100 protein-coding genes and 3 pseudogenes (2 of these 103 running past the window's edge) are annotated in these 114,351 nt (G+C 59.5%); 62 read left to right on the top strand and 41 right to left on the bottom strand.

Features of this window, described 5'->3' with window-relative positions:
• Positions 1-92, bottom strand: the start of a protein-coding gene (locus ACZRKZ_RS05410) for a nucleotide sugar dehydrogenase (protein ID WP_463970004.1). Its footprint begins 1,216 nt before the window's first position; the window shows 92 of its 1,308 coding nt (coding positions 1-92); the start codon lies at positions 90-92; its stop codon lies beyond the left edge, outside the window.
• 551 nt (positions 93-643) lie between these two features.
• Here ACZRKZ_RS05410 and ACZRKZ_RS05415 point away from each other — a divergent pair.
• A pseudogene (locus ACZRKZ_RS05415) lies at positions 644-895 on the top strand (IS630 family transposase); the annotation flags it as partial.
• The gene (locus ACZRKZ_RS05420) at positions 829-1,143 is read left to right on the top strand and encodes a nitrilase-related carbon-nitrogen hydrolase (protein ID WP_463980947.1); all 315 of its coding nucleotides are present in this window, start codon (positions 829-831) and stop codon (positions 1,141-1,143) included. The pseudogene ACZRKZ_RS05415 and the gene ACZRKZ_RS05420, both read left to right, overlap by 67 nt.
• A 30-nt stretch (positions 1,144-1,173) precedes the next feature.
• On the opposite strand, the gene ACZRKZ_RS05425 is transcribed toward ACZRKZ_RS05420, so the two are convergent.
• The 3 genes from ACZRKZ_RS05425 to ACZRKZ_RS05435 are packed head-to-tail and all read right to left on the bottom strand — an operon-like array spanning position 1,174 to position 3,646.
• Positions 1,174-1,722, bottom strand: a complete 549-nt coding sequence (locus ACZRKZ_RS05425) for a GNAT family N-acetyltransferase (RefSeq protein WP_463980948.1) — start codon at positions 1,720-1,722, stop codon at positions 1,174-1,176.
• A gap of 19 nt (positions 1,723-1,741) precedes the next feature.
• The gene (locus ACZRKZ_RS05430; RefSeq protein ID WP_463970006.1) at positions 1,742-2,206 is read right to left on the bottom strand and encodes an LEA/WHy family protein; all 465 of its coding nucleotides are present in this window, start codon (positions 2,204-2,206) and stop codon (positions 1,742-1,744) included.
• A 12-nt stretch (positions 2,207-2,218) separates the two neighbouring features.
• Positions 2,219-3,646 (bottom strand): nucleobase:cation symporter-2 family protein, encoded by a 1,428-nt coding sequence (locus tag ACZRKZ_RS05435; RefSeq protein WP_463970007.1) that lies wholly within the window; start codon positions 3,644-3,646, stop codon positions 2,219-2,221.
• 237 nt (positions 3,647-3,883) lie between these two features.
• On the opposite strand from ACZRKZ_RS05435, the gene ACZRKZ_RS05440 reads away from it, so the two are divergent.
• A complete protein-coding gene (locus ACZRKZ_RS05440; protein WP_463970008.1) occupies positions 3,884-5,509 on the top strand; it encodes a methyl-accepting chemotaxis protein in 1,626 nt (541 codons plus the stop codon).
• A 671-nt stretch (positions 5,510-6,180) separates the two neighbouring features.
• Here the strand turns inward: ACZRKZ_RS05440 and ACZRKZ_RS05445 are convergent.
• From ACZRKZ_RS05445 to ACZRKZ_RS05465, 5 genes are all read right to left on the bottom strand, one after another.
• Positions 6,181-7,176: a 2-hydroxyacid dehydrogenase gene (locus ACZRKZ_RS05445; RefSeq protein ID WP_463980949.1), complete on the bottom strand. Its 996-nt coding sequence runs from the start codon at positions 7,174-7,176 to the stop codon at positions 6,181-6,183.
• Positions 7,176-8,480: an MFS transporter gene (locus ACZRKZ_RS05450; RefSeq protein ID WP_463970010.1), complete on the bottom strand. Its 1,305-nt coding sequence runs from the start codon at positions 8,478-8,480 to the stop codon at positions 7,176-7,178. The genes ACZRKZ_RS05445 and ACZRKZ_RS05450 overlap by 1 nt, the downstream gene beginning before the upstream one ends.
• Positions 8,481-8,536: 56 nt before the next feature.
• Complete coding sequence (locus tag ACZRKZ_RS05455) at positions 8,537-9,481, bottom strand: sugar kinase (RefSeq protein ID WP_463980950.1); 945 nt, start codon at positions 9,479-9,481, stop codon at positions 8,537-8,539.
• A complete protein-coding gene (locus ACZRKZ_RS05460; RefSeq protein ID WP_463980951.1) occupies positions 9,474-10,256 on the bottom strand; it encodes a sugar phosphate isomerase/epimerase family protein in 783 nt (260 codons plus the stop codon). The genes ACZRKZ_RS05455 and ACZRKZ_RS05460 overlap by 8 nt, the downstream gene beginning before the upstream one ends.
• Positions 10,257-10,335: 79 nt before the next feature.
• Positions 10,336-11,430 (bottom strand): LacI family DNA-binding transcriptional regulator, encoded by a 1,095-nt coding sequence (locus ACZRKZ_RS05465; protein WP_463980952.1) that lies wholly within the window; start codon positions 11,428-11,430, stop codon positions 10,336-10,338.
• A gap of 272 nt (positions 11,431-11,702) precedes the next feature.
• On the opposite strand from ACZRKZ_RS05465, the gene ACZRKZ_RS05470 reads away from it, so the two are divergent.
• The 3 genes from ACZRKZ_RS05470 to ACZRKZ_RS05480 all read left to right on the top strand — a co-directional run bounded on the left by ACZRKZ_RS05470 (position 11,703) and on the right by ACZRKZ_RS05480 (position 18,436).
• Positions 11,703-13,679 carry a hypothetical protein gene (locus ACZRKZ_RS05470; RefSeq protein WP_463980953.1) on the top strand — a complete coding sequence of 659 codons (1,977 nt, stop codon included), beginning with the start codon at positions 11,703-11,705 and terminating at the stop codon, positions 13,677-13,679.
• A gap of 175 nt (positions 13,680-13,854) precedes the next feature.
• Positions 13,855-15,903, top strand: a complete 2,049-nt coding sequence (locus tag ACZRKZ_RS05475; RefSeq protein WP_463980954.1) for a hypothetical protein — start codon at positions 13,855-13,857, stop codon at positions 15,901-15,903.
• 268 nt (positions 15,904-16,171) lie between these two features.
• Complete coding sequence (locus ACZRKZ_RS05480) at positions 16,172-18,436, top strand: autotransporter outer membrane beta-barrel domain-containing protein (RefSeq protein ID WP_463980955.1); 2,265 nt, start codon at positions 16,172-16,174, stop codon at positions 18,434-18,436.
• A 97-nt stretch (positions 18,437-18,533) separates the two neighbouring features.
• Here ACZRKZ_RS05480 and ACZRKZ_RS05485 read toward each other — a convergent pair whose 3' ends face one another.
• The 3 genes from ACZRKZ_RS05485 to ACZRKZ_RS05495 all read right to left on the bottom strand — a co-directional run bounded on the left by ACZRKZ_RS05485 (position 18,534) and on the right by ACZRKZ_RS05495 (position 23,553).
• Positions 18,534-19,175 carry a DUF1345 domain-containing protein gene (locus tag ACZRKZ_RS05485; RefSeq protein WP_463970017.1) on the bottom strand — a complete coding sequence of 214 codons (642 nt, stop codon included), beginning with the start codon at positions 19,173-19,175 and terminating at the stop codon, positions 18,534-18,536.
• A gap of 90 nt (positions 19,176-19,265) precedes the next feature.
• Complete coding sequence (locus ACZRKZ_RS05490; RefSeq protein WP_463980956.1) at positions 19,266-22,364, bottom strand: efflux RND transporter permease subunit; 3,099 nt, start codon at positions 22,362-22,364, stop codon at positions 19,266-19,268.
• Positions 22,365-22,383: 19 nt separating this feature from the next.
• On the bottom strand, positions 22,384-23,553 hold the full coding sequence (locus ACZRKZ_RS05495) for an efflux RND transporter periplasmic adaptor subunit (protein ID WP_463980957.1): 1,170 nt from the start codon (positions 23,551-23,553) through the stop codon (positions 22,384-22,386).
• 256 nt (positions 23,554-23,809) lie between these two features.
• Between ACZRKZ_RS05495 and ACZRKZ_RS05500 the strand changes: the two genes are divergently transcribed.
• The 4 genes from ACZRKZ_RS05500 (at position 23,810) to nudC (ending at position 27,560) form a co-directional block, all read left to right on the top strand.
• A complete protein-coding gene (locus tag ACZRKZ_RS05500) occupies positions 23,810-24,511 on the top strand; it encodes a response regulator (RefSeq protein ID WP_463970020.1) in 702 nt (233 codons plus the stop codon).
• A gap of 4 nt (positions 24,512-24,515) precedes the next feature.
• Positions 24,516-25,814: an ATP-binding protein gene (locus ACZRKZ_RS05505; protein ID WP_463980958.1), complete on the top strand. Its 1,299-nt coding sequence runs from the start codon at positions 24,516-24,518 to the stop codon at positions 25,812-25,814.
• Between the two features lie 93 nt (positions 25,815-25,907).
• Entirely contained in the window at positions 25,908-26,720 is an 813-nt protein-coding gene (locus ACZRKZ_RS05510) for a crotonase/enoyl-CoA hydratase family protein (protein WP_463970022.1), read from the top strand.
• A 6-nt stretch (positions 26,721-26,726) separates the two neighbouring features.
• Entirely contained in the window at positions 26,727-27,560 is an 834-nt protein-coding gene (gene nudC / locus ACZRKZ_RS05515; RefSeq protein ID WP_463980959.1) for an NAD(+) diphosphatase, read from the top strand.
• On the opposite strand, the gene ACZRKZ_RS05520 is transcribed toward nudC, so the two are convergent.
• Both ACZRKZ_RS05520 and ACZRKZ_RS05525 read right to left on the bottom strand, forming a co-directional pair.
• Positions 27,528-28,307 (bottom strand): TSUP family transporter, encoded by a 780-nt coding sequence (locus tag ACZRKZ_RS05520; RefSeq protein ID WP_149414213.1) that lies wholly within the window; start codon positions 28,305-28,307, stop codon positions 27,528-27,530. The genes nudC and ACZRKZ_RS05520 overlap by 33 nt on opposite strands.
• A gap of 158 nt (positions 28,308-28,465) precedes the next feature.
• A complete protein-coding gene (locus ACZRKZ_RS05525; protein WP_463980960.1) occupies positions 28,466-29,161 on the bottom strand; it encodes a pirin family protein in 696 nt (231 codons plus the stop codon).
• Between the two features lie 230 nt (positions 29,162-29,391).
• Between ACZRKZ_RS05525 and ACZRKZ_RS05530 the strand changes: the two genes are divergently transcribed.
• On the top strand, positions 29,392-31,860 hold the full coding sequence (locus ACZRKZ_RS05530) for a UvrD-helicase domain-containing protein (RefSeq protein ID WP_463980961.1): 2,469 nt from the start codon (positions 29,392-29,394) through the stop codon (positions 31,858-31,860).
• Positions 31,861-31,896: 36 nt separating this feature from the next.
• Here ACZRKZ_RS05530 and ACZRKZ_RS05535 read toward each other — a convergent pair whose 3' ends face one another.
• Entirely contained in the window at positions 31,897-32,169 is a 273-nt protein-coding gene (locus ACZRKZ_RS05535; protein WP_463970026.1) for a DUF1652 domain-containing protein, read from the bottom strand.
• A 256-nt stretch (positions 32,170-32,425) separates the two neighbouring features.
• Here ACZRKZ_RS05535 and ACZRKZ_RS05540 point away from each other — a divergent pair, with 256 nt between their 5' ends.
• From ACZRKZ_RS05540 to ACZRKZ_RS05610, 15 genes and pseudogenes are all read left to right on the top strand, one after another.
• On the top strand, positions 32,426-33,250 hold the full coding sequence (locus ACZRKZ_RS05540) for a helix-turn-helix domain-containing protein (RefSeq protein ID WP_463980962.1): 825 nt from the start codon (positions 32,426-32,428) through the stop codon (positions 33,248-33,250).
• Positions 33,251-33,298: 48 nt separating this feature from the next.
• Entirely contained in the window at positions 33,299-34,705 is a 1,407-nt protein-coding gene (locus ACZRKZ_RS05545; protein WP_463980963.1) for an NAD(P)/FAD-dependent oxidoreductase, read from the top strand.
• A gap of 27 nt (positions 34,706-34,732) precedes the next feature.
• A complete protein-coding gene (locus ACZRKZ_RS05550) occupies positions 34,733-35,074 on the top strand; it encodes a cupin domain-containing protein (RefSeq protein WP_463980964.1) in 342 nt (113 codons plus the stop codon).
• A gap of 60 nt (positions 35,075-35,134) precedes the next feature.
• A complete protein-coding gene (locus ACZRKZ_RS05555; protein ID WP_463980965.1) occupies positions 35,135-36,214 on the top strand; it encodes a polyamine ABC transporter substrate-binding protein in 1,080 nt (359 codons plus the stop codon).
• 90 nt (positions 36,215-36,304) lie between these two features.
• Positions 36,305-36,763 carry an REP-associated tyrosine transposase gene (locus ACZRKZ_RS05560; protein WP_463980966.1) on the top strand — a complete coding sequence of 153 codons (459 nt, stop codon included), beginning with the start codon at positions 36,305-36,307 and terminating at the stop codon, positions 36,761-36,763.
• 162 nt (positions 36,764-36,925) lie between these two features.
• Positions 36,926-37,120, top strand: a pseudogene (locus ACZRKZ_RS05565) (APC family permease); the annotation flags it as partial.
• Between the two features lie 9 nt (positions 37,121-37,129).
• Positions 37,130-38,230, top strand: coding sequence for a DmpA family aminopeptidase (locus tag ACZRKZ_RS05570; protein WP_463980967.1), 1,101 nt, complete (start codon positions 37,130-37,132; stop codon positions 38,228-38,230).
• Between the two features lie 423 nt (positions 38,231-38,653).
• Positions 38,654-40,087 carry a serralysin family metalloprotease gene (locus ACZRKZ_RS05575; RefSeq protein ID WP_463980968.1) on the top strand — a complete coding sequence of 478 codons (1,434 nt, stop codon included), beginning with the start codon at positions 38,654-38,656 and terminating at the stop codon, positions 40,085-40,087.
• Positions 40,088-40,173: 86 nt separating this feature from the next.
• Positions 40,174-40,542, top strand: a complete 369-nt coding sequence (locus ACZRKZ_RS05580) for an AprI/Inh family metalloprotease inhibitor (RefSeq protein ID WP_178114523.1) — start codon at positions 40,174-40,176, stop codon at positions 40,540-40,542.
• Between the two features lie 195 nt (positions 40,543-40,737).
• Positions 40,738-42,474 carry a type I secretion system permease/ATPase gene (locus ACZRKZ_RS05585; protein ID WP_463980969.1) on the top strand — a complete coding sequence of 579 codons (1,737 nt, stop codon included), beginning with the start codon at positions 40,738-40,740 and terminating at the stop codon, positions 42,472-42,474.
• A 114-nt stretch (positions 42,475-42,588) separates the two neighbouring features.
• The gene (locus ACZRKZ_RS05590) at positions 42,589-43,923 is read left to right on the top strand and encodes an HlyD family type I secretion periplasmic adaptor subunit (RefSeq protein WP_463980970.1); all 1,335 of its coding nucleotides are present in this window, start codon (positions 42,589-42,591) and stop codon (positions 43,921-43,923) included.
• 2 nt (positions 43,924-43,925) lie between these two features.
• Positions 43,926-45,254 carry a TolC family outer membrane protein gene (locus ACZRKZ_RS05595; protein ID WP_463970034.1) on the top strand — a complete coding sequence of 443 codons (1,329 nt, stop codon included), beginning with the start codon at positions 43,926-43,928 and terminating at the stop codon, positions 45,252-45,254.
• Between the two features lie 40 nt (positions 45,255-45,294).
• On the top strand, positions 45,295-48,225 hold the full coding sequence (gene eprS, locus ACZRKZ_RS05600; RefSeq protein WP_463980971.1) for an autotransporter serine peptidase EprS: 2,931 nt from the start codon (positions 45,295-45,297) through the stop codon (positions 48,223-48,225).
• Between the two features lie 146 nt (positions 48,226-48,371).
• Positions 48,372-51,416 carry an autotransporter domain-containing protein gene (locus ACZRKZ_RS05605; RefSeq protein WP_463981453.1) on the top strand — a complete coding sequence of 1,015 codons (3,045 nt, stop codon included), beginning with the start codon at positions 48,372-48,374 and terminating at the stop codon, positions 51,414-51,416.
• A gap of 94 nt (positions 51,417-51,510) precedes the next feature.
• Positions 51,511-52,941 carry a polyurethane esterase gene (locus ACZRKZ_RS05610; RefSeq protein WP_463980972.1) on the top strand — a complete coding sequence of 477 codons (1,431 nt, stop codon included), beginning with the start codon at positions 51,511-51,513 and terminating at the stop codon, positions 52,939-52,941.
• Positions 52,942-53,023: 82 nt separating this feature from the next.
• Here ACZRKZ_RS05610 and ACZRKZ_RS05615 read toward each other — a convergent pair whose 3' ends face one another.
• Positions 53,024-53,248 (bottom strand): YgdI/YgdR family lipoprotein, encoded by a 225-nt coding sequence (locus ACZRKZ_RS05615; RefSeq protein ID WP_463970037.1) that lies wholly within the window; start codon positions 53,246-53,248, stop codon positions 53,024-53,026.
• 188 nt (positions 53,249-53,436) lie between these two features.
• Here ACZRKZ_RS05615 and ACZRKZ_RS05620 point away from each other — a divergent pair, with 188 nt between their 5' ends.
• Together ACZRKZ_RS05620 and ACZRKZ_RS05625 are read left to right on the top strand one after the other, a co-directional pair.
• Entirely contained in the window at positions 53,437-55,083 is a 1,647-nt protein-coding gene (locus ACZRKZ_RS05620) for a VRR-NUC domain-containing protein (RefSeq protein ID WP_463980973.1), read from the top strand.
• The gene (locus tag ACZRKZ_RS05625; RefSeq protein WP_463980974.1) at positions 55,080-57,335 is read left to right on the top strand and encodes an ATP-dependent DNA helicase; all 2,256 of its coding nucleotides are present in this window, start codon (positions 55,080-55,082) and stop codon (positions 57,333-57,335) included. Before ACZRKZ_RS05620 ends, ACZRKZ_RS05625 begins: the two co-directional genes overlap by 4 nt.
• A 3-nt stretch (positions 57,336-57,338) precedes the next feature.
• Here ACZRKZ_RS05625 and ACZRKZ_RS05630 read toward each other — a convergent pair whose 3' ends face one another.
• Positions 57,339-58,547 carry a serine hydrolase domain-containing protein gene (locus ACZRKZ_RS05630; protein WP_463980975.1) on the bottom strand — a complete coding sequence of 403 codons (1,209 nt, stop codon included), beginning with the start codon at positions 58,545-58,547 and terminating at the stop codon, positions 57,339-57,341.
• A gap of 157 nt (positions 58,548-58,704) precedes the next feature.
• Here ACZRKZ_RS05630 and ACZRKZ_RS05635 point away from each other — a divergent pair, with 157 nt between their 5' ends.
• Positions 58,705-59,655, top strand: coding sequence for an alpha/beta fold hydrolase (locus ACZRKZ_RS05635; protein WP_463980976.1), 951 nt, complete (start codon positions 58,705-58,707; stop codon positions 59,653-59,655).
• On the opposite strand, the gene ACZRKZ_RS05640 is transcribed toward ACZRKZ_RS05635, so the two are convergent.
• On the bottom strand, positions 59,656-60,087 hold the full coding sequence (locus tag ACZRKZ_RS05640) for a nuclear transport factor 2 family protein (RefSeq protein ID WP_463980977.1): 432 nt from the start codon (positions 60,085-60,087) through the stop codon (positions 59,656-59,658).
• A gap of 301 nt (positions 60,088-60,388) precedes the next feature.
• On the opposite strand from ACZRKZ_RS05640, the gene ACZRKZ_RS05645 reads away from it, so the two are divergent.
• From ACZRKZ_RS05645 to ACZRKZ_RS05690, 10 genes are all read left to right on the top strand, one after another.
• The gene (locus ACZRKZ_RS05645) at positions 60,389-60,925 is read left to right on the top strand and encodes a hypothetical protein (RefSeq protein ID WP_463980978.1); all 537 of its coding nucleotides are present in this window, start codon (positions 60,389-60,391) and stop codon (positions 60,923-60,925) included.
• A gap of 99 nt (positions 60,926-61,024) precedes the next feature.
• A complete protein-coding gene (locus tag ACZRKZ_RS05650) occupies positions 61,025-61,267 on the top strand; it encodes a hypothetical protein (protein ID WP_463980979.1) in 243 nt (80 codons plus the stop codon).
• An 11-nt stretch (positions 61,268-61,278) separates the two neighbouring features.
• Positions 61,279-61,413, top strand: coding sequence for a hypothetical protein (locus tag ACZRKZ_RS05655; RefSeq protein WP_463980980.1), 135 nt, complete (start codon positions 61,279-61,281; stop codon positions 61,411-61,413).
• 157 nt (positions 61,414-61,570) lie between these two features.
• Positions 61,571-63,565, top strand: a complete 1,995-nt coding sequence (locus tag ACZRKZ_RS05660) for an aminotransferase class I/II-fold pyridoxal phosphate-dependent enzyme (protein WP_463980981.1) — start codon at positions 61,571-61,573, stop codon at positions 63,563-63,565.
• Positions 63,566-63,590: 25 nt separating this feature from the next.
• Positions 63,591-64,427, top strand: coding sequence for a transporter substrate-binding domain-containing protein (locus ACZRKZ_RS05665; protein WP_463970046.1), 837 nt, complete (start codon positions 63,591-63,593; stop codon positions 64,425-64,427).
• 11 nt (positions 64,428-64,438) lie between these two features.
• Positions 64,439-65,152 (top strand): ABC transporter permease, encoded by a 714-nt coding sequence (locus tag ACZRKZ_RS05670; RefSeq protein WP_463970047.1) that lies wholly within the window; start codon positions 64,439-64,441, stop codon positions 65,150-65,152.
• Between the two features lie 7 nt (positions 65,153-65,159).
• Positions 65,160-65,858 (top strand): ABC transporter permease, encoded by a 699-nt coding sequence (locus tag ACZRKZ_RS05675; RefSeq protein WP_149414188.1) that lies wholly within the window; start codon positions 65,160-65,162, stop codon positions 65,856-65,858.
• Positions 65,855-66,808 (top strand): DMT family transporter, encoded by a 954-nt coding sequence (locus tag ACZRKZ_RS05680; RefSeq protein WP_463980982.1) that lies wholly within the window; start codon positions 65,855-65,857, stop codon positions 66,806-66,808. Before ACZRKZ_RS05675 ends, ACZRKZ_RS05680 begins: the two co-directional genes overlap by 4 nt.
• Positions 66,805-67,800 (top strand): M14 family metallopeptidase, encoded by a 996-nt coding sequence (locus ACZRKZ_RS05685; RefSeq protein WP_463980983.1) that lies wholly within the window; start codon positions 66,805-66,807, stop codon positions 67,798-67,800. The genes ACZRKZ_RS05680 and ACZRKZ_RS05685 overlap by 4 nt, the downstream gene beginning before the upstream one ends.
• A gap of 204 nt (positions 67,801-68,004) precedes the next feature.
• The gene (locus ACZRKZ_RS05690; protein ID WP_463980984.1) at positions 68,005-68,922 is read left to right on the top strand and encodes a universal stress protein; all 918 of its coding nucleotides are present in this window, start codon (positions 68,005-68,007) and stop codon (positions 68,920-68,922) included.
• A gap of 67 nt (positions 68,923-68,989) precedes the next feature.
• Here the strand turns inward: ACZRKZ_RS05690 and ACZRKZ_RS05695 are convergent, their stop codons facing one another.
• The gene (locus ACZRKZ_RS05695) at positions 68,990-69,913 is read right to left on the bottom strand and encodes a universal stress protein (protein WP_463970051.1); all 924 of its coding nucleotides are present in this window, start codon (positions 69,911-69,913) and stop codon (positions 68,990-68,992) included.
• Positions 69,914-70,190: 277 nt separating this feature from the next.
• Here ACZRKZ_RS05695 and ACZRKZ_RS05700 point away from each other — a divergent pair, with 277 nt between their 5' ends.
• Both ACZRKZ_RS05700 and ACZRKZ_RS05705 read left to right on the top strand, forming a co-directional pair.
• Positions 70,191-71,264, top strand: a complete 1,074-nt coding sequence (locus ACZRKZ_RS05700) for an NAD(P)-dependent alcohol dehydrogenase (protein ID WP_463980985.1) — start codon at positions 70,191-70,193, stop codon at positions 71,262-71,264.
• Between the two features lie 151 nt (positions 71,265-71,415).
• Positions 71,416-72,654, top strand: coding sequence for an MgtC/SapB family protein (locus ACZRKZ_RS05705; protein WP_463980986.1), 1,239 nt, complete (start codon positions 71,416-71,418; stop codon positions 72,652-72,654).
• A gap of 79 nt (positions 72,655-72,733) precedes the next feature.
• Here the strand turns inward: ACZRKZ_RS05705 and ACZRKZ_RS05710 are convergent, their stop codons facing one another.
• The 8 genes from ACZRKZ_RS05710 to ACZRKZ_RS05745 all read right to left on the bottom strand — a co-directional run bounded on the left by ACZRKZ_RS05710 (position 72,734) and on the right by ACZRKZ_RS05745 (position 79,593).
• Complete coding sequence (locus tag ACZRKZ_RS05710) at positions 72,734-74,098, bottom strand: ATP-binding protein (protein ID WP_463980987.1); 1,365 nt, start codon at positions 74,096-74,098, stop codon at positions 72,734-72,736.
• On the bottom strand, positions 74,095-74,757 hold the full coding sequence (locus ACZRKZ_RS05715; protein WP_463970055.1) for a response regulator: 663 nt from the start codon (positions 74,755-74,757) through the stop codon (positions 74,095-74,097). Before ACZRKZ_RS05715 ends, ACZRKZ_RS05710 begins: the two co-directional genes overlap by 4 nt.
• An 11-nt stretch (positions 74,758-74,768) precedes the next feature.
• Positions 74,769-75,413, bottom strand: a complete 645-nt coding sequence (locus ACZRKZ_RS05720; protein WP_463980988.1) for a tetratricopeptide repeat protein — start codon at positions 75,411-75,413, stop codon at positions 74,769-74,771.
• Positions 75,410-76,219, bottom strand: a complete 810-nt coding sequence (locus tag ACZRKZ_RS05725) for an SDR family oxidoreductase (RefSeq protein ID WP_463970057.1) — start codon at positions 76,217-76,219, stop codon at positions 75,410-75,412. The genes ACZRKZ_RS05720 and ACZRKZ_RS05725 overlap by 4 nt, the downstream gene beginning before the upstream one ends.
• A complete protein-coding gene (locus ACZRKZ_RS05730; protein WP_463970058.1) occupies positions 76,206-76,880 on the bottom strand; it encodes a TenA family transcriptional regulator in 675 nt (224 codons plus the stop codon). The genes ACZRKZ_RS05725 and ACZRKZ_RS05730 overlap by 14 nt, the downstream gene beginning before the upstream one ends.
• On the bottom strand, positions 76,877-78,358 hold the full coding sequence (locus tag ACZRKZ_RS05735) for an AMP-binding protein (RefSeq protein WP_463980989.1): 1,482 nt from the start codon (positions 78,356-78,358) through the stop codon (positions 76,877-76,879). The genes ACZRKZ_RS05730 and ACZRKZ_RS05735 overlap by 4 nt, the downstream gene beginning before the upstream one ends.
• Positions 78,348-79,025 carry a thermostable hemolysin gene (locus tag ACZRKZ_RS05740; protein ID WP_463970060.1) on the bottom strand — a complete coding sequence of 226 codons (678 nt, stop codon included), beginning with the start codon at positions 79,023-79,025 and terminating at the stop codon, positions 78,348-78,350. Before ACZRKZ_RS05740 ends, ACZRKZ_RS05735 begins: the two co-directional genes overlap by 11 nt.
• A 127-nt stretch (positions 79,026-79,152) precedes the next feature.
• Positions 79,153-79,593, bottom strand: a complete 441-nt coding sequence (locus ACZRKZ_RS05745) for an Lrp/AsnC family transcriptional regulator (RefSeq protein ID WP_463980990.1) — start codon at positions 79,591-79,593, stop codon at positions 79,153-79,155.
• A gap of 131 nt (positions 79,594-79,724) precedes the next feature.
• On the opposite strand from ACZRKZ_RS05745, the gene ACZRKZ_RS05750 reads away from it, so the two are divergent.
• Positions 79,725-80,618 (top strand): DMT family transporter, encoded by an 894-nt coding sequence (locus tag ACZRKZ_RS05750; protein WP_463980991.1) that lies wholly within the window; start codon positions 79,725-79,727, stop codon positions 80,616-80,618.
• Positions 80,619-80,662: 44 nt separating this feature from the next.
• On the opposite strand, the gene ACZRKZ_RS05755 is transcribed toward ACZRKZ_RS05750, so the two are convergent.
• Together ACZRKZ_RS05755 and ACZRKZ_RS05760 are read right to left on the bottom strand one after the other, a co-directional pair.
• The gene (locus ACZRKZ_RS05755) at positions 80,663-82,663 is read right to left on the bottom strand and encodes a peptidase U32 family protein (RefSeq protein ID WP_463980992.1); all 2,001 of its coding nucleotides are present in this window, start codon (positions 82,661-82,663) and stop codon (positions 80,663-80,665) included.
• A gap of 71 nt (positions 82,664-82,734) precedes the next feature.
• Positions 82,735-83,115, bottom strand: a complete 381-nt coding sequence (locus tag ACZRKZ_RS05760; RefSeq protein ID WP_463980993.1) for a RidA family protein — start codon at positions 83,113-83,115, stop codon at positions 82,735-82,737.
• 219 nt (positions 83,116-83,334) lie between these two features.
• Here ACZRKZ_RS05760 and ACZRKZ_RS05765 point away from each other — a divergent pair, with 219 nt between their 5' ends.
• Complete coding sequence (locus ACZRKZ_RS05765; RefSeq protein WP_463980994.1) at positions 83,335-85,872, top strand: heavy metal translocating P-type ATPase; 2,538 nt, start codon at positions 83,335-83,337, stop codon at positions 85,870-85,872.
• Positions 85,873-85,984: 112 nt separating this feature from the next.
• Here the strand turns inward: ACZRKZ_RS05765 and tatC are convergent, their stop codons facing one another.
• The 3 genes from tatC to tatA are packed head-to-tail and all read right to left on the bottom strand — an operon-like array spanning position 85,985 to position 87,269.
• Positions 85,985-86,746 carry a twin-arginine translocase subunit TatC gene (tatC, locus tag ACZRKZ_RS05770; protein ID WP_463980995.1) on the bottom strand — a complete coding sequence of 254 codons (762 nt, stop codon included), beginning with the start codon at positions 86,744-86,746 and terminating at the stop codon, positions 85,985-85,987.
• A complete protein-coding gene (gene tatB / locus ACZRKZ_RS05775; protein ID WP_463970066.1) occupies positions 86,743-87,051 on the bottom strand; it encodes a Sec-independent protein translocase protein TatB in 309 nt (102 codons plus the stop codon). Before tatB ends, tatC begins: the two co-directional genes overlap by 4 nt.
• On the bottom strand, positions 87,051-87,269 hold the full coding sequence (tatA, locus tag ACZRKZ_RS05780; RefSeq protein ID WP_463980996.1) for a twin-arginine translocase TatA/TatE family subunit: 219 nt from the start codon (positions 87,267-87,269) through the stop codon (positions 87,051-87,053). Before tatA ends, tatB begins: the two co-directional genes overlap by 1 nt.
• 159 nt (positions 87,270-87,428) lie before the next feature.
• On the opposite strand from tatA, the gene gspK reads away from it, so the two are divergent.
• The gene (gene gspK, locus ACZRKZ_RS05785) at positions 87,429-88,394 is read left to right on the top strand and encodes a type II secretion system minor pseudopilin GspK (protein WP_463970068.1); all 966 of its coding nucleotides are present in this window, start codon (positions 87,429-87,431) and stop codon (positions 88,392-88,394) included.
• Positions 88,395-88,447: 53 nt separating this feature from the next.
• On the opposite strand, the gene ACZRKZ_RS05790 is transcribed toward gspK, so the two are convergent.
• Complete coding sequence (locus tag ACZRKZ_RS05790) at positions 88,448-90,484, bottom strand: PhoX family protein (protein ID WP_463980997.1); 2,037 nt, start codon at positions 90,482-90,484, stop codon at positions 88,448-88,450.
• Between the two features lie 234 nt (positions 90,485-90,718).
• Between ACZRKZ_RS05790 and ACZRKZ_RS05795 the strand changes: the two genes are divergently transcribed.
• From ACZRKZ_RS05795 to ACZRKZ_RS05850, 12 genes are read left to right on the top strand one after another with little or no spacing between them, the layout of a single operon-like run.
• Entirely contained in the window at positions 90,719-92,371 is a 1,653-nt protein-coding gene (locus tag ACZRKZ_RS05795; protein ID WP_463980998.1) for a bifunctional UDP-sugar hydrolase/5'-nucleotidase, read from the top strand.
• Positions 92,372-92,412: 41 nt separating this feature from the next.
• Positions 92,413-92,796: a pilus assembly protein PilZ gene (locus ACZRKZ_RS05800; RefSeq protein ID WP_463980999.1), complete on the top strand. Its 384-nt coding sequence runs from the start codon at positions 92,413-92,415 to the stop codon at positions 92,794-92,796.
• Positions 92,797-92,803: 7 nt separating this feature from the next.
• Entirely contained in the window at positions 92,804-94,744 is a 1,941-nt protein-coding gene (gspD, locus tag ACZRKZ_RS05805; protein ID WP_463981000.1) for a type II secretion system secretin GspD, read from the top strand.
• 5 nt (positions 94,745-94,749) lie between these two features.
• Complete coding sequence (locus ACZRKZ_RS05810; RefSeq protein WP_463981454.1) at positions 94,750-96,198, top strand: GspE/PulE family protein; 1,449 nt, start codon at positions 94,750-94,752, stop codon at positions 96,196-96,198.
• Positions 96,198-97,400 (top strand): type II secretion system inner membrane protein GspF, encoded by a 1,203-nt coding sequence (gene gspF, locus ACZRKZ_RS05815; RefSeq protein ID WP_463981001.1) that lies wholly within the window; start codon positions 96,198-96,200, stop codon positions 97,398-97,400. Before ACZRKZ_RS05810 ends, gspF begins: the two co-directional genes overlap by 1 nt.
• A gap of 16 nt (positions 97,401-97,416) precedes the next feature.
• Positions 97,417-97,860 (top strand): type II secretion system major pseudopilin GspG, encoded by a 444-nt coding sequence (gspG, locus tag ACZRKZ_RS05820; protein WP_463981002.1) that lies wholly within the window; start codon positions 97,417-97,419, stop codon positions 97,858-97,860.
• 2 nt (positions 97,861-97,862) lie between these two features.
• A complete protein-coding gene (gspH, locus tag ACZRKZ_RS05825) occupies positions 97,863-98,312 on the top strand; it encodes a type II secretion system minor pseudopilin GspH (RefSeq protein ID WP_463981003.1) in 450 nt (149 codons plus the stop codon).
• Entirely contained in the window at positions 98,309-98,674 is a 366-nt protein-coding gene (locus ACZRKZ_RS05830; RefSeq protein ID WP_463981004.1) for a type II secretion system protein, read from the top strand. The genes gspH and ACZRKZ_RS05830 overlap by 4 nt, the downstream gene beginning before the upstream one ends.
• A complete protein-coding gene (locus tag ACZRKZ_RS05835) occupies positions 98,671-99,261 on the top strand; it encodes a PulJ/GspJ family protein (RefSeq protein WP_463981005.1) in 591 nt (196 codons plus the stop codon). Before ACZRKZ_RS05830 ends, ACZRKZ_RS05835 begins: the two co-directional genes overlap by 4 nt.
• Positions 99,262-99,275: 14 nt before the next feature.
• A complete protein-coding gene (locus tag ACZRKZ_RS05840) occupies positions 99,276-100,388 on the top strand; it encodes a type II secretion system protein GspL (RefSeq protein ID WP_463981006.1) in 1,113 nt (370 codons plus the stop codon).
• Positions 100,385-100,822, top strand: coding sequence for a type II secretion system protein GspM (gspM, locus tag ACZRKZ_RS05845; RefSeq protein ID WP_463981007.1), 438 nt, complete (start codon positions 100,385-100,387; stop codon positions 100,820-100,822). The genes ACZRKZ_RS05840 and gspM overlap by 4 nt, the downstream gene beginning before the upstream one ends.
• A complete protein-coding gene (locus ACZRKZ_RS05850) occupies positions 100,819-101,490 on the top strand; it encodes a hypothetical protein (RefSeq protein ID WP_463981008.1) in 672 nt (223 codons plus the stop codon). Before gspM ends, ACZRKZ_RS05850 begins: the two co-directional genes overlap by 4 nt.
• Positions 101,491-101,562: 72 nt before the next feature.
• On the opposite strand, the gene ACZRKZ_RS05855 is transcribed toward ACZRKZ_RS05850, so the two are convergent.
• On the bottom strand, positions 101,563-102,831 hold the full coding sequence (locus ACZRKZ_RS05855; RefSeq protein WP_463981009.1) for a VWA domain-containing protein: 1,269 nt from the start codon (positions 102,829-102,831) through the stop codon (positions 101,563-101,565).
• A gap of 450 nt (positions 102,832-103,281) precedes the next feature.
• On the opposite strand from ACZRKZ_RS05855, the gene ACZRKZ_RS05860 reads away from it, so the two are divergent.
• The 3 genes from ACZRKZ_RS05860 (at position 103,282) to ACZRKZ_RS05870 (ending at position 105,816) form a co-directional block, all read left to right on the top strand.
• Positions 103,282-104,952, top strand: a complete 1,671-nt coding sequence (locus ACZRKZ_RS05860; RefSeq protein ID WP_463981010.1) for a sodium:solute symporter family protein — start codon at positions 103,282-103,284, stop codon at positions 104,950-104,952.
• On the top strand, positions 104,934-105,065 hold the full coding sequence (locus ACZRKZ_RS05865; protein WP_218575104.1) for a putative transporter small subunit: 132 nt from the start codon (positions 104,934-104,936) through the stop codon (positions 105,063-105,065). Before ACZRKZ_RS05860 ends, ACZRKZ_RS05865 begins: the two co-directional genes overlap by 19 nt.
• Before the next feature lie 133 nt (positions 105,066-105,198).
• Positions 105,199-105,816, top strand: a complete 618-nt coding sequence (locus ACZRKZ_RS05870; protein ID WP_463981011.1) for a dTMP kinase — start codon at positions 105,199-105,201, stop codon at positions 105,814-105,816.
• 254 nt (positions 105,817-106,070) lie between these two features.
• Here the strand turns inward: ACZRKZ_RS05870 and ACZRKZ_RS05875 are convergent.
• The 3 genes and pseudogenes from ACZRKZ_RS05875 to ACZRKZ_RS05885 form a co-directional block, all read right to left on the bottom strand.
• Positions 106,071-106,220 (bottom strand): annotated as a pseudogene (locus tag ACZRKZ_RS05875) (TRAP transporter large permease subunit); the annotation flags it as partial.
• Between the two features lie 42 nt (positions 106,221-106,262).
• A complete protein-coding gene (locus ACZRKZ_RS05880; RefSeq protein WP_463981012.1) occupies positions 106,263-107,354 on the bottom strand; it encodes a bifunctional transcriptional activator/DNA repair enzyme AdaA in 1,092 nt (363 codons plus the stop codon).
• 98 nt (positions 107,355-107,452) lie between these two features.
• Entirely contained in the window at positions 107,453-108,271 is an 819-nt protein-coding gene (locus tag ACZRKZ_RS05885; protein WP_463981013.1) for an isocitrate lyase/PEP mutase family protein, read from the bottom strand.
• A gap of 279 nt (positions 108,272-108,550) precedes the next feature.
• On the opposite strand from ACZRKZ_RS05885, the gene ACZRKZ_RS05890 reads away from it, so the two are divergent.
• The 3 genes from ACZRKZ_RS05890 to ACZRKZ_RS05900 all read left to right on the top strand — a co-directional run bounded on the left by ACZRKZ_RS05890 (position 108,551) and on the right by ACZRKZ_RS05900 (position 111,343).
• Positions 108,551-108,736: a hypothetical protein gene (locus ACZRKZ_RS05890; protein WP_463981014.1), complete on the top strand. Its 186-nt coding sequence runs from the start codon at positions 108,551-108,553 to the stop codon at positions 108,734-108,736.
• Positions 108,737-108,953: 217 nt separating this feature from the next.
• On the top strand, positions 108,954-110,330 hold the full coding sequence (locus ACZRKZ_RS05895) for a hemolysin family protein (RefSeq protein ID WP_463981015.1): 1,377 nt from the start codon (positions 108,954-108,956) through the stop codon (positions 110,328-110,330).
• Positions 110,327-111,343, top strand: coding sequence for a CNNM domain-containing protein (locus ACZRKZ_RS05900; protein ID WP_463970086.1), 1,017 nt, complete (start codon positions 110,327-110,329; stop codon positions 111,341-111,343). Before ACZRKZ_RS05895 ends, ACZRKZ_RS05900 begins: the two co-directional genes overlap by 4 nt.
• A gap of 137 nt (positions 111,344-111,480) precedes the next feature.
• Here the strand turns inward: ACZRKZ_RS05900 and ACZRKZ_RS05905 are convergent, their stop codons facing one another.
• From ACZRKZ_RS05905 to gspG (ACZRKZ_RS05920), 4 genes are all read right to left on the bottom strand, one after another.
• Positions 111,481-112,383: a universal stress protein gene (locus ACZRKZ_RS05905; protein WP_463981016.1), complete on the bottom strand. Its 903-nt coding sequence runs from the start codon at positions 112,381-112,383 to the stop codon at positions 111,481-111,483.
• A gap of 129 nt (positions 112,384-112,512) precedes the next feature.
• Positions 112,513-112,800, bottom strand: coding sequence for a hypothetical protein (locus tag ACZRKZ_RS05910; protein WP_463981017.1), 288 nt, complete (start codon positions 112,798-112,800; stop codon positions 112,513-112,515).
• Positions 112,801-112,825: 25 nt separating this feature from the next.
• The gene (locus ACZRKZ_RS05915; RefSeq protein WP_463981018.1) at positions 112,826-114,013 is read right to left on the bottom strand and encodes a type II secretion system F family protein; all 1,188 of its coding nucleotides are present in this window, start codon (positions 114,011-114,013) and stop codon (positions 112,826-112,828) included.
• A gap of 14 nt (positions 114,014-114,027) precedes the next feature.
• Positions 114,028-114,351: the 3' portion of a type II secretion system major pseudopilin GspG gene (gene gspG / locus ACZRKZ_RS05920; protein WP_057436533.1), read on the bottom strand. 111 nt of this gene lie beyond the right edge of the window; only the last 324 of its 435 coding nucleotides appear in the window; its start codon lies off the right edge, out of view; it ends in the stop codon at positions 114,028-114,030.

Genomic DNA, 114,351 nt, shown 5'->3' on the forward strand with positions numbered 1-114,351 from the left:
ATGTCGACGCCAATGACTTTATGTCCCCGGGAGGACAAACAGCCAGCACAAACAGCGCCCACATAGCCCAGTCCAAATATACTGATGCGCATAGATCCCTCTCCCTGAGTGTGCTTAAGTGCAAACTCAATCAGCTACTTTGTAATTTTAGTGTAACTAGCAGGCGCAAACAGTTGCTCAAGGTTAAGTCTTAATTGGAGGTGTTCTTGGAATTAAGCATATCGTAGAGATGTGGAGTTAACTGCGCAATAGGGTGGAGCAAGGCTTATTAAATAAATATTAATATTTTGGCGTGAATTAAAAATATCCTATTAAATCAATAAGTTAAAGTTTGTATTTTTGTGGCGTCAAAAAATAAACAGCTGTTAAGCGTCATTACTATGGCGCCATTTTTATACGCTTGGCGCCAGCTTTCAGGCTTCTCCTCGCGACTTTAATGTTTGCGGAACTGCCTATTGCTCAACCTTTACAGGCACTTGGAGGCGTCAGCGAGCCTTGCAATACACTTTGTTACATAAGCAGAGACTACTTTTGTATTAATACTAATGGCCACTGCGAGTAACTGATTCTAGTGTCCTGTATTCGAAACAAGTTTCTAACCTGAGCTATGCTTCTGTGGTCAGTCAGTGCTTGTAGTGATCATATGAACTCTCAGGACATCATGCTCAGTGAAGACGAACAAACAGAACTGAGTCGGCGTATAAGATCCGCCACGATCAGTCAGCGCGACGGTCGTCGGACGACGGTGATTTTACTGGCCGCTTGAGGTTGTTCGCGTAACGATATTGCCCAGTTGACCGGTCTCTCCGTTGTTTCAGTCACCCGCTGGTGCAAGCGTTTTCAATTGTTGCTGCGCTGCAGATCGACTCCTTGCCCGGCGGCAAGGGCGAAACCCTGGAACAGATCCTCTCCTACGAGGACGAAATCAAACGCAGCGGCGCGCAACTGGTGGTCATGCCCGAAGCCTTGCTTGGTGGCTACCCCAAGGGTGAAGGTTTTGTACGCAACTGGGCTATCGGCTGCCTGAAGGTCGCGAAGCCTTTGCCCGCTACTTCGCTAACGCCATCAATGTGCCTGGCAGCGAAACCCAAGTGCTGGCTGGACTCTCGGCTCGCACCGATGCCAGCCTGGTGCTGGGGGTGATCAAGCGCAGTGGCAGCACGGGTGTGCGTTTTATCGCTGACTAAGCAGCCATTCCTCGCGGGTCATTTCCCAGATATCCCGAGGAAAGTTACCTTCGACGAACCTGCCTTCGTCGCTTCTGATCAAGCGCATGCCGGTGCGCTCGGAAAGCCGCCGCGACGCCAGGTTAGGCGCGGCCTTGGGCACCCGCATCAGCGGGCGCTTGAGCACGTCGAACCAATACTCGGTCACTGCTGCACTGGCCTCGGCCATCAAACCCTGACCTTGCCAGTGCGGGCCCAACCAAAAACCACGGTTGTTGTCGACCTCATCCATCAGGCTGACGTTGCCAATCAACTGCTCAGGTGCGGTTTTAAGACGGATCGACCAATGCCATTCGCGACCCGCAGCGATAGCGGGCAGGGCGACTTTTTCCAGGTAGGTTCGAGCACCATCGGCCGGGTAGGGCCAGGGCACCATGGCGTTGAGGTAGCGCACCACTTCCCAGTGAGGAAACTGCTGCTGGATACCCTCGGCATCGTCCAGGGTCAGGGGTTTGAGGATCAAGCGTTCGGTGTACAGCGTCGGTAGTACGTCCATGCAGTGGAGACCTCCTTGTTTACCAGGTAGCGGCCGCGTTCGGCAGGTCGAGGGTGCCGCGATCGACAAAGCGCATGGTCCCGAACAGCCCGCCCGCCAGCTTGCCCCGCAAGACGTAGGGCAGGTTGTTCAAACTCTGGGTCTGGCTCAGGCCCAAGGTCTGACGTAACACAGAAAACGCTGAAACACTCACCGGCACGGTCAGGACGGTCTCGGAAAAGCGTGGGATGGAACCCTGCTGATCACTGACCCCAGCTGCCAGCGGCCGGCCATTGACCTCCAGGTCCAGGGCCACGCCGTTGTAGTCGATGGCGGTTTCGTTGGGGTTCTGTACCCGCAGTTTCACCGCGAAGCGCACTTCCAGGTCCTGACTTTGCAACGGCTCGATACCCACTACATTGATGTTCACCGGGTCGCGATTGGGGAATAACGTGCAGGCGCTCAGGGTAAACAACAGCAGGGACAGGACAACGAGGTTGCGCATGACAAGGTGCTCCTATTTCGTGACGTCCGGATCCTGCATAACCTTGAGGGTCGACGACTCCGGATCAAATTCATCTTCTTGTAACGTTATGAACTCCTCGGGCAGGAAGATGTTCAGCAAGATAGCGCAGAACGCTCCGACGGTGATCGGCGACTCAAAGATGTTGTGCAGCGCCTTGGGCAGTTCGCGCAGCACTTCTGGCACTGCCGCGACGCCCAGGCCCATCCCCAGGGAGATGGCCACGATCAGCATGTTGCGCCGATGCAGACCGGCCTCGGCGAGGATCTTGATACCGGCCACTGCTACCGTGCCGAACATGATCAGCGTCGCGCCGCCCAACACCGGTTTGGGCATCAATTGCAGCACCGCGCCAATCATCGGGAACAGCCCCAGCATTACCAGAAGGCCGGCAATGAAATACGCCACATAGCGGCTGGCCACGCCGGTCAACTGGATCACACCGTTGTTCTGCGCAAACGTCACCATTGGCAGGCTGTTGAAGGTGGCGGCCATCACCGAGTTGAGACCGTCGGCCAACAGCCCGGACTTGATGCGCTTGATATACAGCGGGCCCTTGACCGGCTGTTGGGAAATCATCGAGTTGGCGGTCAGGTCACCCGCTGCCTCCAGGGGCGAAATCAGGAAGATCACCGCCACCGGGATAAACGCTACCCAGTCGAAGGAAAAGCCGTACTTGAACGGCACCGGCACGCTGATCAGCGGCAGTTGGGGCAACGCTGCCAGGTCGACGCGACCCATCCACCAGGCAACTACGAAGCCCAGGGTCAAGCCGATCACAATCGAGCCCAGGCGCAGGAACGGATTATTGAAACGGTTAAGCACCACGATGGTCAGCAACACCAGCGCCGCCAATCCCATATTACTGGCCGCCCCCAGGTCGCTGGCGCCAAAGCCACCGGCCATGTCGGTGACCGCCACCTTGATCAGCGACAGGCCCATCAGCGTAATGATGGTGCCGGTGACCACCGGGGTGATCAGTTTGCGCAACTTGCCGATGAACTGGCTAAGCACCACCTCGATAAAGGCCGCGAAGAAGCAAATGCCAAAGATCGTCGAGAGGATTTCATCGGTGCCGCCACCTCGGGCCTTGACCATGAAGCCGGCGCTGAGGATCACGCTGATAAAGGAAAAACTGGTGCCTTGCAGACACAGCAACCCGGAACCCACCGGGCCGAAGCGTCGTGCCTGGACAAAGGTGCCCAGCCCCGAAACGAACAGCGCCATGCTCACCAGGTACGGTACCTCGCTTTCCAGGCCCAGTACGCCGCCGACAATCAGGGTCGGAGTAATGATGCCGACAAAACTGGCTAGCACATGCTGCAGCGCGGCAAACATTGCCGCGGTGAAGTGCGGCCGGTCTTCGAGGCCATAGATCAGGTCAGATTTATAGCGGGGGCGCGGGGCTTGAGCGTCAGACAAAATTCAGGCTCGGGTCAGAAAGTGGAGGCGCAGGATGCCAGAAAGCGTCAACGGTCAAAAGTGTGAAAATATATTTCTCCGCTAACTGCATAAAAAGCTCAAGCCTGCCGATACCTCTTATTAGGCCCACACACTAATGATAACAGTGGCGCCGAACGGTCATTGGTAGCGCGTTGACGCTCGATGGCCGTGTCGCGGCAAGGATGCGCGCAGCCATCACCTTCTGAGAGTCGTCCTATGTCCCTGCGTAATCTGAATATTGCACCTCGAGCCTTTCTCGGTTTTGCGTTCATTGCGTTGTTTGTCATTGTCCTGGGGGTGTTTGCGGTCAACCGCATGACTCTGATTCGCCAGATTTCGGTGGACATGGGGGCCAACCAACTGCCCAGCGTCGGCTTTCTCGGCAACATGACCGAAAGCGTCCTGCGCCTGCGGATCTTGTCATTTCGCGTATTGGTCAATCGCGAGCCCGCCGCGTTGCAGGAAGCTCAGACGCGCATTGGGGTGCTGCTGGATAAGCTCAGGCAGGCACAAACCGGCTACGCCGCGATGCCTGCCGGTTATGAAGAGGCGGCGCTGTACAAAACGTTCGTCACCACCCTGGATAACTACCTCAAGGCCCAGGCCGAGATGCTGGCACTGTCCCAGCAGAACAAGGTGGAAGAGATGCGCGCCCTGATCAACGGCAGGATCAAGGACGGCACCGACCAGATGGGCGAGCAGTTGAACAAATTGGTTGCCATCAATGTTGCCGACGCCAGGCAGGCTGGTGAAGATGCAGGCCAAAGCTATCGGGACGCCATCACCGGCATCATCGTGGTATCGGCTGCGGCGGCGCTGATGACCATACTGCTGGCTTGGCTGCTGACCCGTAGCATCGTCACCCCGTTGCGCAAAGCAGTGGAAGTTGCCGAAACCATCGCCGCTGGCAACCTGACCAAAGCCATTGAGGTCGACGGCAAGGACGAACCGGCCCGCCTGCTCGGCGCCTTGGCCTCCATGCAGACCAATCTGCGCCAGACCATCCAGCACATTGCGGGCTCTGCCACGCAACTGGCCTCCGCTGCCGAAGAACTCAGTGCCGTCACCGAAGAAGCCTCCAAGGGCTTGCAGCAGCAGAACAACGAAATTGACCAGGCCGCCACTGCGGTCAACGAAATGACCGCCGCCGTGGAAGAAGTGGCGCGCAACGCCGTATCCACCTCCGAGGCGTCGAGCCAGTCGAACCAGGCCGCACGGGAAGGGCGTGATCGCGTGGTGGAAACCGTCGGCGCGATCCAGACCATGACCCAGGACGTGCAGAACACCTCAGTCATGATCGAAGGCCTGGCCACTCAAGGCCGTGATATTGGCAAGGTGTTGGATGTGATCCGCGCAATTGCCGAGCAGACCAACCTGCTGGCCCTCAATGCGGCGATTGAAGCGGCGCGGGCCGGTGAAGCAGGACGCGGCTTTGCCGTGGTAGCCGATGAAGTCCGGGCGCTGGCGCATCGCACTGCGCAGTCGACCCAGGAAATCGAAAAAATGGTCGCCGGTATCCAGAACGGCACCGGGGAAGCGGTGCAGTCCATGCAGCAAAGCAACCAGCGCACCCAAGAAACCCTGGTAATGGCCCGTGCTGCCGGGGTGGCTTTGGAGCAGATCACCCAGTCCATTAGCCTGATCAACGAACGCAACCTGGTGATCGCCAGCGCTTCGGAAGAACAGGCCCAGGTCTCCCGTGAAGTGGACCGCAACCTGGTGAATATTCGCGATCTTGCGACCCAATCGGCGGCGGGCGCCAACCAGACCAGCGCCGCCAGTCATGAACTGTCGAGGCTGGCGGTGGATTTGAGCGGGATGGTTGCAAGGTTTGTGATCTGACCTGATCTGTAACGTACGCAGGGTTAGTGTGGGCTGGGGGCATATCCGTTATTTTGGTTGGGGCGGATTAGGGTTACGCCCTTACGGCGTGTCACTTTTGAAAAGAGCCCAAAAGTAACCAAAAGGCTCTTGCCCCACCACTTGGTGCCTCGCTGTGGCTCGGCATGCCTTCACTCCGGCATTGCTCCGTGGGCCGCCGCGATGGGCCATCCTTGGCCCAGCGCGGCTAAACCGGCGTCCTGCCGGTTTACCCACGGATCAATACCTGCGTTCAGCCATCGTGGTTAACGGGGCGCCTTAGATCAAGATCAAAAGCACGGCGGCCTGGTAGCCGACCTGAGCGGTGAGAAGCAAGAGCGGATCTACTGCCCACTGCCCACTGTAGGAGCGAGCTTGCTCGCGATGGCCGTTAACGATGACGCTGGCTTCCTGAATCACCGCGGCGCCCTCAGGTTCTTCGCGAGCAAGAACTAGGCGTCCCCCTCGCTCCTACAGAAAAACGGGTGGCTCTTGATCTGCCTGCCCATAAAACCAGAGGCCGAACGCAGGTGTTGCGCAGTGGGTAAACCGGCAGGGATGCTGCTTTTGCAAAGTGACACGCCGTAAGGGCGTAACCCTAAGCCGCCGTTACCGCAGCAACGGATATGTACTCTACCCAACTCCTTGATTTACTACGTATTGTGCTTGGTGTCAGGTTTCCAGGCGGCTTCGTTAACCAGATTTTTCGGCCGCTCTCCCGCCAGCGCCGCCAGTAGATTATCCACGGCACATCGCGCCATTGCCTCCCGTGTTTCATGGGTGGCCGAGCCGATGTGTGGGGTGGCGACCACGTTGTTCAGGTGCAGCAGCGGCGAATCGTGGTTCAACGGTTCGCGCTCGAATACATCCAGCCCGGCAGCGCGGATCGTGCGTTGTTGCAGGGCTTCGATCAGCGCCGCTTCGTCCACCACTTTGCCGCGAGAGATGTTGATAAAGATTGTCTCCGGGCCCATCAGCGCGAACTCTTTAGCACCAATCAAACCCTGGGTTTCAGCGGTCAGCGGCAACGTCAGGCAAACAAAGTCGGCTTGTTCCAACAGCTGCGGCAGGCTGCGGTACTGCGCGCCGAAACGTTGCTCCACCAAGGGTTTTGGCGAGTGACTGTGGTAGATCACCGGCATGCCGAAACCGAAATGCCCACGCTGGGCCAAGGCTTCGCCGATGCGGCCCATACCGATGATGCCCAGGGTCTTGCCGTGCACGTCGCTGCCGAAATGCAGCGGGCCAATGTTCTGGTTCCAGTTGCCGGCGCGGACCATATTGGCCAGCTCCACCACCCGTCGGGCGGTGGCCAGGATCAGCGCGAAACCGGTGTCGGCGGTGGTTTCGGTGAGCACGTCAGGGGTATTGCTGAGCAGGATGCCGCGCTGGGTCAGATAGTTGATGTCGTAGTTGTCGACACCCACAGACACGCTGGCCACTGCCTCCAGGTGTGGCGCCAGGTCCAGCAACTTTGCGTCCAGGCGCAAACTGGCTCCCAGCAGGCCCTGGGCGCTGGGCAAGGCGTCGCGTAGCTGCGCCAGGCCGCCTTCGTCGAGTGATTCAATCAGCGTGACGTTTGCCTGTTCATGCAGGCGGGCCATCAGTGGCGCGGAGAGTTTTTTGTAAAGCACGACATGCTTTTTCATCAGGTTCTTACCTTCAATTCGAGGGGGCGCAAAGAAGCCGCCTGAGGCTGTTCACGGTCACTGGCACCGGGCTTGAGAAAAATCGTCAAGATCACCGACAGCATCAATGCGCCGCTCATCAGCAGGTACGAGGCGCCAGGGGAGCCGGTGCTGCTATTGAGATAACCCACCAGATACGATCCGCCAAAGGAACCCAGCGCCCCCATGCTGTTGATCAGCGCCATGGCGCCGCCGGCAACGTTGGCCGGAAGGATTTCCGGGACGATGGCGAAAAACGGTCCATAAGGCGCGTACATGCAAGCCCCGGCGATCACCAGCAGCGTGTACGACCACCAGAAGTGCTCGGCGCCCAGGGCGTACGAGCCATAGAAGGCAATAGAGGCAATCAGCAGCGGCGGCCAGACAAAACGTTTACGTTTTTGCAGCTTGTCCGACGCCCAGGACACAGCCAGCATCGCGATCACTGCGGCCAGGTATGGCAAAGCCGACAGCCAGCCGGCCTCGACCATGTCCATCTGCAAACCGCTCTTGAGGATCGACGGTAGCCACAGCACAAAGCCGTAGACGCCAATACTCCAGCAAAAGAATTGCAGTGCCAGGATGATCACCTTCGGCGAGCGGAAGGCCTCGGCGTAGTTTTTCACTGCCTTCATCCCCACCTGTTCGGCGGCCAGGGCAGTTTCCAGGTCTTTTTTCTGTGCGTCGCTGAGCCACTTGGCATCGGCCGGGCGGTCGTCGGCCAGGCGCCACCAGATAAACGCCCAAAGCACCGCCGGCAAGCCTTCGATGATGAACATCCAGCGCCAGCTGTAATGCTGCACCAGGTAGCCCGACACCACCGACATCCAGAGCATGGTCACCGGGTTGCCAAGGATCAGAAAGGTATTGGCCCTGGAACGTTCGGCGCGGGTAAACCAATGGCACAGGTACACCAGCATCGCCGGCATCACGGCTGCTTCCACCACGCCGAGCATGAAGCGGATGGCGATCAGCATGTAGGCGTTGGAGACCACGCCGGTTAGCGTCGCTAGGCCACCCCAGAGGATCAGGCTGACAAAAATCAGCTTCTTGACGCTGTGTTTTTGCGCGTAGATCGCCCCTGGTACCTGGAAAAAAAAGTAACCGAGAAAGAACAGCGCACCCAGCAGCGACGACATGCCGGGGGTGATCATCAAGTCTTCGGCCATCCCGGAGGCTGCGGCAAAGCCATAGTTGGCGCGGTCCAGGTACGCCAGGCTGTAGGTGATAAAGACGATGGGCATGATGTACCACCAACGACGGGTGGCTAGTTTCAGCGTTTGCATGAGGGTGCTCCTGAGCTTGTTGTAGTTGTGGCAACAGGTAACTTGGGTGTTTTTGACTAACCGGCTTTTTGTGAAAGGGGCAGGTCAGCCCGCATCGGCAACCCCTCCATATCTCCTCGACTCTGCACGGCACGGCTGCCGATCCAGTTGCCGCGCTGTACGGCCTGGGCAAAGCTGAGGTTTTCCAGCAGGGCGCTGATCACGCCCACGGCAAAGCCATCGCCGGCGCCCACGGTGTCGATCACCTTGGCTACCGGTACGGCGGCGACAAATCCTTCGTCCAGTTGGGTGCGGTAATAGGCACCATCAGGCCCCAGCTTGATCACCACGGCTTCCACGCCTTGGTCCAGGTAGAACGCGGCGATGTCCGCCGGGTCTTCGAAACCGGTCAGCAGGCGGCCTTCACCGAGCCCCGGCAGCACCCAATCCGCCAGGCAGGCGAGGGCGTTGATTTCGCTGATCATGCGTTGCTCACTGGCCCACAGGGCCGGGCGCAAATTGGGGTCGAACGAGACGCTGCGCCCGGCCTCGCGCATTTGTGTCATCAATTGGCGGGACAGATCTCGGGTGGCATCCGACAGCGCTGGCGGGATACCGGTGGCGTGCAGATGACGCGCTTGCAGGAGTTCGGGACGGATCACCGCCACCGACAAATGACTAGCCGCCGAACCACGGCGGAAATACTCCACCTGCGGATCAGCGCCTGTGTCTTCCCGTGATTTGAGCTGAAAGCCCGTGGGGTGCAGCGGGTCAATCGCTACATGGCTGCAGTCCAGGCCTTCGTTCTGCAGGGTGTCCACCACGAAACGCCCAAGGGAGTCGTCGCCCACCCGGCTCAGCCAGGCCACGTTGAAACCCAGGCGTGACAGCCCAATGGCGACATTGCTGTCGGCTCCGGCGATGCGTTTGTGAAACTGGCCAACCTGGGCCAGGTCGCCGGTTTGCTCGGCGACAAACATCGCCATGGTTTCACCAAACGACAGAATATCGATCTCAGACATGAGCGTTCTCCAGGCGGGGCTGGCCAAGGACAGTAAGGGCAGCGACCTGTTGGGCGGTGACCTGTGTCAGGTCTTCGCCTTGCAGGGGAAATTCCACGGCCCGGGTAATACCTTGGGGCATGTGGCGCAGCAATTGTTCCCATAGATGCAGGTCTGCGGCGCCCGGCGGCAGTGCTACTAACTTGCCATCCGCGCGGCGGGCCACGGCCTTGCAGTGCAGGTAATCGACATGCCGACCCAACAGGCGGGCGGCCGTGGCGGCCGATTGGTCCTGCCATTGCCAGTTGCCGATATCAAAGGTCATTTTCACCGGCACGGCGAGCCGCTCGGCCTCGTTGAAAAAGCGCTGCATTGGCTCGATACGCCCGCCGTGCAGGGTCTGGTCATTTTCCACCAGCAAGCGAACAGGGTGACGGTTGAGCAGGGCCGCCAGGCTTTGCAGGTCGTTGGTATCGGTGAAATAACCGAGGGAGACTTTCAGCCAGCGAGCCCCGAAGGCCTGTGCGCGGTCGAGAGTGGCAGCCAGTTCGGCGTTGGGCTGCGCGCGGCCGGCGACCCAAAGCTCCAGTGGCGAGGAAAATACGCATTCCAGACCTTGGTCTGCGGCAGTTTGCGTCAGCTCGGCCGGTTGCTCGGTGGTCAGTAACTCTTCTCGCCATTCGATACGTTGTGCGCCGGCATCCGCCAACACATGGACAAAACTCAGTTGGCCACGCTGGCGGACGACGTCCGCGCCGTAGCTGGAGAGGTTGATGGAAACGGGGTATTTGTGCATTATTATTGATCTCTGAAACCGGTTTCATTTTTTGACAAAAGTTAAATTTTGGAGCCCTGCATTCCGCGATAGGGTCCTGTCAGTCGATCTCTTTGGTGACTGATACACCGCCATCGCGGGCAAGCCCGGCTCCCACAGAGAGTTGCGGCGTTTTGAAGAGTGAGCGGGTTGACCCGCGGACAATCAGTTGCGGCAGGAAATCCAGGGTTCGCGCTGGCGAATCGTCACCGCGCAAGCGCTTGAGCAGGCAGTCAAACGCACTGGCACCAATGGCCTCGGTGGGTTGGGCAAGGGCGGTGATGCCACTGCCTACCAGCGGGTACCAGTCCAGGTCATCCAGGGCAATCAGGCCGATATCGGTGAACAGAGTGCAGCCCAGTTCCTGCAGCGCTCGCGTGCAGGCCAGGGCGGCAATGCCGTTGGCGCAGAACAGCGCCTTGGGACCGTTTTGAGGACTCATCAGGAAGCTTTGCAGCTGACTGTTCAAGTGCGCATCAATTTCCAGCACGGCGCCGCGCAGGCTTGTGCGCTGGTTGATCTGGGCCTTGAAGCTGTCCAGGCGTTCAACCCGTGAGCTGGTGCCATCTGCCGCTTCGCTGACCAGCAGCAGGTCACGATAGCCTTGCTGCTCCAGGTGTTCGACAGCCATGCGCACGGCAATCGGGTTATCCAGCCCCACCAGGTCGCTGTGCAGTGGCTCGACCTTGCGATCCACCAGCACCAGGGGCATTTCCCGCTGCAGCTCCAGCAATTGGTCGAGGTGATGGCCGAGGGTGTTCACGATCAGGCCTTCGATATTGTACGAGCGCAGCGCAGCCAGATGCTGGCGCTCCTGCTCGTCATCACGGTCGGTATTGCACACCACCAGGCTGTAGCCATGCTTGCGGCAGGCAGTTTCAACACCGTGCATCACGGCAATCGAATAAGGGTTGCGGATATCGGCCACCAGCATGCCGATCAGGCGGGTGCGCCCACGTTTCAGGCCACGGGCCATCTGGTTGGGGCGGTAGCCCAGCTCATCAATGGCCCGCTCGATGCGCAGGGCGATGGCATCGGAGAGCAGAGCGCGGTCGTCACCGATAAAGCGCGACACGCTGGCCTTGGACACGCCCGCGCGCTCGGCTACATCGAGCATTGTGACGCGGCTGCGCTGGGCGGCGGAAAAGGTTGTCACGGTGGCGGGCCTTTCTTATTGGATTTATGGGGTATCAGTACTGAATCACAGCATTGAAACCGGTTTCAGGAAACACCAAGTAAGAAAGTCCGTCAAGAGAATGTAGGTCAAGTCGTCCAAGTCACCGTCCACGACATCCGACGAGTGGCAGGTGCTACCTGTTAGTTTTGACAGTATCCAGAACAGGGGTTCGGGCGTTTAATTCTTTCCATAGACCGTCGCAAGTCACTGACCACCCACCATCCGTCCGCTAGACATTGAGGGGATACACCATGTTCAAGTCCAAAATAGACCCTGCTAGCGAGGGCCGCGAGATCTCGACTGAACAGGGTGTTTTTGCCCTAGACCCCATGGACATTCCAGGCGTAGATCCTTTAGATCCTAGAGGGTTGGTGCCGGCGTCGCGGATGCTGGCTGCCCTCGAAGTGAACGTACCGATGTGGAACCCGCCTCCCGAGGCGCTCGACACCCCCCATATTCTTAGCCTCTACTGGCTAAGGGGTAGTATCGAAACCAGGGTCGATATCAGAACGGTCAACGCGCCACCGCCCCCCTTGCCAGGGTTTCATTCTCTACATGTGCCGTTGAATATTCTGCGTGAGCAATCCGGCACGGTTGAACTTTACTATTCGGTCGTTGATTCATTCGGAGGTCGGACCGACCTGGATCCCAAACGAACGATCACCATTGATATGGATCGACCACAGTTGTTGCGCCCTGATGATCTCCTGGAGTTTGTTGTGGCTCCTGCACCTTTGGTGGACGAGCAATACCTGATTGATTATCCGCTGGTGGCCTTTCGCATCCCTGCTTACACGGGACGCGCCGACAAGGACCGGATCGAGTTCTATTTGTCCAACCTCCCCAACCCTCCGGCTGCCGGGCCAGATGGAACGTATGAGCTTGAATTCAGTGCGGACCCCTTGATTGCCCTCCTGCCGGCGGATGCCTTTCGGCATTTGGCAAACGGTGATGCCTATGTTTTTTTTCGCGTTTTTGATGAGGCGGGCAACTTCAGTGACCAAAGTGCGGCGTTGCCATTTCAACTGAACTTGATCCCGTCTCCAATCAACTTACCCAATCCTCAAATCACTCCACCGTCCTACGACGACTTCTTGATCAAGCGTGATGATGCTCGCGCGGGTGTGTTTGTAAGAATCACCGTCTACACCGGCTGGGCGCCAGGAGATCAGGTGGATGTGTATTGGGCCGGCCGGCGGGCCCCACGGCAACCGGTCATCAGCTTTCCTTGTGATGTGGAAATACCCTGGACGGCCTTGCGAGGGCCTATCACGGTGCCCCTGGTACCCGGGCAGGTGCCTATACGTTACGAAATCATTCGCGCCGGCCAGCCGCCTTTTCCGTCTTTCTCCACACTTATCAATGTAAACCTGACTATTGCCGGTCAAGATCATGCCAATGCACCTGCGTTGCTCAACCCTACGTTGGCACTGGTGGAAATCCGCGGGCGGAACTCGAACACACCTGGTTTCATCACCGAAGCGGACCGCGGCGAGAATGCCACTGCCAGGGTGTTTTTATACGACAACCCTCTACCAGGGCAGGTACTCAGACTGTTCTGGAATGGCGTCGGTCCGGTGGCCAGTTATACGGTGCAAGGTGGGGATATAGCCGGGCAATTAGTATTTTTTACCGAAATACCTTGGGCGTTGATTGACGGTACAGTCAATCCGTCGCTACCGGTTTACTACACCACCAGTAACGGGGTGAATGACCAGCACTCGGATATTTCCAGAGTTAATGTCAGTGTGGGTCCATTGGCGCAATATCCGATGCCGCAAGTGTCTCATACACTTTTCAACTCCTATTTGAGTTGCTGTTCAAAACCTCCGATATTCTATGGTGTCAATTGGTATGTTGCCGCCCATGATGACTTCGTTTTGAATGATGAGATCAGATTTTTCTGGCAAGGCTATAGAACCAATAACTGGGAAGACCCTATTGGAGGAACCGACTTTGGCGCGACTGCGTTCTTGACCCCGGAGCAAGTTTCCAATGGAGTGACGTTCGTAGTTTTACCTTACGAAACAAAAGTCCTACCAATGCACTCATATGGCTCGGCAACGGCTTGGTTTCAGTTGTTGCGGGCGGGCGGGGTTATTGGCGAATCCTTGCCCAGACGCATTCGGGTCGACCTGATATTCCCAGGTTCAGGCCGTCAGTGTGGCCCTGGTGATGAGTTTTGTTGCACGGACGAGGGAGTTCCTACATTGACCACGCCAGAGTAACGTCGAGTACTGACGTGGTGCCTCGCGGTTTTTTGAAGTTGCCTGATTGATATGCGTTAGATGGCGTGGCGAACTTTTGCGCCTGATAACTTATCGATTAAGTTTCTGTTCGCTACGTGAGCCAAAAGTACTTGTATGTAGAAGGTGCATTAATTTGACTGTTCGGAGAACACTCATGAAAAAGGAAACGATTGAACTGATTCGTAATTTTAACAATCAACGTGCGGTCAATCCGGGGATTCTGGCGTTGCCTGACGCCCGACTCGAAGGAGAGGTGCCGGGGTTTCCCGGTTTGATTTTTCGAGCGGTTGCGTTAGCGGAGGCAATGGCGTTTTTGATACCTCGGTGGGACGATTTCAGCACCAACCCCGCCTCCCCGGACATAGTCAGCGTGTGGATGAAACCGTTTGACGATGCTGAGTGGGGCGATCCGTTCATTAGAGTTGAAGTGTCTTCACCTGCCGCCGAATATGCGGTGAATATTGCCCAGGCGCGGCGCGGTCAAGGTCGACACCTGCTCAGGTACGAGATATTTGTCGATAACGTTGGCAACACCAGCGAATCATTGCCTCAGTTGTTGATTGTCGACCTTACGCCTCCTTACAGCAGTTTTCCCGGCCCGATTCCTGCGCCGCTGCCGCCGGCGGGGTTACCGATTCCTGCCGATCTGGACTACTTCCAAAGTCTGCCCGATGAAGCCGCGAGATTCACCATACCCGACCCCTCGGCTCATGGCGGAGGCCCAGGTAGTTGGTTGCATATCTACTACAACGGTTCGGATTACCCTTATCCGCCGAGCCCGCCTAATCCTGGGCTGGGCTGGGAACTACCGGCGGACTGGAGTTTTCCATTGCCACTTGCTGTGGTTGCAGCTAATCCTGATGGTTTACGTAGCATCAGGTACGTACTGCACGACGCCGCAGGAAACCCCTCCCCGTTGTCGGCATCTTATTCGCTGGATGTTGGGCTGTTACCTGCGCCGGCGAATCTTAGGGCACCCTTGGTTGACCTGGCATTTCCCGGCGACGGTCTGATTGATCGTGCTGACACGGCCCAGCTCAACGGCATGACCGTGCGTATTTCAGAATATTCCAACTTCCTGCGTGGAAACGACGGAGATGTCATCAGCGTCACGCTGACGACCACCCTCGGCACCCAGACCCTGGCTGATGTGCCGCTGGGCAGTAACACCTTTCCAGTCCAGATTTCTGCTGGCTACCCGACATTGCTACTGCTCTATGGCGCGACGGAGGGGCGGCAGGCAGTGACGATTTCTTACGCTATCAAGCGCAGGTCAGTGAGCTACCCATCCGCATTGACAACGACAGTTGACCTGGATCTGTTTGTTGTCGGGCCGACACCGACCAATCCGCCTGACCTGATCAATACTGATCTCAAGCCGGTAGTGGTGACAGGGGAGGATGCAACTGGCACGGAGGGGCCGCCCAATGAACTGCTCCCTGAACATGCCAACCGACCTGCCATTGCGCGAGTAGAACTATGGGATACGCCACCCACTCCTGACGCCAGGGCGTTTACCATTTATCTTTGGTATGACGGTGTACTTGCCAATACACAGTTTGTGGCGGCTGGCACGGCCAACCAAATCATTCAAATGAGTATTCCATGGAGCATCATTTCGGAGCGTGCCAATGGTACCAAGTTGGTGTACTACACCATTGGCGCAGCCGGTAGCAACAACCGACAGTTTTCACCCAATACGCCGGTCGAAGTCCAGGCAAACTTCAAGGAACTTGCGCCGCCGCAAGTGCGCTTTCTGGCAGGTTCAGGTGCCGGTATTGTCAACTGCGATAGCTTCAGGCCCAGCACTACGCCTCCTGCCCCGGACTACCTGACGATTTTTATTACCCCTTCAGAGCACTTTACGTTGAACATGGTGGTCAGGCTGCACTGGCAAGGCTACAGCGACGATGCCGGTACCATTGCGGTTCCAGGCACTGACGACTTCATAGACTCCCTTCCACTGACTCAGGCGATGTTAAATAACGGCTTTGAGCTGCGGCTGAGTCACTACATGCAATTCTTCAAGCCTATTCAACCTAACTCGGATGCACGACTTGCCGGTTCGGCCAGGCTCCACTACACCATACAACTGCCAGAGGGCCCGCTGAACTCCGCTGAAGCGATGCCTCGCGTTCGCGGCACGAGAGCAGGGGGGGCGAACGGGACTTACTGCGATGGTACGGGCGTGCCGCTGCCGTAGATCAATCAGATTGCAGTTGCCAAAGGGGACACATTGTCCCCTTTGGTTTTTTTGCGTTTTTAATACCTTGAGATGCGTCTCGCAAGGCCTATGGCAAGCAGTAACTACAAGCTGTGGTGCCTTACTAATGCGGTATGTTGGGATAAGTCCTACAGATTAGGGCGATAGCTCTGGGTAACTTTGGCGGTGTTCGGTTGGCAGGGTCCCACGCTCTTTGGTACCGGCCAGATTCTTCCGTAAAGGAACGCCACCCAGAGGTCCGTTAAAAATGTCATCCGTATTCAATTTCAAACCTACACCCTTGAGTCTTGCCTTGAAAGCCAAGGCAGTAACGCTGCTTATGCTTATGGCACATCTTGCCGAAGCGCGGGTTGTGACGGGTCCCGATGAGTATGTTCGACCGGGCCCAGCACCTGATAGTTTCGAGTTGCGCCCTGGTTCTGGCCTGACCGTTCTGGGGGTGGCCACCCGACAAATCCGTGCCCAATCTGCAACCTTGAATATCAATCCTGGCAGTAGCACTCAGGAAATTATTGCGTTCGACTCCCAGATCCGAATCAGTGGCTCTGAAGTCACGGCCCGCAACTCTGCGGATGCCGGCATCCGGGCCACTGGCAGTACTGTGTTGATCACCGGCAGCAAAGTCACCCATAACAATGGTGTCGGGCTGATCGCCGGTCGCTCTCTGGGAGGAACCGATGGTTCGACCGTCACGGTGATCAACAGCGAGATAACGGGTACCAGCCGGGGGGCCAGCGCCAGTGCTTACAGTGTGCTGGACTTCACGGGTTCCCGAGTCGAAGCGACCAATATGAACGGTGTCGGGGTGTATCTGTTTAACGGCCAAGCCCGTGCTACCAACAGTACAATCATCGGTGGCGAGAACGGGGTAAGGGTGGATATCGATCACGACCCGAGCATCACCAGCAAGCTGGTGCTCGATGGTTCCAGTGTCGAGGGTAAAAACGGTTCTGCAATCCTGGTCTCCAGCAGGACGGGAGTCGGTTCCGACGCCGATATTCAGGTGCGCAACGGCTCGACCTTGATCGCTGGCAATGGCATCCTCCTTGAAGTCAAAGATGCCTCCACTGCCAATATGAACGTCGACAACAGCTCGCTGGTGGGCGACGTTGTGGTTGAAGAGGGCAGTACCGCCAAGCTGCAGCTCAACAACGGTTCCTGGCTGACCGGGCAACTGAAGAATGTTGCGGAGCTGAGCGTCAACGAGGCTTCTCATTGGGTGCTGGTAGGCAACAGTGAAGTAGGCGACCTGAAAATGGGCGGCGGTACCGTGCACTTCGGCGGGGCGGATGAGTTTTATCAACTGGACGTCAAAAGCCTGTCCGGTGAAGGCACTTACATCATGCACACCGACTTCTCCAACGGCCAAACCGACTTCCTCAACGTCGAAGGCCAGGCCGAAGGCCGCCACAGCCTACTGCTGGCCGCCACCGGCTCGGAGTTGTCCAACGCCCAACCTGTTCACGTGGTTCACACCGAAGGTGGCGCTGGCAAGTTCTCCCTGGTCGGCGGCACCGTTGACGTGGGTGCCTTTGCCTATGGGCTGAAACAGGAAGGCACCGACTGGTTCCTCGACCCGACCCGCAAGGGCACCAGCACCAGCGCCCACTCGGTACTGGCCTTGTTTAACACCGCACCCACCGTGTTGTACGGAGAAATGACCAACTTGCGTACCCGCATGGGCGAGTTGCGCTTCAGCGACGGCAAGAGCAACGGCCTGTGGATGCGCAGCTACGGCAACAAATATGACGTGGCGGCCAACAAGAATGGCGCGGGCTACTCGCAAACCCAGAAGGGCTTCACCATCGGTGCCGATGCTCCATTGTCCGGCGGTGACGGCCAATGGCTGGCCGGTGTGATGGCCGGTCACAGTACCTCTGACCTGAGCCTGACCCGTGGCAGTAGCGGCGAGGTCAAGAGCTACTACGTCGGTACATATGCCACCTGGATTGATGCCGAAAGTGGCCTGTACTTCGACGGTGTGGTCAAGCTCAACCGCTTGCACACTGACAACAACGTGACCATGAGCGATGGCAAGAAAGCCAAGGGCAACTACGCGCAAAACGCCGTGGGTGCTTCTGCCGAGTTCGGTCGCCACATCAAGCTGGCCGATGATTTCTTCGTTGAGCCCTATGCGCAGTTGGCGACGGTAATCACTCAGGCCCAGAGCTATGACCTGGACAACGGTCTGCACGCCAAAGGCGATCGCTCAAGTTCAGTGATTGGCAAGGTGGGTGTGACGGCGGGCAAGAATATCCAGTTGGACAGCGGCAGTGTGTTGCAGCCGTATCTGCGTACCGCGTTGGCCCATGAGTTCGACCAGAGCAACAAGGTGTTCATCAACGGCCAGAGCTTCAACAACGACCTCTCGGGTTCGCGGGTTGAGCTGGCTGCGGGTATGGCGGTATCAATGTCGAAAAACCTCAAGCTGCATGCCGACTTCGAGCACAGCAAAGGCAAGGCCATCGACCAACCGTGGGGTGTCAACGTCGGTATTCGTTACGACTTCTAAAATACTCAGCTAAATAAAAAAGGAAGCTTCGGCTTCCTTTTTTGTGGGTGTGAGTTGGCTTACACCAGCACACTCAGGCAAGTAGAACCGAGCAGCCTCAACTGAACAACCCCGCCGCGATATTGATCGAGAAGCCCAGGATCGCCGTATTGAACAGAAACCCGATCAACGATTGCCCTAACACCACCTTGCGCATACTGCGGGTGGCCACGCCAACGTCGGAAGTCTGCACCGCCACGCCGATAGTGAAAGAGAAATACAGAAAGTCCCAGTAATTGGGGTTGATCGGGCCTTCGGCAAAACGCAACGCCGGTTCCTTGCCCTCACAGGTGTAATACAGCCGTGCGTAGTGAACGCTGAAGATCACGCCGATCAGCAACCACGACCCGATCACCGTCAGACCGGTAAAACCGTAATGCAGCAGGCGTGCAGTGGTGTCCAGGTCCTTGCTGCCTGCCAGCCCGAAGGCGATGGTCGCCAGGCTCGCGATGGCCGCGATGCAGACCATGAACAGCACCAGCCCGGCGTTTTCATCCTCGACCTCGGCAATGCGCTTCACATCCTCGGCCTTGGCACGGATCGTTAGCCACAGCATCAGCACCAGATAAGTCCAGACGCCGGCGTTCCAGCCCATAAGGATTTTGCTGAGGATTGAATCTGTGGGAGCCAGGATGCCAACCGCCAGGCCCAGGACGGCGGCGGAGGAAAGGCGAGGGTGGGTGCGGGCGAGGAAGGGCATGGCGCTCACAAATTCGGGATTTATGAGCACCATAGCAGGAGAGCCAGCTTCAAGCTGTAAGGGGGCTGGCGATTTCTTGCTGCTTGAAGCTTATGGCTTGTCGCTGCGCTTGCGCACCAACCTCATCACCACCACAAAGAACACCGGCACAAACACCACCGCCAGCGTCGCCGTGATCATCCCGCCAATCACACCCGTACCAATCGCCTGCTGGCTTGCCGAACTGGCGCCGGTGGCGATGGCCAATGGCACCACGCCGAGGATGAACGCCAGGGACGTCATGATGATCGGCCGCAGACGCAGGCGCGCGGCCTTGAGGGTGGCGTCGATCAGGTCTTCGCCCTGGTCGTACAGGTCCTTGGCGAATTCGATGATCAGGATCGCGTTTTTCGCCGACAGACCGATGATGGTGATAAGCCCGACCTTGAAGAACACGTCATTGGGCATCTCGCGCAAGCTCACCGCCAACACCGCACCGAGCACACCCAACGGCACCACCAGCAGCACCGAAGTCGGAATCGACCAGCTTTCATACAGCGCTGCCAGGCACAGGAACACAATCAGCAACGACAGGCCCAGCAACAGTGGTGCCTGGGAACTGGACAACCGTTCCTGCAACGACAACCCAGTCCATTCCTGGCCCAGGCCGGCCGGCAATTGGCTCACCAACCGCTGGATTTCCTCCATGGCCTCGCCGGTACTGTGCCCAGGCGACGCTTCGCCGGAAATGGCAATGGCCGGGTAGCCGTTGTAACGGGTCAACTGCGCCGGCCCCTGAATCCAGCGGGCCTCGACGAAGGCCGACAGCGGCACCATCTTCCCGGCGTTGTTGCGCACATGGATCTTCATCAAGTCAGCCACCTGGCTGCGCTGATCGCCTTCGGCTTGCACCACCACCCGCTGCATGCGGCCCTGGTTGGGGAAGTCGTTGATATAGGCCGAACCGATGGCCGAAGACAGGATATTGCCCACATCGGCAAAGGAAACCCCCAGCGCATTGGCCTGCTTGCGGTCTACTTCCAGTTGTACCTGAGGCGCTTCGGCCAGGGCGCTTTCGCGCACATTGGCCAGGATCGGGCTTTTCTCTGCGGCGGCCAGCAACTCGGTACGCGCCTCCATCAGTGCGGCATGGCCGACACCGCCACGGTCCTGCAAGCGGAACTCAAAACCACTTGAGGTGCCCAGGCCATCCACCGGCGGCGGCAGGATCGAATAGGCAATCGCATCCTTGAGCTCGGTAAAGGCCATGGTCGCCCGGTCGGCAATAGCGGCGGCGGAATCGTCGCTGCTGCGCTCAGACCAGTCCTTCAACGTGGTAAACGCCAGCGCCGCGTTCTGCCCGGAGCCGGAGAAGCTGAAGCCCATGATCATCGTCGTGTCGCCGACACCCGGCTCATTGGCGTTGTGCGCCTCGATCTGCTCGGCCACCTGCACCGTGCGGTTCTTGCTGGCACCCGGCGGCAACTGGATATCGGTGATGGTGTAGCCCTGGTCTTCCACCGGGAGGAAGGAGGAGGGCAGGCGACTGAACAACAGTCCCAGACCCACCAGCAGCACCAGGTAAATCAACAGATAACGTCCTGTGCGCTTGACGGCATAGGCCACCCAACCTTCATAGCGGTCGGTCAGTTGTTCAAACCGCTTGTTGAACCAGCCGAAGAAGCCGCCCTTGGCATGGTGGTCGCCCTTGGCAATCGGCTTGAGCAAGGTGGCGCACAGGGCCGGGGTCAAGGTCAGGGCCAGAAACGCCGAGAACAGGATAGAGGTGGCCATGGACAGCGAGAACTGCTGGTAAATGACGCCCACGGAGCCTGGCATGAACGCCATTGGCAGGAACACCGCCACCAGCACCAGGGTGATACCGACAATCGCGCCGGTAATCTGGCCCATGGCCTTGCGCGTCGCCTCCTTGGGTGACAGGCCTTCGGTGACCATGATCCGCTCGACGTTCTCCACCACCACAATGGCATCGTCCACCAGGATGCCGATGGCCAGCACCATGCCAAACATGGTCAGGACGTTGATTGAGAAGCCCAGCAACATCATGGTGGCGAAGGTGCCCATCAGCGCAATTGGCACCACCAGCGTCGGGATCAGGGTGTAGCGGATGTTTTGCAGGAACAGGAACATCACCGCAAACACCAGCAACATCGCTTCGCCCAGGGTGTACACCACCTTGGTGATGGACACTTTGACAAATGGCGAGGTGTCGTAGGGAATCTTGTATTCCACATTGACCGGGAAGTAGCGCGACAGCTCATCCATCTTCGCCCGCACCAGGGTCGCGGTGCTCAGGGCGTTGGCCCCTGGCGACAACTGCACGCTGACGGCGGTGGACGGCTTGCCGTTCAGGCGCGTGGAGAACTGATATTCCTGGCTGCCGATTTCGACCCGCGCTACATCACCGATGCGCACGGTGGAGCCGTCCGGATTGGCCTTGAGGACAATGTCGGCAAATTCGGCAGGCGTCGACAACTGGCCCTTGACCAGGATCGATGCGGTAATTTCCTGGGTTGCAGGGCCTGGCAAATCGCCGATGCTGCCCGCCGATACCTGGGCGTTTTGCGCGGTAATCGCAGCGTTGACATCAGCAGGCGTCAGGTTGAAGCCGATCAGCTTCTGCGGGTCGATCCAGATGCGCATGGCACGCTCGGCGCCATATAACTGGGCCTTGCCGACGCCGTCCAGGCGCTTGAGTTCGTTCATTACGTTGCGTGCGAGGTAATCGCTGAGCGCCACGTCATCAAGCTTGCCGTCGCTGGAGGTCAGGGTCACCAGCAACAGGAAACCGGCGGAGACTTTCTCCACCTGCAAGCCTTGCTGGGTGACCGCCTGCGGCAGGCGCGGTTCTACGGCCTTGAGCCGGTTTTGCACATCCACCTGGGCCATTTCCGGATCGGTGCCCGGCTGGAAGGTAGCGGTGATGGTGGCAGTGCCCAGGCTGCTCTGGGATTCGAAATACAGCAAGTGATCAGCGCCGTTAAGCTCCTGCTCGATCAGGCTGACCACGCTTTCATCCAGGGTCTGGGCGGACGCGCCTGGGTACACCGCGTAGATTTCCACTTGCGGCGGCGCGACGTTGGGGTACTGGGCCACCGGCAACTGCGGGATGGCGAGGGCGCCGGCCAGCAGGATAAACAGCGCGACCACCCAGGCGAAGATCGGGCGATCAATAAAGAACTGTGGCATTGTTTGTTATCCCTAATCTTTACTGGGCAAAAGCCTGGCCAGAAGCGCGGGCAAGTGGCTCGGGGCTGTCGTCGACCTGGACTTTCTCGCCGGGTTTGGCGTGTTGCAAGCCTTCAACGACGATGCGGTCACCGGGCTTGAGACCGCTGCTGACAATCCAGCGATCATTGATCACTGAGCCCAGTTCCACCGGCTGCAGGCTGACGTTGTGCTCGGCGTCCAGCAGCAACACCATGGCGATGCCGGCACTGTCGCGGGTGATGGCCCGTTGCGGCACGCTGATGCCTTGCTGGTCTACGGCTTGTTCCAGGCGTACACGTATGAAACTGCCGGGCAACAGGTCCAGGTCAGGGTTGGGGAATTCGCTGCGCAGGATGATCTGGCCGGTGCCTGGGTCGACGGAAATCTCCGCGAACAGCAGCTTGCCCGGCAGCGGGTAAAGGCTGCCGTCATCCTCGATCAGTGTGGCCTTGACCTGGTCCTGGCCGATCTGCTTCAAGTGCCCGGCGCGGAAGGCGCGGCGCAGGTCATTGAGTTCACGGGTGGATTGGGTGAGGTCGGCGTGGATCGGGTCCAGTTGCTGGATCACAGCCATCGGCGTGGCTTCGTTCTGGCCCACCAGCGCGCCTTCGGTCACCAATGCGCGGCCAATGCGTCCGGAAATCGGCGCGGTAACCGTGGCGTAACCCAGGTTCAACTTGGCCCGCTGCACCGCGGCCTGATTGGCGGCTACATCGGCGGCGGTTTGCCGGGCGGCAGCGCGAGCGTTGTCGTATTCCTGGCCGCTGATGGCATTGCCTTCCACCAGTTGGCTGTAACGCTGCTCTTGCAGGCGCGCCTGGAATGCGTTGGCCTCGGCCTTGCGCAGGCTGGCCTGGGCGCTGTCCAGATCGGCCTTGAATGGCGCCGGATCAATGCGGAACAACACGTCGCCCTGTTTGACGTCATGGCCTTCCTTGAACACCCGCTGTAGCACCACGCCGGCGACGCGTGCGCGCACTTCGGCAATGCGCGGTGCGGCAATCCGACCACTCAGCTCGCTGGTGATGGACAGGGGCTTGGCTGCAAGGGTTTCGATCCGTACCTTGGCCAGCGGCATTTCCGGGGTGCTGCTTGCGGACTTGTCACAAGCACTCAAGGCCAGTGTCAGTGCCAACAGGCAAAAAGGCGCAAACAGATTCTTCGACATGCTTATATCCCAATATTGACTGGCGCATCCTACGGGCGCCTCCGCTACAGTGCTGTGAAGCTGTGTAGGTGGTGTGTGAAGAAATGTAAGGTGCAATGCACGTGATGCGCGCGGGCGTATATCCTTCACGGCTAGCAAGCCTGGGGAGCCGGGCTTGCCCGCGATGCAGGCGACTCGGTATATCTGAAAAACCGCGGTGATGCTATCGCAGGCAAGCCAGCGCCTACAGAAACCGTAATCTCTGGAAACACCTTCAATGCCCAACATCCTCCTGGTCGAAGATGACGCTGCACTCTCCGAGCTGATTGCCAGTTACCTGGAACGCAATGGCTATCACGTAAGCGTCATCAGCCGTGGCGACCACGTGCGTGAGCGCGCCAGGCTCAATCCGCCGGACCTGGTGATCCTCGACCTGATGCTGCCGGGCCTGGATGGCCTGCAAGTCTGCCGCCTGTTGCGGGCCGACTCGGCGAGCTTGCCGATTCTGATGCTCACCGCCCGCGACGACAGCCACGACCAGGTCCTGGGCCTGGAAATGGGCGCCGACGACTACGTGACCAAACCCTGCGAGCCGCGGGTGTTGCTGGCCCGCGTGCGCACCCTGCTGCGCCGCAGCAGCCTCACTGAGCCCCAGGTTGCCAATGACCAGATCCTGATGGGCAACCTGTGCATCGACCTGTCCGAGCGTTCGGTCATCTGGCGCGATCAGGCCGTGGAGTTGTCCAGCGGCGAATACAACCTGCTGGTAGTCCTGGCCCGTCACGCCGGTGAAGTACTCAGTCGCGACCAGATCCTGCAACGCCTGCGGGGCATCGAGTTCAACGGTACCGACCGCTCGGTGGACGTGGCGATCTCCAAACTGCGGCGCAAGTTCGACGACCATGCCGGCGAAGCGCGCAAGATCAAAACCGTATGGGGCAAGGGCTATCTGTTCAGCCGCTCCGAGTGGGAATGCTGACACGATGCTCCGGGTTCTGATCCGCCTCTACCTGCTGACCATCATCACCTATAGTGCGGCGATCTACTTGATTCCAAAAGGCATCATCGAGGTCTTCCACACCCGCTACATGAGCTACAACATCGAGCAGTCCCGGGGCTTGCAAAGCCTCATCGTCAGGCAGTACCACGCCGTGTCGGTAGAGCACTGGTCCGATGTTACCGAACAGCTGGGGCGCGATTTCGCGCCGTTGAAAGTGCAGTTGCTGCACCGCCAGGACGCCAGCTATACCCCGGCCGAAGAACTGTTACTGGAGCAAGGCAAACCGGTCATCCGCCTGGGGGAGTGGGGCTGGATGGAGCAGATCAGCTCGCCGCTCAACCAGCAGTTGGCGGTCAAACTGACCATCCCGCCGGACCCGCTGGACATGAACCTGTTGTACTGGACCATGAACGTATTGATCGGCGCAGCATTGCTGGCCTGCCTGCTGTTCTGGCTGCGTCCGCACTGGCGAGACCTGGAGCGGCTGAAAACAACGGCGGCGCAACTGGGCAAGGGCAACCTCGGTGAACGCACGCAGATCCCCCCCAGTTCCAATATCGGCAGCCTGGCCGCCGTGTTCGATACCATGGCCAGCGACATCGAACACCTGCTCAACCAGCAGCGTGACTTGCTCAACGCGGTCTCCCACGAACTGCGCACACCGCTCACCCGCCTGGACTTCGGCCTGGCCCTGGCGCTCTCCGATGACTTGCCGGCCCCCAATCGCGAGCGTTTGCAGGGCCTGGTGGCACACATCCGTGAACTGGATGAACTGGTGCTGGAATTGCTTTCCTACAGCCGCCTGCAAAACCCGGCACAACTGCCGGAGCAGGTGGAGGTGGTGCTCGACGAGTTTATCGACAGCATCCTGGGCAGCGTCGACGATGAACTGGAAAACCCCGAGATCGTCATTGATGTGGCGCTCGATTGCGCTGTGGAACGCTTCACCCTCGACCCGCGCCTCACCGCCCGCGCCCTGCAAAACCTGCTGCGTAATGCCATGCGCTATTGCGATCAGCGAATTCAGGTGGGGGTCAAGGTGTGTCCCAAGGGCTGTGAAATCTGGGTGGATGACGACGGCATAGGTATTCCCGAAGATCAACGCGAACGAATTTTCGAACCGTTTTACCGGTTGGATCGAAGCCGTGACCGTGCAACCGGTGGTTTTGGGCTGGGGCTGGCAATCAGCAGGCGGGCACTGGAAGCGCAGGGTGGGACGTTGCAGGCCCAGGCATCGCCGTTGGGCGGAGCGCGGTTCAGGTTGTGGTTACCCACTGTGTAGTCCCGCTTTTGGCCGATGCACAGCCTTACCCCCCACCACACAGCCTTGTTATAGTTCGGCCCTTATCTCAGCCGCCAGTCAAGGATCACTGCCATGTCCGAATACCAAGCCTTTGTTGTCGAACTCAACGACAACATCGCCCATGTGCAGATCAACCGTCCGGAGAAGATCAACGCCATGAACGCGGCGTTCTGGACCGAAATCATCGACATTTTCCAATGGGTCGAAGACACCGACGCCGTGCGCGTGGTGGTGCTCAGCGGTGCGGGCAAGCATTTTTCCTCCGGTATCGACCTGATGATGCTGGCCTCGGTGGCCAATGAGTTTGGCAAGGACGTCGGCCGCAACGCGCGCCTGCTGCGGCGCAAGATCCTGCAACTGCAAGCCTCGTTCAACGCTGTCGACAACTGCCGCAAGCCGGTACTGGCAGCGATTCAGGGCTACTGCATTGGCGGTGCCATCGATCTGATCAGCGCCTGCGATATGCGCTACGCCGCCGACGATGCGCAATTTTCCATCAAGGAAATCGACATCGGCATGGCCGCCGACGTTGGCACCCTGCAACGTCTGCCTCGGATTATCGGCGACGGCATGCTTCGTGAACTGGCCTACACCGGCCGCACCTTCGGCGCCGAAGAAGCGCGCAGTATTGGCCTGGTCAATCGCACCTACAGCGATCAACAGAGCCTGCTGGCCGGGGTGATGGACATTGCTCGGGAAATCGCCGCCAAATCGCCGATTGCCGTGACCGGCACCAAGGCGATGATCAGCTATATGCGTGATCACACCATCAATGACGGCCTGGAATACGTTGCCACCTGGAACGCAGCTATGCTGCAATCGAACGACCTGCGCGTGGCCATCGCGGCCCATATGAGCAAGCAGAAACCCGAATTCGTGGATTGACTGAACATGACCCCAGGCTGGATTACCACAACGTTGCTGGACAATGACACGCCTGGCGGCTGGGCCGTAGCCCGTAGTCGCGAGGGCTTCCTGCGCGATGACAACGGGCCGCTGTTCCCCAGGGAATGGCTCAAGCGCCAGGACTTGTCAGTGTTTGCCGAACACGGCATCGGTCATCTGAACGGCGAACCTGTGTACCTGCTGGAACTCAACAGCCCCAGCGATGTGCAGGGCTGCAGTTGGCAGGGCTTGCGCGCCTTCATGCTGCAAGGCGATCACACCCTGTACAAAGTCCTGGGTTATGCCGCGCAAATCGGCACCTGGGCCCGTGAACATCGCTTCTGCGGCAGTTGCGGCCAGGCCATGCTCCAGGTTCCACGTGAGCGGGCGATGTATTGCCAGGCTTGCGACCTGCGCAGTTACCCGCGTATTTCGCCGAGCATGATCGTATTGGTGACCCGTGGTGACGAGATCCTGCTGGCCCGTTCGCCGCGCTTCGTCACGGGCGTCTACAGCACCCTGGCCGGGTTCGCCGAGCCTGGGGAATCCGCCGAAGACTGCTTGATCCGCGAAGTGCGCGAAGAGGTGCAGGTAGAGGTAAAGAATATCCAGTACGTGGGCAGCCAGTGTTGGCCGTTCCCGCACTCGATGATGCTGGGGTTTCACGCCGAATACGCGGGTGGCGATATCGTGCCTCAGGCCGATGAGATCGAGGACGCGCAATGGTTCAATATCCGCGAACTGCCACCGTTGCCAGCATCCCGCTCGATTGCCCGCTACCTGATCGACCTCTACCTGGCCCAGCGTTTAGGCCACGCTGAACCAGTGCTGCCAGGCTAGGCGCACGGTAAGGCCCAGGACCACGGTGATAAACACCGGGCGAATGAATTTGGCGCCGCCGCTGATGGCACTGCGGGCGCCAAAGAACGCGCCCACCATCACCGAAAAGCCCATGCTCAAGCCGACAACCCAGTCCACCGAGCCGTTGAAGATAAACACCGACAAGGCCGCCGCGTTACTGACGAAGTTCATGCTGCGGGCCACGCCGCTGGCCTTCACCAGATCAACGGGATACATCAGCAGGGTGCTGACGGTCCAGAATGCGCCCGTACCCGGCCCGGCCACACCATCGTAGAACCCCAGGCCAAAGCCCTGGGTCGACTGCCATTTCTTCTTGATCGGCGCATCAGCGTCCAGCGGCGCCTTGGGTGTGCCGCCGAACAACAGGTACACGCCGCAGCCGAAGACGATCACCGGCAACATCTTGTTCAGCCATTCGGCCGGCAGGTAGTGGGCAACGACGGCCCCAACCAAGGCGCCGATCAAAGTGCCGACGATGGCGTGTACCCACTGGCGTGGATGAAATAGCTTGCGGCGGTAGAAGGTGAAGCTGGCGGTGGCCGAGCCGAAGGTCGAACTCAGCTTGTTGGTGCCCAGCACCATATGGGGTGGCATGCCTGCAGTGAGCAGTGCGGGGGTGGTTAACAGACCGCCACCCCCGGCAATGGCATCAATAAAGCCGGCGACAAAAGCAACAACGACCAGAATGGCCAGGGTGGTGAGGTCAACGCTGAGTTCGAAAGGCATGGAGGCGACTTATTTTCGGCGAGGCGCAGAAAAGGGCTGCGCGAAAGGCCGATATCTTACCTATAACCTATTCCTGCGGCGACTGTTCCGGGCTTACCCGTGATATGCATGGGTATTTACACCGCTCTTAAGGTTGCTGATAGCGTTCTAGGGGGCTATCAGGCCAGATCCACCAACACAATCTCGCTGTCCTCCACCGCCGTCACCCGCAGCACCTGCTCGTCCTCAACCGCGATACCGTCCCGAGCGTGTGCACGCAAGCCATTGACTTCAATTACCCCGCTAGCCGGCACCAAATACGCCCGGCGCCCGCTGTCCAGCCGGTACTCGGCACTTTCCCCGGCTTTCAGGTTGGCCGCCACCAGGCGAGCGTCGGCACGAATACGCAGGCTTTCATTGTCGCCGGCCTTGCCGCTGGCCAAGGTCACAAATCCTTCGCGATTTCCCTTTGGAAACGGCTTGGCACCCCAGGACGGCGGGGAGCCAGCCTCATTGGGGATGATCCAGATCTGGAATATTTTGGTGGGCGTGGCTTCCTGGTTGTATTCGCTGTGGGCGATGCCGGTGCCGGCACTCATTACCTGCACGTCGCCGGCTTCGGTGCGGCCGCGGTTACCCAGGTTGTCTTCGTGGCTGATGGCGCCTTCACGCACGTAGGTGATGATTTCCATGTCCCGGTGCGGGTGTTTTGGGAAGCCGGTGCCAGGGGCAATGATGTCGTCGTTCCACACCCGCAGGTTGCCCCAGTGCATACGCTCGGGGTCATGGTACTCGGCGAACGAAAAGTGGTGATGGGCATCGAGCCAACCGTGGTTGGCGCCGCCCAGGGAGCTGAAAGGTCGAAGTTCAAGCATGATCGTCTCCTGTTGATACCGGCAATCATCCACCTACTCGCAATCGATAAAAAGCGTAAAAAATGCCTGAATTCGATCGGTTATTTCGATGTTTGTACCGGGTGATGACTTATGGCTGAAGCTTCACTTCATCGCCTAACTGCATGAGCACAAAGCAATTGACTAGAACTGATAGCGGATTCCGGCGACCATAGGCTTCCCGTCCGTATCAAGCCGTCGCAGGAGTCCGCGTGCCGCAACACCCCCCCGATCTTCCTCCCGAACTGCGGCCCCTGGCCGAAATGCCCCTGTTGAAACGCCTTGCCGCCCGCTTGTTCGGTCACGGCCTGACGCGCCTGCGCGCCCAGCACCGCTTCTCCTGGTTGCATGGTCAGGCAGATGGCTTTCGCAGCGGTCATACGGCGGGCGTGGAGTACGGCTATCAGGAAGGTAAGCTTGACGGCATCGAGGAAGGCCGGCAGGTCTTGCTGATCCGTGACTTTCGGCCCGACGAGCATCGTGCTCCAGGCGTCGACGACAGCCTGTTCGACGATTGGCGGCTGCCTCTGACGGCGGAACTGAAAAAACGCATCAAGGCTGACGTTGCACGATTGCTGCCAGCTCACGCCCAGCCGAGCCTCGCCCAGTGGAAGATGATTTTCAGCGATACGCCGTCCACGTCGGTGATTGCCGGAGCTGGCGCGGGTAAATCGACCTCGCTGGTGTTGCGTATCTTGCTGTTGACCCATTACCTGGGCTTTGAGCTCAGTTCAATGACGGTGGTGACCTTCACCCGCGAGTCACGCAAGGACTTCATCAGCAAACTCATGGAAGTTCTCAACCTTTGGGGCCAAACCATTGGAATCAAAGAGGCCCAAGCGGTGGTGCGTACCTTTCACTCGCGCATCCTGCCGATGGTTCGCAGTCTGCCGGGCTTTGAGCGACTGCAAGCGTTTGAAAATCTCAATGCGCGCATAGAGGCGGGTTTTGATGAGGTTGACAGCAACCCCTTTGAACTGCGCATCAACGACACCCAGCGTCAACAGCTGAACGCCTGCTACCACGGGCTTTATGGGCGACACGAGCGCTTTCGCGAGCTGATTGCACCACTGGCTCGCCATGCCCTGCAACTCAAGGAACTGGAGCGAGACCACCCCGACGTGCAAAAGCGCGTGGCGGTGACGGAACTGGCGGCCAAGCGCGACGAAGAGCTGTGCGATGTGATTGAAGACCTGTGGTTCAGGGCCGGCGCCTGGCCGATCACGGGTATTGAGCCGAATCGCCAAGTGGTTGAAATCAACGGCGCGCGGTTCCATTGCCATGGCTACGTTGCCGAGTTGGACGCCTGGGTGGTGCTGGGCTTCGATCCTCGGGAGAATGCCCAGATCAGCCGTCCAGGCGCCAAGTTGTCGGTGCGAGCGGAGTGGGCGGTAAAACGCACCCTGTTTCAAGCTTTCTGTCGTAAACCATTGATATGGCTTGAAAGCTATGAGTCTTCAAAGCGTCTTTTAAGCAGCCTTGCTGGGGATGCTACTGCCGGGCCGGGCTTCGATTACAAGGTCAAGGGCGAACTGGCATCGGCGCCGCTGCTGGACAGCTTTGTCACCGCCGCCGGGTTTATCGAGAACCTGGGCCTGGATGTGCCCACCGCCGTAGGCCAGATGAGCTTTGCCAAGGACGACCCGGATCGCTTCTTCTTCGAAGCCCTGAGTGTTTTCTGGAAAGCCCTGGAAGACCACCTGCTGGACCAGTCGCCGCCGGTCATGACCTATAACCGGATGTTCTCGCTGTTTGGCGAAAACACCCCGGAAAACCTCAAGTTGCTCAGCGACGGGCTGCTGCGGCCGATGTCGCACCTGATGATCGACGAGTTCCAGGACGTCTCGCCGCAGATCGTCTCGTGGGTCCGTGCCAGCCTGCGAGAAATTCGCAGTCGCGGCCCGGCGATGCACGTCGGCCGTGGTGCCCAGCACTCCTCGTTGTTGTGTGTGGGGGACGACTGGCAGTCGATCTATGGCTGGCGCGGTAGTTCGCCCAAGTATTTCATGGAGTTCAGCAAGGAATTCCCGTCGCCCAGTACGACGCGGGTGATGCTGGGGGAAAACTACCGCAGCCATCAGTACATCATCGATGCCGCCGAGCACATCGTTAAAGCTGCGCCAGCCATTAGCGGCAAGAAGGCCAAGGCCAGCGGCGCGCCCAAGCCACTGGTGCCGGTAACGGTGCGTGAGCGGGATGATGCCAGCCTGGCAAGGCAGCTATCGGCGCACTATCAGAAGGGCGATTCTGTATTAATGTTGTATCGAAAAAGAAGCGATAAACTGTTGATTCAAGAGAATATTCAGTCTGTAGTTAATCTTGATTCTAGCTTGCCGCCAGCGGCGCGGCGGCTTAAGCAACTGACCTATCACAGCGCCAAGGGATTGCAGGCAGATGCGGTTTTCCTGTTGGGGGATTGCCAGCATTTGACCCGTTCACCTTACAAGAACCAGGTCTATCGCATGGCTGGTTTGGGCAAGGATGGTGATATGGAGGCCTATGACTCCGCGCAAAAGGATGAGGTGCTGCGCCTTGCCTATGTCGGGATTACCCGGGCGGTGAGCCATTGCTATTGGTACATCGAGGGGCAGGACGGCCAAGGGGCGAATGTGCCTAAGGCATCGGATCGGGTTGCTGGAGACAAGCCGTTTTTTGATGATCAGCGCGGATCAAAAGCATAGGAGCGAGCCTGCTCGCTCCTGAAATATCGGTGGAGTTCAGGCCCGCAGAGACGCCGGCGGCACAAACGACTCCAACTCGTCCTCGATCGCTTCGATGATGCGCTCGACATCCGCCGCATTCATTACCGTGGCGCAGGGCAGGCCGGCGATGGCAATCAGGGTTTCGCCGCTTTCCCGGTTGAACAGGCGGGCGATCATGCTTGCCTGGGCGTCCATGCTCCCTTCAAAGCCCAGTGGGTGAAAATGCCAACGCATCAGTTGGCAGGCGTTGGGGAACGTCACTTTATTCATGTTGCCCACCTTGTTCATTGAGCGCTTCCTTTAGCTCGCGACAGGGGCGCCAGGTCCTTCTATGGTCCTGGCCATTAAGGGTTAAAAATAGCACTCACTCGCAACACCGAGGCAGTTTTTTGTGCCCGTTCGGCAGTTGTTTTCCATTATTTTGACGTAGGTCATGTTCCACAAAAAATTAGGCAAAAGGCCATTAGTCGGAACCGCCTGTTTGCCATTGAAGGCGCCTGTAAAGTTGGGCAAGCTCCAGGCTTTACCTGCATTAGAGCGTTGTATGCCCGACACCGTCCCGGACGATACCCACCAACAGACGCAAGCCACCGGCGAGATCGTCCTGCGTCATCACCTGTGCTGGAAGCGGCGAGACCTGGATGGCGTGATGGCGCACTATCACCCGGATATCCAATACAACGACTTCTTCCAGAACCACGTAGTTGGGTTCGCTGAGCTGCGCGAGTACTTGCACGCGAGCATGCCCCGCGACCCGGACGAAGCCATTGAGCACAGTGACCGCATCCGCGTGGACGGCGACACAGCGTTTATTCAGTACCGCGTGACCTTGCGTGGCGGCCAGGGCCTGGTGTCATTTCGCACCAGTGAAGCGATCACTGTGCGCGATGGTTTGATCTGGCGGGTCAATGAATATGCATCACTGGTGCATGAGCAGCCCACCAGTCGTTCCCGCGACCAGGCCATGCGCCCGACAGTCAGCCGCCTGGGTTTATCGCCCCAACAGTTGAGCTACCTGGCCAACGATTTGCAGCAGTACTTCCAGCACCAGCAACCTTATCTCGACCCCGAGCTGGACCTGCAGCGGGTGGCCAAGGAGTGCGGCTACAGCCGCAACCAGATTTCCTATCTGTTGAACCAGGTGCTGGGCCAGAGCTTTTACCGCTACGTCAACCAGGCGCGTTTGCAGCATTTGCTGGCAGCCCTGGATAAAGCCACACCGCCGATTCGTATCGACGAGTTGGCCTTTGCCGCCGGCTTCAATTCCCTGTCGGCTTTCTACAGCTGTTTCCGCCAACACACCGGCTTGTCACCCAAGGCCTACGTCAAGCAAATTTCTTTGCGTGCACGCGCGCAAGACGCTCCCTGATATCAGGCACTAGGATCACGCCATCGACGTTTGGTGGTGGAGTTCGGCATGCCGGCATGGCGCAATATCAGTTTATGGATGGACCAGTTGGCAGAACCGCTGGTGGCACGCCCGTCCCTGGAGCAGGATCTGGACGTCGACGTGGCCATCATCGGCGCTGGTTATACCGGACTGTGGACCGCCTATTACCTCAAGTGCCAGGCGCCGCAGCTGAAAATCGCCATCATCGAGGCGCAAACCGCCGGTTTCGGTGCATCAGGCCGCAATGGCGGCTGGCTGATGGGCAATCTGCTGGGGGAAGACCGCTTGCTCGCAGGCCTGAGCGCCGAGCAGCGTCGCGCTTCTTTCGACCTGCTGCATGGCATCCCCGACGAAGTGGCGCGGGTGATCGAACGTGAAGGCATCGACTGCGACTACCGCAAGGGCGGGGCGCTGTACTGCGCAGCGCGCTATCCCGAGCAGGAAACCAGCTTGCGCCAGTATCTGGGCAAGCTCCATGCGCAAGGCCTCACCGACGACGACTATCGCTGGCTGAGCCCTGAGCAACTGGCCGAGCAGATTCGCATCGCCAAGCCCTACGGCGGCATCTATGCGCCCCATGTCGCGACCATTCAACCGGCCAAACTGGTGCGGGGGTTGGCGCGGGTCGTCGAGCACATGGGAGTCCAGATCTACGAAAACAGCCCGGTGACCCATTGGCAGTCCGGTAGCCTGCGTACCGACAAGGCTCAGGTTCGCGGCTCCTGGATAGTGCCGGCGGTTGAGGGTTATGCCACCACGCTGGCGCCATTGGGGCGCTATCAACTGCCCGTGCAAAGCCTGATTGTCGCGACCGAACCGCTACCGGTCAGCACCTGGGATGAAATTGGCCTGAACCGTGGCCAGGCCTTTGGCGAAAGCAGCCGCCAGGTGACCTACGGCCAGCGCACGGCCGACAACCGCCTGGTATTCGGCGCCCGCGGCGGTTATCAGTTTGCCGGCAAGTTGCGGCACAACTTCGACCTTACCGACAGTGAAGTGGAGCTGCGCCGCTACTTGTTCGGCGAACTCTTTCCCCAGCTCAAGAAGGTGCACATCAGCCACGCCTGGGGTGGCAACCTGGGCATGTCGCGGCGTTTCAAGCCGCACATGCTCTGCGATCAGCAGACCGGCATCGCCTTGTCCGGCGGTTACGGCGGCGAAGGGGTAGGGGCCAGCAACCTCGGCGGCCGCACCCTAGCGGACCTGATCCTGGGCCACGACACGCCGCTGGTCAATCAGCCCTGGGTCCTCAAACAAGGCGGCCTCAATGCCCTCAAGGCCTGGGAGCCCGAACCCTGCCGCTGGCTGGGCTATAACGCGATCATTCGCAGCTTTGTCCACGAAGACCAGACCTTGGCCAACCCCAATACCGCGCCCTGGCGGCGCAAGCTGGCCAGCAGCGTCGCCGGGTTCATGGAAGGGTTCATGCACTAAGCCGTTTTAATCACCACAGGTATGACCATGAGCATCACCCAATTCAAAGACACCTTGAGTACCCACTTGCCGGACTCCGCCCCTGTCGCCGTGCCCCTGGGCACCCCGGTGGCGGTGGCTTCCAGCCTGAGTATGGAGCGCAGTGACGGCGTCGAAACCGGTATCTGGGAATGCACCCCCGGACGCTGGCGTCGGCAGATTGTTTCCCAGGAGTTTTGCCATTTTATCCAGGGGTGCTGCACCTTTACCCCGGACAACGGAGAAACCCTGCACATACAAGCCGGCGATGCGCTGATGTTGCCGGCCAACAGCACCGGTATCTGGGACATCTTTGAGACCGTGCGCAAAACCTACGTGCTGATTCTGTAACCCTTTGATCTTTGATCGCCTGCCATAAAAACAGCCCTATAACCGCCAGGAAATCGAACCATGAGACCCATTGCCCTGTTGCCCTTGTTGTTGGTGGCCTCCCTCAGTCACGCCGCCGAGACGGTAAAGATCTACAACTGGTCCAGCTATATCGCGCCGGACACCACCAAGAACTTCCAGAAAGAAACCGGGATCGGCTTCAGCTACGACGTGTATGACAGCAACGAGACCCTCGATGGCAAGTTAATGACCGGTAACTCCGGCTACGACGTGGTGTTCCCGTCCAACCACTTCATGGCCCGTCAGATTCAGGGCAAGGCGTTGAAGAAGCTCGACAAGAGCCAATTGCCCAACTGGAAGAACCTCAATCCGGTGCTGCTCAAGGCCCTGGAAACCAACGATCCGGGCAACGAGTATGGCTTCCCGTACCTGTGGGGCAGCACCGGTATTGGCTACAACATCGACAAGGTCAAGGCGATCTTGGGGGACGACGCGCCAGTGAATTCCTGGGATCTGATTTTCAAGCCTGAGTACATGGAAAAACTCAGCAAGTGCGGGGTGGCGATCCTGGACAACGGCCCGGAACTGCTGCCCATTGCCCTCAACTACCTGGGCTTGCCCCATCACAGCAAGAACCCCGAGGACTACAAGAAAGCCGAAGCGCTGCTGATGAAAGTGCGGCCCTACATCGCCTACTTCCACTCCTCGAAATACACCGGCGACCTGGCCAACGGTGACATCTGCGTGGTGGTTGGTTTCTCCGGAGACGTCCTGCAGGCCGAAAGCCGCGCCAAGGAAGCCAAGAACGGCGTGAACATCGGCTACAACATTCCCAAGGAAGGCGCCGCCATCTGGTTCGACATGGTCGCCATGCCTGCCGACGCCCCGGACGAGAAGGCCGGATACGCCTTCATGAACTACCTGCTGCGCCCGCAAGTGATGGCCGATATCACCAACTTCGTGCATTACGCTAACGGCAACGCGGCGTCCGACAGCCTGGTGGACCCGGCGATCAAGAGTGACACCAAGGTGTATCCGAGCGAGGAGATGATGGGCAAATTGTTTGCCCTGGAAGCGATGCCGCTGAACATCGACCGGATACGCACGCGCACCTGGAACAAGATTCGTACCGGGAGTTGATTGGCAATATTTCGTAGTTCATCGGTGCCTCTGTTTAAGCGTCGAAACCTGTAGCTTCCTTGCCTCCCCGATTTGAACAGGAGGCAGGGAATGCCCGTATTGAACAAGGCTGGGCGATTGCGTACAGGAAGGGCGTCAGAGGTGGGTGGCGTGTATCTGTTGACCGTCGTGGTACATCGACGGGAGCCGATTTTCAGCGATTGGCAATTGGGGCGGCTGGTTGTCAGGCAAATCCGCCTGGCGCACGAAGATGGCTGGGCAAACTCATTGGCCTATGTGGTCATGCCTGATCATCTTCACTGGCTGGTCCAGCTTCACGACCGGACATTGACTGAACTGATGTGCCGAATAAAATCGCGCAGCAGTTTGACGGTCAATCGTGCTCTGGGCCGCAAAGGCGCGCTTTGGCAGAAGGGGTATCACGACCGCGGTATGCGTAGGGAGGAAGATCTAAAGGACTTTGCTCGCTACGTTGTTTGCAATCCGGTTCGGGCGAGGTTGGTGAGCCGTGTTCACGATTATCCGCTTTGGGATGTGCGGTGGCTTTGAGACTTTACGACCGCTGCGCGGCCGGACGTAGCCTCGCTTAAACTCGACAACTGCTACGAGCGCGCAGGTCCGTCTACCGTAGCAGTTGTCGAGCTTAAGCGAGGCTACGTTTGGGACAACACGGTCATCGCAGTAACCCCGGCCAGTTCGGTGTTCGTCATCCGTGAGCATCCTTATCGCATGCCGCTGTGGCCGGTGCCGGCGATCCTGGCGCTATTGGGTGCCGGTTATCTATTGTTCAACCTGATCCTTGAGGCATCGACTCGGGACATCATGGTCATCATCGGCCTGCTGGCGGTGTCGGTGATTTTGTATTGTGTCAGTGGCCGGTCGAGTCCGGCTTTTCAGAAACTGTAAGGAGTGGTTATGCGCGCACGTCAATTGGGTATCAAGCTGGGGTTGGGCACGCCCGGTGAGTTGAATGCCATTACCGACGTTCCCGGTGTCCGGGTCGGCCACAGCACAGTCAAGACCCAGGTCAATGGCAAACAGGTCCGTACTGGCGTCACGGTGATCCAGCCCAGAGCCGGTGCGGCCCGGCAACAGCCATGCTTTGCCGGCTACCACGTGCTCAACGGCAATGGCGACGCCACCGGGCTGGAGTGGATTGGCGAGTCGGGATTGCTGACCACGCCGTTGGCGATCACCAATACCCATAGCATCGGCATTGTGCGGGACACGCTGATTGCCCTGGAGCGAGAGACACTTGCCGACCCTGCGGTGTACTGGTGCATGCCGGTGGTGATGGAAACCTACGACGGCCTGCTCAACGATATCTGGGGCCAGCACATCGGCCCGCAGCACGTGCGCGAAGCCTTGGCCAACGCCGAGCCAGGCCCGGTGCAGGAGGGCGCGGTAGGTGGCGGCACCGGGATGATTTGTCATGAGTTCAAGGGCGGGATCGGCACGGCATCGCGCAAGTTGTCGACGGAGCAGGGCGGCTGGACTGTCGGCGCGCTGGTGCAGGCCAACCATGGCAAACGCCAGGAATTACGCGTCGACGGCTACCCGGTGGGCCGGTATTTGCTGGAGATCCCGTCGCCGTTTGCCGACTGTGGAACACCGGGAATGGGGTCGATCGTGGTCATCCTGGCCACCGATGCGCCGTTGCTGCCGCACCAGTGCCAGCGCCTGGCACAGCGAGCGTCTATCGGCATCGCCCGTACCGGGGGCGGCACCGAGGATTCCAGTGGCGATCTGTTCCTGGCCTTTGCTACCGGCAACCAGGATTTACCGCCGGCGGATTATGGGCGCAAGGATTTGCCGTTGAGTACGCCGTTGGCCATGGTCAATAACGATCACATTTCGCCCTTGTTCAGCGCGGCGGCAGAGGCGGTAGAAGAGGCGATCATCAATGCGATGCTGGCCGGGGAAGACATGACCACCGAGGATGGTGTGCGGGTGCCGGGGCTGGATGCGCAAACGCTGCTTGAGGCGTTGCGCACTACCGGCTGGCATGCTCGGTAAAAAGGGTTTTGTGCTGTCCCTGTAATTGGGGACGCACTGTCAATTTTGTTAAAGGTAGTGGCTCTTTAATGTTGCCAATGACACGGTGACACTTTTCTAGTGCACCCCAGGCAATATACTTGATCCATTAAAAATAGTCAGAAGTGTGAGCTACTCAACAAATAACGCTTTAGTAGTATTTAATATTTAAATATCGGGCTTGACCTCTCACGGCCAATCAAAATAAATATTAAGACACCTTGGCCATTGTTTGCAGGAGTTATTCGCCAATTGCACTTTTGTCACAAAAAAAGTGCTGGACGACCGATTTCCAATTGTGTCAGTTTTCTTTCGCCTTCATAAGAGGCGAGTGATAGGACAATCTCGCCAGAGAGGGTCCTGTCGGACAAAAACTGTTCCAGTTGCAAACAAGGAAGTACGTTTATGTCGAAAGTTAAAGACAAGGCTATTGTATCGGCGGCCCAAGCAAGTACTGCTTATACGCAAATCGATAGCTTCAGCCATTTGTATGACCGCGGCGGCAATCTCACGGTCAATGGCAAACCTTCCTACACCGTCGACCAGGCAGCCACCCAGCTGCTTCGAGATGGCGCTGCGTACCGGGATTTTGACGGTAACAGCAAGATTGACCTGACCTACACCTTCCTCACCTCGGCCTCTTCGAGCACCATGAACAAGCATGGTATCTCCGGGTTCAGCCAGTTCAGCACCCTGCAAAAAGGCCAGGCAGTATTGGCCATGCAGTCCTGGGCGGACGTGGCCAACGTCAACTTCACCGAGAAGGCCAGCGGCGGCGACGGGCATATGACCTTCGGCAATTACAGCGGCGGCCAGGACGGTGCGGCAGCCTTTGCCTATCTGCCAGGTACCGGCACCGGTTATGACGGTACCTCGTGGTACCTGATCAACAACAGCTACACGCCGAACAAGACCCCAGGCCTGAACAACTATGGCCGCCAGACGCTGACCCACGAGATCGGCCACACCCTGGGTCTGGCCCACCCTGGTGACTACAACGCCGGGAATGGCAACCCAACCTACAACGATGCCACCTACGGCCAGGACACTCGCGGCTACAGCCTCATGAGTTACTGGAGCGAGAGCAACACCAATCAGAACTTCAGCAAAGGCGGTGTGGAAGCCTACGCGTCCGGCCCGCTGATCGACGACATCGCCGCGATCCAGAAGCACTACGGCGCCAACTTCAATACCCGCGCCAGCGACACCACCTACGGCTTCAACTCCAACACTGGGCGTGACTTCCTCAGTGCTTCCTCGAATGCCGACAAGCTGGTGTTCTCGGTGTGGGACGGTGGCGGCAACGACACGCTGGACTTCTCCGGCTTTACCCAGAACCAGAAAATCAACCTCAATGAGACCTCGTTCTCCGACGTTGGCGGCCTGGTGGGTAACGTGTCCATTGCCAAGGGCGTGACCGTGGAAAACGCCCAGGGCGGTTCCGGCAATGACCTGCTGATCGGCAACGCAGCGGCCAACACCCTCAAGGGTGGGGCCGGCAACGACCTGATCTACGGCGGCGCAGGTGCCGACAAGCTGTGGGGCGGCGCAGGTTCGGACACCTTTGTGTTCGGTGCCAGCTCTGATTCCAGGCCGGGCGCAGCCGATCAGATCCTCGACTTCACCTCGGGGTCGGACAAGATCGACTTGACCGGCATCACCAACGGCGCGGGCCTGCACTTTGTTAACGCGTTCACTGGTGCAGCCGGCGACGCGGTGCTCAGCTATACCTCGGGTACCAACCTGGGCACGCTGGCCGTGGACTTTTCCGGGCACGGTGTGGCGGACTTCCTCGTCACCACCGTAGGCCAGGCAGCGTTCAGCGACGTCGTGGCTTGATTCAGGCGTAAGGATACATGTGTAAAGGGGAGCGGCGCTCAGGCGCTGCTCTCTCCTTGCAACAGCCCCGCAAACGGGTAATGGTGATGAACATATATCGCAATGCAGTCGCCTGGTTCATACAGGCAGTGCTCGTGTCGGCAGGAGCCAACGCAATGGCAAGCAGTCTTGTTTTACCCACCACCGCGCAGTTGGCCGGCCACTGGGAGTTACACCAGCAGGAGCAGGTTTGCGCGCTGGACTTGATTGAAAACGCCAGCGCCCTAGGCGGTGACGTAGCCTGCGCCGAACAATGGCTGGGGGATAACCTGCGGAGTTGGTCGCCGACACCCGATGGCATTTGGCTGATGAATGCCGAGGGCACAGGTATTACCCATTTGAATCGCCAGAAAGAGGGCGAATATCAAGGCCGTTCCAAGTCAGGAACCGTACTCGTATTGAAGCGGGCACCTTAATAGCGCAAGTTATCGGTTATATCCTTATAACTATAAGCCCATGGCCTGGGTTGATAAAGCGTTGTGATTTAATGCAAGTGCATTCGCTCGCCTGTCACTTTTAACGATGTTCATGTTTTTGAAATTTTGCCCGTCCGTTAGTTGGGCGCCCGGCAAACTATTGTGCGTATTTCAGCTCAGGGAAGATCAAGCAACATGGCGAAGACCACTCCCGTTGCACCACTGTTCAAAGCGCTTGGCGATTATAAAAGCATCCTGATCAGCGTCGGCTGCTTCACGGCACTGATCAATGTGCTGATGTTGGTGCCGTCCATCTACATGCTGCAAGTCTACGACCGTGTCCTGTCGTCGCAGAACGAAACCACCCTGGTGATGTTGACGCTGATGGTGGTGGGCTTCTTTGCCTTTATCGGCGTGCTGGAAGTGGTGCGCAGCTTTATCGTGATCCGCATCGGCAGCCAGTTGGAACGGCGCTTCAACTTGCAGGTGTACAAGGCCGCCTTCGAGCGCAACCTGCAGCGGGGCGAGGGCCATGCCGGGCAATCCCTGGGGGATTTGACCCACATTCGCCAGTTCATTACGGGGCCGGCGCTGTTCGCCTTTTTTGATGCGCCGTGGTTTCCGATCTACCTGCTGGTGATCTTCCTGTTCAACGTCTGGCTCGGCGTGCTGGCCAGTGCCGGCGCGGTGTTGCTGATCGCCCTGGCGTGCCTTAACGAATACCTGACCAAAAAACCACTGAGTGAGGCCAGCGGCTACTCCCAGCAGTCCACCCAACTGGCCACCAGTCACCTGCACAACGCCGAGACCATCCAGGCCATGGGCATGCTCAGTGCGCTGCGCAAGCGTTGGTTCCAGGTGCATTCGCGGTTTCTTGGCTTGCAGAACAAGGCCAGCGACACCGGTTCGGTGATCAGTTCCCTGAGCAAGTCCTTGCGCCTGTGCCTGCAATCGTTGGTGCTGGGTTTGGGCGCGCTGCTGGTGATCAAGGGCGATATGACGCCAGGGATGATGATTGCCGGCACCATCCTGATGGGCCGGGTGCTGAGCCCCATCGACCAGTTGATTGCGGTGTGGAAGCAGTGGAGCTCGGCCAAGCTGGCCTATCAGCGCCTGGACGGCCTGCTGCGAGAGTTCCCCCCGCACGCCGAACACATGGCGCTGCCGGCGCCCAAGGGCCAGGTGAGCTTCGAACAGGTCAGCGCTGGCCCGCCGGGGCGGCGGGTGGCGACCTTGCAGCAAGTCAACTTCAGCCTGGCGGCTGGCGAAGTGCTGGGTGTGCTGGGCGCCTCCGGCTCCGGCAAATCCACTCTGGCGCGAGTGCTGGTCGGGGTGTGGCCAACCCTGGCCGGTACCGTGCGCCTGGACGGTGCCGATATCCATCGCTGGGACCGCGACGACCTCGGCCCGCACATCGGTTATCTGCCCCAGGACATCGAACTGTTCAGCGGCAGCATCGCCGACAACATCGCGCGCTTTCGTGAAGCCGACCCCGATCTGGTGGTGCGGGCCGCCCAACAAGCCGGCGTACACGAACTGATCCTGCGTTTACCCCAAGGCTACGACACCGTATTGGGCGACGACGGCAGTGGCCTGTCCGGTGGCCAGAAACAACGGGTGGCCTTGGCTCGCGCGCTGTACGGCGGGCCGCGATTGATCGTCCTCGACGAGCCCAATTCCAACCTCGACACCGTCGGTGAAGCGGCGCTGGCCAGCGCCATCATGCAGATGAAAGCCCAGGGCAGCAGCGTGATCCTAGTGACCCATCGCTCCTCGGCCCTGGCCCAGGCCGACAAGCTGCTGGTGCTTAACGAAGGCCGCTTGCAAGCGTTCGGCCCCAGCCAGGAAGTGCTCAGGGCGTTGTCCGGTCAGCCGCCCCGTGAAAAGGCCGAAGTCACCTGTAGGAGCGAGCTTGCTCGCGATAGTCGTTAACGATGACGCGGGGAGTCCGGTTCAACGCGGCGCCCGCAGGTTTTTCGCGAGCAGGGACTAGGCGTCCCCCTCGCTCCGACAGTAGTTTTTTATCAAGCCAGGGATTTCAGGCGCATGAGCATCGATAACAGCACCCAAATCAACCACGACTACGAACAGACCCACCCCGAGCGCGGCGCAGGGTTCTTCTCCCGCCTGGGCTGGCTGTTGACAGTGGTCGGCGCTGGCGGATTTTTTCTCTGGGCCAGCCTAGCGCCCCTGGATCAGGGCATTCCGGTGCAGGGCACGGTGGTGGTCTCGGGTAAACGCAAGGCCGTACAAACCCTCAGCCCCGGTGTGGTCAGCCGGATACTGGTGCGCGAGGGCGAAGTGGTGAAACAAGGCCAACCGCTGTTTCGCCTCGACCAGACGCAAAACCAGGCCGACGTCCATTCCTTGCAAGCCCAGTACCGCATGGCCTGGGCCAGCGTCGCCCGTTGGCAGAGCGAGCGCGACAGCCTGCCTGGCATCACCTTTCCGGCCGAGCTGAGCGCCAGCCCCGATCCGGCCCTGGCCCTGGTGCTTGAAGGCCAGCGCCAACTGTTCAGCAGCCGCCGCGAAGCCTTAGCCCGTGAGCAGGCCGGCATTCGCGCCAACATCGAAGGCGCCACCGCGCAATTGAATGGCATGCGCCGCGCGCGCAGTGACCTGAGCGCCCAGGCGCAATCCCTGCGCGATCAACTGAGCAACCTGCAACCCTTGGCCGACAACGGCTACATCCCGCGCAACCGGCTGATGGAGTACCAGCGCCAACTGTCCCAGGTGCAACAGGACCTGGCGCAGAACACCGGGGAAAGCGGTCGCGTTGAACAAGGCATTCTCGAATCTCGCCTGAAATTGCAGCAGCACAGCGAGGAATACCAAAAGGAAGTCCGCAGCCAACTGGCTGACGCACAGCTGCGCAGCCTGACCCTGGAGCAACAGCTGACCTCCGCCGGTTTCGACTTGCAGCACAGCGAAATCAACGCCCCGGCCGATGGCATCGCGGTCAACCTTGGCGTGCACACTGAAGGCGCGGTGGTGCGCGCCGGTGAAACCCTGTTGGAAATCGTGCCCCAGGGCACGCGTCTGGAAGTGGAGGGGCATCTGCCGGTCAATCTGGTAGACAAGGTCGGCATGCACCTGCCGGTGGACATTCTCTTCACCGCTTTCAACCAGAGTCGCACGCCCCGAGTACCGGGGGAGGTGAGCCTGATTTCCGCCGACCAGATGCTCGATGAAAAAACCGGTGCGCCGTATTACGTACTGCGCACCACGGTCAGCGACGATGCCCTGGAAAAACTCCACGGCCTGGTGATCAAGCCGGGCATGCCGGCCGAGATGTTTGTGCGTACGGGTGAGCGCTCGTTGCTCAACTACCTGTTCAAGCCGCTGCTGGATCGCGCCGGCTCAGCGTTGACCGAGCAATGAGCATGAAACCTGTGTGCCTCGTCCTTTTACTCGCGTGCAGTAGCGCCCAGGCGGCGATGGGGCCGTTTGATGTTTACGAACAGGCGCTGCGCAACGATCCAATATTCCTCGGCGCCCTCAAGGAGCGCGACGCTGGCCTGGAAAACCGCACCATCGGCCGCGCCGGGCTGTTGCCCAAGCTGTCCTACAACTACAACAAGGGCCGCAATAACTCCCAGGCCACCTTGCCCGATGGGCGTGGCGGCAATTATCACGACGACCGCAACTACAACAGCTTCGGCTCCACCTTCACCCTGCAACAACCGTTGTTCGACTACGAAGCCTATGCCAACTACCGCAAGGGCGTGGCTCAGGCGCTGTTTGCCGATGAGAGCTTTCGCGACAAGAGCCAGGCGTTGCTGGTACGGGTGCTCAGTTATTACACCCAGGCACTGTTTGCCCAGGACCAGATCGACATCGCCCGGGCGAAGAAGAAAGCGTTTGAACAACAGTTCCAGCAAAACCAGCACCTGTTCAAGCAGGGCGAGGGCACTCGCACCGACATTCTGGAGGCCGAATCGCGTTACGAGCTGGCCACCGCCGAAGAGATCGAGGCCCTCGATGAGCAAGACGCTTCGCTGCGCGAGCTTGGCGCGCTGATCGGCGTGCAGAGCGTCAACATCACCGACCTTGCACCGCTGAGCGAAGGCTTTGCCGCGTTTACCCTGGCCCCGGCCAATTACGACACCTGGCATGAGCTGGCGATCACCAACAACCCGACCCTGGCCTCCCAGCGCCAATCCCTGGAAGTGGCCCGTTATGAAGTGGAGCGCAACCGCGCCGGGCACTTACCTCGCGTCACCGCCTATGCCAGTTCCCGGCAGCAGGAATCCGACAGCGGCAACACCTACAACCAGCGCTACGACACCAACACCATTGGTGTCGAAATCAGCATGCCGCTGTATGCCGGTGGCGGCGTTTCAGCGTCCACCCGCCAGGCCAGCCGTGCCATGGAGCAGGCCGAGTACGAACTGGAAGGCAAGACCCGGGAAACCCTGATTGAACTGCGCCGCCAGTTCAGCGCCTGCCTGTCGGGGGTGAGCAAGCTGCGCGCCTACCAGAAGGCGCTGGTATCGGCCGAGGCGTTGGTGGTCTCGACCAAGCAAAGCATCCTCGGCGGCGAGCGGGTCAATCTCGATGCCCTTAATGCCGAGCAACAGCTCTACAGCACCCGCCGCGACCTGGCCCAGGCCCGTTACGACTACCTGATGGCCTGGACCAAATTGCATTACTACGCCGGCAACCTGCGCGATACCGACCTGGCCAAGGTGGATGAGGCATTCGGCCGTTAGTTTTTTTGTAGGGGCGAATAACAATAAAAGGAAGTTTTGCATGAGCACTAATCCACGACTCACCACCGGTTCCTTGCTGCTGTTGACCGCGGTACTGCCGGCCACGGCCCACGCGCTGTACAGCGAAACCGGCCAAAGTGGCGACCCCGCCAGCTGGCGCTCTGGCGAATACCAGAGCGACTGGGGCCTGGACCGCATGAAAGCCAATGAGGCCTACGCCGCTGGCATCAGCGGCAGCGGCGTAAAGATCGGCGCGCTGGACTCGGGCTTCGATCCCAACCACCCCGAAGCGTCGAAGGATCGTTTTCACCCGGTCACCGCCAGTGGCGTCACTGGCGCGATTAACCCCAACAACGACTCCCATGGCACCCACGTCACCGGCACCATGGGCGCTGCCCGTGATGGCGTGGGCATGCACGGCGTGGCATACAACGCGCAAATCTACATCGGCAATACCAACGCCAACGACAGTTTCCTGTTTGGCCCGACCCCAGACCCGAAATACTTCAAGGCGGTCTACAGCGCGATGGTGGATGCCGGCGTGCGGGCGATCAACAACAGCTGGGGCAGCCAACCCAAGGACGTCAGTTACAAGACCCTTGGCGACCTGCATGCGGCCTACGCCCAGCACTACAACCAGAACACCTGGCTGGATGCCGCCGCCGATGTGGCCAAGGCTGGAGTGATCAACGTGTTCAGCGCCGGCAACAGCGGCTATGCCAACGCCAGCGTGCGTTCGGCCTTGCCGTACTTTCAGCCTGAACTGGAAGGTCACTGGCTGGCAGTGTCGGGCCTGGACAAGGCCAATAACCAGAAATACAACCAGTGCGGCATCGCCAAATACTGGTGTATTGCCACGCCGGGCGCGCTGATCAACAGCACCATTCCCGACGGCGGCTACGGGGTGAAGTCCGGCACGTCGATGTCGGCGCCTCATGCCACCGGCGCCCTGGCGTTGGTGATGGAGCGTTACCCGTACATGAACAACGAGCAGGCCTTGCAGGTGCTGCTGACCACCGCCACGCAACTGGATGGCTCGATCACCGATGCACCCACCAGCAAGGTTGGCTGGGGCGTGCCGGACCTGGGCAGGGCGATGCATGGGCCGGGGCAATTGCTCGGCCCGATGGACGTGAGCCTGGCCGCCGGGCAGGGCGATGTGTGGAGCAATGCCATCTCCGACAAGGCGCTGATCCAGCGCCAAACCGAAGACAGCGTCGAGCACGCGGCCTGGCAGCAAACCTTGCAGGACAAGGGCTGGGAAAACGGCCTAAGTGCCACGGCCAGCCAGCAGGACCAGACCGACTACGCCGTCGGCACGGCCCGTGATGCTGCGGCGGCCCAGCGCGTGTATGAAGGCAGCCTGATCAAGTCCGGTGCTGGCAGCCTGGTCTTGACGGGGGATAACACCTATCGCGGTGCGACCACCGTCAACGGCGGCTTGCTGGCGGTCAACGGTTCGCTGACGTCCGCCGTCACGGTCAATGACAGCGGTACCCTCGGTGGTTCTGGCCGTATTGCTGCGTTGCTGGTGAAAAACGGCGGCACCGTCGCACCGGGCAATTCGGTGGGCACCTTGCAGGTGGCGGGCGATGTTGTGCTGCAAGCCGGCTCCACCTATGCGGTGGAACTGACACCCAACCACAGTGACCAGATTGTTGCGGGCGGCAAAGCCGTGTTGGGCGGCGGCACCGTCACCCTCGCCCTGGAAAACAGCCCGACACTGCTTAGCCAGAGTGAGGCCCAAAGCCTGATTGGTCGGCAGTACAACATGCTCCAGGCTGCTGGCGGGATTGAGGGGCAGTTCGGGGCGGTCTTGCCCAACTACCTGTTCCTTGGCGGCACCCTCGACTACGCCGCCAATGCCGTGCAACTGGATATCGCCCGCAGCGACGCCAGCTTTGCCAGCGTCGGCGCCACCCGTAACCAGCGCTCTGTCGCGGCCGCTGCCGAACAACTGGGTGCGGGTAATCCCGTGTATGAAAGCGTACTGCGTTCGGACTCCCTGGCCTCGGCGCAACAGGCGTTCCAGCAGTTGTCCGGGGAAATCTACCCGGCGATTGGCGCGACGCTGATCAATGACAGCCGTCACCTGCGCGATGCTGTCGGCGAGCGCCTGCGCCATACCCCGGTCGCCGGCGAAAGCAACGTCTGGGTCAAGGCCCTTGGCGCGTGGGGCAAGGCTGACAGCCGCCGCGAAACCGCCGGCTACACCCGTTCCATCGGCGGGATGTTGGCGGGTGTGGACGGTGCGCTGGATGAGGAAACCCGCCTGGGGCTGGTGGCCGGCTACAGCGACAGCTCGCTGAGCATGGGCAGCGGCACTCACTCTTCGGCATCCATCGACAGTTACCACTTTGGTGCCTATGCCGGGCATGAACTGGGTGACTGGCGCCTGAGTGCCGGCGCGGCCTACAGCTGGCATCGCGGCGACGTCAAGCGTGACTTGCAATACGGCGAAGTCAGCGCCAAGCAAAAAGCCAAGGTCGATGCCCGTAGCGTTCAGGTCTTCACTGAGGCCGCGTACCGCTTGAACCTGCAAGCCCTGGCCCTGGAGCCTTTTGCCAATCTGGCCTATGTGCATCTGGACAGTGATCGCCTCCACGAAAAAGGCGATGCCGCGGCGCTGGAGCGTGGCAGTGATCGTCGTGATGCAGTGCTGAGCACCTTGGGTCTGCGTGCCTTGAAAACCATCAACCTTAATGACCAGCAGCAACTGGACCTTTCCGGCTCGTTGGGCTGGCAGCACAGCCTGAGCGCCATTGAATCCGAAGAGCATCTGGCGTTTGTCGCCGGTGGACCGTCGTTTGCGGTGCAGAGTTCGCCGCTGCTGCGCGATGCCGCACTGGTGGGCGTACAGGCCAGCCTGGCGTTGAGCAAAACCACGCGGGTCAACCTGGACTACAACGGCCAATTGGGTGGCCGGGATAAAATTCAGGGCGTTGGTTTAAGCCTGAACTGGCAGTTCTGAACTTGAGTGCGCAGCCTCGCAACGGGGGACTCGAAACAGAAGTGATTCAACACGTGCAATAAAAACTAAGGAAGGTCACCGTGAAACTAAAAAACCGTGGGTTACACACCGCCATCCCAACAGGCCCGGGCTATCCGCCCAAGGCCCTGAGCTGCGTGCCATACGGCGCGCTGCTGTGTTGCCTGGCCAGCCTGGGTACCGCCCAGGCCGCACCCTACGTGGAAACCGGCAAGTTGGGGGATGCTGCCAGTTGGCGCAGCAATGAGTTCAAGGCCGACTGGGGCCTGGGCGCCGTGCATGCCGATGCGGCCTACGCCGCTGGTTACACCGGCAAGGGCGTGAAGCTGGGGATCTTTGATCAGCCGGTCTACGCCCTGCATCCGGAGTTCGCCAGCCCCGGCAAGGTGGTGACGATTGTCACCGAGGGTATTCGCCAATACACCGACCCGTATATTCCGGTGAAGGCCGGCGATGCCTTTCGCTATGACGGCACGCCGTCCCTGGGCTCCAACGGCAAGCTGGGCAATCACGGCACCCACGTCGGCGGCATTGCAGCAGGTAACCGTGATGGCGGGCCAATGCACGGCGTGGCGTTTGACGCGCAAATCATTACCGCCGAAAACGGCGACCCCGGCCCCGAAGACGGCATTATCCTCGGCAACGACGGCGCGGTGTACAAGGCCGGCTGGGACGCCCTGGTGGCCAGTGGCGCACGGATTATCAATAACAGCTGGGGCATCGGTATCGGTGATCAGTATGCCAAGGGCGGTCGCGATCCAGGGTTCCCCAATTTCACCGTCAACGAAGCCCAGGCGCAGTTCGATAACATCCGGCCGATCCTCGGAACTGTCGCTGGCGGCGCCTATCAAGGCGCCATCGACGCTGCCCGCAGCGGCGTGCTGACCATCTTCGCCGCCGGCAACGACTACAACCGCAACAACCCGGATGCCATCTCGGGCCTGGCGTACTTCGTGCCAGAGATCGCCCCCAATTGGCTGTCGGTGGCGGCCTTGCAGCAGAACCCCAACACTGCCAGCCCTGATCCGTACGTGATCAGTACCTTTTCCTCACGGTGCGGTTACGCCGCCAGCTTCTGTGTCTCGGCGCCCGGCACCAAGATCTACAGCTCGGTGATCAACGGCACCACCCTGGAAAACCTGACCACCGACTACGCCAACTTCAACGGCACGTCCATGGCCGCGCCCCATGTGGCGGGCAGTGCGGCGGTGTTGATGGAGCGTTTCCCGTACATGAGCGGCGATCAGATCTCCACGCTGCTGAAAACCACCGCCACCGACCTTGGCGCCCCCGGCATCGACTCGCTGTACGGCTGGGGCATGATCAACCTGGGCAAGGCGGTGAACGGGCCAGGGATGTTTATCACCGCCGAGGATATCCCGGCTGAATTTCGTATCGATGGCGCTTATGGCAGCGGCCAGTTTGTCGCGGACTTGCCAGGGATTGGCGCCGTGGTGGACGCCGGCAAGCCGACCCAACGGCTGTGCACGGATGTGCATTGCGGGCTGGATGTCTGGAGCAACAACATCTCGGGTCACGGCGGCTTGACCAAACAAGGCATCGGCGCGCTGGTGCTCACCGGCAGCAACACCTACAGCGGCCCGACCCTGGTCAATCAAGGCCTGCTGGCGATCAATGGCTCGGTCACCTCCGATGTCACCGTCAGCAACAGCGGCGTGTTGGGTGGTTCCGGGCGCGTCGGCTCACTGACGGCGAAAAGCGGCGGCACCGTGGCACCGGGCAACTCCATCGGCACTTTAAACGTGGCGGGTGATGTCAGCTTCGACGCCGGTTCCACCTACGCGGTAGAACTGTCGAACACTAGCAGCGACCAGATCGTGGCAGGCGGCAAGGCCACCCTCAACGGCGGCACGGTGACCCTGGCTCTGGAAAACAGCCCGACCTTGCTCAGCCAGACCGAGGCCCAAAGCCTGATCGGTCGCCAGTACAACATCCTCCAGGCAGCGGGTGGCATCACCGGCAGCTTCGGTGCCGTGTTGCCGAACTACCTGTTTGTCGGCGGCAACTTGAACTACGCCGCCAATGGCGTGCAACTGGATGTCGCGCGCAACGCCAACAGCTTTGCCAGTGTTGCCGCCACCGACAACCAGCGCTCAGTGGCCGCTGCCGCCGAGCAATTGGGCGCCGGTAATGGTGTCTATGAAAGCCTGCTGTTGACGCCCAATGCCGCGTCGGCCCAAGGGGCGTTCCAGCAGTTGTCCGGGGAAATCTACCCGGCGCTGCAAACCGCGCTGATCAATGACAGCCGCTACCTGCGCGAAGCGGTTGGCGAGCGTTTGCAGCAAGGGGAAATGGGCGCTGCCAGCCAGACCGTCGACAGCCGTGGCAACGTCTGGGTCAAGGCCCTCGGCGCCTGGGGCAAGACCGATAGCCGCAGCGACACGGCGGGCTACACCACCTCCATCGGCGGCATGCTCGCGGGTGTCGACGGTGCGCTGGATGAGGACACACGCCTGGGCCTGGTAGCCGGTTACAGCGACACGTCGCTGAACATGGGCAGCGACACCCACTCCCGGGCGTCGGTGGACAGCTACCACCTCGGTGCCTATGCCGGTAAGGAAATCGGCGCCTGGCGCCTGAGTGGCGGGGCGACCTACAGCTGGCATCGCGCCGATGTGAAACGTGAGCTGCAATACGGCGAAGTGGCTGGCAAACAGAAAGCCAAGGTTGATGCCCGCAGCACCCAGCTGTTTACCGAAGCGGCCTATCGCTTGAACCTGCAACCACTGGCTCTGGAGCCGTTCGCCAACCTGGCTTACGTGCACCTGGATACCGACGGTTTTACCGAGAAGGGTGACGCTGCGGCGCTGAAAAGTGGTGATGACAATCGCGACCTGGTGCTGAGCACCCTGGGTGTGCGGGCGTTGAAGACATTCAACGTGACCGATCACCAGCAACTGGACGTGTCCGGCACCTTGGGCTGGCAGCACAACCTCAGCGGCACCGAGTCCGAGCAACACCTGGCGTTTGCTTCAGGCAGCACGCCGTTCTCGGTGGAGAGTTCTCCGATGGTGCGGGATGCGGCGCTGGTGGGCGCGCGGGTCAGCCTGGCGCTGAGCAAGGATGCGCGGGTCAATCTTGACTACAACGGCCTGCTGGCCAGCAAGGAGAAAGTCCACGGGGTGGGGTTGAGCCTGGATTGGGCGTTCTGAATGGTTGACCGATCGTTCTCACGCCCTGCGTGGGAACGATCATCTGCGTGTGTTTCAGCTTTCTCGACAATTCCAACAAAAGAGAGGCAATACCATGGGTGTCTTTGACTATAAAAACCTCGAAACCGTGGACTCCAAGGCGCTGTTCGCTGATGCCATGGCGATCACGCTGTATTCCTACCACAACCTGGATAACGGCTTTGCCATGGGCTACCAGCACAATGGCTTGGGTCTGGGATTGCCGGCGACCCTGGTGGGTGCTTTGCTCGGCAGCACCAACTCCCAGGGTGTAATTCCCGGCATTCCCTGGAACCCTGATTCGGAAAAAGCCGCCCTGGACGCTGTACAAAAAGCCGGCTGGACGCCCATCAGCGCCAGTACCCTGGGCTATGGCGGCAAGGTCGACGCCCGAGGCACGTTCTTTGGCGAAAAAGCTGGCTACACCACTGCCCAAGTGGAAGTGCTGGGCAAGTACGATGACGCCGGCAAATTGCTGGAAGTCGGCATTGCTTTTCGCGGCACTTCAGGGCCGCGGGAAAGCCTGGTCAGCGACTCTATCGGCGACCTGATCAGCGATTTGCTGGCGGCTCTGGGGCCCAAGGACTACGCAAAAAACTACGCCGGCGAAGCGTTCGGCACCTTGCTCAAGGACGTCGCCAGCTACGCCAGCACCCAAGGCCTGACGGGCAAGGACGTGCTGGTCAGCGGCCATAGCCTGGGCGGCCTGGCGGTCAACAGCATGGCTGACTTGAGCACTAATAAATGGGCGGGTTTCTACAAGGAGGCCAACTACCTGGCGTTTGCTTCACCGACCCAGGGTGGCGGCGATAAAGTACTGAACATCGGTTATGAAAACGACCCGGTGTTCCGCGCCCTCGACGGTTCATCGACCAACCTGTCATCCCTGGGTGTGCACGACAAACCCCATGACTCGACCACCGACAACATCGTCAGCTTCAACGATCATTACGCCTCGACGCTGTGGAATGTCTTGCCGTTTTCCATCGTCAACCTGCCGACCTGGATTTCTCATTTGCCAACCGGCTACGGCGACGGCATGACCCGTATCCTCGACTCGACGTTCTATGACCTGATGACCCGCGACTCGACGATTATTGTCGCCAACCTGTCGGACCCGGCCCGGGCCAATACCTGGGTGCAAGACCTCAACCGCAATGCCAACCCCCATAAGGGCGATACCTTTATCATCGGCAGCGACGGCGACGATCTAATTCGGGGCGGGGCTGGCAGAGACTTCCTGGAAGGTGGCGCGGGCAACGATACCCTGCGCGACAGCAGCGGCCACAACACTTTTGCTTTCAGCGGGCACTTTGGCCAGGATCAGATTATCGGTTATCAGGCGACTGACACGTTGGTGTTCAGCGGGGTGGAGGGGCCATCGGATTATCGTGAGCATGCCAAGGTAGTGGGCAGCGATACGGTGCTCAGCTTTGGGGCGGATTCGGTGACGTTGGTGGGAGTGGGGCTCAATAGCTTGTCGGCGGACGGAATCGTCATCACCTGAGTAAAGGCAGTAATCGGCTCCCCTCGTAGCCTCGTTCTACTCGAACGCGGCTACGAAAGGAGGGAGGCACGCCACAGCTGAATCAGTCTTCCTTGCGCACCGTCGCTACATCATCAGCCTTGACCCGCACATGTTTGCCGGAAATGTCGACGAACTCGTAGAAACCATCGGCGGTCTTGGTTTTTGGTATGTCCTTGGTCAAGTACTGGGTACCATTCTGCAAGGTCACGACGGTCTGCGTCGAGCAACCGGCCAATACCAGAAAAGTGAGTACAACCAGCGGCAGACCCAAGTTTTTCATGTTCATAACCCTTACCTTCATCCTTCAAAAGTCCCGTGCCAAGGCGCTACGGGCAACAAATGTTACGCGCAACCACCCCCATCTGATCACTTTTGTGCAAAAAGTTGCGTGCGCCACTGATCTATTACTGATTGCAACGGCTGGCGGGGGACGGCACTCTGTATGCATAACCAGTGTTTGCTCAAGTGCCCGTGATGTCCAACCCCCTGGAAGACCCGTTCTACTACCTGCATAACTTCCGCCAAGTCCTCGACTGGCTTGGGCAGCGTTATGCCGATTTGCTGGACCACGACGAACAGCATTTCATTGCGCAATTCGACAGCTTGCCGCAAGCCTCCCAGGCGCTGCTGGTGCGCATGATCATGCGTAAAGGTGTGCACTTTCGGGCGAGCAAGCTCAACTATGCCGAGATCGGCCCGGTGCATGCGGCAGTCTTGCCCCTGATAGAGCGGGGTTGGGTAGATGAGCAATGTCTCTTGCCGTTTGAACAGGTGTTCGCGCTGTTGCAAAAAGGCGAGATCCTGGGGGCCTTCAAACCCTGGATCGATCAACCGAAGGGGAAAAAATCTGACTGGCTGCCGGTGTTGTCGGCGCAGTTTGCCGAAACCCGCAGCTTCCAGCACTGGTGCCCGGAAGTGGACGACCGGCTCTACAGCCTCACCGTCATGGACCTGTGCGACCGGCTGCGGCTGATGTTCTTCGGCAACCTGTACCAGGACTGGACGGAGTTTGTGCTGGCGGACCTGGGAATCTACACCTACGAAAAAGTCCCGTTCTGCGCCGAATCCCGCGGTCTGCGCAGCCGGGACGATGTTCACGGGTTTGTGTTTCTGCACCAATGCCAGCAGGCCTTTGAAGCCGGCGAGGCCTTGGGGGCTGTGCTGGAACAGATCGCCACCTTGAGCACCGACAACCCCTGGCTGGAAAAACGTCGGGCCAAGCTGTTGTTTCAAGTGGGCCAGCACTGTGAGCGAGTCGCCGAGCTGGCGCTGGCCGAAACGATCTACCGCAGCTGTGCCTATCCCGGTGCGCGGGCACGGCTGATCCGGGTGCTGGAGCGTCAGGAAGATTTTGCCCAGGCCATGAGCCTGGCTCAGCTCGCACAGCAGTTACCGCAAAGCGCCGCCGAACAACAGCACCTGCTGCGAGTGTTGCCACGGTTGCGGCGCAAGCTCGGCGAGCCGGCCTTGCCCAAGCCAAGGCCACGGGAAGTCCTGCGCCTGGACCTTGAACTGCCTGCGGACCCGATGATGTCGGTGGAGTACTGCGTTCAGGCGCATTTGAGCGACGTCGCCGCACCGGTGCATTACGTCGAGAACAGCCTGATCAATTCACTGTTTGGCCTGCTGTGTTGGCCTGCGATTTTCGCGCCGCTGCCAGGGTCGTTTTTCCACCCGTTCCAGCGTGGCCCGGTGGATTTGCACAGCGAGGACTTTCACCAGCGCCGTGCCGAATTGTTTGCCGGGTGCCTGGATGAGCTGAGCGACGGGCGCTACAAAACTACCCTGCGCCAACGCTACACCGAAAAGTGGGGCATACAGTCACCGTTCGTGTTCTGGAACGTGCTCAGCGAAGAGTTGCTTGAACAGGCCCTCGACTGCCTGCCCGCCGAGCATCTGCGTCACTGGTTCGAGCGCCTGCTGCTGGACATCCGCGCCAACCGCGCCGGCATGCCGGACCTGATCCAGTTTTGGCCCGCACAGAAAACCTACCGCATGATCGAAGTCAAAGGCCCCGGCGACCGCTTGCAGGACAACCAATTGCGCTGGCTGGAGTTCTGCGGCGAGCATCAGATGCCGGTGACGGTCTGCTACGTGCGCTGGGCGGAGCAGGGCGCTTGAGCTACACGGTTGCCGTGCGGGCACTGTGCGAGTTCACCGCCAAGGTCGGTGACCTCGACCTGCGCTTTACCCCGTCCCCGAGTGCCCAGGAAGGCATCGTCGGCCACCGCACCGTCGCTTCGCGGCGCAGCGCCCACTACCAGAACGAGGTGGCGCTGGAAGGTGAGTACCAACAGTTGAAAGTCAGGGGCAGGGCAGACGGCTACGACCCGGACCACAACCGGTTGGAGGAAGTGAAGACCTACCGTGGCGACCTCGACGCCCAGCCGGCCAACCACCGGCAATTGCACTGGGCGCAGGTCAAGATTTATGGCTGGCTGATGTGCCAGAAGCTGGGGCTTGCGGAGATTATCCTGGCCCTGGTGTATTTCGATATTGTCGGTGAACAGGAAACGGTGTTGAGCCACAGTTTTCAGGCGGCTGACCTGGAACAGTTCTTCAATCAGCAGTGCGCGCTGTTTCTTGGCTGGGCCGAGCAGGAGATGCACCAGCGCGAAGCCCGTAACACTGCCGCCCAGTCCATGGCCTTTCCCCATGCCGACTTTCGTCCCGGCCAGCGCTCCCTTGCCGAATCGGTGTACAAGGCTGTCAGCACCGGCCGCTGCCTGATGGCCCAGGCACCGACCGGCATCGGCAAGACCGTTGGCACGATCTTCCCGATGCTCAAGGCCCTGGCGCCCCAGCAGTTGGACAAGGTGTTTTTCCTCACGGCGAAAACCCCTGGCCGCAAACTGGCCCTGGATGCAGCGCAGGTGCTGTATGACGCAAGCCCGAACCTGGTGCTGCGAGTGCTGGAGCTGGTGGCCAGGGACAAGGCCTGTGAACACCCGGACAAGGCCTGCCACGGCGATTCCTGTCCACTGGCCAAGGGTTTTTATGATCGCCTGCCTGGCGCCCGCAAAGCCGCCGCCAAGGTCCGTTTGCTGGACCAGCGCAACCTGCGGGATGTGGCCCTGGCCCATGAGGTATGCCCCTACTACTTGAGCCAGGAAATGGCCCGCTGGACCGATGTCGTGGTCGCCGACTACAACTACTATTTTGACTTTGGCGCGATGCTGTTCGGCCTGGCCCAACTCAACCAGTGGCGCGTCGCCGTGCTGGTGGACGAAGCCCATAACCTGGTGGAGCGGGGCCGCTCGATGTACAGCGCCGACCTTGATCAGTACGCCCTCAAGACCCTGCGCGATACAGCCCCCGAACCACTGAAGAAACCCTTGCAGCGCTTGAACCGCGAATGGAACGCCCTGCACAAGGAACAGATCGCCCCGTACCAGGCCTATGGGCAAAAGCCGGACAAACTCCTGCAAGCCTTATCCCTGTGCACCAGCGCCATGGGGCAGTATTTCAACGACCACCCGCAAGCGCTCAGTGGTGAACTGCAAACCTTCTACTTCGACGCCCTGCAATTTTCCAGGGTGGCGGAGCTATTCAACGAGCATTTTATCTTCGACATCAGCAAGCGCGAACTGGCTGGCAAGCGCAGTTCATCAAGACTGTGCCTGCGCAACGTGGTGCCTGCCGAGTTTATCCGCCCACGGCTGACTGCCGCCCGCAGCAGCGTGCTGTTTTCCGCGACCCTGAGCCCTCGACATTACTACACCGACTTGCTTGGGTTGCCAGCCGATACGGCGTGGATCGACGTCGAGTCACCGTTCAAGGCCGAGCAGTTGCAGGTACGCATTGTTGATCGGATCTCCACCCGTTTTGTCCATCGCCAGGCATCGCTGGAGCCGATCGTGGCGTTGCTCGCCGAGCAGTTCGCGCTGCAGCCTGGCAACTACCTGGCGTTTTTCAGTAGCTTTGATTACCTGCAACAGGTGGCGCAATTGCTGGCCGAGCGGCACCCGCATATCCCGTTGTGGCATCAATCGCGGGGCATGGCGGAGGCCGAGCGCCAGGCTTTTCTCAACCAGTTCACCCAGCACAGCCAAGGCATCGGGTTTGCCGTATTGGGGGGCGCCTTTGGTGAAGGTATCGACCTGCCGGGCACTCGCTTGATCGGGGCCTTTATCGCCACCCTTGGCCTGGCGCAATTGAACCCGGTCAACGAGCAAATGAAGCTGCGCATGGGGGCCATTTTTGGCTCCGGCTATGACTACACTTACCTGTATCCCGGCATCCAGAAGGTGGTGCAGGCGGCGGGCAGGGTGATCCGCAGCCAGCAGGACCAGGGCGTGGTGATGTTGATCGATGATCGCTTTGCCGAATCGCGGATCAGGCAGTTGTTGCCCCGTTGGTGGTCGGTGGCCTGAGCATCACTGCGGCGGGTAAACCGCATCGCGCAACTGCCGGGTAAACAGGCCGGACATGCCTTCATAGGCGGTGTTGGTCAGTGCTACGACAGTGAGTTTTTGCTGCGGGTCGACAAACCAGCTGTGGCCATAGGCGCCGCCCCATTGCAGCGTGCCTTTGGACTGGGGCGTACCGCTCAAGGCGGGGTCATCCAGTACCGCCCAGCCATAACCAAAACCCCAGCCAGGGCCCTGGGTTTGTGCGTGTGGGCCGACCGAGTCGGCCATCATCAACTGCACGCTACGGTTTGTCAGAATAGGCGCGCCGCCCTGGCGGATAACTTCCAGAAAATGCGCAATATCTCCCGCTGTCCCGGCCATGCCGGCACCACCGGACGGGTAGGCGCGGGGATCGAGGATACGCCGCACATCAAACAGCGCGGTGCTGTTGCCACTGGTGATGGTGGCTTGATCAACCATGCGCAGCGGCTGCGGCGAGCCGTCCTGATAGGCGGCGGACAGACGTGACAGATCAGTGACGGCAAATCCGGTATCACGCAAGCCCAACGGATCGGTGACCGACACCTTGAGCAGGACCTGCAGGCTGCTGCCGGAAGCTTTTTCCAGCACGGAGCCCAGCACGTCAGTGGCCATCGAATACTGCCAGCCGGTGCCTGGCGTATAGCTCAAGGGCACGCTGGCGATGCGCGTAAGGTTCTCCGCCAGGCTCATCTGCGGCTCGTCCAGCCCATCTGAAACGCCAGCGGTGCGATACGGGCCGTGAGGGTTTTCCAGAAAACCGTAACTAAGGCCAGCCGTATGATTGAGTAGTTGGCTGACGGTGATCACCGGGGCGGTGCCATCTGCAAGCCTTGGGCTAAAGGTGGGAAGCCAGCGGGTGACCGGGTCGTCCAGACGCAACTTGCCTTGCTCTACCAGGCGCAGCGCGGCGGCCGATACCAGCGGTTTGGTGACAGAGGCCAGGCGGAAAATGGTCTCTTCGGTCATTGGCCTACCGGCTTCTCGATCCGCCAACCCCGCTGCCCGGTGGTACACCAACTGCCCGTCGCGTAGCACCAGCACCACCGTGCCCACCAGGCGTTTATCGGTGATAGCGCTGTCGATCACTGCGTCCATTCGCTGTGTTAACAGCGGGTCCGGGCTGTCGGCGTTGGCGAAGGTGGCACACAGGGAGGCGGTCAGGGCGACCAGGCTTTTGGCGCGTAGTTGCATGGTTCAGGCTCGCTCAATGGCAATGACTGTCAGCCAATATGACCGGCTCGGCGTTGCAAGACCACCACCCTGGGCATTGATGACGTCAATGATACTGGTGCAAACCCGGTCGTTGCAGCAGTCTTCCTTGAGCCCTGTCCATACAAGGAACCCAGTGATGAGCGCCATTGAGCAGCAGACCATCAAGGTCAACGGCATTGATTTGAGCCTGCACATCGCAGGCCCCGAGAGCGGTCCGCCAGTGTGGTTGCTCCATGGTTTTCCCGAGTGCTGGCACTCCTGGCGCCTGCAAATTGCGGTGCTGGCGGCGGCGGGGTTTCGAGTGTTTGTGCCCGAGATGCGCGGGTATGGAAAGAGCAGTGCACCCTCTGATATCGCTGACTATGACGTGCTGACGTTGTGCGCCGACATACAGGGCGCCATGGACCTGTTTGGTCACCAGCAGGTCTGCATGGTCGGCCACGACTGGGGGGCGGTGGTAGCCTGGCACCTGGCGTTGCTGGAGCCTGCGCGCGTTACCTCCCTGGTGACGATGTCGGTACCGTTCGCCGGGCGCGCGAGGCGACCGGTGATCGAGATCATGCGCGAGCTGTACGCCGACCGTTTCAACTACATCCTGTACTTCCAGGACCCCGGCTTGGCAGAGCGCGAGTTGGATGCCAATATCGAGCGCACCTTGCGGCTGTTCATGCAGGACCAGGATGTGTTTTTGCAGAAAAAACCGGCCACGGCCAAACTGCTGGAAGGTGTCGCGCTGCCTGGCGCGTTACCGGACTGGTGCAGCCAGCACGACCTGGATATTTACGTGCAGACCTTCGCCGATGGCTTTCGCGGCCCGTTGAACTGGTACCGTAACTTTGAGCGCAATTGGCAACGCAGCGAGTTTCTCGCCGGTAAACAGGTGCGGCAGCCGACGTTATTCCTGATTGGCGACCGCGACCCGGTGGGCGTATTTGAAGCCCATACCCTCAAGCGCATGCCCGAGGTGGTACCGAACCTGCAACAGCATGTACTGCCCAATTGCGGGCACTGGATTCAGAACGAGCAGGGACAAAGGGTCAACGAACTGCTGCTCGATTTTCTAAGACAAACAAACTCCCTCGGCTGATCAGCCCTTGGCCTTGGCCAGATACGGCGCCAGGCGCCGTCCCATCTCGTCACCCAAGGCCTGCAAACCACTCAACGGGCGAATCATTACTTCAAACTCGATGATCTGCCCTTGTTCGTTGAAGCGAATCAGGTCGATGCCCTTGAGTTGTTTGTCGCCGACCCGGGCGCTGAACTCCAGGACTACGCTGTTGCCATCTGCTGTCGCCAGCTCGCGATGGTAGACAAAATCTTCAAAGACCTTGAATACAGTATTGAGAATCATCGACACCACCGGCGCGCCGGGGTAGGGCGTATGGGCCATGGGTGAGCGGAACACGGCGTCCGGGGCCAGCAGTTCGGGCAGGGCCTTCAAGTCGGCGGCAGCCAGCATGGCGTGCCAGCGTTGCAGCGTGTGGGTGGCCTCGGCGGACAATTTCAGATCGTCGGACATGTTCTGCACCTGTTCTTATGATTGGAAGGGCGTTGCACCCGACCAACCTTAAGAGCAGCACCGAGGCGGAATCAATGATCCAAATTGACAGTTATATGCCTTGAATAAACAGCGCTGTGTGTGACTATATTGGCTGAATAAAACCATTTGCTGGCCCGACTCCGGCTGCATCGGGCCAGGCTTGCCCAAGGCAGGTGTGGGTTTTGTATCGCTGATGCGCCAAGACGGTGCATTGAACTCACTTGAACTTTGTATAACAGCGCCTCTTCTAAATGGACTAAGCCCCACGAGACTGCTGCTTGTGCCCAGAATAATTTTTCCGCAAACCCCGGAATCAGCCCTTACCGAGCACACGGCCAAGATCTTTGGCTCGCCCAAGGACCGCCTGGATTTTTACCGACGAGAGATCCAGTACGAAACCACCATTCTCGCCAACCGCACTGACGCCTATCTGACGGCGCAGTCGTTCCTGGTGATCGCCTTTGTGTCTTGCATGAACAACCTCAACCCGGAGTGGGGCAAGCTGTTCACTCTGGTGGTGCCGGCATTCCTTGCGTTGCTGGGGGTACTCAGTTCATTGAATGCCTGGCCCGGCATTCGTGCAGCCTACGACATCATTGACCACTGGCACTTCAAGCAAAGCGAACTGCTGCGCAGCGAACCGGTGATGGGCCTGGCCTATGACGAATCGCCGCTGTTTTGCGAGACAGAGTCGTCCCACAAGGGCTATCGCAAGTCCCTGCTGTTTTCGGTGCGCACACCCTGGCTGTTCATGGTGTTCTGGATGCTGCTCGGGGCTTTTGCGTTCTACATCCAGGTGGACAATCCCGGCTCCTGACCACTGATCAGTCGTGGTCAACTTGAATGAACTTCATTGCCCCTGGCGAACCCTTAACGTTAAGCACATGTGTTTGTGAGTGATCTGTAAGAGGTAGCGATGAACGATCAATCCGAAACCCCGCTCTACGGTGAAGACCCGCAAGTGAGCGGCAGAAACGACCCTGCCATTGACGGTGGCTTGAACGAAGCGCCGGCTTCTGAATCGGTGACCAAAGCGCCCAAGGATCCGCAACCCGCCAGTGATCCTGTGGCCAAGGACAATGAGTTCAGCCCGGACTTCAAGTCCGAGCAGGAGCCCAAGCCCGAGACCGACGCTGATATTGACACCCCGGGCGGCTAGAGGAGAAAGCCATGTCATGTGAAACCGAAGAACCCATCAACGACCCTGGCAACGAAGATCCAGGCTCCCTGATGGATGATGCCGAAGTGCCCCTCATTGACCCGGCTGACCCGGCGGATGCAGGTAATGCCGAGCGTCAAGACTGACGATGGAGTCGCCTCTCCACAACGACCTGTTTTAGCTGTAAACGACACCTGTTAAATTTACCGTTGAACGAGTGTTCAGTTTCAATTATGTTGGCTGCACCCCCCGGCTGGCGACAGCCGGGCTTGCGCTTTTTCTGATTGAACGAGAGGCACTGGCATGCGGTTTTCACCCTTTGTTGAGCGAATTGCAGGGCAGGGCGTGGCAGCCTGGGACATCCACCATGCCGCCTTCCAGGCAAGCAGCAAAGGCGAAGACATCATTATCCTGAGCGTCGGCGACCCGGATTTTTCCACGCCGGCCTTTATCACCGACACCGCCATTAACGCCCTGCGCCAGGGTGATACCCACTACACCGAAATCCCCGGCCGCCCGGCACTGCGGGACGCCATAGCCGCCCGCTACAGCCAATCCCTCGCACGGCCTGTGAGCGCTGAAAACGTCATCACCGTTGCCGGGGCGCAAAACGCCTTGTTTGTTACCTCCCTGTGCCTGCTGCAGCCTGGTGATGAAGTGATCGTCCTTGACCCGATGTACGTCACCTACGAGGCCACCCTCAAGGCCAGCGGCGCGACACTGGTGCGGGTGCCATGCTCGGCCGAGTCAGGCTTTCGTCTCGATGCCCAATTGCTGGCCGCCGCAATAACCCCGCGTACTCGGGCGATCTTTTTCTCCAACCCCAATAACCCCACCGGCGTGGTCCTCAACCGCGACGAACTGCAATCCATTGCCGATCTGGCGATCAAGCATGACCTGTGGGTGGTGGTGGACGAGGTTTACGAAAGCCTGGTGTTCGACGGCGAGTACCACAGCCTCGCCGCAGTAAAGGGTATGGCTGAGCGTTGCATTGTGATTGGCAGCCTGTCCAAGTCCCACGCCATGACCGGCTGGCGCATCGGCTGGATCATCGCCGAACCGACCATGGTCGCCCACGCCGAAACCCTGGTGCTGAGCATGTTCTACGGCTTGCCGGGCTTTGTCATGGAAGCGGCCACTGCGGCGGTGTTGGCCCACGACGAAGTGACCCGTGGCATGCGCGAAATCTACCTTCGTCGTCGTGACCTGGTGGTGGCCGGGCTCAGCGGTTGCCCAGGCATCAAGGTGCAGACACCACAGGCCGGGATGTTTGTGCTGGTAGATGTGCGCGACACCGGGCTCAGCTCCCTGGATTTTGCCTGGCGGCTGTTCCGTGAAGCGGGGGTATCGGTGCTGGATGCCGCCGCGTTCGGCGAACCGGCCCAGGGCTTTGTGCGGCTGTCGTTCACCCTGGGTGAAGTGCGCTTGGCCGAGGCCTGCGTGCGCATCTCTGGCTTTGTTGCCAAGCTTGTGCAAGAGCCGCGCGTGGTCCCGGTTGCCAGGATCATCACCGTGCAGCCCGCCGAAGCTAAAAAGATGATCGAGGTGCTCAACCTGCACAAACGCTTCGGCAATATCGAGGTGCTCAAGGGCATTTCCCTGACCGCCCACGAAGGCGAGGTGATCTCGCTGATCGGCGCCAGCGGTTCGGGTAAAAGCACCTTGCTGCGCTGCATCAACATGCTCGAAGTGCCGGACCAGGGCAGCATCCACGTCGATGGCGAAAGCATCAAGCTCAACTACGGGCGTCCTGGCGCGCCGCTGGTGGCCGACGCCAAGCAACTGGTGCGGATTCGCTCGACCCTGGGCATGGTGTTCCAGAACTTCAACCTGTGGCCCCATCGTACGGTGCTGGAAAACCTCATCGAAGCACCGACCCAGGTCCTGCGCGAAAGCCGCGCCGAGGCTATCGAACGCGCCGAAGCCTTGCTCGACCGCGTGGGCCTGGCGGCCAAACGCAATGAATACCCGGCCTTTCTCTCCGGCGGTCAGCAGCAGCGGGTAGCCATCGCCCGCGCCCTGGCCATGCGCCCCAAAGTCATGCTGTTCGATGAACCCACCTCGGCCCTCGACCCGGAACTGGTGGGTGAAGTGCTGCGGGTGATTCGATCGCTCGCAGAGGAGGGCCGCACCATGATCCTGGTCACCCATGAAATGGCCTTCGCCCGGGATGTTTCCAGCAAAGTCGCTTTTCTGCACCAAGGCTTGATCGAGGAAACCGGCACGCCGGACTCGGTGTTTATCGACCCACGCAGTGAGCGTTGCCGGCAGTTCGTCAACGCGCATCAAACTCGCTAACTCCATAATAAGACGGGGCAAGATCATGCAATCCAATCGACTGGCAAAGTGGTTGAGCAGTGCGGTGTTGATGCTGGCGGCAGGTACGCTGCTGGCGGCGGAAAAACCCATCGTGTTTGCAGTGGCAGCGGAACCCTATCCACCGTTCACCGTCAAGGGCGGCAACGGGCAATGGTCAGGCTTTGAGGTGGACCTGATCCATAAACTCTGCGCAGGCATGAACGCGCAATGTCAGATCAAGGAAGTGGCCTGGGATGGCATTATTCCGTCGCTGCTGGCCAAGAAGATCGACGTGATTTTCTCCTCGATGTCCGTCACCGATGAGCGTGAAAAACAGATTGCTTTCAGTCGCGCCTATTACGACTCGCTGCTGGGCGTCGCCGGGCCGAAGGGCTCAGAAGTGGAAATCTCCCCGGCGGGCTTCAAGGGCAAGCTGATCGGTGTGCAGATATCCACGGTCAGCGCCAACTACCTGAAGAAGTACTACGAAAACATCGCCGAGCTTAAGTACTACGACACTCAGGAGTCCGCCAACGCCGACCTGATTGCCGGGCGCATCGACTACATGATGGCCGACGACACTGCTATCGCCATGATGGTTAAAACCCCTGAAGCCAAGGACCTGGCCCATATCGCCAGCGTGCCCTATGACCCGATTATCGGCCGTGGCGTTGGCGCCGGCCTGCGCAAGGAGGACACCGAACTCAAAGCCAGGCTGGACCTGGCCATCGGCGAATTGCTGGTGAGCAAGGACTACGCCGACCTGTCCCAACAGTATTTCGGCCTGTCCGTCAGCCCGTGCAAAAGGGCCGACACCGAGGCCTTCGAGAGCAAAGTCTGCGACAGCCCCTACGCCAAGTAAGGAGGCCTGAAATGCCGGCGACGTTCGATCTACTCGGCTTTAGCGAACAGGGTTGGGGCCATGCGCTGCTGAAAGGGTTATGGATGACCCTGCAGATCTCGGCCGGGTCCTTTGTGGTCGGGCTGCTGATCGGCCTGGTGGTGGCCTGCGCCAAGCTCAGTGCGCCTCGACCGATTGCCCTGCTGATGCGCGGCTACACCACCGTATTTCGCGCGGTGCCCGAGTTGTTGCTGATTCTGCTGCTGTATTACGCCGGCTCCATGGGCCTCAACGCGCTGATGCTGTGGATGGGCTTTGAGCAGGTCAATATCAGCGGGCCGCTGGTGGCGATCCTGGTGCTGGGGTTGGTGCAGGGCGCGTACGCCTCTGAGATCTTTCGGGCGGCGATCCTGGCCATTCCCCACGGCCAGATTGAAGCGGCGCGAGCCTTTGGCTTGAGCGGCTTTGGCCTGTTCCGCCGGGTGACGTTGCCGATCATGGCGCCTTACGCCTTGGCGGGCATGTCCAACCTGTGGATCAACCTGATCAAGGACAGCGCGCTGATCAGCGTGGTCGGCACCAACGAGTTGCTGTACACCGCCAAGCAGGCGGCGGGTTCGACTCGGCACTACCTGTTGTTCTACCTCACGGCCGCTGCCTTGTATTACCTGGTGACACTGGCCTCCAACTACCTGTGCGGGCGCCTGGAGCGACGTATTCGTCGCTGGATGCCTGTGGTCGAGTGAACAGCTTATGCCTGAGTGGATATTTTATTACGCAGGACTGATTGGCAAAGGCTTGCAAACGACCCTGTCGCTGCTGGCGATCTCGGCCGTGCTGGGCTTTACCCTGGCGGTGCTGGTGGCGTTGGCGCGGTTGTCGCGGCGCAAGTGGCTGGCCCGTTGCGCCATGGCCTACACCAGTGTGCTGCGGGGTACGCCGCTACTGATCCAGATCTACATTTTCTACTACGGCCTGGGCAGCCTGTTCGCCCAGTTTCCGATGGTGCGCGGCAGTTTTCTGTGGCCGTTCCTGCGCGACGGTTACTGGTACATCGTCTTTGCCCTGGTGCTGTCGGTGGGTGCCTATGTCGGCGAAGTGATTCGTGGCGGTCTGCTGGCGGTGCCCAAGGGTGAAATGGAAGCGGCCTCGGCGTTTGGCATGACCCCACGCCAGGCGCTGCTACGGGTGCGTTTGCCCCGGGCCATGCGCCTGCTGTTGCCGACCCTGGCGGGGGAGACGGTGATGTTGCTCAAGTCCACCGCCCTGGCCTCGACCATTGCCGTGGTCGACCTGCTGGGTGCGGCCAACGTGGTGCGTGCGCAGACCTTGCAGATCTACCAGCCGCTGCTGTTGGTGGCCGGTGTCTACCTGTGCCTGACCTTTTTGATCGAAGGGGTGTATGCCATTGCTGAGCGGCGTGGCACGCCGTTGCGCAGGTCCGTCGGATGAAAAACAATCGTTCTCTGCAAGGCATTGTCCTGTGCTCGTTGGCTTACGCTTTTCTGGCCTTGCAGGACGCGGTGATCAAATGGCTGGTGGCCGATTATTCGGTGTTTACCATTCTGTTCTGGCGCAGCCTGGTGGTGGTCGCCGCGTGCGTGATCGCCGGACGTCTGGGCCTGCTGCGCCGGGCCTGGCACTCGGTCAGCCGCAAGCTGCTGATCATTCGTGGGTTGCTGTCGTTGTTGGCCTGGTTGCTGTACTACACCGCCGCCAAGGACCTGACCCTGGCAGAAATGACCACCCTGTATTTTTCCGCGCCAATCATGGTTACGTTGCTGGCGGCGTTGATCCTCAAGGAGCGCGCGAGTCGCGGCCAGTGGATCGCACTGATCATCGGATTTGTCGGCGTGGTAATCGCCTGTCGGCCCAGCAGCATGGTCGATCCGGTGCCGATTGCCCTGACCTTGGCGGCGGCGTTGTGTTGGGCCTTTACCTATATCCAGTTGCGGCAGGTAGACGACAGTACCTCGGTGCTGGAGCAGATGCTGATCACCAACGTGGTGTTTGTGATGTGCATGGCGGTGACTTTGCCCTGGACCCATACGCCCTCACCTACGCCAGCGTGGCTGGGCATGTTGGTGGCGGGCCTGGTGGGCGGCATCGGCCAGTTCCTGCTGTTTGCCAGCTTTCGCCGGGCCACGGCGACGCTGTTGGCGCCGTTCGAGTACACCGGGCTGATCTGGGCGTTCCTGTTGTCCAGCCTGATCTGGGGCACCTTGATGGACGTGTCGCTGATCATCGGCGCCGCACTGATCGCCGTCAGCGGCACGCTGGCCATGCTCAGCGCCCGGCCTCCGGTGTCACAGGATGTAGTTGGCGCCGAATGCTCCGTGACGCAGCCCCTGTACCCGGCAGAGACCGATGTGCAACCCGTTGGCGAGGAAACCCAGAGATGACAACAGACCTTTCATGGCGCATACCCGGCGACTCAGGAAACACGCTGCACATCGGCGCCTGGCGCATTGAAGGCGACGGCAGCGGCCCCAGGGTGCACCTGCAAGCCGGCGTGCATGCCGATGAAATCGCCGGGATGCTCGTGCTGCATCAATTGCTGCCCAGGTTGCAGGCGTGTGCGGATCAGGGCCGGCTCAAGGGCAGCGTTACCGTGGTGCCCCAGGCCAATCCGTTCGGCATCGGCCAGTTTCGCCAGGGGCGGCAACTGGGGCGGTTTCATGAGGCCACCGGGCAGAATTTCAACCGTGGGTTCGATCACTCCCTGGCCCAGGATCGACCCGTCAGCAACCTGGCCCAATGGCAAAAAAGCCTGGTGCAACTGGCCACCGAGGCTGAGTTGGTGCTAGACCTGCACACCGATGATGAAGCCGTGCCGTACCTCTACATCCACCGCAGTTTCTGGTCTCAAGGCCAGGCATTGGCGGCTGCGCTGAAAGTGGATCTGGCCATTCTCTGGGATGACGGCGGCGATGGTTCATTTGAAGAAACCATCATTGCCCATGCAGGCCCACGACTGGCAGCGACCATCGAGCTGCGAGGGCAGGCGGACGTTAGTGATCAACTGGCTCAACAGGATGGCGACGGGATTTGGGCCTGGCTCTGTGCAAGCGGCGTGATCGACGAGCCTGCGGTAATCGGCGATTGGCAGGGTCAGGCGGTAGATATGGGCTGCATGGAAACGATCCTTGCGCCGTGTCCCGGCGTATTGGTATTTGAAAAAGGCCTGGGCGATGAGGTCGAGGAAGGCCAGCGCTTTGCCAGGATTATCGGGCGACCGGGGCAGCCCGATTCCGAGGTGGTGCTGCGAGCCGCACAAACCGGGCGCATGGTGACCCGGCACCGGGAGCGGTTGGTGGCCCAGGGCTCGGTGGTGGCCAAGTTTACCGGCAGCAGGGTTTCAGAGAACTGGAGTGGCGGGGTGTTGGACCCCTAGGGCGACGCAGTGAAACCCCTGGGAAGCGGCCAATTCATGCATCGGTAAATGGCTCATTGCGCGTGCGTTTAACTTGAAATAAACCTCAACTGTTTGATGCAAATCAAGTGCGCGCTCCTTTGAGCGCTCACCATCAAAGCCACAAAATTGCTTTCTTGTAAAAGCCGGACACAGCCCCGCCCTGGCTGATTGTGGAGGTTTGCCATGTCCCTTAATCAACGAGTGTTGCTGATAGCGCCATCAGCCATGACGCGTGGCCCAGCCTTCGAGCGTGCTGGCGCGTTGGCTGCCGCCCTGCAACTGCCGTTGCACATCGTCGCGTTCGATTATGTGGCAGCGCTTGCGGTGGCGGGCCTGTTTGCCCCCGATGAGGTGGACCAAGCCCGTGAGGGGTATTTGCACAAACATCGGCAATGGCTGGGTGAGCAGGCTCGCCACCTGGCCAAGTGGGGCATCGTGGTAACCAGTGAGGTGGCTTGGGTAAAAGAGCCCTATGTCGAAATACTGCGCTACGTTTGCGAGATGGACGTGGCCTTGATTATCAAGAATGCCGAGGAAGAGCCCTACCTCAAGCGGCTGTTTTTCACCCCACTGGATTGGCGGCTGCTACGTGATTGCCCGGCACCGGTGCATCTGGTCACTGACTCACGTCATCCGCAGCCCCAGAAAATCCTCGCGATTGTCGATGTGCTGCGCAGTGAAATAGAGGACCTGCGGCTCAACGATCAAATCGTCAGGGCCGCAGTGAAGCTGGCCGGGCAATGCGATGCTCAGGTACAACTGCTGCACGTCTTTGACTGGACGGCGATCTACGCATTGGACACGGGCCTTGGCGCGCTGCCCCTGGCGACCGGTATGGGGGAGCTATTGGGCCAGGCCCAGCGCGAGGCTTTTTCGGCCCTGGCCGAGCGCCATGGCGTTGCGCCGGACTGTCGACACTTCATTGAAGGCATCCCTCTGGAAACCATTTGTGGGTTTGCCAGTGAGTCGGGGACGGATGTCATTGTCATGGGCACCGTTCAACATGGCGGGCTAGACAAGTTACTGGGCTCGACCGCCGAACACCTGCTGCACCGTGCGCCCTGCAGTGTATTGGCGATCAAGCCCCCAATGAGAGAGTGACTACATCAAGCAGCACCTCGCCCGGGCAGCGTCATGGTGCCCGGGCTTTTGTCGTCGGCCTGGCAGGTCAGTCGATTGCCTCGGGTGACACCACCCATACGCTGCAAGGCATCTTGTACAACAGCGCCTCAGCAGTGCTGCCCAGCAGACGGGATATGCCGCGGTGGCTGACACGGCCCATGACAATCACATCGACGTTATAGGCATCGGCATAGCTGGCCAGGACTTTGGCCGGGTTGCCCAGGATCATGTGACGTTGCTCGGGCGCGATGCCGTTGCGCTCTGCCAGGGCATTGAAGGCATCTGCCTGAGCATCGAACAGAGTCTTGGCCGTGGCGCTGGAGAAGAACCCCGACCCACTGTCGAACCCATACTCCTGTGCTCCCAAGGACGACAAATCATGGGCATAGAGTACTTCGACCTCCGCGTCACAGGCGCTCGCCAGCTTTACCGCTTCATGGAGGATGTGATCGTTCAACCCCAGGTATTGATCATCGCGGTGAAACGGATCTACCGCAGCGATCACCTTACGCGGCAAGGCATGGCGCACCTGGCTGACAAAATGCAAGGGCACTGGGCATTCGTGCAGCAAGTGCACATCCAGCGGGGTGAACATCAACCGCGAGAGCAGCGATTCGTGTTCCAGCGCCTTGATCAGCAGATCCATAGGCTGCTCCTTGAGGTGAATCAGTATTTCCTTGAGCGGGTGTTCGACCCAGGCCACCTCAGTGGTGACGGTCAGCCCGATCTTGCGCAAGGGCCTGGCCTGCTCCTCCAGCCACTGGTGATGGCGCTCGACGTAACCCAGGCGCATTTGCTCCAGTGCCTGTTCGTTGACCAGACCGGCAGTCGCCAGGCCTTCCAGGTAATCGAAGGCCACGATGTGCAACGCGGCACCTGCGGCCTTGGCCAATGCGGCGGCGCGGTCGAAGGCTGGGCTGTGCTCCATCAGGGGCGAAACCAGCAGCATGAAACGTGGTTGAGCGGTCATGAGTCATCTCCCGTGGATACGCATTTATTAGTGGCGAGTCCGCCGTGGCAGCGGTCCGTCGTCAGACTAAAAGCCTTGGACAGATCATCGCGCCGGCCGGAGGCGTCGATTTGATCTGTATCAAGTCCCGCTCGCGGGCAGAAACCCCGTCCGACGCTCGGTCATCGACGGCGCTACTCAATCCTCCCATTGTTGACCATGATCAACCTGTCCCAGGCCCTCGGCGCGCACTCTGGGCCCGGTATCGGATTCAAATACGCGAATTGGAGTGCTCACCATGGCAAACATGAAAGCAGCAATCTTCGTTGAAAAGAACCGAATTGTGCTGGATGACAAACGAATTCCAGAGATCGGCCCGATGGACGCACTGGTGCGCATTACCACCACCACGATCTGCGGTACCGACGTGCATATTCTGCGGGGTGAATACCCGGTGGCCAAGGGCCTGACGGTGGGTCATGAGCCTGTGGGCATCATTGAGCGTCTGGGCTCCCAAGTGCGTGGTTTTGTCGAAGGCCAGCGAGTGATTGCCGGGGCCATTACCCCCAGCGGGCAGAGCTACGCCTGCCTGTGCGGCTGCGGCTCCCAGGACGGCCCCGATACACGCCATGGCTTTCGCGCCAGCGGCGGCTGGAAGTTCGGCAACACAATTGATGGCTGCCAGGCCGAGTACGTGCTGGTGCCGGATGCACTGGCCAACCTGTGCCCGATCCCCGATGGCTTGAGTGACGAACAGGTGCTGATGTGCCCGGATATTATGTCTACCGGGTTCTCCGGGGCGGAGCGGGGCGAGGTCAGTATTGGCGACACCGTGGCGGTATTTGCCCTGGGGCCAATAGGGTTGTGTGCGGTGGCCGGAGCCCGGTTGAAAGGCGCGTCCGTGATCATCGGGGTCGATGCGGTGAGCGAGCGCATGAGCGTTGCCCGCCGACTGGGGGCCTCCCATGTGGTCAGTTTCAAGGACGGTGATGTGGTGGAGCGGATCATGGCCATCACAGACGGTCGCGGTGTGGACGTTGCTATTGAAGCACTGGGTACCCAGGGCACCTTTGAGTCGGCGTTGCGGGTGTTGCGTCCCGGTGGACGGTTGTCCAGCCTGGGGGTTTACTCCAGTGATTTGCGCATTCCCTATGATTCCTTTGCCGCCGGGCTTGGGGATTACAGCATCGTCTCGACCCTGTGTCCCGGCGGCAAGGAGCGGATGCGCCGACTGATGGCGGTGGTTGCTAGTGGCAGCGTGGATCTGGCGCCCCTTGTGACTCATCGATTCAAGCTCGATGACATTGAGGCCGCTTATGAGCTGTTTGCCCATCAGCGTGACGGTGTGATGAAAGTGGCAATTACACCGTAGCTCATTGCTCTGCACAGCGAGGCTGACGAAGTTCATTACCATCATCGACGCTTCCCTCTGCGGGCCAACAGGCGCTGTACCATGCGGTGTGAAAAGAATGCTGGCCGCCACAATCGCTTAGGGGCGGGTATTTTCGCCTTGGCAGGTTTTAATGACAGACACTTTCGGTATCACCAATGCGGCGGCGGCCCTTGGGATCGGCATGCTGGTCGGGCTTGAGCGCGAGCGGCGCAAGGGGCGTGGCGACAGCCGTGCTTTTGCAGGCTTGCGTACGTTTGCGATCACCGCATTGCTGGGCTACGTTTCCCTGCAAGTCGGCGGCGCGAGCCTGCTGGGGCTGATGGCCGTGTGTCTGGCGCTGCTGATGGCAATCGCCTATTGGAAGAGCCTGGACAAGGACCCCGGCCTTACCAGTGAAGTGGCATTGCTCACGGTGCTGGTGCTGGGGGCTCTTTGTGGCAACGCGCCCGAACTGGCGATTGCCATTGGGGTGGTTATGGCGGGATTGCTGACCTACCGCCAAAAACTGCATGACTTCGCCCGTAGCCAATTGACTGACACGCAAATGCGCGATGGTCTGTTGCTGCTAATAGCCGCCCTGGTGATCTTACCCTTGGCGCCAGATCGATTCATCGGACCCTACGGCGCCATCAACCTGCGCACCATTTGCACCTTGACGGTGTTGCTGATGGCGGTGGGCGCGGTGGGCCATATTGCGGTGCGTACCCTGGGTTCACGGTATGGCTATGCGATCGGCGCCATCGCTTCCGGGTTTGCCTCCAGTACCGTGACCATCGCGGCCATGGGACATCTCGTTGCCAGGGAACCGACGAACATTCAAACGCTCAGTGCTGCGGCCATCCTGTCCAATCTGGCCACGATCGCCCAGGTTAGCCTGATCCTGGGCACGGTAGAGCCTGAACTGTTGTCTCGGATGGGATGGCTGCTTCTGGCCGGTTTTGTCACCACCTTGGTATATGGCGCCTGTCTGATGCTTCCAAGGCCGAATGCGCGCGCCAGTGAGAGCATTGAGGTCGGCAGTGCCTTCAGCCTCAAACTGGCCCTGATCATGGTGCTGACCATGACCGGCATTACCTTTTTGTCAGCAGTGATGCTCAGCCATTTCGGTCAATTCGGTGTAATGCTGACAGCGACCTTCAGTGGGTTCGTCGACGCTCACGCCTCGACCGCGTCCATTGCCGCCCTGGCCAAGTCCGGCCAGTTGCCCTTGGGCGCGGTTGTCGTCCCTGTGTTGATCACCATCAGTTGCAACTCCCTGAGCAAATGTCTGGTGGCCTGGATCAGTGGCGGACGCCGTTTCGCCGCTTATGTCATTCCCGGGCAAATCCTGCTGACAGGTGCAATGTGGGCGGGCACCTTGTTGAGCTGAAGGATATCTGCGCGAAGCGAGAGATTCTTCGCCCTCCGCGGATGCGATGCTGCGAACTGCGACTCTCAATCGGTGTTCATCAACGATTGATCTGCAGCGTTGCGCACAGTCCTCCCGCTGCTTGGTTTTCCAGGCGTACCTGGCCGCCGAAGCGGCGCGCAATGGTCTGTACGATGGTGAGCCCCAGGCCGGCGCCGTGGGCATTGCCGCGGCTGTAGAAACGCTCGAACAGCCGGTCACGCTCAGTCTCGCTGATACCTGGCCCCTGGTCCGTCACTGACAGCTCGAAGCAGTCGGGTTTTTTCTCCAGTTTTACGGTGATCACCCCGTGCTCCGGGGAGAAGTTCGCCGCATTGGTCACCAGATTATTCAGGGCGATATCGATGGACGCGGCGTCGACATTGGCGCGGTAGGGGATATCGTCTACCTCGAACGCCAGCTCAAGCCCTTTGCTCAGCAGCCAGGGCGTCAGTTGAACCAGGCTTTCGCGAACCGTTGCAGCCAGGTCTATGTCGTGAGCCGCCGGCAGCACTGAGGTGGGTTCCAGGCGAGCCATGGTCAGTAATTGGTTGACCAGCCGCGTGGTACGGTCTACTCCGGCGATCAAAAACTCCAGGGATTCACGACGCTGGGCCTGCGTGCCGGCTTCCAGCAAATTTTGCGCATGCACTCGCAGCACGGCCAGGGGGGTGCGCATTTCGTGGGCGGCGTCGGCAATAAAACGCCGTTCACGGCCGAGTACTTCCTGGATCTGCGCGAGCATACGGTTCAGCGCGGCCTGCATCGGTTCCAGTTCGGTGGGCAGAGGCGTCAATTGCATCGGTTCCAGGGAGCCGGAGTTGCGGGCGCGCAGGGTCGCGGCCATATCGGCCAACGGTTTGAGACCCCAGCCGATGGCCAGCCAGACCATCGCTGCAAGTATCAGGCTGCCCAGAACATTGGGCCAAAGGGTATGGCGTACGATCCGGTCTACCAGGTCGGAGCGCACATCGTCACGTTCCCCGACCCAGATCCGCAGGCCGTTGTCTTTATCCAGCAGCACGAAGCCGCGCCATTGGCGGCCTTTGAGGTCCGTCACATCACTGAATCCCGGTAGGGCGGGTGACGTGGCAAAGGTGGGGGCGCTGGAGGTGAACACCACTACCTGGTCTTGATGGTTCCAGACCTGAAAAGCAATCTTGCTTTCATAGGGATGCCCATCGACCTTGGGCACCGCTTCCTTCAGGGCCTTGTTGAAGGCGCGATACAGATCCGCCTGGTCCTTGCTCGCCAGGGGCATACTCATTACCCCCTGGAGCAGGCGGGCGTTCTGGGCCAGTTGCGCATCATAGACCTCGGCGATTTCATGATTGCTATCGTGAAGGTTCAATACGCTGATTACCAACAGCCCCGTGAGCATCAGGCCGATGATTAGCGTCAGCGTGCGACGCCGGATCGACGTCATCGGCGTTCCTCCACCAGGTAGCCAACACCGCGGATGGTGCGGATAAGGTCGGTGGAAAATTTCTTGCGCAGGTGATGGATGTGTACTTCCAGCGTGTTGCTTTCGGCCTCTTCGTTCCAGCCATAGAGCAGTTGCATCAGGTGATCGCGGGTCATGACCCGGCCAGGCGGCGAGAGCAGTTCGTGAAGCAGCTGGTATTCCTTGGGTGTCAGTGGCACCGAATCGCCGTGATAGGTGACTTGTTGAGTACCGGGGTCAAGGCAAATGCCGGCATGCTCGATCAGCGACCGGGCGCGGCCGGCGCTGCGTCGCAGCAAGGCACGCAGGCGCGCCTTGAGCTCGGCCAGGTCGAAGGGTTTGATCAGGTAGTCGTCGCCACCAGCGTCCAGCCCAGCAATACGGTCTTCGGTGGCATCGCGCGCGGTGAGGATCAGCACCGGCAGGTTGGAGCCGCTGTCACGCAAACGGCGCAACACCTCCAGGCCGCCCATACGCGGCAGGCCTAGATCAAGCACCACCAGATCGAAGGTTTCGCTGAGCAGCGCATGCAAGGCGCTGCTGCCATCCTGCAACCAGTCGACGGTGTATCCCTCACGGTCCAGGGCCTGATAGATACCTTCGCCGAGGGCCACGTCATCCTCGATCAGTAATAGGCGCACACGGACTCCAGTCAGTTGAGTTGCTTGTTGACGTCTGCCAGTAAGGCTTCGATTTCTTGGCGGCGCCCGGCGTCGGCGGTTTCACGGCCTGGGCGGGGGGTGGCTTGCAAGGCTTTTTGCAAGACGCTCCTGGCGTCACCGTAGCGCTTTTGGCGGTAGAGGTGATCACCCCAGAAGTACAGACTATCCATGCCGGCCGGGTTGAGTTGCAAGGCTTGTTTAAGCAATTGTTCGGCCTTGTCGGCGTCACCGAAGCCGATGGGCCAGCCCGGTACACGGTCGTACAGCGCGCCAAGGCTGGTGTAGGCCGAGCCTTGCAAGGCGTTGGGGTTCAGCGCCAGGGCTTTTTCCAGATCCATTTTTGCCGCTTTGACTTTACTCAGGGCGCCGAGACCGCCCTGGGCACCCGCCCAGCTGCTGGTGATGATGCCCGACCAGATCCAGGCTTCGGCCGCCAAGGGCCGCTCTTGGGTGAACGCCGAGGCCTGGGTGGCGAGTTGCGCGAAGGCGTCGGTGCGTTGCTCGACGGGTAGGTTGTATTGGATGTGCGCCCAGCGCTTTTGAAGGGCGTCGAGGCGTTGCCCGTCAGCGAGGTCCAGTGCCCAGGCTCCCTGGCTCAGGGCCGCCAGCAGCAGGGTGATGATGATTTTGTTCATGGGTTGAGGTCCTCATTGTCGGATTTGTGACTCAGGCGCCGAATCAGCGGCAGTTGCTTGCGCAGCCCTCGGTCCACCAGATTGGGCAGCAGGCTGTTGAGGCGCATGAAAAAACGCTCCGGCCAGCCCAGGTAGAGATCGCGACGGTCGGCGGCAATCGCCCCAATGACTGCCGATGCGACGGTATGCGGGTCATCAACATTGGCGTTGAGTGCATCGTTCAAGGCTTGTGCCGCCTGGCTGTTCATCGAGGTGCGGGTAGCGCGTGGGGCGACGTACAGCACGCTGACCCGGGTATCCGCCAGCTCCCGGCGCAAGGCTTCGGAAAACCCCCTGAGGGCAAACTTGGTGGCGCAGTAGCTGGCGTATCCCGGATAGCCGATGGAGCCGTAGGTTGACCCGACATTCACCACCATCGCGCTTTCGGCTTGCTTGAGCAGGGGCAGCAGGGTTTTGGTCAGGCAGATTGGTGCACTGATGTTCAAGGCCAGCATGGAATTGATTTCACTGTCATCCAGCTGTTCGAGCATGGCGAAGTGATTCACCCCGGCGGCATTGATCAGCAGGTTGACCCCGCCAATGGCCACGGCGGCCGACAACACTTTACGTCGGTCGGCCAGAAAGGTCAGGTCGGCGCCCACCCAGTACAGGTGTTGCGGGTAACGCTCAATCAAGGCGGCCAAGGGTTCGCGGTTCCTGGCCACTGCCAGCACCCGCGCACCACTGGCGCACAGGGCGGTGGCGATGGCCAGGCCAATGCCGCCGCTGGCGCCGGTCAATACCACACGGGCTTCAGACAGGCGCATGCAGGTGCTCCCCGTCACGCGGCAAGCCACGGAACATGTCGGTGTACAGGCCGTACACGACCTTTGAGGCATGGATCACCGCAGCCTGGTCGGCCGGGTCATCCAGGGCGTTCATCAACTGGCGGTAGGTTTCCATGTGGCCGATGTCCAGCGAACCGTGGGAGCTGAGGTAGCTGAATGCAGTTTCCGGCAGCGCCAGGCGTTCACGAATGCTGCCGGCGGCATGGGTGGCCAGGGCAATGCTGGTACCTTCCAGTACGTTGACCATGCCGAACAGGCCTACCGGGTTGTCCCGGGCAATCAGGTCATAGAGGAAGCTGATCATCAGCTCAATCGGCAGGGATGGGTGCCCGTTGCGTACCGCCTCCTTGTCGCCACCGCAGGCAGCGATGTCGTTGAGCACCCATTGTTCGTGACCGTATTCCTCCTCGATGTACTCGCATACCGCTTTGCGCAGCCATTCCAGGCGCGCCGGCAAACGCGCGCCGCACGCCATCATTAACGGCACGGTGTGACGTACGTGGTAATAGGCTTGGGCGAGAAAGGCCCGATAGCTTTCCAGGCTGACCTTGCCTTCCAGGGCATCGCGAATAATCGGCAGAGTGAACAGCGCCTGACGTTCCTGTTGAGTGGCTTCTTGCAAGGTGTCGAAAAAATTCATGAAGGTGTTTCCTCGGTAAACAGGGGTTGCCCCAACTGTGAGCCATAGCAGCTGACGATAGCGTCGCGGCGCGGCCGACCATTGGCAGTGAGCAAGCCATTGGCGGCGGTAAAGGGTTGATTCAGTCGCGTCCAGTGATGAACCTGGGCGTAATCGGGCAGGGTGGCGTTGGCCTGCGCAACGGCAGTTGCCAATGCTTCGTCGGTGCAGTCGGGGCGGTGAGGCCAGAGCAGCGCGTGGTTGCTCGGCATGGCTTCGCCATAGACAAAGGCCTGGGCAATGTCGCCGCCCTGGGTCAGCTCTGTCTCGACCCATTCCGGGTTGACGTTGCGACCAAAGCTGGTGACGAATTGATGTTTTTTGCGCCCCTTGAGGTAGAGGAAACCCTCGGCATCGAACTCGCCAAGGTCTCCGCTGGGCCACCATTGAGCGGTGTCGCCGGCTTGCCCCAGATAGCCGAGCAGCATCGAGCCCTTGATCAGCACCTCGCCGTCTTCGGCCAAGCGAATCTCCACATGCGGCAACGGCTGGCCAACACTTCCTGGGCGTTGGGCGTCGGGCCGATTCAAGCACACCACCGAGGCACACTCCGACAGCCCGTAACCTTCATAAACCGGCATCCCGATCCGTTGGGCACGCTGTAACAACGTATCGGATACCCGTGCGCCGCCAACGGCTGCGAAACGCAGTGTTCGGGGGTTAAAGGCTTTCTGCTCGGCGGCGCTGACCAGCATCAACAGCAGTTGCGGTACCAGAATGAGGCTTTGCGGCTGGCGAGCCGCGAGGCAGCCAAGCAACTGTGGAACATTGACGCCGCTGGCGCCTTGGATGCCCAGGGTCTTCTGGCTTGGTACGCTCAGGGTTGCGCCGGCATATAGCGCGGCGTAACACCCCAGGTTTTCCAGCAGGATCGCCAAAGGCAGCAGCGCCAGGTGGTGGCGCGGATCAGTGGGACGACTGGCCTGATCCAGCTCGCGGGCAACCCGCAGGAGGCTGTCGGCATTCAGGCACACGCCTTTGGGCGTTCCGGTGGTGCCTGAGGTGAAGGTCAGCTTGGCGGTGCCCTCCGGCATCTGGTTGGGCCCGATGAAGGTGCGACACCAGAACTCACCGGATTTCTCGTAGCCTGCAGCCTGCAGTTCGGCTTCCAGGTACGGCTCGGCGATCACACGCTCGGCCTGGCTTTGTTCCAGGCAATGGGCGCGTTGGGCAGGGCTGAAGAACGGCGGCAGTGTCAGGCAGGTCAGGCCTTCAAACAGCACGGCCAAGTCCCAGAGCATTGCGTCGACGCCATTGTCCAGGGCCAATGCCACCACTTGCACCTGTTCGTCCCGCAGACGTTGTTGTCGATAGACCACCTCGGCATACAAGGTGGTGTAATCGAGTTTCAGTTGGTCGCCCCACAACGCGGTGGCAGGGGGCTTGCGCTCGGCATGGCCGCGTAATACCTCTTTGAAACGTAGTGTTTCAGGCGACATGACTGGCTTCCTCGACGGACGTTGGCAACCCCAGGCGTGAGAACAGGCCCATGTTGCGTAAGTGGACAAAACCGGCGCGGATATTGCCGACGTGTACCCAGGGCTGGCTTTCGTAGTAACTGCCCCAACTGTGTCGTTCGTCACCCAGGCGCTGCGGGTCGGCGGCACACAGCGTTACCGGTTTCAAACCGAGGCGATGAAAGCTGTTCACCAGGCCGATATTGCCGGTGAACGCCACCCACTCCAGGCCACCCATGGCCAGCAGGTAGGTGATGGCGATGATGCTCAGGCGGGCACTGCCCGTATCGCTGGCCGCGAGGTTGCCTACTTCGACGATGGAGTTGCGACTCACTGCTTGCTCGGCAGCGGCACTGATCAGCGGGTCGATCGGGTGGTCCAGGTAGCGCTCCAGAAACAGCGGCTCGGCGCTGGCCAGGCGTACGCCGGCCACCGCGCAGAGTTCCCCGCTGGTATTACGCATGCCGAACAGTTCTGGCATGAAGTGGCGGATATCAGCGCCGTGAGCCTGCCGAAAGCGCTGCTGGATAAACGTCTCGAAGAGCGGCCGCAGAGGATCGTCCAGCAGGGCACGATCCAGGCTCATTGGTGTGCCATCGGCGGGGCCGAACGGCAGCGGCAAGGGGATGTTCCAGTGGAGAGCGGGCATTGACAGGGTGCCTCCCAGATGGGTTCGGGAGGAGTATCAGGGGCGTTTCTTAACGGAGTCTGAAGGTGGAGAAAAAGGGCTACCTGCAAAATGACTAAACACCTTCTTCCCTGTCTGCCTGCTGACGTTACTCACCCAACGGCGGCAACCGCCGTTTCACCGGGGTTTTCTTGACGATGGCTGTGTTTGTCTCGGCATAGACATTGAGCCGGTCAAGGAGTGTGTCCAGTTGATCCATGGTGCGTACATGCAGCCGGGCGATAAAGCAGTCCTCACCGGTCACCTTGTCGCACTCGGTGAACTCCGGGATTGCCTGGATTTGCCGTTCCACTTCTTGCAAGCGTCCGGGCAGGGGGCGAATGCGCACGATGGCCTGTAGCAGATAGCCGAAGTGTTTGGGGTCGATGTCCACTGTGTAGCCTTTGAGTACGCCGCGTTCTTCCAGCCGTCGTAGCCGTTCGCCGACGCTGGGGGAGGACAGCCCAGTGATCCCGGCCAGAGCCTTGAGTGAGCGCCGAGAGTCCACCATCAAGGCGGCGATCAGTTGTTGGTCGATGAGGTCTATCACGGTTTTCTCCTGAACTGGTTTGTCGAGTTTGCCTAATAAGAATAGGTAGAAATGGTTTTTCGCCTTTTTTAGGTTCTGGAGCCGGTGACGTTCAGCTTGCCATAATTGAGCCTCACTTGAGGAGCAGAGTCATGGACAAATCCATACGTCGCGGGTCGTGGGAAATGGTTGGCGCCATGCTGATTTCCGGCACTATCGGCTGGTTCGTACTGGCGGCAGGCGTGCCGGTGATCGAGGTGGTGTTCTGGCGCTGTGTGATCGGCGCCTTGACCCTGGTGGCGGTCTGCGGGGTGCTGGGTTATCTGCGTCTTGACCTGCTGAGATACTCGACACTCGCGTTGGCCATGCTCAGCGGGGTGGCCATCGTCGGCAATTGGTTGCTGCTGTTTGCCTCCTACGCCAAGGCTTCAATTGCCATCAGTACGGCGGTCTATAACGTCCAGCCCTTTATGCTAGTGATGCTTGCGGCGGTGTTCCTGGGTGAAAAAATCACCGTGCCGAAGCTGGTCTGGCTGGGCGTAGCGTTCCTGGGCATGTTGGCGATCGTCACCGCTCATGGGGATCAGCAGAGCAATGGCGAGGACTACCTGGTCGGTGTGGCGCTGGCGATAGGCGCCGCGTTTCTGTATGCAGTTGCGGCGCTGATTATCAAACGCCTGAAGGATGTTCCGCCGCATCTGATGGCCTTGATTCAAGTGACCACCGGGGCTTTGCTGCTGGCGCCATTGATGCAGTGGCAGAGCGTGTCCGCTTCACTGGATTCCTGGGCGGCATTGCTGGCACTGGGCGTGGTGCATACCGGTTTGATGTACGTGTTGCTCTATGGTGCGATCCAGAAGTTACCCACCGCACTCACCGGTGCGCTGTCCTTTATCTACCCCATCGCCGCGATTTTTGTCGACTGGATCGCCTTTGGCCATCGTTTGGGATGGACGCAATGGCTTGGCGTGGCCGCGATTCTGTTGGCTGCGGCGGGGTTGCAGCGGGGCTGGTGGTGGCGGTCCAAAGTTGCGCTGCAACTGTGAAGATGGGCGAGCACGGCACCGTGGCGGCGTGCTCGCCTTCTTGCTCAGTGTGGAGCGCGAGGGATGGTCTTGAGCAGGTCGGCTGGGCTGATATGGCCGACGACCTGTTGCACGCTGCTGCCCGGTAGCGGCAGGCCAAGGATATGCCCCTTGATCTTGCCCATCACGTGCATTTCGCACGGCTTGCAGTCGAACTTCAGTGTCAGCACCTCATCACCATGCACCAACTGCATTGGCGCGACTTTGGTGCGCACGCCTGTAACGCCTTTGGCCTGCTTGGGGCAGAGGTTGAACGAGAAACGCAGGCAATGCTTGGTGATCATCACCGGCACCTCGCCGGTTTCCTCGTGGGCCTCGTAGGCTGCGTCGATCAGTTTGACGCCGTGACGGTGATAGAAATCGCGGGCCTTCTGGTTGTAGACATTGGCGAGGAACGACAGGTGCGCCTCCGGGTACACCGGTGGTGGCGTGGTCTCGGCTTTGCGCCCGCCCCGAGGGTGGGCGTTGATACGGGCAGCCGTCAGCGCTTCGATGACTTCACGGCGCAAGGCCTTGAGCTGCGAGTTGGGAATGAACCAGGCCTGCGGTGCATCCAGCTCGATGGCGGTGGCGTGGTACTGGGTGGTACCCAACTGGCCAAGCAGGTCGTGCAGTTGCTCCAGCGCCTGTTCCGGCTTGTTGGCAATACCAAATGGGCCGGGCAGGGTGACGCTGACGCTGATGCCTTCTTCGCTGGTGGCTATCAGTTCCAGGCGGTCTTCACGCAAGCGAGCGACCCAGCAAAGCCCGATCCGGCGCTCAGCAGACGTCTTGAGCAGGGCCTGCTGCCAGTTATGGTCCAGGTTGCGGTTCAACGGGTGGTTGGGTTTGAGGTTGTACAGCCCGCCCGGCATCTCGTTGGGCTCGACGCGATAGCGGTAGCGCTTGGCGCCGTCTTCTTCAAACTCACCCTTGGGCTCGGCGATGTTGGCGCGAAAGCCGACGACTTCACGCTTGACCAGCACATTGAGGCCATCGCCATTGGACAGCGGCTCGTGGGTAATTACCTGCAGGTCACGCTTGCCGACTTTTTCCACCACACCCACCGGCAGCCCGGTGAAGGTTGGGGTGTCGAAGGCGCCGATGTCGATCTTGCGATCGCTGACGAAGTAGTCGGTGCTGCCACGGTGGAAGGTCTTTTCCGGATCGGGCACGAAGAAGTGCGCGGTACGGCCGCTGGAAGCGCGGGCCAGGTCTGGGCGGTCTTCAAGGATTTCGTCCAGGCGCTGGCGGTAATAAGCGGTGATGTTCTTCACATAACCCATGTCCTTGTAGCGACCCTCGATCTTGAACGAGCGCACGCCGGCATCTACCAGGTCGCGCAGGTTGGCGCTCTGGTTGTTGTCTTTCATCGACAGCAGGTGTTTTTCAAAGGCAACCACGCGACCCTGGTCATCCTTGAGGGTGTAAGGCAGACGGCACGCCTGGGAGCAATCGCCACGGTTGGCACTACGCCCGTTCTGCGCGTGGGAGATATTGCACTGGCCGGAGAACGCCACACACAGCGCGCCGTGGATGAAAAATTCGACCGCCGCATCAGTCTCGCTGGCGATGGCGCGGATCTCTTGAAGATTCAGCTCGCGAGCCAGTACCAGTTGGGAGAACCCAGCCTGGTCGAGAAACTTCGCCCGCGCCAGGGTACGGATGTCAGTCTGGGTGCTGGCGTGCAGCTCGATGGGAGGGATGTCCAGCTCCATCACGCCCAGGTCCTGGACGATCAACGCGTCAACGCCGGCATCGTACAACTGGTGGATCAGCTTGCGTGCTGGCTCCAGCTCGTTGTCGTGCAGGATCGTATTGAGGGTGGTGAATACCCGCGCGTGGTAACGACGGGCGAACTCCACCAACTGGGCGATATCGCTTACGTCGTTGCTGGCGTTATGGCGCGCGCCGAAACTTGGGCCACCGATGTACACGGCATCGGCGCCATGCAGGATGGCTTCGCGGGCAATGGCCACATCGCGGGCAGGGCTGAGCAGCTCCAGGTGATGCTTGGGTAAGGACATATTTTTTTAGTCAGGCTTGTCACGGTCGAGGGACGCATTGTAGCCGTGAAATGCCTGACCGGCATCTCACATCAGGCCTTGGCCGCCATCGCGGTGACTTCCACACGCATGCCTTCGACTGCCAGCGCTGCAACGCCAATCGCGGCGCGGACCGGCCAGGGTTTGGCGAAGAAGCGTTTGTAGACTTCATTGAAGGCGGCGCGGTCGGCCATGTCAGTGAGGTAGATGGTCAGGTGCATAACCCGGTCGATGGAGCTGCCGGCGCGCTCAAGAGCAACCTTGAGGGCTTGCAGGGTGCATTCGCTTTGCAGGGTAATGTCGCCCAGTTCCAGGCTGCCGTCGGCGCGGGTGGGGATCTGCGTGGAGACCAGAATGCCGTTGAAACCGATGACGTCGCTGGAAATGGAATCGGCGTCAGGGTCGGGGGTGAAGCTGAGATCGTGGTTTGCCATTGGGATCACTGTGTGAGAACGCGAGGGGCAGAGTATCAACTGAGCGCAGGACTGACGGCAAGGCTGGGCGAAGGGCCCGCGACCCTGGGGCGGAGCCAAAGGTTGCGAACGTGGGCTTGGCGAAACAAATTACACCCTCCAAATTACCCAAAGGCCTTGACCTTCCTACATCGGGAAGCTTTAGGCTTTCTTCAACCGCAACATTCAAGGGGTAGTTCAATGGCTTCCGTTTCCCACCCACAAGGCTCCAATCCATCCAAGTCCCTGGACACTCGTCTGAGCCTGCCGGTGGAAGGCATGACATGCGCATCGTGCGTTGGCCGTGTCGAGCGCGCGCTGAAAACAGTCCCTGGAGTGCAAACGGCTGCAGTCAATCTGGCCACCGAACGCGCCGACATCACCTTCACCGGCATGGCCGACCCGCAGGCAGCTGTCCGCGCCATTGAGAGCGCCGGCTACTCCGTGCACGAAGAGACCACTGAGCTTGCGATCGAAGACATGACCTGCGCGTCGTGTGTGGGTCGGGTTGAGAAGGCGCTCGCCAAAGTCCCGGGCGTGCTTGAAGCCAATGTCAACCTGGCGACCGAGCGCGCACAGGTGCGCCACCTTGCCGGAGTTGTTTCCACGGCTGACCTTGAAGCGGCGGTCAAACAGGCCGGTTACAAGGCCCGCCGCTTGTCCGCCGAAACGCCGAATGAAGGCGATCAGGACACCAAACGTCGTGACAGCGAGGCGCGGGCGCTGCAGCGCTCCATGTTGATTGCCGCCATCCTCACCTTGCCAGTCTTCATCCTTGAGATGGGCTCGCACCTTATCCCTGCCATGCATCATTGGGTGATGGCGGTCCTGGGTGAGCAGACGAACTGGTATGGACAGTTCGCGTTTACCACCCTTGTCCTGTTCGGTCCGGGTCTGCGGTTCTTCCGCAAGGGCGTGCCAGCGTTGCTGCGCGGTGCTCCCGATATGAACTCGCTGGTCTCGGTCGGCACGGCGGCGGCTTACGGCTACTCGATCGTCGCAACCTTCGTCCCCGAAGTGCTACCGCAGGGCACCGCCAACGTCTATTTCGAAGCCGCCGCGGTCATCGTTACCTTGATCCTGCTCGGCCGTACGCTGGAGGCGCGTGCCAAGGGGCGCACCTCGCAGGCGATCAAGCGGCTCGTTGGCCTTCAGGCCAAGACCGCGCGCGTTGAGCGCAACGGCGAGGCTGTCGAGATTGCGCTTGATCAGGTGACAACCGGTGACATCGTGCAGGTTCGTCCGGGCGAGAAAGTTGCAGTCGACGGCGAGGTCATCGAGGGCGCCTCTTATGTTGACGAGAGCATGATCAGCGGCGAGCCCGTGCCCGTGTCGAAAGGGGTGGGCGCCGAAGTCATCGGCGGCACGATCAACAAGACGGGCGCTTTCAGCTTTCGCGTCACCAAGATTGGCGCGAATACGGTGCTCGCGCAGATCATCCGCCTGGTCGAGCAAGCGCAGGGTTCCAAGCTGCCGATCCAGGCGCTGGTCGACAAGGTGACCCTGTGGTTTGTGCCAGCGGTGATGGCGGCGGCCACGGCGACCTTCCTGGTCTGGCTGATCTTCGGTCCGACCCCGGCGCTGACCTTCGCGCTGGTTAATGCGGTCGCGGTTCTTATTATTGCCTGCCCGTGCGCCATGGGGCTGGCCACGCCAACCTCGATCATGGTCGGTACGGGCCGCGCGGCCGAGCTCGGCGTGCTCTTTCGCAAGGGCGAAGCCCTGCAGGCGCTGCGGGATGTGAGCGTTATCGCGCTCGACAAAACCGGCACGCTGACCAAAGGGCGCCCCGAACTAACCGACCTGGTTCCCGCCGAAGGTTTTGAATACAACGAAGTGCTGGCGCTCGTTGCGGCGGTCGAGACCCGCTCCGAGCACCCGATCGCCGAAGCCATCGTCATGGCCGCAAAGCAGCGGGACATCACCCTCGCACCCATCGAGAGCTTCGATGCAACACCGGGCTACGGTGTGTCGGCCAAGGTCGCTGGCCGGACCGTCGCCGTCGGCGCGGACCGCTTCATGACGCAGCTCGGTCTTGATGTGGCGAGCTTCCTGTCGACGGCCCAGCGTCTCGGCGAGCAAGGCAAAAGCCCGCTCTATGCCGCGATCGACGGCCGCTTGGCGGCGGTGATCGCAGTCGCTGACCCGATCAGGGAGACGACGCCCGAGGCGATCAGGGCGCTGCACGCGCTCGGACTCAAGGTCGTGATGATCACCGGCGACAATGCGGCTACAGCCACGGCGATCGCCAAGCAGCTCGGCATCGATGAAGTCGCAGCCGAGGTGTTGCCCGACGGCAAGGTCGAGGCGCTGAAGAAGTTCCGGATCAATGGCGCGAAGGTCGCCTTCGTGGGCGACGGCATCAACGACGCCCCGGCGCTCGCCGAAGCCGACGTTGGGCTCGCCATCGGCACGGGAACCGATGTGGCGATCGAGGCGGCTGACGTGGTGCTGATGTCGGGCGACCTGCGTGGCGTGCCGAATGCCATCGCGCTCAGCCATGCGACGATCCGCAACATCAAGCAGAACCTGTTCTGGGCCTTCGCCTACAACGCGGTGCTGATCCCGGTCGCGGCGGGCGCGCTCTACCCGGTGAACGGCACGTTGCTTTCGCCGATATTCGCCGCGGCCGCGATGGCGCTCTCCAGTATCTTCGTGCTCGGTAATGCGTTGCGGCTCAAGCGCTTTCGGGCGCCTATGACGGTCGAAGCCCGTACCGACGACCTTCGGGTCACATGACGCCCTCGGGGCCGTTTCCACAAGGCTCCCTGCGACCGGCTCGCGTTGCTCGACTCAGACCCTGAACTCAGCCCCGGCGTTTTTCAAGGTGGTTGTCGCGTCAGCGGTCTCGCTATGCCACTTTTTGCGCCAGCGAGCGCCCCTGACGTCCCGCAACCGAGCCGCTGGCCAGCAATCCCAGTTCGAACAGCACCCACATTGGCACCGCCAGCATGGTTTGCGAGAACACGTCAGGAGGAGTCAGTAGCATACCGACGACAAAGCAGCCGACGATCACGTACGGACGGCTCTTTCTCAGGGTCTGCACGTCTGTCACCTTGGCCCAGACCAAAAGGAAAGTGGCGACCGGGATCTGGAACGCCAGGCCGAACGCCAATAGCAGCGCAAGGATGAAGTCCAGGTACAGGCCGATGTCGGTCATCATTGCGACGCCGTCGGGCGTGACGCTGGTGAAGAAGCTGAACATCATCGGGAAGACCAGGAAAAACGCGAAGGCCATGCCGCCATAAAACAACATGACACTGGCGCTCAGCAGCCATGCGCCGATCCGCCGTTGCTGGCGATAAACCGCCGGAGCGATCATGCCCCAGACCTGATGCAGCAGCGCTGGCATGCTGATAAACAAGGCAATCATCAAGGTCAGCTTGAGCGGTGCGAGGAATGGGGAGGTCACGCCGGTAGCGATCATTGTCGCGCCTTCGGGGAGATAGTCGCGCAGCGGATCGGAGACGAAGGTGTAGAGCGTCTGGGAAAATGGAAACAGTGCGGCGAACACCAGGGCAATGGCGAGTACGCAGCGCAGCAGGCGCGAGCGCAATTGGGTAAGTAGGCCGATTACCGATTGAGGTCGGTCAGAGGAGGGCGTTTCGCTCATGGTGTGGAGTGTCCAGGGGCTGCAAGTGCAGGGGTGTCGGTGTTCGCCGCCACAGTGGGCTCAAGTTGGATGCCCTCACGCAGACACTGTTCGAGTTGACGCAGTGGTTGGCTGTCGAACTCTTGCCGCAGTTGTTCGGCATCCAGTTCCTGGACCATTTGTGTTTTGATCGAGTTCATTGCCCGTTTCGCCTGGCCTATCCACCGGCCAGCGTTGCGCGCGGCGACCGGCAGGCGTTCAGGGCCAAGCACCAGAAGTGCAACGAGACTGATCAGCAGCAGCTCACTGAAGCCGATATCGAACATCAGGATTTGTTTTGCGTGGGCTGGGTATGTGCCGTGTCAGGGGCCAGGCTATTTTGTGCCGCTTCTTTCGGGGTTGCAGGGTCGTTGCCCATTGAGGAGCGGAAGCTCTTGATTGCCTCGCCGACATCCGAGCCTAGCCCTTTCAGCCGTTTGGTTCCAAACAGCATCATCACGATCAATAGCACGATCACCAATTGCCAAATTCCGATACCGCCCATGTAAACGCTCCAAGCCATTGAGTCGACATATAAAGGCCCATCTTGCCCAGGATTTGTGACGCGGCGGTGACGGTTGGAGGGGATTTGTGTGGGCCTGCCACTTGCTTGAAACATCGCTGGTGTTGACTGTCGTCTGGCTTCGAGGGTATGGCGGATTACATGAATAAAAATCGGCAACAGGGGGCAGCACTGTTGATGGTGCTGATGGCTCTGGCGATGCTGGCGGGCGGCATGGCTTGGATGGTTCAGCAAGGACGCCAGCAGGTCGACAGCGTGCGGCTCGTGCAACAACGGGTGCAGGCGCGGGCGATAGAGCGTGCTGCGCTGGCCTTCACCGAACAGGCCCTCAAGGACCCGCTGTGGCGGCTCAGCCCGTTGTTCTGGCAAGCGATGCGTGGGCAGCCGCTGAATTACGACTTCAGAGGCGGCAAGGCAAGCATCCGTATTCGCGATCTACACACGTGTTTCAACGTTAACGCTTTGGTCGGAGCTGAAGCTGAACGTGCTCAACGCCAACTGGTGCATTTACTCGGTGCTGACATGGCGGCCGAACAATTGACGCAGACCCTGACTGACTGGCTCGACACTGATCAACAGACGCGTCAGCAAGGCGCGGAAAGCAACGAGTACCTGCGGCAAAAGCCGCCGCGCCTGGCGGCCAACCAGTTAATGCGCGACATCAGTGAAATGAATCTTCTGTTGCCTATCGATGCTGGCAGGGCCCAACGCAACCCGGCACTTTGCACCGTAGCGCAAACATCTGGCTGGCGCCTTAACGTCAATGTGCTTGGCCTGGAGGCACTGCCGCTGTTGGACGCGCTGTATGAAGGAGAGGTATCACGCTCGTTACTGACGCGTCTGGTCAGCGGCCGCCCAGCCAGCGGTTATCGAGATGCCAGTGATTTGCGCCAAGCCTTGGGCGCGGTGGATGACCAGACTTTCGAGCGGTTGAGTGAGCGATTACAGCTCAATGGCGATCATTTCCTGTTGCAACTGGAGATTGATCTGGATGGTCAGGTGTTTCGCAGCCAGTACCGGGTCGAGGCGCAAGGCGTGGTGAAGTGGCATAGCCAAGTTCCGGCCCAGGCGATGTTGGTGCGTTCCCGCGAGCCTTTGCCGTTGTAGTCAACTGAAAAGCCCCGAAAAGTTCGGGGCATCTGCTGCTTGAGCGTCAATCCTTAGACTGCCAGTTCACCACCATCATTACGCTGGATCACCACCGTCGAAGATCGTGGGCGCACGGTGCCAATTGTCACGTCGGTGGCCACGTCGTTCGACGGCCAGTTTTCCGGGTGTTGAATGTTGATGAACACCGTCTTGTTGTCTGGGGTGAAGGTCACTCCGGTCACTTCAGCACCATTAGGCCCAACGAAGAAGCGGCGCAGATCGCTCTGGTTCTGAGCACTGATCGGTAACTGTTTGCCCTGAGCGTCGAGCAGGTTAGTCGGAATCACCGCGAGCATTTGGTCGTTGGTGTAGTCGGTGATGGTTTTCTCGCCATTGTCGGTCTGAATCCACATGATGCCTCGGCTGTCGAATGTCATGCCGTCGGGGCTGGCGAACTGGTTCAGTTCGGTCAGGCCTGAACGGTTGAGATCTGGTGCGCCGGCGGCGTTGGCACCGAAGACGAAAATGTCCCACGTGAACGACACATGATCATCGGCGTCATGCCAGCGGATGATGTGCCCATGCTTGTTTTTGACCCGCGGGTTGGCGGCGTTGGCGACGGTTCGGCTGGTGTTGTTGGTCAGTGTCAGGTAGACGTCACCGTTGAGCGGGTTGACCGAAGTCCATTCCGGGCGGTCCATCGGTGTCGCGCCGAGGGCGTCGGCGGCACCGCGGGTGTTGAGGATGATTCCCGGCAGGTCGGTGAATTTTGCACCTAGGGTACTGCCGTCGGTGGTGACGGTGGCGACGTCGAGCAGCAACCAGTTACCGCTGCCATCGGCGTTGAAGCGGGCGACATAAAGCTTACCGTTGTCCATGTACTTGGCGCCGGTGGCCAGACGATCACTGGGGTTAGCATCGGCCGGATCCCACAGTGCAGTCGAGACGAACTTGTACAGGTATTCGTTTTGCGAGTCGTCGCCGCTGTAGAACACCACCGGTTTGCCGGCAGTGGTCAGGCCCGGCCAGCAGCCTTCGTGACGGAAACGGCCCAAGGCGGTACGTTTTACGGCGCGGGTGCTGGCGTTGTAGGGGTCGATCTCGACGATATAGCCATAGGTGCTGGCTTCGTTGCGGTAGTCGTCAATTGCTGTGAGTGTGGGACCTGGAGTGATGTTGAAACGGGTAAACTCATCATTCACCTCGCTTGAGTGGCCAGCGGCCGTCTCCCAGCTGTAGTTGCCTTTGGTGGTGGAGATACCGATCCGCACCTGGTCTGCAGGCAGCGCACCGCTTTTGTTGACGAAAATCCCTGGCCAGTTTTCCTCGCAGGTCAGGTAGGTGCCCCACGGGGTGTAGCCGTTGCCGCAATTGTTGTTGGTGCCGCGGGTCTGGGTGCCGGTTGTGGAGAACTTGGTCTTGACATGCTCGCTACCTTTGAGCGGGCCGGACAGGTCCATGACTGTGGCACTGGTGAAGCGACGGTTCAGGGGATCGTTCTCTACCACCTGCCAGCGACCATTGATGACACTGACGCGCATCACGCCAGCACCGTGGGCGTTGATTTCCTTGCGCACCTCTTCGGCTGGCCGAACGCCACCTGGGATGGTGGGGCCGGCGGGGTGTAGGGAACTCGGGTCGATGTATTCAAAGTTGATGGCGATCAGACCATCGGTGGAACTGCCGTTGATAGGAAAGAAGTGCATGCCGTCGTGGTGCATGCCCATCGAGTTGGCCTGATCTTCGGAGGTGTTGGTGCCGTCGTTTTTCCAGGCGTTGGCGCTGTTGTTCAGTGGCGTACCCCATGGTGCCAGTACGTAGGCGCTGTAACCGGCCGCGACAGTACACGCGTCAGTGCGCGAACCCGGGATCGAATTGAAGCCCAGCTTCAGGGTAGGCGTCGGGTCGACAGGTTTGACTGGGTCGCTATTGCTGTCGTCATCGCTGTCGAAGCAGCCTGTCAGGCCGGTACCGGCAATCATGGCAATGGCCGCACCGAGACCTCCGCGGACGACACTGCGACGGCTCAGGAAAGTACTGAGTACCGACTCCATCGGCTCGTTGGCGCTCAGGTTGCGGTTCTGGTTATCGCCGGTGTCTCGACTCATCTCATCAGGTCCTTTTTATGTACGATTGGTTTTGAAAGGAACCGGGACTGTAAAAGCGAAGTGTGATGATTCTTTGGCGGTTTTGTTAAAAAAGGAATTTAAACCCTAATTAATATTTCTTTTTGTTACAGGCTGGCATATTTCAGGGCTGTTAAAAAAACGCCATCAAACTGTCATTAATTGCGCTCCACTATGCCGCCCCTGTGAAGAGTTAGTCTGAGGGGCAAGACCAAAATGGATTTAATGGCACGGCGCAACGTGTTGGGATGGATGACTGCAGGGGCATTGGCACCGTGGCTGTCAGGCTGCTCAAGCCTGTCGTCCACAGGCGCCCCGACGGATAGTCAGCCGCTCGACCTGTTGTATGTCGCCGATACCCTCGATGCGCGACTACCCGGTCGCCCGGTAGTCCCGGCGACACGCCTGGGGCCCGCCACGCGGATCGGCCAGGCGCCGTGGATTACCGGTACCAATGCCCGCTTTCGCCAAGTTGATGGCAGCAGCCTCGACGGTCTGCTCGATGCCCGTATGAATGACGGTATCGAGACCGGCGGTTATGCCGTGCTCGGCGCATTGCTGCAACGCTTGCGCGAGCAGGCCGGTCCAGACAATAGCCTCACCCTGGAAAACGGTCAGTGTTGGAACGGCAGCGGCCTGGCCTACCTGACCCGCGGACTCTCCGGCGTTCAGGGCAGCGAGCTATTGGGCACCGAAGTGCGGGTCAGCAGCGATGAGCGCTTGCTCTGGCCAGATCAATGCCAAGGGCTTTACCGCCAATTCGGTCACCCAGTACTGGGGGGTGGGCTGGCAGTAAAGACCGCGCAAGACTTGATCACACCCGCAGTGACTTTCTTTCGTCGCGGTAACATTCGCATCGCGGTGGTGGGGATTACCGACCCTTATGCCCGTGATCAACAGGCAAGCCTGAAGCTCTGGCGGCAAAGCCTGCAGCCGGCCTTGACCCAGGCAAGGAAGGATGCCGAGTTGGTGATCGCCCTGGCTGACGTCGGCACTGGCCCAGGCTTCTGGCTGGCCGAACGGTTGCCTGAAATCGACTTGATGCTCTGTGCTCGCGGCCAGGATCTGTGGCCACAGCCGGTAGAGGCTCTGCAAGCATCGGGCAAACGAGTTCCGGTGATTTTCCCCGGAACACGGGCGAGCGGAGCGTTTCAGATTCGCTGCCAGGCAGTGGCCGGACAGTGGCGCTTTAATGCGCGTTTTTATCCGGCGCTGAGCAGCGCCCTGGACACTTCCGGTCAAGTGCACGCTCAGCGTCTGCAGCAACGTCTGCAACAACAGCGTGCTGCTCATGCCGCCTGGCTGGACCAACCATTGGCGCAGGCACCGGAAAATCTCTGGCGGCGCGACGTGCGTGGTGGCAGTTGGGATCGCCTGTTGCACCAGGCCCTGGCCCAACAGCCCGACAGCGCGGTGCTGTTACCCGGCTTGCGTTATGACAGCCCGTTGTTGCGCGGCCAGACGATCACCCGTGAGCACCTGATCAGCTTAACCGCCAGCTATCCGGCGCCGGTGGTCGACGTGCCGGCTAGTCAGGTCCGGCAGGTACTGGAGAACGGTGCCGAACAACTGTTCGGCGAGCCGTTGTTGCTCGACAACAGCCAGGATCTGCCGCGCTGGTTCGGGCAGCCCTGGAAAGTCATGTACAGCCCCAGCGGCAAGCGCATTAGCGAATTCAGTGACCCCGTCGGAACCTGCCGCACCTTCGGCCTGGGTTTTGCCGCCGACGCGGGGCAACCACTCTGGCAACACCTCGAAGGCTGGTTGCGCGAGCGCCCGCCCGGATGGCAGTTGGCCCCCTTGCAACTGCCCGACGTGCGTTATGTGCAGGGGCATCCAGGTTGGCATCCGTTGAGTGTGGTCGGTTGAGCAGGAGTGGCGGGCTGATCACTCTCGCGTTGGTGACCCTGATGGCTTGGCTGGCGGCACGTTGTGTGTTGCTGATCTGGCACGGCGCTGCGCAAACGGTGCCCGATCCTGCGCCCCCGGCACCGGTCCCTGACCTATTGAGCAGTCATTGGACGGTGCGCAAGGCGCCCAGCGATGAACTGCCATTGACCACACTGAAGATCGACTACCTCGGCGGGCTAAAAGCCCACCAGGTACGCGCCACAGTGGTGGTACTGCGCTACGGACAACAAGAGCAGACGCTGACCCTGGGTCAGCGTCTGGCCCCCGGCATCGTGTTGCAGGACATGGATAGGCACGGGCTGATTTTTGACAATCACGGACAGCGCGAGCGATTGCCGTGGCCGTCGCAACGGCCGGTGATCGGCCTCAAGCGCCAGGAATGAAGACACTATGCAATTGATCAGAAAATGCCTGGGACTGACGGCATTGTGCCTGACACTGAGCTTCACCTCGGCCAGCGCCGAAGACGAGCAGCCGTTGTATGAGGTGAACTTCATCGATACCGAGCTGACCGAGTTCATCGAGAGTGTCTCGCGTATTACTAGCACCACCTTCATCGTTGATCCGCGGGTCAAGGGCAAGGTCACCGTGCGCAGTATCGAAATGCTCGGTAGCGAAGAAATCTACGACATTTTTCTGGCCCAACTGCGTGCCCAAGGGTTCGCCGCGGTCGACCTGCCCAATGGCAGCGTGAAAATCGTTCCGGATCAAGTCGCGCGGCTTGAGCCGGTGCCTGTGGAATCCTCGCGTCAGGATGGCGCAGGCAACGATGGCATGGCCACGCGGGTCTTCAGTGTGCGTAATGCGGCCAGCGAGCAGATGCTCAACATTCTCAAACCACTGATCGATCCCCGGGTGGGAGTGATCACACCTTATCCCTCAGCGAATCTGCTGGTGATCACCGACTGGCGCAGCAATCTGGACCGCATCGACAGCCTGCTGTTGCAACTTGATCAGGTCAGCCAGGAGCCGCTGGAAGTGCTGGCGTTGAAAAACGCCAGTGCCAATGACACCGCACAGCTGATAACCCGCCTGCTGGCCCGCGAACAGGGGGCCGACAGCGCCCAGGTGATCGCCGACCCGCGCAGCAACGCGTTGCTGGTGCGTGGCAGTGCCGATAGCCGCGAACGGGTACGCACACTCCTCAAACAACTGGATCAGCCGCAGGATTCGCTGCGCAGCTCCAACACCGTGGTGATCTACCTGCGCCATGCCAATGCTGCGGAAGTGGTCAAGGTCCTGCGTGGCCTGAGCCAGAATACGCCAGCCGGTGCACCTGCCGGAGAGGGCGAAAGCAAGTCGCTGCCGGTCAACTCCTCGGGTATCCGCATGGAGTATGAGGAGGGCACTAACGCGGTGGTGATGATCGGACCCGACAGTGAAATCGCGGCTTATCGCGCGATTGTTGATCAACTGGATATCCGCCGCGCCCAAGTGGTGGTCGAGGCGATCATTGCGGAAATATCCGATACCCGCGCCCAGGAGCTGGGCGTGCAATGGATGTTCATGGGTGACAAGATCGGCGGTGGCGCCATCAACTTTCCGGGCAGCGGTGCCAGTGTCACTGGCGTCGCGGCGGCGGTAGCAAACAATGACATTGCCGGGCTCGGCAAGTTGCTGTCCGATGTACCCGGCATGACGGCGGGTATCGGCAACCTGAGGGGTGGTGGGCTGAACTTCATGGCGCTGCTCAACGCGCTGAAAAGCGAAAGCGGCTTCAATCTGCTGTCGACACCAACCTTGCTAACCCTGGACAACGCCGAGGCGTCGATCCTGGTCGGTCAGGAAGTGCCCTTTGTTACGGGCTCGGTGACCGTGGACAACGCCAACCCGTACCAGACCATCGAGCGCAAGGAGGTCGGGATCAAGTTGCGGATCAAGCCGCAGATCAATATTGATAACACCGTACGCCTGGATATCGTCCAGGAAGTATCATCGATTGCCGACAACACCTCAGCCAGTGATGTGATCACCAACAAGCGTGAGATCAGGACCAAGGTCATGGTCGAAGACAACGGGCTGGTGATACTTGGCGGGCTGATCGGCGAAGAGTCCAGGTCCGGTGACCACCGTGTACCCTGGCTCGGCGATCTTCCAGTCATTGGACGGTTGTTCCGTTCTACCTCCGGTGAGCGCACCAAGCAGAACCTGATGGTGTTCATCCGCCCGCGCATCATGCGTGACGGCGAGACACTGGCGCAGTTGAGTAGCGAAAAGTACCGCAACTTAAAGGCTCATTCGCAGCTGGCATTACCGGCCATTTCCGACAGCAACACGCTGCTGCAGTTGTTCCCGCCCAGCCGCGAACGTCTGGACGGTGGCGCATGGTGAGTACGTTGTTACCCTATCGCCTGGCGCGGCAGGCCGGGCTCGCGCGAGTGCCGGGCGTTGAAGAATGGGTGTTGTTGCTGCGCGAGGATGTTGATACCGCAGCCTTGCAGGAGGTTCTGCGGGCTCACGGTGTGCCATCGGCGGTCGAGCACCTCGACGCAGTGCAGTTCGAACTGCGTCTGGGCGGGCTGTACCAGGCCGGTGAGTCGGCTACTGCGGCCTTGATCGAGGGGATCGGCGAGCAAGTTGATCTCGACAGCCTGATCAGCGAATTGCCGCGCATCGAGGATTTGTTGGAGAGTGATAACGAAGCGCCGGTGATTCGTTTGATCAACGGCTTGTTCGGCGAGGCCTTACGTCTGCGGGCCTCGGACATTCACATCGAAACCTTCGAGCAAAGCCTGGTGGTGCGCTTGCGGGTCGACGGCCAGCTGCGTGAAGTGCTGCGGCCACCGCGGGCGCTGTCGGCGATGCTGGTGTCGCGGATCAAAGTCATGGCACGCCTGGATATCGCCGAAAAGCGCCAGCCACAGGATGGTCGCATCACCCTGCGCTCGGGCGCACGCGAAGTGGATGTGCGGGTCTCAACCCTGCCGGGCATTTATGGTGAACGAGTGGTGATGCGGGTGCTGGACAAACAGGCGAACCTGCTGAATCTCGCCAACCTGGGCATGCCTGCCTCAGTCGAACAGGCGCTGCGTGCGTGCCTGTCGCGACCCAACGGTATCCTGCTGAGCACCGGGCCGACGGGGTCCGGCAAGACCACCACGCTCTACGCCAGCCTCAATACGCTCAATGATGGTTCGTGCAACATTCTCACCGTCGAAGATCCGGTGGAGTACGCGATCACCGGCATCGGCCAGACGGCGATCAATCCACGGGCCGGCATGACTTTCGCCAGTGGTTTGCGCGCCATCCTGCGCCAGGACCCGGACGTGATCATGCTCGGCGAAATCCGCGACCGCGAAACTGCACAGATCGCAGTGCAGGCGAGTTTGACCGGGCACCTGGTGCTCTCTACGTTGCACACCAACAGTGCGGTGGGCGCGGTCACGCGGCTGCGTGATATGGGTGTCGAACCGTTCCTGATCGCTTCCAGCCTCAAGGGCGTCATGGCTCAGCGGCTGGTCCGACGCCTGTGTCATTGTGCACAGCCGCAACCCTTGCAGGCCGCCGAGCATCAACTGTGGCCGGAGCTGGCCACTCTCAGCCAGAACTTTCATGCCCAGGGCTGCGAAGACTGTCAGGGCAGCGGCTACAACGGGCGCATCGGGCTCTATGAATTCATCACCCTGGATGCCGGGCTGATCAGCTTGTTGTACGAAGGCGCAACGGAGGCGGCTATGCATGAGTACCTGGCGGACAAGCGTCAAAGCCTCAGCGCCATGGCCACCGAGTGCCTGCGCCGAGGCGAAACCAGCCTTGAGCAAGTGCTGCGGGCGGTACGTGACTGATGCCGACTTATCGCTACCAGGCACTGGACTTGGCTGGCCGTCGGCGCAAGGCCAACATCCAGGCAGAAAGTGAACGCCATGCCCGCCAGTTGCTGCGCGAGCAGGGCCTCTTCGCACGCGACCTACAGGAGCAGCGCGGGACGTCGCCCAGCGGACGCGGCCAGCGTTTGAATCATGGGCAGCTGTGTGAGTTGACCCGCCAACTGGCCACATTGTTGAGTGCCGGCATTCCCTTGGTAGACGCCCTGGCAACCCTCGAACGGCAGCTTACGGAGCCGGCGATTCGCAACTTGTTAGTCGCCGTGCGCGGTGCTCTGGGTGAGGGTCTCAGCCTGGCTCAAAGCCTGCGTCGCCAGGGCGGGCAGTTCAACACGCTGTACTGCGCACTGGTGGAGGCCGGGGAGCGCTCCGGCAAACTCGCCCCGGTGCTCGAACGCCTGGCCGAACACCTGGAACAAGTCCAGCGGCAACGCCACAAGGCCCGTACCGCGTTGATTTATCCCTGTGTGCTGATCCTGGTGTCGATGGCCGTGGTGATCGGCCTGATGACCTTTGTGGTGCCCAAGTTGACCGAGCAATTCAGCCATACCGGGCAGAGCCTGCCGTTAATCACTCGGCTATTGATTGGCACCAGCGAGGCCCTGGTGATGTTCGGCCCTTGGCTGTTGGGCCTGGGGCTGCTGCTCGGCACCGGCGCCGGCCTGTTGCTGCGCAAGCCGCTGTGGCGCTTGCGGCGGGACGGGCTGGCGTTGCGTCTACCGAAGATCGGCTTGCTGTTGTCGGTGCTGGAGAGCGCACGGGTGTCGCGCAGCCTGGCAATTTTGCTGGGCAGTGGTGTGCCGTTGCTCGAATCGCTGCAGGTCGCCACCGCCACGGTGGGCAATCGCCAGATCCACCAGGCCCTGGAATCTGTAAGCGAGCAGGTGGAGGGTGGCGTAACCCTGCACCGGGCTCTCAGCGCGACGGGGCACTTTCCACCCATGCTGTTGAATATGGTCGCCAGTGGCGAGGCCAGCGGCACCTTGGCGGACATGCTTGAACGGGTCGCGGACAACCAGGAGAGCGGCTTCGTACGCCAGGTTGACATGCTCATGGCATTGTTCGAACCCTTGATGATTCTAGTGATGGGCGCCGTGGTGCTGTTCATCGTGCTGGCAGTGCTGCTGCCGATCATGCAGCTCAACCAGGGACTTACTTTCTGAAATGGAGACCTATGCCATGCCCGATAACCCAATGCTCAAGCGTCGTCAGCGCGGTTTCACCCTGATGGAAATCATGGTGGTGATTTTCATCATCGGCCTGCTGATCGCTGTCGTCGCTCCCAGCGTACTGGGGAGCCAGGACAAGGCTATGCGCCAGAAAGTCCTGGCCGACCTGTCTTCCCTGGAGCAGGCCTTGGACATGTACCGTCTCGACAATCTGCGCTTCCCCAGTTCAGAACAAGGTTTGCCAGCGCTGACCAGCAAGCCGCAGGTCGACCCGCTGCCACGTAGCTGGCGGGCTGACGGTTACATTCGGCGTTTGCCGCAAGACCCTTGGGGCAATGACTACCGTTACCGTACGCCGGGCCAGAATGGGCGCGTCGACATCTATTCCCTGGGGGCCGACGGGCAGGAGGGTGGCGAAGACACCGACGCCGATATCGGTAACTGGAATCTCTAGGCATGGTGCGTTCACAAGGTTTTTCGCTCCTGGAAATGCTGGTGGTGGTGTTGATCGTAGGTCTGTTCAGCACGCTGGTAGTAGCCCGGCTTGACGGTGGTCAAGCACCATTACTCCAGGCCCTCGAACAACTGGCCAGTGAGGTCCGGATTCAGGCCGCACAGGCCCGTCATGGCGGGCAGTTGCTGGGGCTGCGCTGGAATGGCCGAACGCCTGAGCTCGTCCGTTTGCAAGTGATCAACGGTCAGTCGGTGTGGCAGGTTGAGCCATGGCGGTCTGTGCCATGGCCGCTACAGTTACAGGCGGATTGGCCGGTGACCCGCGAACCACAGGTGGTGTTCACGCCCTCGGGGTTGGCCGGGCCGGTGTCGCTGACCTGGCACTGGCCGCAAGGTAGCCAGCGTTGGCAATGGCGTGCCGATAACTCCCTGGAAATCACGAGCCCGCCATGAAACGTCAACGCGGTTTCACCTTGCTGGAAGTGACAGTCGCCCTGGGCATTGCGGCGCTGATGGCGGTTATGCTTAGCCAGATGTTGCGCCAACGTATCGCCGTGCATCAGGCGGTTCAGCACCACCAACTCGGCAATTTGTGCGCGCGAGAGCTGGAAGTCCGCTTTGGCGTTGAGCGTTACTGGCCAGCGATCAATCAGGTCCGCGGTGAACTGCGCCAGGGCCAGTCCACCTGTCACTGGCAGTTAGAGCTAGGCAACACCGGGGTCAATCGCTTGCGCCGAGGTGAACTGGCGTTGTTCGCTGACCCTGAGCGTCGCGAACCGTTGGGTAATTTCAGTCTGTTTCTGGTGCGGCCTTGAAGCGCGCGCAGCAGGGCCTGACCCTGATTGAGTTGCTGGTGGCGATGGCACTGACGGCGGTGCTGGGCGTGTTGTTGGCGTCGCTGGTCAATGGCTGGGCGACGGTCCGTGAGCGCTTGCAGGACTCGGGAAACGAATTGACTGTATTGGAGTTTTGCCTATCCCTGGAACGTCGTTTCGACGGTCTGGTTTTGCGTCAGTTGTATGAGCGGCGCTTGCCGCAGGACTTTGCCTGGTTCGATTGGCAACCCTCTCCCGGACAACTGCAATGGGTCGCGCTGGCAGCGTGGCCGTCCGCCGAATTGCCGTCGCGGGTGCAACGTCAGCGCCTGGCGTTCGATGCTCGGGATCGGCGCCTGGACCTGTGGGTCTCGGCTGATCTGTATGCCGCTGATATCCCACGCTGGGAGCTGCGCGAGTCTCTTGACGGAGTCGAGCAGGCCCGTTTCAGCTTCTACCAGGGGACGCGCTGGCTAGCGTTTCCTTCCACCGTCGCCGCTCAGCCCAATCGAGGCGTGCGACTTGAGTTCGCGCGTCATGGAGCCCCTTATGTCTGTACCTTTTCCTTACCCGATACGCAGCCATGAGTCGGAGCCCAGGGATGTTTGAGCGCCTGATGTCGCGGTCACGCTTACCGTCGCGGGAGTGGTTGCTGGTGCGTCCGTCGACAATGCCCGAAGCGGCGTGGCAATGGCTGCATTACTCGGCGCAGCAGGTACGCCAGAGCGGCACATGGCCGCCACCGGCTGACTGCCTGCATCTGCCCACGGCATTGATCATTCCGGCGTTGCATTGCAGTCATTTCTGCTTGCCTGCACCGCCCGGGCTCAAGCGCCATGAATGGCCGCAATTGTTCGAAGAGTATGTACAGCAGCCCGTCGAGAGCTTGCTGGTGAGTTGCCTGTCCCGCGAAACCGGGCATCTCGAATTGCTGGTGATGCAACGCGAAAAGGTCGAGCGCTGGCTGGCTGAGTGTGCCGAATTGGGCTTGTTGATCACCCACGGCTGGGCCGAGATGCAGTTGTTGCCGCAGCCCGAAGCCGGACAGGCCGTGCGTTGGCAGCGTGAGCAGGTGGTCTGTCTGAAAATGGGTGGTGGTGCCCAACCCCGCAAATGGCTCGTGTGGCCAGACGTCCTGGGTCAGATCTTACCCCCGGCCTGGCGCGAGGTTCCTGCCGAGCATATCGAAGGGGCCTGGCCTTCACGACTGGCCCCGCTGGGGCACTTACCCAGCGTGCTGGACTGCCCTCGACCCGCTCGGTCAGGGAGCCTGCGATACCCGTCGCTGACCCGCTTGCAACGCCGTTTACTCGGTGGGTGCGCATTGTTGGTGGTCAGTTGGGGCGGGGTGTATCTGTTGCAGACCTGGCAGCAACTTGAGGTTTGGAAGGCGCAAGTTGCGACGGTCGCGGGCCCCGGCAGAACCATCGAGCAGGCCCGCGGAGCCTTAGCACGACTGAAGAGCCGCGAGGACGACTGGCGTGTACGTCAGCAGCAGGTGGTCATGCTGGAACAGGCCGTTTCCGAGTGGTTGGCGCGCGAGCCCGGCTGGTCGGTGTCGAATAATGATTTCGATGGTCGCTTGTGGACCCTGGGCCTCAGCGGTCCAGGGCCTCTGCCCGCGCAACATTGGCAAGCCATTGCCCTCAGTGTTGGCGCCGAGCTGCGGGTCGAGCCGCAGGGGGCGGTATTCGATCTGGGGGAGCAACCATGAAACAACAGTTACGTCAAAGTATTGCCAGCTTCGAAGAGCTGCCACCCGTTCGTCGCTACTGTCTGCTGGCCGGTGGGGTGCTGGTTCTGATGCTGGCTCTGGTCTTGTTGTCGCGGCCGCTGCGGGCTGTCTGGCAGGATGCGCGCCAGTGGCAGACACTGGCCCGACAGGTACAAAACCTGACGCCAGCGGTGGTGTTTTCCAACGAGCAATGGCAGGCGCTGGCGGTGACGGGTCAATTGGTCCTGACGCAGGTCGAGCGTCAGGGCGATGTATGGCGGGTGCAAGGCGAACTGCCTCGACCACAGGCCCTGACACAGTTGATGCGTACGTTGCAGGAACAGGGTGGTCGACCGCTGCGCTGGAGCCTTAAGCGCGGCGCCCAAAGTTATGTTTTTAGCCTGGATGTCGCTGGTACGACGGGGTCGCCATGATTCGCACGATGGTCTGGGGCACGCTGGTATTTGTCCTTACCCTGCTGCTCAATCTGCCGGCGGCTTTTGTCGTCCGGCAATTCGCCTGGTCGCCAGACTGGCAACCAGGCGAAGTCTCGGGAAGTCTGTGGGACGGCCAGATGACCCGGTTGGGGGCCGTGGGACCGTTGGCATGGAAGGTTGAGCCCTGGGCACGGGCAGTCCGGCTGAGCGTGGCGTTTCAACAGCGCAACTGGGATTTATCAATCCACGGTTGGCCGTGGGACTGGCAGGCACAGTTAGTGCCGGGCGCGGTCAGGGCAACGCCAACGGCTGCCTTTCTCCTGGCCGGGCAGTGGAACGGTGGATTGCAGCTCAGCGGTTCGGGTCGAACCTGTCGCAGCAGTGAAGGGGCATTGAACGGTTCGCACCTGACCTTGCTGACCCCCTGGATGATCAACCTGGGCGCCACCCGAATTCAGCTGGAATGCCGGGACGGATTGAAGCTGCGGGCTGACCTGCAACTGGACGGCGTGCATCGGTTTGACGTCGAAGCCGATGTGGGCCGCCAGCGGCTGCAGATCGATGGCTGGGCAGAGTCCGGTGCCGCACTTACGCCATTGTTGGTTCAGAGTCGTTGGCTGTCGCCGGGAGAAAAGCGCTTCAGCAAGGTACTGGGCGTTCGCTGATGCGCAACGTCTTCTATTTAAATGTGTTTATCGGGTCGAAAATACTGCCATGCGCATCGAGCGCCGCGACGTTCAGGCAATAATGCCCTTCGCAGTCGCTTCCTTGATCCAGGATGGGAACTCTTCCATCAGCTTGTCGTAGAGTTCCTCTTCAGAGATATCGTTCAGGTCATCCAGTGCGAAGAAACCGCAGTTATCAATGGTCCTTCCGGACATATCGTCTAACCGCTCAAGGATCCCGTAGTTCCGCCCTCCGACACCCACGAACTGCCAGAAGCAGGGAAGTGCGGCCGCCTCAGTAATCAGCTTCGTTATGGCGCGGTCTTCATGGATCCCACCATCGCTGATGAACAGGACGTAGACGGGAGTCTTGTCGCTAGATTTGGCGTAGAAGTCGATCACCTGGCGAATAACCTTGGGTTCGTCATTGATCCGCTGGCCGACCCCCCATTTTTTCCAGCCGCCATCCTCGCTGTTCACGTAGTCCGAGTAGTTGGCCATGCTCACTTCAGACAGCTTGCAGGGCTTGGCCCCGAACGCCCAGCAATCGAGCGCGCCATCGTCGTCGAATGCAACCGCCAGAGGCAGTAGTCGATTGATGACTTCTTGAACTTTCCCTCGGGAGTATTGGCCATTCATCGAGCCACTGGCGTCGAGCACCAGTGCTACGCGCGCTTTCAGCTCCGTGAGTTTGACCTTTTCCAGGCTGATCTGCGCTTTCTTGGCCAGGCTCACCAGGAGAGGCGCACCTGCAGCAATTTTTTTCTCAAAAGAAATCCTGGAGGATGAGGGGAGCGGGGCTCCTGGTGCTGGCGCTGGCGCAGCAGTTTGCTCAGCCACCTCGCCGCCAAAGTGGCGAACCAGGGCATCCAGACCGTCATTGAAGCCTTGCAAGTTGGACTGGAGCCGCCATACACCGTCCTTTCGATAGATGTCGGCAACCATGATTGCCTTTTCCCCTGCGAAGTCTCCACCCGAGAAGTTGCACGTAGCACGCTGATGGCCATCAAGCTGATGAATTGCGAAGAAGCTGGCCGTGATGTCCTTCATCGCGCCATTGCCATCGATCGATGCCGTGAAAACCAAACGGTCAATGGTTGCGGGCAGCGTCCCAAGGTTCAATTTGAAATCGCCACCGCTCAGCAGGGTCACGCTATTACAGGGCGTAGCAGGCTGATTAAAAAAGGTCATGTAACGGTCATCAGACAATTTTCCGCTGGCATCAAGGCCAAAGCATACGAAGTCGATGACATTGGGGGACTTGATCGCGATGGACAGCGTCAGTTGGTCACCTTGGATGATGCTCGACAGGGGCAATCGTTGCCCTTGGGTAATCTGCATGCCACGTCCTTTTGATCGTCAATGAAAGGGATTTATCTTACAAGCTTGCCAAGAATTGATCATTGCCCGTGATCCCTGTTTTCAGGATGACGGGCAGATGTTCATAACCGCGGGGTAGGGCGTCGGATGTGCCCTTCAGCAACGCTCGCTCAAAGTCTATATAATGCGCGTCCGTTCGTGTCAGGGTCCTGAGGCTCTGATGCAGGACTTATCTTCCGGCCATTGCCGCCGGCCATTGCTGCAAGCACCGGTTCAACGTGCTAGCGCACGCTTTGCCTTAGACCTGGAACGCTCTTTGCGTTCCGTCTCTTGCCAGCCTTCACGATGACAACCCAGCGGACCGCTGTCCGATGCCACCTGCCTGTCAGGAACCCCGGGTTGTTTTGCGCCTGCCGATTTCGGTCTTTCATTACGTCTGTGATGACTGTGGCGCGCATAAAGGAGAAAGGAATGTTCCAACTTTCCACCCCCACCGTCTTGCTGCTTCTGTTCTGTTTCTATGGCTTGACCTTTTTAGTGTCGTTGCGCGTGGGTCGCAAGGATGAAAACGTCGACGGCTATATGGTTTCCAATAACTCTATTGGTTTTGGCATGGCGGCTGCCAGCATGACCGCTACCTGGATCTGGGCCGCTTCGTTCTACGCGGCAGCCACCGCCGGCTACAAGTTCGGCATCTCTGGCGCGCTGCATTACGGCTTTTGGGGGGCGTTGATGATTTTGTTTATCTACCCCTTTGGCCGGCGCTTTCGCGCACTGGCGCCCAAGGCCCACACCCTGGCAGAGATCATGCACGCCCGCCACGGGCGTTCCAGCCAGATGATTCTGGCAGGCTCGAATATCGTCGGCAGCATAATCAGTTTGATGGTCAACTTTACCGCTGCTGGTGCGTTGGTTGCCGTGTTGTCCCCGCTGAGCTTTATTCAGGGGGTGTTGATCGCCGGTTTCGGGATTTTGAGTTACACCATCTGGTCAGGCTTTCGCTCTTCAGTCCTGACGGACTTCGGCCAGCTGATCGCTATGATCTTCGCCGCCGTGGTGATTATTCCCATTATTTTCTTCCAGCTTGGCGGTCCGGAACTTTTCGCCCAAGGCATGCCGAACATTTCCGCGGAGCAAGCCAGCTTCTATTCGAAAACCGCCATTCTGGAGCAGGGCGCACCGTATTTTGTTGCGGTATTGGCTTACGCCATTGGTAACCAAACGATTGCCCAGCGATTGTTTGCGGTGCGTGAGGACTTGATGAAGTCGACCTTTATCACGGCCACCATTGGTTATGCATCGATTGTGATTGGCCTGGGCATGCTGGGTTTCCTGGCCTTGCTGGCCGGTGTGCAACCGGTGGATGGCGATTTGAATAACCTGATCCCGCAAATGGCCTCGACGTACCTGCCGCCGTTTGCAATCGGGCTGTTTTTCATCATGGTAATCGGTTCGCTGTCGTCGACCGCCGATTCGGATTTATCGGCGCTGTCCGCACTGGTGATGACTGATGTATATGGCAAGAACCTGGCCAAAGGTAAGCCAAACCCCAAAACCATGTTGTTCGTCGGGCGTTTGACCATGGTCGTTGCGACGATGCTCGCCGTGGTATTCGCCAGCCTCAAGCTGGACATCCTGACCATGCTTATCTTCGTGGGCGCGTTATGGGGCGCTATCGTATTTCCGGTAATAGCCAGTCTGTACTGGGGGCGAATCACCAATGCCGCCTTTACCAGTGCGGCCGTCGCAGGTTTTCTGATGTTTATCGTCGCGCGCTTCGAACTGCTTGAGTTGCAAGGCGCAGTGGCACTGTTCTTCGAGTTGTTTGCATCAATCGGTGGTGGGGTGGTGATTGGCTTGATGGCCTTCGGCTTCTTCGGCCGCAAGGTCGGGTTTACGTTTGGCGGGCTCGCTTTTTTGATTCTGGCGCCGTTTGCGTTCGGCTTTTTGCGTGATTACACGGTATTGCTCAGCTCACTCACTGCCTACGGCGTCAGCACCGTGGTTTGTGTAGTGGTGAGCTTGATGTCCAACGAAGATTTCGACTTTGATTGCATCAACGAACGTGTCGTGGCCTTCCACTACGGCGCCAATGGCGCCACTGAAAACAAAGGAGTTTCCCCATGTCCGGTTTTGCGTTAACCCTGTATGTATTGATCTGGCCCGTCATTGCGGCGGCCGTGATGATCACCTTGTGCGTCAGCTTGTACCGAGACATGCGCAAGGCAAAACGTGAAGGCACTGATCTGGTGTAAACCGATCCGAGGTGCGGGCAAGCGATAGGTGTTTGTCCGTACCCATTTCAGCCTCACTCCAACCTTCACTTTGCATCCAATGCAGCAGCGATCCCACGTGCTGAGCTGACAATCATCAATCGGTATTTGAAGAATGAATCGTCCGCTGTTTATTTCTCTAGATGGGCCCAAGGGAACCGGCAAAACCACACTGTTGGAGGCCGTTACGAAAGTACTGAGGGCAGACAACAAAAAGGTGATCCGACTTTGCGAGAAAAAAAGCGATCCCTATAGGGGTGAAACAATGGCCCTCGTTAACAAGCTCGTCAGAAATCCCAGCCGGGATTTGGAGTTGGGGGTTTGTGAGCGCTTTGCTGATAGCCGTACCTGGATTTCCCAGCACGTGCTGGCCAAGCAGCCACCTGGCAGCATCATCTTGATCGATCGCTGGTACCCGTCTGATGCCGCGTTTCGCCGGATAATCCCGTTTGCAGAGATTCTACAGCTAAATATTGATCGAAACGTGCGAGTGCCAGACCTGCATGTCGGGGTTGTCACCGCCCCTGATATTTCATGGGCGAGGGCAGCGGCACGACAGCGTGGGCTGAGCAGTACTGTGATCCATAAGCTGGAAGAACATGTTGCTTGTACCCAGGCGTTCGAGCGAGCGATTGCAGATCACGGCTGGTTTTTATGCCGTAATGAAGGAACGATTGAAAACGCAACGATGCAGGTGATTTCTGAGATCTATAGAGTCCTTCGATGCCCGTAGGCGAAGTTCGCTGCGCCGGCCTTGATGCGGTTGAGATAGCCGTAGATATAGATCGTTAGCAGGATCGAAGGGGTGATTTGGGGTGGGTCTTACCACTGCAGAACGCGTGTCGAAAACTTCAACTATGCTCAGGATTCTAGCCACGGAAGGGTGGATGCAGCAATGTTCAAGGTCTTCAGTTGCTACGTTCCTCTCTACGCTTCAGTCATCCTTTCCGGGTGCTCCACTGCCCCATCGCTAGATGATTCGCTGAAAAGAGACCGTGCGCTGATCAATGACAAAGGTGTCTCGCGAAACGTCAGATCCTTGTAGACGAACAAGGCTATGAACGCCGAATACACGGCGGCAACGGCAGCGGCTTCCGTCGGCGTGAACATCCCGGTGTAAATGCCACCCAGGAAGACGCTCTTAGGAGCCGTTGTGTCTGCGTACATTCTGATTAGCAGCTAATTCAACAGGAATTCGTTCTGTTGAGTCATCTGCAAAACAGTTTTCTCCAAACGCAGTAAAAACTCTTTCCGGGGCTGTCCTCCGCCATATCCGGCGAGTGCACCATTTGTCGCTATGACACGATGACAGGGGACGACAATGGACAAGCGATTGTGTCCATTTGCATTCCCTACTGCTTGGCTTGCACCTGGCTTCCCGATGCCCCTAGCGATGGCACCGTAGGTTGAAATGGTTCCATAGTCGATTTTTAGAAGCTCTGCCCACACAACTCTGTCAAAAGAAGTGCCTGGCATATGGAGCTGTACTGAAAACCTTTTTAGCTTTCCATCAAAGTAAAGTTTTAGTTGCACTTCGATCTGCTTGATGTGGGGATGCTCTCCAGGCGCAATTGAATACCCATGACGCCCGCGCAGTTCATTTAATTCAGCGGTTAGGGCCGGGCGGTCAAGAAATTCGAGGAGTACCAAACCTCGCTCCTCTGCCATGGCAATCATTGGGCCCAGCGGTGTGGTCAGATGGCGATAAAGCAGGAGCGACGTTTCAGCTGCCTTACCAGGGGGAATTTGAAATGTTTTTTTGAAAGCATCTCTAAAGCCACTCAATGACTCGTATCCTAGGTCAAATGCCGTGTTATCCAGCGTTTCGCCCGAAGAAATGCGGCCTAGGGCGACACCGAGTCTTCTAGAACGCATCCATGCATGAAAAGTCATGCCAAAATTTTGTTTGAACCACCTGCGTAATCGTAACGGATCGATACCACGCGTAGTTAGGTCAGCATCACTCCAGCGAGCTTCAGGTGATGCAGATACAGAGGCTAGCAGCCCCTTGACCCAATCTGGAGCGGAAGCTGCGAGATCCAATGGCTTGCATCGTAAGCAAGGCCGATAACCTGCTGCCATCGCTTCGTCGGCCTGCGAAAAAAACTCTACATTTTCAGGCTTTGGCTTACGTGCACCACACGTAGGGCGGCAAAAAATACCTGTAGTTTTGACAGCAGTAAAAAAAACGCCCTCATAGGCAGTGTCGCTGCATAGCATTGCACTTACCATCTCGCTCCTGGGCGGAAGAGCATTGTTGTAAGATCTCATAGACCGTAGCCTCATCCTAGATTGGGCGTGAAAATCGCTTTCTATATGCGGGAAACAGCGGCAATTTCCAGACGAATCACAGATTAATACGTGAATGATTACGCTTGGCTTAGTTGTCTTGTTGCCATGAGTCTATTCAGACTGCTGTAGGTATATGCGTCCAATGGGTGCTCAAAAAGCTTTCCCGTTCGCAAAAAGCTCTTGGCGATTGCGTTGCTCGCGCCATATAAGAACTCAGCAATGCTGGAACCTGCGCTTAGCCGTTTGACTCCTAGACTCGTCAATTCGTCTATGTCTGGTTGGCCGTTCCAAGAAAGCAGGTTTACGGGTAATCGCGTTGCCTTGCACAGCGTGGCAATGTCGTTTTCCTCAACCATTCCGGCTGCAAAAATGCCGTCTGCACCTGCTTGCTCGAACAGCGATGCACGGGAGAGGGGCTCTGCCAATTGTCGCGCTGGTTCTACCAAACATCTCAGATAAACGTCAGTTCGTACGTTCACGAACAGGTCGATTCCAAGCTTGCTTGCTACCTTCTTTGCCACTTCGATTTTTCGCAAAATCAGATCGGTGCTGCCTGCTCCGTCCTCAATGTTGATTCCAACGGCTCCCGCCCTAACTACGCAGTCAATAACTTTAGCAACCGACTCAAGGTCGTCGGAATAGCCCCCTTCGACATCGACCGTGAGGGGAACTGCAAGCACTCGAACCATTGAGTCAACTGTAGTAGTCAGCAATTTTAGGGGAAGGTGATTGCCATCTTGGTATCCATGCGCCCAAGCAACGGCGGCGCTGCTGGTCGCGACTGCCTTACTCCCTACGCTCTCGACAATACGTGCGCTGCCAGCATCGCTCACGTTGGCGAGTACCAACAAATTATCCTGGTGAAGGTTGCGGAAAACCGTACTTAGTGGCGTCATTCAGTGGTACCCGGTGAGAGAAGACAGGTACAGATCGCGCTATCGTAAGCTGACTACATCGACGTCTCCACCGAGAAATCGACAGTGATTTAATAGCTAGCGAATATAATTTTTGCGGGCTAGGGAGGTGAATACCTACCCAAAAGTCTGCTAAACGACGTTGCCTTACACATCCAGTCATCGCTGGGATCGGGTAGGTGACTTCCCCGGACGCTTACGGGGACCTCAGGTATTGCCAAAGATAAATGCCCGCATTTCCCGCAGTATGGAACGGTAGCCATGACCGTGGATTCCTCACCCTGGATGTATGGGGCAATGCGGGATTTGGCTGCTTACTATACCGGGCGCGTGGCGGCGCTTTTCGACGGGCAGGGCAACGGCGCCGCATATAGTTTCAATGCGCTGAAGCCCGACTTCGAGTGGCGGGTCACAGTTCAATTACATGACGATGTTTGCGTGATATGAATGCGATTGTGCTGGTGGCAGCCAGCTGCGCTTTTCCATTTCCTAGGCCATAGGTCGATTGGAGTCGGCATTCACAAACGGAAAAGGTTCTCTAGCTAGACGACACGGAGCAAACGCCCGTATGCTCTCGATTCCTTATCTGCATGGACTCCTTCGTGGACCCCAGCCCCGCAACACACAGCCGCTGTCCAGATTCTGAATTTGGTCGTGCCGCCAAATGATCGAAACTATCCTTACCCTCACTCTTGGCATCCTGGTCATCCTGGCGATCATCGCAGTGAATGGCTATTTTGTTGCGCAAGAATTTGCCTACATGGCGGTTGACCGTACCAGGCTCTCAGCATTGGCTGCTGCCGGTGATACGTCGGCAAAGCGCGCATTAGCCGTCACGAACCGCACAAGCTTTATGCTGTCGGGTGCCCAGCTTGGCATTACCGTCACAGGCTTACTTGTTGGTTATGTCGCGGAGCCCTTGGTAGGTGAGTCTTTAGGTGTTCTGCTCGCAGGAACCGGTATTCCGGTTGAAGCTAGGGTGGCCGTCGGTACAGGTCTAGCCCTAGTTGCGGCTACGATTATCCAAATGATCGTGGGTGAGCTTTATCCGAAAAATCTTGCCATTGCGAACCCTGAGCCCCTGTCGCTTGGGCTTGCCCGCTCCACGCTCTTTTATATGTCGGCCTTCGGCTGGCTAATCAGTTTCTTCGACAAATCTGCCAACCTTCTCCTGAAATTACTGCGTATCGAGCCGATTCATGATCTCGACGTGAGCGCCTCGGCTACCGATCTGCCGCACATAATCGCTGACTCGCGCGACAGTGGCGACCTACCACGTGAGCTTTCACTCATGATGGATCGCATCCTCGACTTCCCGCAACGCAATGTCGAGCACGCTATGGTGCCCAGATCACAAGTTGACTGGGTTGAGCCAGATACGACGCTCGAAGAGCTGCGAGGGCTGATGGCGCGTGCCCACACCCGATACCCGGTGATTGATGACGATGATGCCCCTGTGGGCGTTGTACATCTCGCCGACGTGCTTGCACGTCTCTCCACGGGAAGCAGTAATGAGACCGTTGCATCGCTGATGAGACCTGCCAAGGTGCTGCCGACGCTGATGCTGCTGCCAGATGCTCTTGATCAGTTGGTTCAAACAACCGATCAGTTAGCTTGTGTTATCGACGAGTATGGTGGTTTCGCTGGGGTGCTCACGATTGAAGATCTCGCCATGGAAATCGTCGGTGACATTACCGATGAGCATGATGCCGAAGTCGGCGATGCCATCGTGTCTGAAGGGGAAAACATCTGGACAATGGAAGGCGACGTTCACCTCGACGAGGTCAGGCGCATTATTGGTCACGACCTGCCGCGCGTTGATGTTGAGACGGTGGCAGGTATGCTGATCGCTGAGCTTGGCGCACTGCCTGGAGAAGGCGACACAGTCACCGTTGATCTACCTATCGATGCTGCCGAACTGGTCTCCGACGAGCCGGTGAGATATCGACTCGAAGTTGATGTCCTGCGTATTGAACGACATGTTCCGACTGAAGTTCGCGTACGGCTGGTCAAAGTGTCTATGGCGGAGGAAGGCCAATGAATGATCCGCTGATAGTCACGATAGCAACAGTCGCGCTCATCGCGCTGAGTGGCTTGTTTGTTGTCATCGAGTTCGCGTTGCTCGGCGCTCGCCGGCACCGCCTTGAAGAGCTGGCCGTCAACAGTCCGTCTGCTCGTGCTGCGCTGCGCGGCATGAATGATTTGACGTTGATGCTTGCCGGTGCTCAGTTGGGTATCACGCTGTGTACTTTTGCCCTAGGTGCGGTGACGAAACCTGCGGTCGACTTATGGCTTGGCCCAGTGTTCATCGCGTGGGGCTTGCCTGAGTGGGCTGCTGGTGGCGCAGCTTTCGGCTTCGCGCTTTTCCTGGTGACATTCTTACACCTGGTTGTTGGTGAGATGGCGCCCAAGTCCTGGGCCATTGCACACCCGGAAAGATCCGCTCTGGCAATTGGCATCGTCTCGCGCATCTATACCTGGCCGCTACGTCCGCTGTTGCGCTGGGTGAATCGAATCGCCAACCGTCTCGTAAAAGCCTCAGGTGTTGAGCCAGTTGAAAGCGCCGCAGTTGGTGGTCAGGATATTGAGACCATAAGGCAACTCGTTGAGCATTCGGCGAAGGTCGGCACGCTACAGCCGCAGATGCAGCAGCAGATTTCAGGCCTGATCGACCTGGGCACGCTACCCGTCGAAGCTCTGCTAATCGAACGGGAGGCGCTGGTTCACGTTACGCGGGATGCGACGGTGGCGGATGTCCGTACTGCGGCCATCCAGTCTGGGCACCTGCGCATTCTCGTGCTGGGAACCGAGGGCATACAACCCTCGGTGGTTCACGTACGCGACACCTTGCTTGAGCCAGAGACTCGGTTTGCGCATGAGCTTGCACGAGAAGCTTTTGTGCTTGACGCGAAAACCCCCGTCTATGAAGCGCTTGCGCGCATGCGTAAATCGAGCACTCAGCTTGCTTTAGTCGTGAGCGCGGATCGCTTGCTGGGCGTTGTAACACTGGCCGACATCCTCAAACGAGTACTCCCTGCGGCCTCTAATGCCTAGCGTCCGCACATATAGATGCTGAGAGTTTCCCCGTAGCTATTTGGCAGTTACACCTTGCTTGGGAAAGACAGTTTTCAGCTGAGGTCAAAACCACATCAGCACCAACAGCCGGCAGCGATAGTGGCGGTTTTTTTTCTTCAGTGATCCGCATCTCCCTTGATGGCCAAAACGCTGCAAGGCACCTGATACAGAACATGCTCCGTGGTACTGCCAACCAGCTTGTCCACCCCTTTGTGATGGGTATTTCCCATTACGAAGACATCCGCTCGAGTATGAGTGGCAAAGTCGGCCATCGCTTTGGTTGGCGGTCCTGCAATGAAGTGTTGTCGCTCAGGTGGCACGCCGTGGCGTCCAGCCAAGGCAATGAAGCACTTTTCGAGTGACCGGCGCACGTCGTTGCTGAAGCCTGGCATCGTCACGGCGCCAGCACCTGCATCAGAGAAATGTGTGTGTGTCAGTTCATAGGCATACAGCATGTGCAATTCAGCATCACATTGCGTCGCCAATTCGTTCGCCGCCTGAATGACGCTGTCGTTGATTCCGCTGATCTGACCCTCTGGATGCGATGGGTCAACCGCTGCCACAATCACCCGAGGAAGCGGACACCTGACTTTGCTGACCAGATGTATGGGGGTCGGACATTTGCGCAACAACTGCCAATCCAAAGGCGTGACGAATACGCGTTTGAGCGCTGATTCATGATGTACGTCCTTGATAATCAGGTCCGGCTGCATTTCAGCCACATGCCCAAGGATCTCTTGCAGCGGGTCACGGGTCAATGCAACTTCGGTGGTCACATTGATGCCCTTCCTGCGCATGAGTTCGGCCTCATCCTTCAACCACTGCAGGTTCTCCTGCCGGCAACTCTCACGAAGTTGTTCACTGTTGCTCATTAACCGCATAAGGTCGAAGTCTTCGATAAACACCGCGATATGCAGCGCTGCTCCTGTAGCATCGGCCAGTGCGATTGCCCGCTCCATCGCCGGCGAGTGACGCATGGTTGGACCTGCGATCAGAAAGAGTCGTTGATACTGCCTCATGTGACACCTCCAAACGTTTTGGGTTATTCGCTAGCGCCCCCAGCACTTTCGCTTGTCCCACCATTGGCGATCTTTTATCGCCTCAACTACCTGGATCGACACTATCAATATACGCCTGCATCACCGGCATTAAGATGCTGATCTTCGCCAACCAGCAGCCAGACCTCGAAAAGAACCCTTTGCTGCAAAGTTGCAGGCCAAGATTGCTTCATCGATATCCAGATCTCGGCTTTTGGCATAGGAGTAGAAAGCCTGGATTGCCCACAGGTGCGACGCAGCCGTGTTGAAAGCGCGTTGCCTGAGCTTGAGTTGAACGTAGATGAACGGGACGAGCATGGGCAACGGCGCGGCATCACCAGCCTGCACGAGCAGCGGTACACGCTGACCTGAAGAGAAACGGCACTGAATCAGTTTCATCGGCAGCCACTGCGATTGCCAGGTATCAATGAATGCTTGAGGCCAGTTCGAATATCGGGATGTACATCAGGATTACGATGACCCCGATCAACAGGCCGATGAAGGTCATCAGCAGCGGTTCGAACAGCCGTACAAACCACTCGATCCAGCGGCTGATTTCTTCGTCGTAGAAGTCGGCGCTGCGCTCCATCATTTGCCCGAGGTTGCCGGACTGCTCGCCAGCGCGCAGCAGCCGCAGGGAGACGGGCGTCACCAGATGATTGCGCTCCAGCGCGACCGACAACGATTGTCCCTCGCGCACCCGTTCACAGGCCTGGTCCAGGCGTGTCCGCGAAGCGACGGTGAGCAGGCCCCGAACCATCCCCATGGCTGTGACGAGAGGGATGCCACCTTGCAGCAGAATCCCCAGGGAGCGATAGAAGCGCGCCAGTTCATACATAAAGATCCGTTGATGCACCGCCGGGAGTTTTTCGATTACCCGATCCACGCTCCGGCGAAAGGCAGGTTGACGCTGCAAGGCGGCAAGGGCGGTGACGGTCGCCGCCAATGCGCCGAAAAACTCAACCTGATGCGCGTGCAGAAACATGCCGCTGCTCATCAGGATCTGTGATAACCATGGCAGGTTCGAGCCGAGGCCTTCGAACACCAGGCTGAAGCGCGGCACCACATAGCCCATCAAGAACAGCACCACGCCACTGCCGACAATCAGCAACAGCATTGGGTAGATCGAGGCGCTGACGATTTTCTGCCGCACTTCGTCCATGCGCTGGCGATAGCTGACGTAGCGACCCAAGGCCTCGCCCACGCCGCCGGTCTTTTCACTCGATTGCACCAGCGCCACGTACAGCGGCGCAAACACCTCCGACAACTGGCCCAATGCTTGGGAGAACGACTTGCCCTCATACAGCAGGCGCACCAGTTCGCTTAGGGTTTTGCGGGCCTGGGGCGCGGTTTCTTTTTCCGCCAGGCTTTCCAGCGCATCGATCAACGGCAATCCGGCGTTGAGCAAGGTGGTCAGTTCCTGGCTGAACAACACCAGGTTGAATGTCTCGCGCTGTCGCAGGCGCAACACTCTCCAGTGCCTTTCTGCCTGCAGGCTGATCACGCGCAGGCCCTGGTCTTCGACGATGCGTCGGGCTTCGCTGTGGCCGGGGGCCTCGACCGTCATCGAGACCACGCTGGCCTTGCCGACTGCTTTGAGATGAAAGCGCATTAGGGTCGCTCCGCTCATTGCCAGTTGGTGACTTCAGCGTTTTCGCCGTCGCCACCGGGTTGCCCGTCTTTGCCCATCGACAGCAGGTCGTACTCGCTGTTTTCCCCGGGATAGCGGTAGGCGTAGTTGCGGCCCCAGGGATCCTGGGGCAACTTCTTCTGCAAATAGGGGCCGGTCCAGCGGGTTTCGTCGCTTGGTGCGGTGACCAGCGCCTGTAATCCCTGCTCGGTAGACGGGTAGTGGCCGACCTCCAGTCGATACAGATCCAGCGCCTTGCCCAGGCCTTCGATCTGCGCCTTGGCGACCTTCACTTCCGAGCGGCCCAACTGGGCGAAATA

It is taken from the genome of Pseudomonas sp. c313, from assembly GCF_055407145.1.

Bases quoted from the DNA above. Each gene is read 5' to 3' on its own strand.
- ACZRKZ_RS05545 (WP_463980963.1), top strand. From the start codon at position 33,299: ATGCCGGCATGGCGCAATATCAGTTTATGGATGGACCAGTTGGCAGAA.
- gspF (WP_463981001.1), top strand. From the start codon at position 96,198: ATGCCGACTTATCGCTACCAGGCACTGGACTTGGCTGGCCGTCGGCGC.
- ACZRKZ_RS05855 (WP_463981009.1), bottom strand. From the start codon at position 102,831: ATGCAGATTACCCAAGGGCAACGATTGCCCCTGTCGAGCATCATCCAA.
- ACZRKZ_RS05670 (WP_463970047.1), top strand. From the start codon at position 64,439: ATGCCGGCGACGTTCGATCTACTCGGCTTTAGCGAACAGGGTTGGGGC.
- ACZRKZ_RS05915 (WP_463981018.1), bottom strand. From the start codon at position 114,013: ATGCGCTTTCATCTCAAAGCAGTCGGCAAGGCCAGCGTGGTCTCGATG.
- gspG (WP_463981002.1), top strand. From the start codon at position 97,417: ATGCCCGATAACCCAATGCTCAAGCGTCGTCAGCGCGGTTTCACCCTG.
- ACZRKZ_RS05425 (WP_463980948.1), bottom strand. From the start codon at position 1,722: ATGGACGTACTACCGACGCTGTACACCGAACGCTTGATCCTCAAACCC.
- ACZRKZ_RS05620 (WP_463980973.1), top strand. From the start codon at position 53,437: ATGTCCAACCCCCTGGAAGACCCGTTCTACTACCTGCATAACTTCCGC.
- ACZRKZ_RS05725 (WP_463970057.1), bottom strand. From the start codon at position 76,219: ATGCGCCTGTCTGAAGCCCGTGTGGTATTGACCGGCGCCAGCGGCGGC.
- gspK (WP_463970068.1), top strand. From the start codon at position 87,429: ATGAATAAAAATCGGCAACAGGGGGCAGCACTGTTGATGGTGCTGATG.
- ACZRKZ_RS05580 (WP_178114523.1), top strand. From the start codon at position 40,174: ATGAACATATATCGCAATGCAGTCGCCTGGTTCATACAGGCAGTGCTC.
- ACZRKZ_RS05510 (WP_463970022.1), top strand. From the start codon at position 25,908: ATGTCCGAATACCAAGCCTTTGTTGTCGAACTCAACGACAACATCGCC.
- ACZRKZ_RS05570 (WP_463980967.1), top strand. From the start codon at position 37,130: ATGCGCGCACGTCAATTGGGTATCAAGCTGGGGTTGGGCACGCCCGGT.
- nudC (WP_463980959.1), top strand. From the start codon at position 26,727: ATGACCCCAGGCTGGATTACCACAACGTTGCTGGACAATGACACGCCT.
- ACZRKZ_RS05450 (WP_463970010.1), bottom strand. From the start codon at position 8,480: ATGCAAACGCTGAAACTAGCCACCCGTCGTTGGTGGTACATCATGCCC.
- ACZRKZ_RS05665 (WP_463970046.1), top strand. From the start codon at position 63,591: ATGCAATCCAATCGACTGGCAAAGTGGTTGAGCAGTGCGGTGTTGATG.
- ACZRKZ_RS05495 (WP_463980957.1), bottom strand. From the start codon at position 23,553: ATGTCGAAGAATCTGTTTGCGCCTTTTTGCCTGTTGGCACTGACACTG.
- ACZRKZ_RS05740 (WP_463970060.1), bottom strand. From the start codon at position 79,025: ATGCCCGCTCTCCACTGGAACATCCCCTTGCCGCTGCCGTTCGGCCCC.
- ACZRKZ_RS05860 (WP_463981010.1), top strand. From the start codon at position 103,282: ATGTTCCAACTTTCCACCCCCACCGTCTTGCTGCTTCTGTTCTGTTTC.
- ACZRKZ_RS05840 (WP_463981006.1), top strand. From the start codon at position 99,276: ATGTTTGAGCGCCTGATGTCGCGGTCACGCTTACCGTCGCGGGAGTGG.
- ACZRKZ_RS05535 (WP_463970026.1), bottom strand. From the start codon at position 32,169: ATGAACAAGGTGGGCAACATGAATAAAGTGACGTTCCCCAACGCCTGC.
- ACZRKZ_RS05630 (WP_463980975.1), bottom strand. From the start codon at position 58,547: ATGCAACTACGCGCCAAAAGCCTGGTCGCCCTGACCGCCTCCCTGTGT.
- ACZRKZ_RS05655 (WP_463980980.1), top strand. From the start codon at position 61,279: ATGTCATGTGAAACCGAAGAACCCATCAACGACCCTGGCAACGAAGAT.
- ACZRKZ_RS05550 (WP_463980964.1), top strand. From the start codon at position 34,733: ATGAGCATCACCCAATTCAAAGACACCTTGAGTACCCACTTGCCGGAC.
- ACZRKZ_RS05680 (WP_463980982.1), top strand. From the start codon at position 65,855: ATGAAAAACAATCGTTCTCTGCAAGGCATTGTCCTGTGCTCGTTGGCT.
- ACZRKZ_RS05460 (WP_463980951.1), bottom strand. From the start codon at position 10,256: ATGCACAAATACCCCGTTTCCATCAACCTCTCCAGCTACGGCGCGGAC.
- ACZRKZ_RS05880 (WP_463981012.1), bottom strand. From the start codon at position 107,354: ATGAGATCTTACAACAATGCTCTTCCGCCCAGGAGCGAGATGGTAAGT.
- ACZRKZ_RS05750 (WP_463980991.1), top strand. From the start codon at position 79,725: ATGGACAAATCCATACGTCGCGGGTCGTGGGAAATGGTTGGCGCCATG.
- ACZRKZ_RS05635 (WP_463980976.1), top strand. From the start codon at position 58,705: ATGAGCGCCATTGAGCAGCAGACCATCAAGGTCAACGGCATTGATTTG.
- ACZRKZ_RS05690 (WP_463980984.1), top strand. From the start codon at position 68,005: ATGTCCCTTAATCAACGAGTGTTGCTGATAGCGCCATCAGCCATGACG.
- gspD (WP_463981000.1), top strand. From the start codon at position 92,804: ATGCAATTGATCAGAAAATGCCTGGGACTGACGGCATTGTGCCTGACA.
- ACZRKZ_RS05585 (WP_463980969.1), top strand. From the start codon at position 40,738: ATGGCGAAGACCACTCCCGTTGCACCACTGTTCAAAGCGCTTGGCGAT.
- ACZRKZ_RS05505 (WP_463980958.1), top strand. From the start codon at position 24,516: ATGCTCCGGGTTCTGATCCGCCTCTACCTGCTGACCATCATCACCTAT.
- ACZRKZ_RS05790 (WP_463980997.1), bottom strand. From the start codon at position 90,484: ATGAGTCGAGACACCGGCGATAACCAGAACCGCAACCTGAGCGCCAAC.
- ACZRKZ_RS05900 (WP_463970086.1), top strand. From the start codon at position 110,327: ATGAATGATCCGCTGATAGTCACGATAGCAACAGTCGCGCTCATCGCG.
- ACZRKZ_RS05520 (WP_149414213.1), bottom strand. From the start codon at position 28,307: ATGCCTTTCGAACTCAGCGTTGACCTCACCACCCTGGCCATTCTGGTC.
- ACZRKZ_RS05660 (WP_463980981.1), top strand. From the start codon at position 61,571: ATGCGGTTTTCACCCTTTGTTGAGCGAATTGCAGGGCAGGGCGTGGCA.
- eprS (WP_463980971.1), top strand. From the start codon at position 45,295: ATGAGCACTAATCCACGACTCACCACCGGTTCCTTGCTGCTGTTGACC.
- ACZRKZ_RS05470 (WP_463980953.1), top strand. From the start codon at position 11,703: ATGTTCAAGTCCAAAATAGACCCTGCTAGCGAGGGCCGCGAGATCTCG.
- ACZRKZ_RS05710 (WP_463980987.1), bottom strand. From the start codon at position 74,098: ATGACGTCGATCCGGCGTCGCACGCTGACGCTAATCATCGGCCTGATG.
- tatA (WP_463980996.1), bottom strand. From the start codon at position 87,269: ATGGGCGGTATCGGAATTTGGCAATTGGTGATCGTGCTATTGATCGTG.
- ACZRKZ_RS05590 (WP_463980970.1), top strand. From the start codon at position 42,589: ATGAGCATCGATAACAGCACCCAAATCAACCACGACTACGAACAGACC.
- ACZRKZ_RS05485 (WP_463970017.1), bottom strand. From the start codon at position 19,175: ATGCCCTTCCTCGCCCGCACCCACCCTCGCCTTTCCTCCGCCGCCGTC.
- ACZRKZ_RS05850 (WP_463981008.1), top strand. From the start codon at position 100,819: ATGATTCGCACGATGGTCTGGGGCACGCTGGTATTTGTCCTTACCCTG.
- ACZRKZ_RS05575 (WP_463980968.1), top strand. From the start codon at position 38,654: ATGTCGAAAGTTAAAGACAAGGCTATTGTATCGGCGGCCCAAGCAAGT.
- ACZRKZ_RS05765 (WP_463980994.1), top strand. From the start codon at position 83,335: ATGGCTTCCGTTTCCCACCCACAAGGCTCCAATCCATCCAAGTCCCTG.
- ACZRKZ_RS05640 (WP_463980977.1), bottom strand. From the start codon at position 60,087: ATGTCCGACGATCTGAAATTGTCCGCCGAGGCCACCCACACGCTGCAA.
- ACZRKZ_RS05595 (WP_463970034.1), top strand. From the start codon at position 43,926: ATGAAACCTGTGTGCCTCGTCCTTTTACTCGCGTGCAGTAGCGCCCAG.
- ACZRKZ_RS05455 (WP_463980950.1), bottom strand. From the start codon at position 9,481: ATGTCTGAGATCGATATTCTGTCGTTTGGTGAAACCATGGCGATGTTT.
- ACZRKZ_RS05615 (WP_463970037.1), bottom strand. From the start codon at position 53,248: ATGAACATGAAAAACTTGGGTCTGCCGCTGGTTGTACTCACTTTTCTG.
- ACZRKZ_RS05685 (WP_463980983.1), top strand. From the start codon at position 66,805: ATGACAACAGACCTTTCATGGCGCATACCCGGCGACTCAGGAAACACG.
- ACZRKZ_RS05800 (WP_463980999.1), top strand. From the start codon at position 92,413: ATGGCTTGGCTGGCGGCACGTTGTGTGTTGCTGATCTGGCACGGCGCT.
- ACZRKZ_RS05895 (WP_463981015.1), top strand. From the start codon at position 108,954: ATGATCGAAACTATCCTTACCCTCACTCTTGGCATCCTGGTCATCCTG.
- ACZRKZ_RS05830 (WP_463981004.1), top strand. From the start codon at position 98,309: ATGAAACGTCAACGCGGTTTCACCTTGCTGGAAGTGACAGTCGCCCTG.
- ACZRKZ_RS05445 (WP_463980949.1), bottom strand. From the start codon at position 7,176: ATGAAAAAGCATGTCGTGCTTTACAAAAAACTCTCCGCGCCACTGATG.
- ACZRKZ_RS05885 (WP_463981013.1), bottom strand. From the start codon at position 108,271: ATGACGCCACTAAGTACGGTTTTCCGCAACCTTCACCAGGATAATTTG.
- ACZRKZ_RS05735 (WP_463980989.1), bottom strand. From the start codon at position 78,358: ATGTCGCCTGAAACACTACGTTTCAAAGAGGTATTACGCGGCCATGCC.
- gspH (WP_463981003.1), top strand. From the start codon at position 97,863: ATGGTGCGTTCACAAGGTTTTTCGCTCCTGGAAATGCTGGTGGTGGTG.
- ACZRKZ_RS05865 (WP_218575104.1), top strand. From the start codon at position 104,934: ATGTCCGGTTTTGCGTTAACCCTGTATGTATTGATCTGGCCCGTCATT.
- ACZRKZ_RS05430 (WP_463970006.1), bottom strand. From the start codon at position 2,206: ATGCGCAACCTCGTTGTCCTGTCCCTGCTGTTGTTTACCCTGAGCGCC.
- ACZRKZ_RS05540 (WP_463980962.1), top strand. From the start codon at position 32,426: ATGCCCGACACCGTCCCGGACGATACCCACCAACAGACGCAAGCCACC.
- ACZRKZ_RS05475 (WP_463980954.1), top strand. From the start codon at position 13,855: ATGAAAAAGGAAACGATTGAACTGATTCGTAATTTTAACAATCAACGT.
- ACZRKZ_RS05905 (WP_463981016.1), bottom strand. From the start codon at position 112,383: ATGAGGCAGTATCAACGACTCTTTCTGATCGCAGGTCCAACCATGCGT.
- ACZRKZ_RS05910 (WP_463981017.1), bottom strand. From the start codon at position 112,800: ATGAAACTGATTCAGTGCCGTTTCTCTTCAGGTCAGCGTGTACCGCTG.
- gspM (WP_463981007.1), top strand. From the start codon at position 100,385: ATGAAACAACAGTTACGTCAAAGTATTGCCAGCTTCGAAGAGCTGCCA.
- ACZRKZ_RS05695 (WP_463970051.1), bottom strand. From the start codon at position 69,913: ATGACCGCTCAACCACGTTTCATGCTGCTGGTTTCGCCCCTGATGGAG.
- ACZRKZ_RS05795 (WP_463980998.1), top strand. From the start codon at position 90,719: ATGGATTTAATGGCACGGCGCAACGTGTTGGGATGGATGACTGCAGGG.
- ACZRKZ_RS05490 (WP_463980956.1), bottom strand. From the start codon at position 22,364: ATGCCACAGTTCTTTATTGATCGCCCGATCTTCGCCTGGGTGGTCGCG.
- tatC (WP_463980995.1), bottom strand. From the start codon at position 86,746: ATGAGCGAAACGCCCTCCTCTGACCGACCTCAATCGGTAATCGGCCTA.
- ACZRKZ_RS05890 (WP_463981014.1), top strand. From the start codon at position 108,551: ATGACCGTGGATTCCTCACCCTGGATGTATGGGGCAATGCGGGATTTG.
- ACZRKZ_RS05675 (WP_149414188.1), top strand. From the start codon at position 65,160: ATGCCTGAGTGGATATTTTATTACGCAGGACTGATTGGCAAAGGCTTG.
- ACZRKZ_RS05760 (WP_463980993.1), bottom strand. From the start codon at position 83,115: ATGGCAAACCACGATCTCAGCTTCACCCCCGACCCTGACGCCGATTCC.
- ACZRKZ_RS05755 (WP_463980992.1), bottom strand. From the start codon at position 82,663: ATGTCCTTACCCAAGCATCACCTGGAGCTGCTCAGCCCTGCCCGCGAT.
- ACZRKZ_RS05480 (WP_463980955.1), top strand. From the start codon at position 16,172: ATGTCATCCGTATTCAATTTCAAACCTACACCCTTGAGTCTTGCCTTG.
- ACZRKZ_RS05555 (WP_463980965.1), top strand. From the start codon at position 35,135: ATGAGACCCATTGCCCTGTTGCCCTTGTTGTTGGTGGCCTCCCTCAGT.
- ACZRKZ_RS05730 (WP_463970058.1), bottom strand. From the start codon at position 76,880: ATGAATTTTTTCGACACCTTGCAAGAAGCCACTCAACAGGAACGTCAG.
- ACZRKZ_RS05525 (WP_463980960.1), bottom strand. From the start codon at position 29,161: ATGCTTGAACTTCGACCTTTCAGCTCCCTGGGCGGCGCCAACCACGGT.
- ACZRKZ_RS05720 (WP_463980988.1), bottom strand. From the start codon at position 75,413: ATGAACAAAATCATCATCACCCTGCTGCTGGCGGCCCTGAGCCAGGGA.
- ACZRKZ_RS05870 (WP_463981011.1), top strand. From the start codon at position 105,199: ATGAATCGTCCGCTGTTTATTTCTCTAGATGGGCCCAAGGGAACCGGC.
- ACZRKZ_RS05500 (WP_463970020.1), top strand. From the start codon at position 23,810: ATGCCCAACATCCTCCTGGTCGAAGATGACGCTGCACTCTCCGAGCTG.
- ACZRKZ_RS05560 (WP_463980966.1), top strand. From the start codon at position 36,305: ATGCCCGTATTGAACAAGGCTGGGCGATTGCGTACAGGAAGGGCGTCA.
- ACZRKZ_RS05440 (WP_463970008.1), top strand. From the start codon at position 3,884: ATGTCCCTGCGTAATCTGAATATTGCACCTCGAGCCTTTCTCGGTTTT.
- ACZRKZ_RS05700 (WP_463980985.1), top strand. From the start codon at position 70,191: ATGGCAAACATGAAAGCAGCAATCTTCGTTGAAAAGAACCGAATTGTG.
- ACZRKZ_RS05705 (WP_463980986.1), top strand. From the start codon at position 71,416: ATGACAGACACTTTCGGTATCACCAATGCGGCGGCGGCCCTTGGGATC.
- ACZRKZ_RS05650 (WP_463980979.1), top strand. From the start codon at position 61,025: ATGAACGATCAATCCGAAACCCCGCTCTACGGTGAAGACCCGCAAGTG.
- ACZRKZ_RS05610 (WP_463980972.1), top strand. From the start codon at position 51,511: ATGGGTGTCTTTGACTATAAAAACCTCGAAACCGTGGACTCCAAGGCG.
- tatB (WP_463970066.1), bottom strand. From the start codon at position 87,051: ATGTTCGATATCGGCTTCAGTGAGCTGCTGCTGATCAGTCTCGTTGCA.